At 66.6% G+C, this 114,818-nt stretch carries 98 protein-coding genes and 3 pseudogenes (2 of these 101 cut by a window edge); 40 read left to right on the plus strand and 61 right to left on the minus strand.

What is annotated here, in order from left to right; genetic code table 11:
- Positions 1–209, minus strand: partial view of a glycosyltransferase gene (locus BFF94_RS04205; RefSeq protein ID WP_219139029.1) — the 5' portion only. The gene continues 979 nt to the left of window position 1, outside the view; the window shows 209 of its 1,188 coding nt (coding positions 1–209); the start codon lies at positions 207–209; its stop codon lies off the left edge, out of view.
- A 401-nt stretch (positions 210–610) separates the two neighbouring features.
- Here BFF94_RS04205 and ispH point away from each other — a divergent pair, with 401 nt between their 5' ends.
- Together ispH and hpnH are read left to right on the plus strand one after the other, a co-directional pair.
- Positions 611–1,552, plus strand: coding sequence for a 4-hydroxy-3-methylbut-2-enyl diphosphate reductase (ispH, locus tag BFF94_RS04210; protein WP_034181594.1), 942 nt, complete (start codon positions 611–613; stop codon positions 1,550–1,552).
- Between the two features lie 12 nt (positions 1,553–1,564).
- Positions 1,565–2,725 carry an adenosyl-hopene transferase HpnH gene (hpnH, locus tag BFF94_RS04215; protein ID WP_128847810.1) on the plus strand — a complete coding sequence of 387 codons (1,161 nt, stop codon included), beginning with the start codon at positions 1,565–1,567 and terminating at the stop codon, positions 2,723–2,725.
- Positions 2,726–2,887: 162 nt separating this feature from the next.
- On the opposite strand, the gene BFF94_RS04220 is transcribed toward hpnH, so the two are convergent.
- From BFF94_RS04220 to BFF94_RS04230, 3 genes are all read right to left on the minus strand, one after another.
- Positions 2,888–3,148, minus strand: coding sequence for a hypothetical protein (locus BFF94_RS04220; RefSeq protein WP_128847807.1), 261 nt, complete (start codon positions 3,146–3,148; stop codon positions 2,888–2,890).
- 116 nt (positions 3,149–3,264) lie between these two features.
- Complete coding sequence (locus tag BFF94_RS04225; protein WP_128847805.1) at positions 3,265–3,744, minus strand: hypothetical protein; 480 nt, start codon at positions 3,742–3,744, stop codon at positions 3,265–3,267.
- Positions 3,745–3,967: 223 nt separating this feature from the next.
- A complete protein-coding gene (locus BFF94_RS04230; protein ID WP_128841604.1) occupies positions 3,968–4,345 on the minus strand; it encodes a hypothetical protein in 378 nt (125 codons plus the stop codon).
- Positions 4,346–4,835: 490 nt separating this feature from the next.
- Here BFF94_RS04230 and BFF94_RS04235 point away from each other — a divergent pair, with 490 nt between their 5' ends.
- Positions 4,836–5,189 carry a DOPA 4,5-dioxygenase family protein gene (locus tag BFF94_RS04235; RefSeq protein ID WP_128841605.1) on the plus strand — a complete coding sequence of 118 codons (354 nt, stop codon included), beginning with the start codon at positions 4,836–4,838 and terminating at the stop codon, positions 5,187–5,189.
- A gap of 51 nt (positions 5,190–5,240) precedes the next feature.
- Here BFF94_RS04235 and BFF94_RS04240 read toward each other — a convergent pair whose 3' ends face one another.
- Positions 5,241–5,705 carry a MarR family winged helix-turn-helix transcriptional regulator gene (locus BFF94_RS04240; protein WP_201260350.1) on the minus strand — a complete coding sequence of 155 codons (465 nt, stop codon included), beginning with the start codon at positions 5,703–5,705 and terminating at the stop codon, positions 5,241–5,243.
- Between the two features lie 65 nt (positions 5,706–5,770).
- On the opposite strand from BFF94_RS04240, the gene BFF94_RS04245 reads away from it, so the two are divergent.
- The 3 genes from BFF94_RS04245 (at position 5,771) to BFF94_RS04255 (ending at position 8,857) form a co-directional block, all read left to right on the plus strand.
- Positions 5,771–6,907 (plus strand): FAD-dependent oxidoreductase, encoded by a 1,137-nt coding sequence (locus BFF94_RS04245; protein ID WP_128841606.1) that lies wholly within the window; start codon positions 5,771–5,773, stop codon positions 6,905–6,907.
- Positions 6,908–7,016: 109 nt separating this feature from the next.
- On the plus strand, positions 7,017–7,454 hold the full coding sequence (locus tag BFF94_RS04250; RefSeq protein WP_128841607.1) for a nuclear transport factor 2 family protein: 438 nt from the start codon (positions 7,017–7,019) through the stop codon (positions 7,452–7,454).
- A complete protein-coding gene (locus BFF94_RS04255) occupies positions 7,451–8,857 on the plus strand; it encodes an MFS transporter (RefSeq protein ID WP_219139030.1) in 1,407 nt (468 codons plus the stop codon). The genes BFF94_RS04250 and BFF94_RS04255 overlap by 4 nt, the downstream gene beginning before the upstream one ends.
- Positions 8,858–8,916: 59 nt before the next feature.
- On the opposite strand, the gene trhA is transcribed toward BFF94_RS04255, so the two are convergent.
- Positions 8,917–9,537 carry a PAQR family membrane homeostasis protein TrhA gene (gene trhA / locus BFF94_RS04260; protein ID WP_128841608.1) on the minus strand — a complete coding sequence of 207 codons (621 nt, stop codon included), beginning with the start codon at positions 9,535–9,537 and terminating at the stop codon, positions 8,917–8,919.
- Between the two features lie 162 nt (positions 9,538–9,699).
- Positions 9,700–10,086 (minus strand): ArsR/SmtB family transcription factor, encoded by a 387-nt coding sequence (locus BFF94_RS04265; RefSeq protein ID WP_128841609.1) that lies wholly within the window; start codon positions 10,084–10,086, stop codon positions 9,700–9,702.
- Between the two features lie 78 nt (positions 10,087–10,164).
- Here BFF94_RS04265 and BFF94_RS04270 point away from each other — a divergent pair, with 78 nt between their 5' ends.
- Complete coding sequence (locus tag BFF94_RS04270; protein WP_372454153.1) at positions 10,165–11,379, plus strand: MFS transporter; 1,215 nt, start codon at positions 10,165–10,167, stop codon at positions 11,377–11,379.
- Between the two features lie 135 nt (positions 11,380–11,514).
- Here the strand turns inward: BFF94_RS04270 and BFF94_RS04275 are convergent, their stop codons facing one another.
- Positions 11,515–11,721 (minus strand): YbdD/YjiX family protein, encoded by a 207-nt coding sequence (locus tag BFF94_RS04275; RefSeq protein WP_006480280.1) that lies wholly within the window; start codon positions 11,719–11,721, stop codon positions 11,515–11,517.
- A 12-nt stretch (positions 11,722–11,733) separates the two neighbouring features.
- On the minus strand, positions 11,734–13,812 hold the full coding sequence (locus BFF94_RS04280) for a carbon starvation CstA family protein (RefSeq protein ID WP_128841611.1): 2,079 nt from the start codon (positions 13,810–13,812) through the stop codon (positions 11,734–11,736).
- A 357-nt stretch (positions 13,813–14,169) separates the two neighbouring features.
- On the opposite strand from BFF94_RS04280, the gene BFF94_RS04285 reads away from it, so the two are divergent.
- A complete protein-coding gene (locus tag BFF94_RS04285; RefSeq protein ID WP_128841612.1) occupies positions 14,170–15,222 on the plus strand; it encodes a GSU2403 family nucleotidyltransferase fold protein in 1,053 nt (350 codons plus the stop codon).
- Positions 15,223–15,232: 10 nt separating this feature from the next.
- Positions 15,233–15,450 (plus strand): annotated as a pseudogene (locus tag BFF94_RS38400) (sigma factor); the annotation flags it as partial.
- 61 nt (positions 15,451–15,511) lie between these two features.
- Here BFF94_RS38400 and BFF94_RS04295 read toward each other — a convergent pair.
- The 4 genes from BFF94_RS04295 to BFF94_RS04310 all read right to left on the minus strand — a co-directional run bounded on the left by BFF94_RS04295 (position 15,512) and on the right by BFF94_RS04310 (position 19,743).
- A complete protein-coding gene (locus tag BFF94_RS04295) occupies positions 15,512–15,940 on the minus strand; it encodes a PRC-barrel domain-containing protein (protein ID WP_128841613.1) in 429 nt (142 codons plus the stop codon).
- Between the two features lie 189 nt (positions 15,941–16,129).
- Positions 16,130–17,095 carry a hypothetical protein gene (locus tag BFF94_RS04300; protein ID WP_128841614.1) on the minus strand — a complete coding sequence of 322 codons (966 nt, stop codon included), beginning with the start codon at positions 17,093–17,095 and terminating at the stop codon, positions 16,130–16,132.
- 16 nt (positions 17,096–17,111) lie between these two features.
- Complete coding sequence (locus tag BFF94_RS04305) at positions 17,112–18,242, minus strand: 3-deoxy-7-phosphoheptulonate synthase (protein WP_128841615.1); 1,131 nt, start codon at positions 18,240–18,242, stop codon at positions 17,112–17,114.
- 184 nt (positions 18,243–18,426) lie between these two features.
- Positions 18,427–19,743, minus strand: coding sequence for a lipase family protein (locus BFF94_RS04310; RefSeq protein WP_128841616.1), 1,317 nt, complete (start codon positions 19,741–19,743; stop codon positions 18,427–18,429).
- Positions 19,744–20,137: 394 nt separating this feature from the next.
- Here BFF94_RS04310 and BFF94_RS04315 point away from each other — a divergent pair, with 394 nt between their 5' ends.
- Together BFF94_RS04315 and BFF94_RS04320 are read left to right on the plus strand one after the other, a co-directional pair.
- Complete coding sequence (locus tag BFF94_RS04315) at positions 20,138–20,692, plus strand: hypothetical protein (protein ID WP_128841617.1); 555 nt, start codon at positions 20,138–20,140, stop codon at positions 20,690–20,692.
- Positions 20,693–20,720: 28 nt separating this feature from the next.
- Positions 20,721–21,143, plus strand: a complete 423-nt coding sequence (locus BFF94_RS04320; protein WP_128841618.1) for a hypothetical protein — start codon at positions 20,721–20,723, stop codon at positions 21,141–21,143.
- Between the two features lie 80 nt (positions 21,144–21,223).
- Here BFF94_RS04320 and BFF94_RS04325 read toward each other — a convergent pair whose 3' ends face one another.
- Complete coding sequence (locus tag BFF94_RS04325) at positions 21,224–21,931, minus strand: YceH family protein (RefSeq protein WP_128841619.1); 708 nt, start codon at positions 21,929–21,931, stop codon at positions 21,224–21,226.
- 402 nt (positions 21,932–22,333) lie between these two features.
- On the opposite strand from BFF94_RS04325, the gene BFF94_RS04330 reads away from it, so the two are divergent.
- Positions 22,334–23,098 carry an SDR family oxidoreductase gene (locus tag BFF94_RS04330; RefSeq protein ID WP_128850245.1) on the plus strand — a complete coding sequence of 255 codons (765 nt, stop codon included), beginning with the start codon at positions 22,334–22,336 and terminating at the stop codon, positions 23,096–23,098.
- A 17-nt stretch (positions 23,099–23,115) separates the two neighbouring features.
- On the opposite strand, the gene BFF94_RS04335 is transcribed toward BFF94_RS04330, so the two are convergent.
- Genes BFF94_RS04335 through BFF94_RS04345 form a run of 3 tightly spaced genes read right to left on the minus strand, consistent with a single transcriptional unit; the run spans position 23,116 to position 25,546 of the window.
- Positions 23,116–23,820, minus strand: a complete 705-nt coding sequence (locus BFF94_RS04335; protein ID WP_128850247.1) for an MOSC domain-containing protein — start codon at positions 23,818–23,820, stop codon at positions 23,116–23,118.
- Positions 23,817–24,713 (minus strand): dihydrodipicolinate synthase family protein, encoded by an 897-nt coding sequence (locus BFF94_RS04340; RefSeq protein WP_128850249.1) that lies wholly within the window; start codon positions 24,711–24,713, stop codon positions 23,817–23,819. The genes BFF94_RS04335 and BFF94_RS04340 overlap by 4 nt, the downstream gene beginning before the upstream one ends.
- 50 nt (positions 24,714–24,763) lie before the next feature.
- A complete protein-coding gene (locus BFF94_RS04345) occupies positions 24,764–25,546 on the minus strand; it encodes an aldolase (RefSeq protein WP_128850251.1) in 783 nt (260 codons plus the stop codon).
- A gap of 134 nt (positions 25,547–25,680) precedes the next feature.
- On the opposite strand from BFF94_RS04345, the gene BFF94_RS04350 reads away from it, so the two are divergent.
- Positions 25,681–26,223 carry a helix-turn-helix domain-containing protein gene (locus tag BFF94_RS04350; RefSeq protein WP_128850253.1) on the plus strand — a complete coding sequence of 181 codons (543 nt, stop codon included), beginning with the start codon at positions 25,681–25,683 and terminating at the stop codon, positions 26,221–26,223.
- A gap of 31 nt (positions 26,224–26,254) precedes the next feature.
- Complete coding sequence (hutC, locus tag BFF94_RS04355) at positions 26,255–26,992, plus strand: histidine utilization transcriptional repressor HutC (RefSeq protein ID WP_128850254.1); 738 nt, start codon at positions 26,255–26,257, stop codon at positions 26,990–26,992.
- A 76-nt stretch (positions 26,993–27,068) separates the two neighbouring features.
- Here hutC and BFF94_RS04360 read toward each other — a convergent pair whose 3' ends face one another.
- Both BFF94_RS04360 and BFF94_RS04365 read right to left on the minus strand, forming a co-directional pair.
- Positions 27,069–27,917 carry a phytanoyl-CoA dioxygenase family protein gene (locus BFF94_RS04360; protein ID WP_128850256.1) on the minus strand — a complete coding sequence of 283 codons (849 nt, stop codon included), beginning with the start codon at positions 27,915–27,917 and terminating at the stop codon, positions 27,069–27,071.
- Positions 27,918–27,956: 39 nt separating this feature from the next.
- Positions 27,957–28,760 (minus strand): ABC transporter substrate-binding protein, encoded by an 804-nt coding sequence (locus BFF94_RS04365; RefSeq protein ID WP_128850258.1) that lies wholly within the window; start codon positions 28,758–28,760, stop codon positions 27,957–27,959.
- 486 nt (positions 28,761–29,246) lie between these two features.
- On the opposite strand from BFF94_RS04365, the gene BFF94_RS04370 reads away from it, so the two are divergent.
- Complete coding sequence (locus tag BFF94_RS04370; RefSeq protein ID WP_128850260.1) at positions 29,247–29,726, plus strand: helix-turn-helix transcriptional regulator; 480 nt, start codon at positions 29,247–29,249, stop codon at positions 29,724–29,726.
- Positions 29,727–29,755: 29 nt separating this feature from the next.
- Here BFF94_RS04370 and BFF94_RS04375 read toward each other — a convergent pair whose 3' ends face one another.
- Complete coding sequence (locus tag BFF94_RS04375) at positions 29,756–30,007, minus strand: ankyrin repeat domain-containing protein (RefSeq protein WP_201260477.1); 252 nt, start codon at positions 30,005–30,007, stop codon at positions 29,756–29,758.
- 138 nt (positions 30,008–30,145) lie between these two features.
- On the opposite strand from BFF94_RS04375, the gene BFF94_RS04380 reads away from it, so the two are divergent.
- Entirely contained in the window at positions 30,146–31,009 is an 864-nt protein-coding gene (locus BFF94_RS04380) for a LysR family transcriptional regulator (protein ID WP_128850262.1), read from the plus strand.
- Positions 31,010–31,055: 46 nt separating this feature from the next.
- Here the strand turns inward: BFF94_RS04380 and BFF94_RS04385 are convergent, their stop codons facing one another.
- The 3 genes from BFF94_RS04385 to BFF94_RS04395 all read right to left on the minus strand — a co-directional run bounded on the left by BFF94_RS04385 (position 31,056) and on the right by BFF94_RS04395 (position 34,045).
- A complete protein-coding gene (locus BFF94_RS04385; protein WP_128850264.1) occupies positions 31,056–31,529 on the minus strand; it encodes a nuclear transport factor 2 family protein in 474 nt (157 codons plus the stop codon).
- A gap of 57 nt (positions 31,530–31,586) precedes the next feature.
- Entirely contained in the window at positions 31,587–32,771 is a 1,185-nt protein-coding gene (locus BFF94_RS04390; RefSeq protein ID WP_219139031.1) for an amidohydrolase family protein, read from the minus strand.
- A 74-nt stretch (positions 32,772–32,845) separates the two neighbouring features.
- Complete coding sequence (locus BFF94_RS04395; RefSeq protein WP_219139032.1) at positions 32,846–34,045, minus strand: amidohydrolase family protein; 1,200 nt, start codon at positions 34,043–34,045, stop codon at positions 32,846–32,848.
- Between the two features lie 472 nt (positions 34,046–34,517).
- On the opposite strand from BFF94_RS04395, the gene BFF94_RS04400 reads away from it, so the two are divergent.
- Both BFF94_RS04400 and BFF94_RS04405 read left to right on the plus strand, forming a co-directional pair.
- Positions 34,518–35,165: an outer membrane lipoprotein gene (locus BFF94_RS04400; protein ID WP_128850270.1), complete on the plus strand. Its 648-nt coding sequence runs from the start codon at positions 34,518–34,520 to the stop codon at positions 35,163–35,165.
- Between the two features lie 351 nt (positions 35,166–35,516).
- Positions 35,517–36,026: a GNAT family N-acetyltransferase gene (locus BFF94_RS04405; RefSeq protein ID WP_128850272.1), complete on the plus strand. Its 510-nt coding sequence runs from the start codon at positions 35,517–35,519 to the stop codon at positions 36,024–36,026.
- Between the two features lie 72 nt (positions 36,027–36,098).
- On the opposite strand, the pseudogene BFF94_RS04410 reads toward BFF94_RS04405, so the two are convergent.
- Together BFF94_RS04410 and BFF94_RS04415 are read right to left on the minus strand one after the other, a co-directional pair.
- Positions 36,099–36,587: pseudogene (locus BFF94_RS04410) on the minus strand (endopolygalacturonase); the annotation flags it as partial.
- A gap of 130 nt (positions 36,588–36,717) precedes the next feature.
- Positions 36,718–37,299, minus strand: a complete 582-nt coding sequence (locus BFF94_RS04415; protein WP_128850274.1) for a CS1 type fimbrial major subunit — start codon at positions 37,297–37,299, stop codon at positions 36,718–36,720.
- A gap of 438 nt (positions 37,300–37,737) precedes the next feature.
- Between BFF94_RS04415 and BFF94_RS04420 the strand changes: the two genes are divergently transcribed.
- A complete protein-coding gene (locus BFF94_RS04420) occupies positions 37,738–39,096 on the plus strand; it encodes an aspartate aminotransferase family protein (RefSeq protein WP_128850276.1) in 1,359 nt (452 codons plus the stop codon).
- Between the two features lie 177 nt (positions 39,097–39,273).
- Here BFF94_RS04420 and BFF94_RS04425 read toward each other — a convergent pair whose 3' ends face one another.
- Both BFF94_RS04425 and BFF94_RS04430 read right to left on the minus strand, forming a co-directional pair.
- Positions 39,274–40,458, minus strand: coding sequence for a M20 aminoacylase family protein (locus BFF94_RS04425; protein ID WP_128850278.1), 1,185 nt, complete (start codon positions 40,456–40,458; stop codon positions 39,274–39,276).
- A 29-nt stretch (positions 40,459–40,487) separates the two neighbouring features.
- Complete coding sequence (locus BFF94_RS04430) at positions 40,488–41,723, minus strand: diaminopropionate ammonia-lyase (RefSeq protein ID WP_128850280.1); 1,236 nt, start codon at positions 41,721–41,723, stop codon at positions 40,488–40,490.
- Between the two features lie 179 nt (positions 41,724–41,902).
- Here BFF94_RS04430 and BFF94_RS04435 point away from each other — a divergent pair, with 179 nt between their 5' ends.
- Positions 41,903–42,379, plus strand: coding sequence for an Lrp/AsnC family transcriptional regulator (locus BFF94_RS04435; RefSeq protein WP_128850282.1), 477 nt, complete (start codon positions 41,903–41,905; stop codon positions 42,377–42,379).
- A gap of 83 nt (positions 42,380–42,462) precedes the next feature.
- On the opposite strand, the gene BFF94_RS04440 is transcribed toward BFF94_RS04435, so the two are convergent.
- The 7 genes from BFF94_RS04440 to BFF94_RS04470 form a co-directional block, all read right to left on the minus strand.
- Positions 42,463–44,184, minus strand: a complete 1,722-nt coding sequence (locus BFF94_RS04440; protein ID WP_219139033.1) for a tannase/feruloyl esterase family alpha/beta hydrolase — start codon at positions 44,182–44,184, stop codon at positions 42,463–42,465.
- 28 nt (positions 44,185–44,212) lie between these two features.
- A complete protein-coding gene (locus tag BFF94_RS04445; RefSeq protein ID WP_128850284.1) occupies positions 44,213–45,361 on the minus strand; it encodes a porin in 1,149 nt (382 codons plus the stop codon).
- 65 nt (positions 45,362–45,426) lie between these two features.
- Positions 45,427–46,632: a 3-(3-hydroxy-phenyl)propionate transporter MhpT gene (mhpT, locus tag BFF94_RS04450; RefSeq protein ID WP_219139034.1), complete on the minus strand. Its 1,206-nt coding sequence runs from the start codon at positions 46,630–46,632 to the stop codon at positions 45,427–45,429.
- Positions 46,633–46,834: 202 nt separating this feature from the next.
- Positions 46,835–48,730 (minus strand): feruloyl-CoA synthase, encoded by a 1,896-nt coding sequence (locus BFF94_RS04455; RefSeq protein ID WP_219139035.1) that lies wholly within the window; start codon positions 48,728–48,730, stop codon positions 46,835–46,837.
- Positions 48,727–50,175 (minus strand): aldehyde dehydrogenase, encoded by a 1,449-nt coding sequence (locus BFF94_RS04460; RefSeq protein ID WP_219139036.1) that lies wholly within the window; start codon positions 50,173–50,175, stop codon positions 48,727–48,729. Before BFF94_RS04460 ends, BFF94_RS04455 begins: the two co-directional genes overlap by 4 nt.
- Positions 50,176–50,234: 59 nt before the next feature.
- Positions 50,235–51,065, minus strand: a complete 831-nt coding sequence (locus tag BFF94_RS04465; protein WP_128850163.1) for a p-hydroxycinnamoyl CoA hydratase/lyase — start codon at positions 51,063–51,065, stop codon at positions 50,235–50,237.
- A 234-nt stretch (positions 51,066–51,299) separates the two neighbouring features.
- A complete protein-coding gene (locus tag BFF94_RS04470; protein WP_128850165.1) occupies positions 51,300–51,791 on the minus strand; it encodes a MarR family winged helix-turn-helix transcriptional regulator in 492 nt (163 codons plus the stop codon).
- Positions 51,792–52,022: 231 nt separating this feature from the next.
- Between BFF94_RS04470 and BFF94_RS04475 the strand changes: the two genes are divergently transcribed.
- From BFF94_RS04475 to BFF94_RS04485, 3 genes are read left to right on the plus strand one after another with little or no spacing between them, the layout of a single operon-like run.
- Positions 52,023–52,292: a PAAR domain-containing protein gene (locus tag BFF94_RS04475; protein WP_128850168.1), complete on the plus strand. Its 270-nt coding sequence runs from the start codon at positions 52,023–52,025 to the stop codon at positions 52,290–52,292.
- Positions 52,293–56,147, plus strand: coding sequence for a type VI secretion system Vgr family protein (locus BFF94_RS04480; RefSeq protein WP_128850170.1), 3,855 nt, complete (start codon positions 52,293–52,295; stop codon positions 56,145–56,147).
- Positions 56,113–57,024 (plus strand): hypothetical protein, encoded by a 912-nt coding sequence (locus BFF94_RS04485; protein ID WP_246637225.1) that lies wholly within the window; start codon positions 56,113–56,115, stop codon positions 57,022–57,024. The genes BFF94_RS04480 and BFF94_RS04485 overlap by 35 nt, the downstream gene beginning before the upstream one ends.
- A gap of 94 nt (positions 57,025–57,118) precedes the next feature.
- Here BFF94_RS04485 and BFF94_RS04490 read toward each other — a convergent pair whose 3' ends face one another.
- The 7 genes from BFF94_RS04490 to BFF94_RS04520 form a co-directional block, all read right to left on the minus strand.
- Complete coding sequence (locus tag BFF94_RS04490; protein ID WP_219139037.1) at positions 57,119–58,033, minus strand: SMP-30/gluconolactonase/LRE family protein; 915 nt, start codon at positions 58,031–58,033, stop codon at positions 57,119–57,121.
- 45 nt (positions 58,034–58,078) lie between these two features.
- Positions 58,079–59,098 carry an L-arabinose ABC transporter permease AraH gene (gene araH / locus BFF94_RS04495; RefSeq protein ID WP_128850172.1) on the minus strand — a complete coding sequence of 340 codons (1,020 nt, stop codon included), beginning with the start codon at positions 59,096–59,098 and terminating at the stop codon, positions 58,079–58,081.
- Positions 59,099–59,129: 31 nt separating this feature from the next.
- On the minus strand, positions 59,130–60,692 hold the full coding sequence (gene araG / locus BFF94_RS04500; RefSeq protein ID WP_128850174.1) for an L-arabinose ABC transporter ATP-binding protein AraG: 1,563 nt from the start codon (positions 60,690–60,692) through the stop codon (positions 59,130–59,132).
- A 21-nt stretch (positions 60,693–60,713) separates the two neighbouring features.
- Positions 60,714–61,727 carry an arabinose ABC transporter substrate-binding protein gene (locus BFF94_RS04505; protein WP_128850176.1) on the minus strand — a complete coding sequence of 338 codons (1,014 nt, stop codon included), beginning with the start codon at positions 61,725–61,727 and terminating at the stop codon, positions 60,714–60,716.
- A 74-nt stretch (positions 61,728–61,801) separates the two neighbouring features.
- Positions 61,802–62,731: a Gfo/Idh/MocA family protein gene (locus tag BFF94_RS04510; protein WP_128850178.1), complete on the minus strand. Its 930-nt coding sequence runs from the start codon at positions 62,729–62,731 to the stop codon at positions 61,802–61,804.
- 25 nt (positions 62,732–62,756) lie between these two features.
- On the minus strand, positions 62,757–63,686 hold the full coding sequence (locus BFF94_RS04515; RefSeq protein ID WP_128850180.1) for a dihydrodipicolinate synthase family protein: 930 nt from the start codon (positions 63,684–63,686) through the stop codon (positions 62,757–62,759).
- A 111-nt stretch (positions 63,687–63,797) separates the two neighbouring features.
- Entirely contained in the window at positions 63,798–65,549 is a 1,752-nt protein-coding gene (locus BFF94_RS04520; protein WP_128850182.1) for an IlvD/Edd family dehydratase, read from the minus strand.
- A gap of 114 nt (positions 65,550–65,663) precedes the next feature.
- On the opposite strand from BFF94_RS04520, the gene BFF94_RS04525 reads away from it, so the two are divergent.
- Positions 65,664–66,614 carry a LysR family transcriptional regulator gene (locus BFF94_RS04525; protein WP_128850184.1) on the plus strand — a complete coding sequence of 317 codons (951 nt, stop codon included), beginning with the start codon at positions 65,664–65,666 and terminating at the stop codon, positions 66,612–66,614.
- A 165-nt stretch (positions 66,615–66,779) separates the two neighbouring features.
- Here the strand turns inward: BFF94_RS04525 and BFF94_RS04530 are convergent, their stop codons facing one another.
- Entirely contained in the window at positions 66,780–67,256 is a 477-nt protein-coding gene (locus BFF94_RS04530; protein WP_128850186.1) for an OsmC family protein, read from the minus strand.
- A gap of 130 nt (positions 67,257–67,386) precedes the next feature.
- On the opposite strand from BFF94_RS04530, the gene BFF94_RS04535 reads away from it, so the two are divergent.
- A complete protein-coding gene (locus BFF94_RS04535) occupies positions 67,387–68,028 on the plus strand; it encodes a GntR family transcriptional regulator (RefSeq protein WP_128850188.1) in 642 nt (213 codons plus the stop codon).
- A 105-nt stretch (positions 68,029–68,133) separates the two neighbouring features.
- Here BFF94_RS04535 and BFF94_RS04540 read toward each other — a convergent pair whose 3' ends face one another.
- A complete protein-coding gene (locus BFF94_RS04540) occupies positions 68,134–69,168 on the minus strand; it encodes a LacI family DNA-binding transcriptional regulator (protein ID WP_128850190.1) in 1,035 nt (344 codons plus the stop codon).
- Between the two features lie 188 nt (positions 69,169–69,356).
- Here BFF94_RS04540 and BFF94_RS04545 point away from each other — a divergent pair, with 188 nt between their 5' ends.
- The 5 genes from BFF94_RS04545 to BFF94_RS04565 all read left to right on the plus strand — a co-directional run bounded on the left by BFF94_RS04545 (position 69,357) and on the right by BFF94_RS04565 (position 75,683).
- On the plus strand, positions 69,357–70,505 hold the full coding sequence (locus tag BFF94_RS04545) for an ABC transporter ATP-binding protein (RefSeq protein WP_128850192.1): 1,149 nt from the start codon (positions 69,357–69,359) through the stop codon (positions 70,503–70,505).
- 9 nt (positions 70,506–70,514) lie between these two features.
- A complete protein-coding gene (locus BFF94_RS04550; protein WP_128850194.1) occupies positions 70,515–72,506 on the plus strand; it encodes a beta-galactosidase in 1,992 nt (663 codons plus the stop codon).
- Positions 72,507–72,569: 63 nt separating this feature from the next.
- Complete coding sequence (locus BFF94_RS04555) at positions 72,570–73,829, plus strand: ABC transporter substrate-binding protein (protein WP_128850196.1); 1,260 nt, start codon at positions 72,570–72,572, stop codon at positions 73,827–73,829.
- Between the two features lie 55 nt (positions 73,830–73,884).
- Positions 73,885–74,814 (plus strand): carbohydrate ABC transporter permease, encoded by a 930-nt coding sequence (locus BFF94_RS04560; protein WP_219139038.1) that lies wholly within the window; start codon positions 73,885–73,887, stop codon positions 74,812–74,814.
- Positions 74,815–74,831: 17 nt separating this feature from the next.
- Positions 74,832–75,683 carry a carbohydrate ABC transporter permease gene (locus tag BFF94_RS04565; RefSeq protein WP_128845303.1) on the plus strand — a complete coding sequence of 284 codons (852 nt, stop codon included), beginning with the start codon at positions 74,832–74,834 and terminating at the stop codon, positions 75,681–75,683.
- 123 nt (positions 75,684–75,806) lie between these two features.
- Here the strand turns inward: BFF94_RS04565 and BFF94_RS04570 are convergent, their stop codons facing one another.
- Both BFF94_RS04570 and glcC read right to left on the minus strand, forming a co-directional pair.
- Complete coding sequence (locus tag BFF94_RS04570) at positions 75,807–77,264, minus strand: DEAD/DEAH box helicase (protein WP_128845301.1); 1,458 nt, start codon at positions 77,262–77,264, stop codon at positions 75,807–75,809.
- Positions 77,265–77,738: 474 nt separating this feature from the next.
- On the minus strand, positions 77,739–78,509 hold the full coding sequence (gene glcC, locus BFF94_RS04575; protein WP_128845299.1) for a transcriptional regulator GlcC: 771 nt from the start codon (positions 78,507–78,509) through the stop codon (positions 77,739–77,741).
- 218 nt (positions 78,510–78,727) lie between these two features.
- Between glcC and glcD the strand changes: the two genes are divergently transcribed.
- The 8 genes from glcD (at position 78,728) to BFF94_RS04615 (ending at position 89,526) form a co-directional block, all read left to right on the plus strand.
- On the plus strand, positions 78,728–80,227 hold the full coding sequence (gene glcD, locus BFF94_RS04580; protein ID WP_219139039.1) for a glycolate oxidase subunit GlcD: 1,500 nt from the start codon (positions 78,728–78,730) through the stop codon (positions 80,225–80,227).
- Positions 80,227–81,303 (plus strand): glycolate oxidase subunit GlcE, encoded by a 1,077-nt coding sequence (gene glcE / locus BFF94_RS04585; RefSeq protein WP_219139040.1) that lies wholly within the window; start codon positions 80,227–80,229, stop codon positions 81,301–81,303. Before glcD ends, glcE begins: the two co-directional genes overlap by 1 nt.
- A 24-nt stretch (positions 81,304–81,327) precedes the next feature.
- Entirely contained in the window at positions 81,328–82,554 is a 1,227-nt protein-coding gene (glcF, locus tag BFF94_RS04590; RefSeq protein WP_219139041.1) for a glycolate oxidase subunit GlcF, read from the plus strand.
- A gap of 20 nt (positions 82,555–82,574) precedes the next feature.
- Positions 82,575–82,979, plus strand: a complete 405-nt coding sequence (locus tag BFF94_RS04595) for a GlcG/HbpS family heme-binding protein (RefSeq protein WP_128841420.1) — start codon at positions 82,575–82,577, stop codon at positions 82,977–82,979.
- Positions 82,980–83,012: 33 nt separating this feature from the next.
- Positions 83,013–85,187, plus strand: coding sequence for a malate synthase G (locus BFF94_RS04600; RefSeq protein ID WP_128841419.1), 2,175 nt, complete (start codon positions 83,013–83,015; stop codon positions 85,185–85,187).
- A 563-nt stretch (positions 85,188–85,750) separates the two neighbouring features.
- Positions 85,751–87,316, plus strand: a complete 1,566-nt coding sequence (locus BFF94_RS04605) for a sensor domain-containing diguanylate cyclase (RefSeq protein ID WP_219139042.1) — start codon at positions 85,751–85,753, stop codon at positions 87,314–87,316.
- A gap of 154 nt (positions 87,317–87,470) precedes the next feature.
- Positions 87,471–88,853: a cache domain-containing protein gene (locus BFF94_RS04610; RefSeq protein WP_128841418.1), complete on the plus strand. Its 1,383-nt coding sequence runs from the start codon at positions 87,471–87,473 to the stop codon at positions 88,851–88,853.
- A gap of 28 nt (positions 88,854–88,881) precedes the next feature.
- Positions 88,882–89,526, plus strand: coding sequence for a response regulator (locus BFF94_RS04615; protein WP_128841417.1), 645 nt, complete (start codon positions 88,882–88,884; stop codon positions 89,524–89,526).
- Positions 89,527–89,627: 101 nt separating this feature from the next.
- Here the strand turns inward: BFF94_RS04615 and BFF94_RS04620 are convergent, their stop codons facing one another.
- On the minus strand, positions 89,628–90,224 hold the full coding sequence (locus BFF94_RS04620) for an MlaC/ttg2D family ABC transporter substrate-binding protein (protein ID WP_128841416.1): 597 nt from the start codon (positions 90,222–90,224) through the stop codon (positions 89,628–89,630).
- Positions 90,225–90,564: 340 nt separating this feature from the next.
- On the opposite strand from BFF94_RS04620, the gene hpnN reads away from it, so the two are divergent.
- Positions 90,565–93,198 (plus strand): hopanoid transporter HpnN, encoded by a 2,634-nt coding sequence (gene hpnN, locus BFF94_RS04625; protein ID WP_219139043.1) that lies wholly within the window; start codon positions 90,565–90,567, stop codon positions 93,196–93,198.
- Positions 93,191–94,138, plus strand: a complete 948-nt coding sequence (locus BFF94_RS04630) for an MlaA family lipoprotein (RefSeq protein ID WP_128841415.1) — start codon at positions 93,191–93,193, stop codon at positions 94,136–94,138. The genes hpnN and BFF94_RS04630 overlap by 8 nt, the downstream gene beginning before the upstream one ends.
- A gap of 25 nt (positions 94,139–94,163) precedes the next feature.
- Here BFF94_RS04630 and BFF94_RS38405 read toward each other — a convergent pair.
- The 15 genes and pseudogenes from BFF94_RS38405 to hpnD all read right to left on the minus strand — a co-directional run.
- Positions 94,164–94,349: pseudogene (locus tag BFF94_RS38405) on the minus strand (hypothetical protein); the annotation flags it as partial.
- Between the two features lie 116 nt (positions 94,350–94,465).
- Positions 94,466–94,810 (minus strand): hypothetical protein, encoded by a 345-nt coding sequence (locus BFF94_RS04635; RefSeq protein WP_128841414.1) that lies wholly within the window; start codon positions 94,808–94,810, stop codon positions 94,466–94,468.
- A gap of 3 nt (positions 94,811–94,813) precedes the next feature.
- The gene (tssM, locus tag BFF94_RS04640) at positions 94,814–98,809 is read right to left on the minus strand and encodes a type VI secretion system membrane subunit TssM (RefSeq protein ID WP_128841413.1); all 3,996 of its coding nucleotides are present in this window, start codon (positions 98,807–98,809) and stop codon (positions 94,814–94,816) included.
- A gap of 28 nt (positions 98,810–98,837) precedes the next feature.
- The gene (gene icmH, locus BFF94_RS04645; protein ID WP_128841412.1) at positions 98,838–99,764 is read right to left on the minus strand and encodes a type IVB secretion system protein IcmH/DotU; all 927 of its coding nucleotides are present in this window, start codon (positions 99,762–99,764) and stop codon (positions 98,838–98,840) included.
- Between the two features lie 48 nt (positions 99,765–99,812).
- Positions 99,813–100,067, minus strand: a complete 255-nt coding sequence (locus tag BFF94_RS04650) for a PAAR domain-containing protein (RefSeq protein ID WP_128841411.1) — start codon at positions 100,065–100,067, stop codon at positions 99,813–99,815.
- A 220-nt stretch (positions 100,068–100,287) separates the two neighbouring features.
- A complete protein-coding gene (locus tag BFF94_RS04655; RefSeq protein WP_219139044.1) occupies positions 100,288–100,758 on the minus strand; it encodes a hypothetical protein in 471 nt (156 codons plus the stop codon).
- Positions 100,759–100,774: 16 nt separating this feature from the next.
- The gene (locus BFF94_RS04660) at positions 100,775–101,260 is read right to left on the minus strand and encodes an SEL1-like repeat protein (RefSeq protein ID WP_128841409.1); all 486 of its coding nucleotides are present in this window, start codon (positions 101,258–101,260) and stop codon (positions 100,775–100,777) included.
- The gene (locus tag BFF94_RS38170) at positions 101,253–102,095 is read right to left on the minus strand and encodes an RHS repeat-associated core domain-containing protein (protein WP_128841408.1); all 843 of its coding nucleotides are present in this window, start codon (positions 102,093–102,095) and stop codon (positions 101,253–101,255) included. The genes BFF94_RS04660 and BFF94_RS38170 overlap by 8 nt, the downstream gene beginning before the upstream one ends.
- Positions 102,096–102,144: 49 nt before the next feature.
- Positions 102,145–102,471, minus strand: a complete 327-nt coding sequence (locus tag BFF94_RS04670; RefSeq protein ID WP_128841407.1) for an Imm58 family immunity protein — start codon at positions 102,469–102,471, stop codon at positions 102,145–102,147.
- A gap of 2 nt (positions 102,472–102,473) precedes the next feature.
- Positions 102,474–108,449 (minus strand): type VI secretion system tip protein TssI/VgrG, encoded by a 5,976-nt coding sequence (gene tssI / locus BFF94_RS04675; protein ID WP_246637226.1) that lies wholly within the window; start codon positions 108,447–108,449, stop codon positions 102,474–102,476.
- A gap of 70 nt (positions 108,450–108,519) precedes the next feature.
- Positions 108,520–110,397: a type VI secretion system baseplate subunit TssF gene (gene tssF / locus BFF94_RS04680; RefSeq protein ID WP_128841406.1), complete on the minus strand. Its 1,878-nt coding sequence runs from the start codon at positions 110,395–110,397 to the stop codon at positions 108,520–108,522.
- Between the two features lie 364 nt (positions 110,398–110,761).
- Positions 110,762–111,469 (minus strand): phosphorylase, encoded by a 708-nt coding sequence (locus tag BFF94_RS04685; protein WP_219139045.1) that lies wholly within the window; start codon positions 111,467–111,469, stop codon positions 110,762–110,764.
- Between the two features lie 3 nt (positions 111,470–111,472).
- Positions 111,473–113,446 (minus strand): squalene--hopene cyclase, encoded by a 1,974-nt coding sequence (gene shc / locus BFF94_RS04690; RefSeq protein ID WP_128841405.1) that lies wholly within the window; start codon positions 113,444–113,446, stop codon positions 111,473–111,475.
- 13 nt (positions 113,447–113,459) lie between these two features.
- On the minus strand, positions 113,460–114,713 hold the full coding sequence (gene hpnE / locus BFF94_RS04695) for a hydroxysqualene dehydroxylase HpnE (protein WP_219139046.1): 1,254 nt from the start codon (positions 114,711–114,713) through the stop codon (positions 113,460–113,462).
- 13 nt (positions 114,714–114,726) lie between these two features.
- On the minus strand, positions 114,727–114,818 hold the 3' portion of the coding sequence (gene hpnD, locus BFF94_RS04700) for a presqualene diphosphate synthase HpnD (RefSeq protein WP_219139047.1). The gene runs 757 nt beyond the window's last position; only the last 92 of its 849 coding nucleotides appear in the window; the start codon falls outside the window, past its right edge; its stop codon occupies positions 114,727–114,729.

Raw genomic sequence — 114,818 nt, forward strand, 5'->3', positions numbered from 1 at the left:
GTCGCCGCGCGGGCGATCACGTCGGCCTCGTTGCGCGCCGGCACGACCGCGACGACGGCCGGCCAGCCGGCCTCGGCCGCCGCGCCGCGGGCCTCGGGCGGCAGCGGCCGCGCGGGCACCGCGCGCCAGAAACCGCCGCGCGCGACGAGCAGCACGATCCAGATCATCAGCGACAGACCGGACACCAGGAATGCGAGCACCAGCATCATCGGCGCGCCCCCTGCCGGGCGCCGGCATGGTCGATATTAATAGGGGTCAGGAACAAAACACCCGAAACCGCGCGGGCGGACGGGCAATACGCGTAAGAATCGACGGTCATCGAATGGCCTTGAAATGAGCGCGACGCCGGGCAGCCGGAGCGGCTGCCCGCGAAACCGCGTAGTTTACTGGGTTCCGCGCGCGCCAGCGCCGACGCGGCTCTCCCGCAATTGCAACAGGCCGACACGGCACCAGAGCAAGGACGGCCCGATAGGGTTAAAATGCGCGATTAATTCGGGGTTCCGGGGCCTGGCCTGGCCGGTTCGTTCCTGCCTTCATAACATCAAGCCGGGGCGAGCGAGCAGTGCCAGCTCCTCGAACCCCGGCGTCTGTCGTCGGAGTTCGCTCACTTATGCGAGTCATCCTTGCCCAGCCCCGCGGCTTTTGTGCGGGGGTTGTCCGTGCGATCGAGATCGTCGATCGCGCGCTGCAACAGCACGGCGCGCCGGTTTATGTGCGTCATGAAATCGTTCATAACCGGCATGTCGTCGAAAACCTGCGTAACAAAGGGGCACGATTCGTTGAGGAACTCGACGAGGTGCCGCACGGCGCTGTCGCGATCTTCAGCGCGCACGGTGTCGCCCAGACGGTCGAGCGCGACGCTGAAACGCGCGGGCTCGACGTGCTCGACGCGACCTGTCCGCTCGTCACGAAGGTGCACGTGCAGGGCCGCCAGTATGTCGCGGCGGGCCGCCGGCTGATCCTGATCGGCCACGCGGGCCACCCGGAAGTCGAGGGTACGATCGGCCAGATTCCGGCCGAGGTGATCCTCGTGCAAAGCGAAGCCGAAGTCGCTACGCTGACGCTGCCCGTCGATACGCCGGTCGCGTACATCACGCAGACCACGCTGTCGGTCGACGATACGCGCGGCATCATCGAAGCGCTGCAGCGCCGGTTCACCGACCTGGTCGGCCCGGACACGCGTGACATCTGCTACGCGACGCAGAATCGCCAGGCCGCCGTGCGCGAGCTGAGCGAACAGGTTGACGTGCTGCTCGTCGTCGGCGCGACGAACAGCTCGAACTCGAACCGCCTGCGCGAGATCGGCACCGAAAGCGGTGTGCCGAGCTATCTCGTCGCCGACGGCTCGGAAGTGAAGGCCGAATGGTTCGCGGGCGTGCAGACGGTCGGCCTGACCGCCGGCGCGTCGGCGCCCGAAGAGATGGTCGAGGATGTAATTGGCGCGCTGCGCGCACTGGGGCCCGTCGACGTCGCGACGATGGCGGGCCGTGAAGAAAAAGTCGAATTCAAGCTGCCGGCGAAGCTCACGCAAGCTGTCGCCCGCGAAGTTTAAGGAGGACATCCCTTGTCTATTCCGCTGCTCCAGCAAGTCCGTGTCGGCGCATACATCGTGCGCCAGCACCTGTCCGGCAACAAACGCTATCCGCTCGCGCTGATGCTTGAGCCGCTGTTCCGCTGCAACCTCGCGTGCAACGGCTGCGGCAAGATCGATTATCCGGATCCGATCCTGAACCAGCGCCTGTCCGTCGAGGAATGCCTGCAGGCCGTCGACGAGTGCGGCGCGCCCGTCGTGTCGATCGCCGGCGGCGAACCGCTGCTCCACAAGGAGATGCCGGAAATCGTCAAGGGCATCATGAAGCGCAAGAAATTCGTGTACCTGTGCACGAACGCGCTGCTGATGGAAAAGAAGATGGACGACTACGAGCCGAGCCCGTATTTCGTCTGGTCGGTCCACCTCGACGGCGACCAGCAGGCGCACGATCACTCGGTGTCGCAGGAAGGCGTGTACGACAAGGCCGTCGCGGCGATCAAGGAAGCGAAGCGCCGCGGCTTCCGCGTGAACATCAACTGCACGCTGTTCAACGATGCGGTGCCGGAGCGCGTCGCGAAGTTCTTCGACACGCTGGGGCCGATCGGCGTCGACGGCATCACGGTGTCGCCGGGCTACGCGTACGAACGCGCGCCGGACCAGCAGCACTTCCTGAACCGCGACAAGACGAAGAACCTGTTCCGCGAGATCCTGAAGCGCGGCGAAGGCGGCAAGCGCTGGTCGTTCAGCCAGTCGTCGCTGTTCCTCGACTTCCTGGCCGGCAACCAGACGTACAAGTGCACGCCGTGGGGCAACCCGGCGCGTACGGTGTTCGGCTGGCAGAAGCCGTGCTACCTGGTCGGCGAAGGTTACGTGAAGACCTTCAAGGAACTGATGGAAACGACGGAGTGGGACAACTACGGCGTCGGCAACTACGAGAAGTGCGCGGACTGCATGGTCCACTGCGGCTTCGAGGCAACGGCCGTGATGGACACGATCTCGCACCCGCTGAAGGCGCTGAAAGTGAGCCGGAAGGGCATCAAGACCGACGGTCCGTTCGCGCCGGACATCTCGATCGCGAAGCAGCGTCCGGCCGAGTACGTGTTCTCGCGCCACGTCGAGATCAAGCTCGAGGAAATCCAGCGCGCGGGCAAGGGCAAGCTGCAAAAGCCGGCGAAGCCGGCAACGGCCGCTTAAGCGCGTTTCGCCACGCGGGGGCCATGCCTCCGCGCGGGCACGCATGAATGAAGCGCCACGGAGTTCGCTCCGTGGCGCTTTTGTTTTGGCGGACGGCGTGCGGCTCGGGGCGCTGCCGTGCACGCATGCGGGTGCGAACGCCGATTGATGCGGGGAATCATCTCAGCTTCGCGACTCCGCCGCGGCGATCAACTGCCATGCGGTCGGGCCCGGATCGAGCAACGGATCGGACGGCGGATCGAGATCGTGTTGATGCATTTCGTCGGATGGCAGCATCTGCGACTTCGCGATGCCGATCTCGTCGCCGCATACGGTGCATCGATAGATGCCCGCGACCGTCACTTCACTGCCCGGCGGCAGGTTCTCGCTGAATGCGCGGCCGCTTCCGCACGTGAAGTAGCCGCCGATCCTGTATTGCGCCATCGCTCCTCCTGACCGAACGCGTCCGGGCTCCAGTCATGACATTAGACGGCGAGAGTCGGCTCCGGGGAATGGGACGCGTATGAAACACGGCCCGGGGCCGGTCGCGTTCCGGCCATTCAATGCAGCACGGCCGGCGCCCGCATCTTCGCCGCCGCCTGTGCGACCAGCGCCGGCTGTTCAGCGGAGGCGAACGCACAGACATGACGCCACAGCTCGGCCAGCCGATGTCGCGTGAGCGTCGCGACGCAAGCGTCGTTTGCAGCGAGCACGCGTTCGAGCACCGCGCATTCGTCGTCGTGCAACGTCCATGCGCCGCTTTGCGCGGCGCGCGCCACGCTCGCGTCGAGCACGCGCTCCGCGTCGACGCACAGGTCGATGCTCGCGTCGGGAGACACCGCATCGTCGAGCGCGAGGAACACCAGATACACACTCGTGCGCAGCCGCAACAGCAACGTTTCGCTGCCGTGCTCGCCACGCAGCGCGACGAGCGCCATGTGGCATTTCAGCGAGATGTCCCGCACATGCGCGGGCGGCAGCGGCAGCAGCCATTCGCGGGTCAACGGCGGGTGGCGACGGCCTTTTCGGGCAGCCTTCATGATTCGCCCTCGCTCGCAGACGCATCGTCCACCGCGCACGCCGGCCGCGCCGTGCGGCACGCGACGGCGCCGCGGCCCGCGCCGCGCAGGTTGTTCGCCCGGCGCCGCACGCCGTGCACATCGGCCCGCCGCCGCGTCGCGCACGCTTGCGGCGGCCTGCTTAGCGCCGACGCGCGCAACGCGTCGGGCAATCGGTTGGGGCGTGCCATGCTCGTCTCCCGCATCAGAACGTGTTCTCGCCCTTCAGGTAGTACGCGGTCTTCACGAAGAACGCCTTCACCGGATGGCCGCCCTGCGCGTCGCGCGCGGCACGCGCTTCCATCGCGGCCCGCTCTTCGCGCGACCGGTCCGGCACCGGATTCCGCACCCGTTCGAGCGCACGCTGCATCGCGAGCGGATAGTTCTGGTTGCCGGCCGTCGTCGCGCGATAGCCGGCGCGCGTCATCTGCATCAGTTGCGCGTCGGTTTCGGCGCGTGCCGCCGACCAGCTCAGGCGCGCGGCATTCGGCGGCCAGTCGGCGCCGGCCGATTGCGCAAAGCTGACGGCGGGCAGCGCAACGAGTGCGCACGAAAGAACGGCAACGGGAACGAGGGATCTCATGGTGGCCTCCAGATGGTTGTCCCCGCATCGATCATGATCGTCGATGCGTTGAAACCATCGTATGTCGCGCTGCATTCCGGTTGAATAGCCGATTCCGCAATTGATATTTTCGGCTTCGGCATTCGGGGTGCGAGCCGCATCGTTCGCGAATCCCGTCGAAATGGAATTTCTTTATTTCATTCAAATACCTGATCGCATTTTTGCCGGCGATCCGTAGCGGCGCGCACACCGCTTTTTCAATTTCCGAAATGACGTGTTGCCGGTGCGATTCCGGCCGGCACAAGTGCCGGCAAGGCTTCCGGCGTGATATCGCGCGTGCGGATACCTCACGCCCGATTTCGTCGGAGCAAACGATTCCTGATATAGGACAAATCGTCGGCTTCTGATTGCCGGATTGCGACACGACGCATGCGGCAAGGACGCGCGATAATCATGCATCGGCCGTTTCGCACGGCGCCTCACGCATTCCTCTTTTTTATCGAGTCCTTCCATGACTGCCCTCGACCCCACCGCCATCGACAGTTGGCACGCACACGTCTATTTCGATGCGGCCAGCCGCGACGCGGCCTGGGCGTTTCGCCAGATCGTCGACGAGCGGTTCGGCACGGTCATCGAACTCGGCCGCTTTCACGAACGCCTCGTCGGCCCGCATCCGGCATGGTCGTACCAGATCGCGTTCGACGCCGCGCGATTCGACGACATCGTGCCGTGGCTCGTGCTGAACCACGGCGCGCTGGATATCTTCCTGCATCCGAATACGAGCGACGAACTGCGCGACCATCGCGATTGCGCGGTGTGGATCGGGAAGTCGCATGTGCTGAATCTCGACGCGCTGGCCGGATAAGGGCCGGCAAGGAGCGGTTTGCGGCGATGGTGAGGCTGCCGCCGCTCGCGATCACTCGATGTCGTTCGCGCGCTCGATACCGGCCAGCCGTTCGAGATTCGCGTTCACGCGACCGAGCAACGACGCAAGCTGCTCGCGCTCCGCGTCGCTCAACCCGGCGAGCGCCTGCTCGCTCGCACCGTCCATCACGGCCCGCCCCTTCGCGAGCCCCTTCACCGCCGAGTCGGTCAGCGAGATCAGCCGGCTGCGCCTGTCGTCCGGATCAGGCACCCTCAGCACGAGACCGTCGCGCTCCATCCGGTTCAGCAACTGCGCCATGCTCGGCTGCTCAACCTGCGCGCGCCGCGCAAGCTCCGTCTGCGACAGTGCGCCCGCCTTCTTCAACGACACCAGCACCGGCACCTGGCTCATCGCGAACCCAAGGTCGCGCAACGGCCGATCGACCACGCGCGCGAACAGCCGGTAAGTGAAGCCGATCAGCGGCATCGGATTCGTCTTCGTCTCAGGAGCGCTCATGTTGACATTCCATAGGTGGCTATGATTTTATATAGGCACCTATGTTACCAGACCTTGAGCGCACCATGAAGCCAGGCTTCCGCATTGCCATCGTCGGGGGCGGGCCGGGCGGCCTCACGCTCGCCCGCCTGCTGACCCTCGGCGGAATCGACGCGATCGTGTACGAACGCGACGCCGACCCGCTCGAACGCCCGCAGGGCGGCACGTTGGACCTGCACGAGGAGTCGGGCCTGCTGGCGCTCGCGCAGGCCGGCCTGACCGATGCGTTCCTGGCCGTCGCGCGCTACGAGGATCAGGGCTCGCGCCTGCTCGATCGAGCGGGCCGCGTGCTATTCGATGACGACGGCGCCGGCGGCAACCGGCCCGAGGTCGACCGCACCGCATTGCGCGCGCTGCTGCTCGACGCGTTGCCGCCGGATTGCGTGCAATGGGGCCGCACGGTGCGCGAAGTCCGCATGCAGCCCGACGGGCGCGCGATGCTGGTGTTCGAGCACGGGACGGAAGGTCCGTTCGATCTCGTGGTCGGCGCCGACGGCGCGTGGTCGCGGGTCCGTCCGCTGCTGTCGCTGTATCAGCCGCAGTACAGCGGCCTCATGTTCATCGAATTCGGCATCGACGACATCGATCGGCAACATCCGGCGCTGTCGCGCCTCGTCGGCCGCGGCAAGATCCGCGTACACGGGAACGGCAAGGCGATCATCGCGCAACGCAACGGGCACGCGCACGTGCGCGGCCATGCGATCTTTCGCGTACCGCTCGACTGGGTCGCGCGGCGTTTCGACTTCGCGGCGCCGGATGCGATGCGCGCCGCGCTGGTCGCCGAATTCGACGGCTTCGCCGACGCATTCCACGATCTGTTCCGTGCCAGCGGCGACCGGTTCGCCGAGCGGCCGATCTTCGCGCTGCCGGTCGGGCATTGCTGGGCGCATCGCCGCGGCGTCACGCTGATCGGCGACGCCGCGCATGTGATGTCGCCGTTCGGCGGCGAAGGCGTGAACAACGCGATGCGCGACGCGGCCGAACTCGCGGCCGGCCTCATCGCCGATGTCGACCGCGACGCAGCCGTTGCGGCGTTCGAGCAGCACATGTTCGCGCGCGTGACCGAATCGGCGCGGGAAGCCGCCGATGCCGCCGCGACGCAGCTTTCGCACGACGCCGAAGCGCTGACCCTCGCGCGGTATCGCGACCTGCACGCGGCCTGAGCGGCGCACGCCCGGCGCATCGGCATCCACGTTTCGGGCCGACGTGAAACGTCTCGCGGCATCGCGCCTCTACAGTGGGCGCCGTGATCAACACTTCCGGGAGCCCGCCATGACACACGCCGACGCCGACGCCGATGCCCGGCGCATCCATGAAAACTGGCACGCGGCCGTCGTCGCCCGCGACCTCGATGCGCTGATGGCGCTGTATGCGGACGACGCGGTGCTCGAAACGCCGCTCGTCGTCGTCACGCTGCCCGCGCACGGCTCGGGCGTGCTGCACGGCAAGGCCGCGATCGGCGAATTCTTCGCGGCCGGCCTGCGCAATCCGGGCAACCGGCTCGGGCGCTGGTACAGGACCGGGCTGTTCTTCTCGAACGGCCGGCAGCTCACTTGGGAATATCCGCGCGCAACGCCGGAAGGCGACCAGGTCGATCTCGTCGAGGTGATGGACCTGCGCGACGGGCTGATCGCGCATCATCGCGTGTACTGGGGATGGGTCGGATTCATGGCGCTGCGGGCCGCCACGCCGGCACCCGACCGCGCATGACGGCCGCCACGCCGAACCGGGCCGCTGCCCGCCGCGTGCTCGCCGCGACCTGCGTGAGCTACACGCTCGTGCTGCTCGACGCGTCCATCGTCAACGTCGCGCTCACCGACATCGCGCACACGTTCGGCAGCCACGTAGCCGGCCTGCAGTGGATAGTGAACGCTTACACGCTCGCGTTCGCGAGCCTGCTGATGACGGGCGGCACGCTCGGAGACCGGCTCGGCGACCGCACCGTCTACGTCGCGGGGCTGGCGGTATTCGTCGCCGCGTCAGCGCTGTGCGGCATCGCGCCGAACCTCCCGGCGCTCGCCATCGCCCGTGCGTTGCAAGGCGTCGGCAGCGCGATGCTGGTGCCCTGCTCGCTCGCGCTGATCAACCGTGCATTCCCCGAGCCGGCCGCGCGCGCGTCGGCGATCAGCCTGTGGATGGGCTGCGGCGGCATCGCGATGGCGTCGGGCCCGCTGATCGGCGGCCTGCTGATCGATCTGTTCGGATGGCGCAGCCTCTTCTTCGTGAACCTGCCGCTCGGGCTCGCCGGCGTCTGGCTCGGCCGCACGGTCGCGCGCGCCACCGTCGACACCTCGCGGCATTTCGATTGGGGCGGCCAGGCGGCGGCCGTCGTCGCGATCGCGGCGCTGATCGGCACGCTGATCGAAGGCCCGTCGCTCGGCTGGCGCTCTGCGCCGATCGTCATCGGCGCGACGGTGAGCCTCGTTGCATGGATCGCGTTCATCGCGATCGAAGCGCGGCGCCGCGAACCGATGCTGCCGCTCGCGTTCTTCCGCAACCGGCTGTTCGCGGCGTCGACGTTCGTGTCGATGGCGTCGGCGTTCGTATTCTATGGCTTGCTGTTCGTGCTCAGCCTGTTCTATCGGCAGATCCGCGGCGCGAGCCCGCTCGACACGGGGCTCGCGTTCCTGCCGATGACCGCGATGGTCGCGCTCGGCGGGCTGTGCTCGGGACGGCTGGTGGCGCGCTTCGGTGCGCGCGGCACGATGTGCGCGGCGTTTGGACTCTATGCGGCCGGCGCGGTCGGCATGACGGGCATCGGTGCGGCGACGCCCGCGTGGCTCGCCGTCGCGCCGATGCTCGCGATCGGCTTCGCATCGGGATTCATCTCGCCGGCCGCGACATCGCCGGCGCTCGGGACGGTCGACCGGCACCGCGCCGGCGTGGCAGCGGCCGCGCTGAACGCGGCGCGGCAGAGTGGGTCGGCGCTCGGTGTGGCGATCTTCGGCGCGTGCATCGCGACGCTGCAGCCGTTTCCGGCCGCGATGCGGGTGGCGCTGGGCATCGCGACCGGATTGTCGGCACTTGCCGCGGCGACATGGTGGATCACGGCGCGGCCGGCACCGGCAACCGGCGACCCGGCCGCGCATCTGCGGACCGCCACGCGTCGCTAGCAAACGCGTCGGCAGACGCACCCGTCGCGCGTCGTCACCGGCTCAACGCCGCATTCCGCTCACGCGACATACATCGCGACACTGACGAACTGGCACAGGCTGCCGGCCAGCACGAAAAGGTGCCAGATACCGTGCCCGTGGCGGATGCGTTCGTCGTTGATGAAGAAGTAGATCCCCACGCTGTAGATGACGCCGCCGGCCACGAGCCATGCGGTGCCCACCGGCGGCAGCGCATGGATCAGCGGACGCACCGCGACGAGCGCCAGCCAGCCCATCAGCACATACAGGATCATCGACAGCATGCGCGTGCGCCGCCCGAGCGTCAGCTCCTGCACGATGCCCAGCACGGCCAGCCCCCAGCTCACGCCGAACAGCGACCAGCCCCACGGGCCGCGCAGCGTGACGAGGGTGAATGGCGTGTAGCTGCCGGCAATCAGCAGGTAGATCGCCGAATGGTCGCACTTCTGCAGAATGGCTTTCAGGCGCGGGTTGCGCACGCTGTGGTACAGCGTCGAAATCGCGTAGAGCAGGATCAGCATCGCGCCGTACACGCTGAAGCTCACCACCTTGTACGGGTCGCCTTCGAGCGCGCCCATCGTCACGAGCGCCACGAGGCCAGCCACCGACAGCACCGCGCCGATGAGGTGGGAAATGCTGTTGAAACGCTCACCGACATGCACGACGTGTTCTCCTGCGCGGGTCCATCGGGAAAAAAGAACTCCATGATACCGGCGGCCGGATTTTGCCGTGCTGCGCGCGGGCAAGCGGCGACGCGAGCGCCGCGCGTTGCGCGCCGCGGGCCTGCCAGATAAAAAGCGCCATGACTTCCGTCATGGCAGCCGTCAACGCTCGTTGCCTGCCGGCGCTTCCCACTCGGCCACGAGCTTCAGCAGGCCGGGAAAGCGCAAGTCGAGATCTTCCGTGCGCACGCGGCTGCGCCGCTCGAGCCCGTATTGACGCTGGCGCAGCACGCCCGCGTCGCGCAGTGCCTTGAAATGATGGGTAAGCGACGATTTCGGGCGATCGAAGCCGAACCAGCCGCAAGGATGATCGTAAGCTTCGGATTCCAGCATCAGCTTCCGCACGATCGTCAGCCGCAGCGGATCGGCCAGCGCGCCAAGAATGGTTTCGAGGCGAAGCTCGGCGACACCCGGCTCCGGCAGCGGATCGGGCAAATCCGCAGGCACCGGCGCGATGCCGGCCGCACGTTCATGGTTGACTCGTTTCATGGGCACGACTATATCACCCTGTACGAGTTTTTTCGAACTACGCTATAGTTCGAAAAAACTCGTACAAGGAGTACGTTCATGTCCGACACCGCCGTTCCCCAATCACGACGCGCAGCGTCGCGTCGCGTGCCCCGCATGGCACACGCCGCCTGGATGGTCACCGCCGTGTTCATGCTGTCCAATTCGCCGACGCCGCTGTACGTTTCCTGGCAGCGCGCACTCGGTTTCTCGTCCGGCACGCTGACCGTCATCTTCGCGCTCTACATCGCCGGCCTGCTGGGTACGCTGCTCGTCGCCGGCCAGCTTTCGGACCGTTACGGGCGCAAGCCGGTCCTGCTGCCCGGCCTCGTCGCGGCGCTGATCGCGTGCGCGTTGTTCGCGACCGCGTCGTCTGTCGCGATGCTCGCGGTCGCCCGCTTGCTGACGGGCATCGCGGTCGGTGTCATCGTGTCGGCGGGCATGGCGTCGGTGATCGATCTCGCGGGCGCCGAACGGCGCAAGGCCGCGCTGCTCGCGTCGGTGGCCATGGTGTTCGGTGCGGGGCTCGGACCATTGCTCGCCGGGATTGCCGCGCAAAACACCGCGTATCCGGTCGCCCTCGTCTTCGGCGGCGAGTTCGTGATTCTGCTGAGCGCGTTGGCCGTCGCCCTGCGGCTGCCGAGCAACCGGCCCGCGCAGGCGCGAAGCGACGCGCCGCTGCTACATCTGCCGTCAGTACCGGCGCACAACCGGCGCCATGTCGCCAGCGGAATCGCCGTGTTCGGGCCGGGCATCACCGCGACCTCCTTCGTGCTCGCGTTGGGTCCGTCGTTGCTGGCGCGCCTTCTTCACGTCCGCAGCCCGCTGCTCGCGGGCGGGATGGCCTGCGCGATGTTCGTCACCGCCGCCGGGGTCCAGTTCGTCGCGCGGCGCGGATCGACCCGTACGACGTTCGTTGCCGGCACGATCGCCACCATGCTGTCGATGATGATGCTGTGCATCGCCGTGCATGCGTCGTCGGCCGCCGTCCTCGTCGCGGCGGCGCTCTTCGCGGGCGCGGGACAAGGTCTCGGGCAGCTCGGCGGCCTGACCCTGATCGGCCTGCATGTATCGGATGCACGGCGCGCCGAGGCGAACGCCGTCATGAACATCGGCGGCTACCTCCCGGCGGGACTGATGCCCGTGATGACCGGGTACGCGATCGATCGTGTCGGCTTAACGGCAGGCGCGACCGGTTTTGCCGTCGCATTGGCGATGATCGCGCTCGCCGCGGGTGCGGCTGCTGCGCTTGCGCTCCGTCACGACAACGACTGAAGGTCGCGACGGCTGACCACGGCCGCACGCGAGGGCATGCGTTGCACAAGCCCATCGCCTTGCACCAACATGAAAAAGGCGCCATGGCTTGCACGCCATGACGCCTTTTCGCTTCGTTCGCGCCGTTTCACGCGCTCAACAACACTTCCCTGCCCCCGACCCGTATCGCGCATTCTGACGCTCGCGGAAAAATTCCTCGTACGTCATCGGCTCGCGGTCCGGATGGGTCTCGCGCATGTGCGCGACGTAGGTGTCGTAGTCGGGCAGGCCAACCATCAGCCGCAACGCCTGCCCGAGGTAACGCCCCGCGCTGCGCAGGTCGCTGCCAAGATCGCTGAACATCGCGGCCTCCCCTTAACGTCCGCTGCCGAGCGCCTGCGCGGCCGGCATCGCTTCGTACGGCGTCTCGCGCACGGTCGGCTTCGACTCGCGGCGCGCGCGCAGCACGGCAATCACGCCGTACACCGCGATGCTCACGACGACGAAGATGAACAGGCCGGCCAGCGCCGCATCGATGTAGTCGTTGAAGATGATCCGCTGCATCTGCGCGATCGACTTCGCCGGCGCGAGCACCTTGCCTTCGTCCACCGCGGCCTGCAGCTTCGCGGCGTGCGCGAGGAAGCTGACCCTCGGGTTCGCATCGAAGATCTTCTGCCAGCCGGCCGTCAGCGTGCAGATCAGGAGCCATGCGGTCGGCACGAGCGTCACCCACGCGTAGCGCTCGCGCTTCATCTTGAACAGCACGACGGTGCCGAGCACCAGCGCGATCGCGGCGAGCATCTGGTTCGAGATGCCGAACAGCGGCCACAACGTATTGATGCCGCCGAGCGGATCGACCACGCCCTGGTACAGGAAGTAGCCCCATGCAGCCACGCACAGCGCGGTGGCGACCAGGTTCGCGGGCAGCGACTCGGTGCGCTTGAGTGCCGGGTGGAACGTGCCGAGCAGATCCTGCAGCATGAAGCGGCCCGCGCGCGTGCCGGCGTCGACGGCCGTCAGGATGAACAGCGCCTCGAACAGGATCGCGAAGTGATACCAGAACGCCATCATCGCTTCGCCGCCGATCACCTGGTGCAGGATGTGCGCCATGCCGACGGCCAGCGTCGGCGCGCCGCCCGCGCGCGCGATGATCGTCGTCTCGCCGACGGCCTTCGCGGTCTGCGTGAGCATGTCGGGCGTCAGTACGAAGCCCCACTGCGTCACGGTGTTCGCGACGGCTTCAGGCGTCGAGCCGAGCACGGCGGCCGGCGCGTTCATCGCGAAGTAGATGCCCGGCTCGATCACGCACGCGGCGACCAGCGCCATGATCGCGACGAACGATTCCATCAGCATCGCGCCGTAGCCGATGAAGCGCGCGTTGGTTTCGTTGTCGATCAGCTTCGGCGTCGTGCCCGACGAAATCAGTGCGTGGAAGCCCGACACCGCGCCGCACGCGATCGTGATGAACAGGAACGGGAACAGGTTGCCCGACCACACGGGGCCCGTGCCGTCGACGAACTTCGTCAGCGCGGGCATCTTCAGTTCCGGCGCGACGACCAGGATGCCGATCGCGAGGCCGAGGATCGTGCCGATCTTCAGGAACGTCGACAGGTAGTCGCGCGGTGCGAGCAGCAGCCACACCGGCAGCACCGATGCGACGAAACCGTAGCCGATCAGGATCCACGTGAGCTGCGTGCCGTTGAACGTGAACCATGCGGCGAGCGTCGGCGAATCGTGCACGTGCTGGCCGAACGCGATCGACGCCATCAGCAGCACGAAGCCGATGATCGACACTTCGCCGATGCGGCCCGGACGGATGTAGCGCGTATAGATGCCCATGAACAGCGCGATCGGAATCGTCGCGGCGACGGTGAACGTGCCCCACGGCGAATTCGTCAGCGCCTTCACGACGATCAGTGCGAGCACCGCGAGGATGATCACCATGATCAGGAACGCGCCGAACAGCGCGATCACGCCGGGCACCGTGCCGAGCTCCATCTTGACGAGATCGCCGAGCGAGCGGCCGTCGCGGCGCGTCGAGATGAACAGCACGATGAAATCCTGCACCGCGCCGGCGAACACGACGCCGGCCAGGATCCACAGCATGCCGGGCGTGTAGCCCATCTGCGCGGCGAGCACGGGCCCGACGAGCGGCCCCGCGCCGGCGATCGCGGCGAAGTGATGGCCGAACAGCACGTACTTGTTGGTCGGCACGTAGTCGAGGCCGTCGTTGTACTTGACCGCCGGCGTCATCCGCAGCCCGTCGAGCTGCATGACCTTGCTGGCGATGAAACGGCTGTAGAAGCGATACGCGATCAGATACACGCAGACAGCGGCGATCACGATCCAGAGGGCACTGACGCGCTCGCCGTGCGCGAGTGCGATCGTTCCGAACGAGAACGCGCCGAGCAGCGCGACCGCGATCCAGAGCAGGGTGCTGGAAGCCCGATTCATGGCGTCTCCTGGTCTCCAATATGGTTTTGATGGCATGCGGCGAAGTGGCCGCACACGCGTGACGTCGATGCGTCGTGCCGCAGTCTCGCAGAGACCGCGGCAATGGGCCGTAGTATTCCGTGCGACGGGGGCGGCTTACAAGCGGTTAACTACGTACGCGGAGCTACGTAGAATTACGTAGAGCAGGACGGTGCTGGAGCAACTTTGGCCGCCGTTGTGCCGGTCGGTACAATCTCGGCCCCTCTCCAGCGAAAGGTTCGTTGGGTACAGCTATTTCAGTATTTTTTCGAATACTACTGAAAGCGGGAAATTTTCAGTAAAATCCATGGAATTACTGAAATTGGAATTGGACCGACCATGTTCCGATCGCGCCTCTACGAACAGCACGACCAGGCGTACTGTTCTCAATTTGCCAATATCGAGCAGGCCGCCGCCGCTCAGGACGTAGTCCTTGTCGGCGCGCCGGGCACAATCATTCAGCACAAGCGGGCCGGCGTCGCCTACTACGCGCGGCAATATATGGGGCCCGAAGGTAAGAAACAGGAAGAGAGTCTTGGCGGACCGCTAGGCGATCCTTCGGTTGAAGCCCGCGTGCAGGCCGTTCGCGAACGGATTGAAGTCAGCAAAAGCCTGATTGCGCGCATTCGAGAACTCGCCAAACTTGGGTTTCAGATCGCGGACAACAAGACCTTTGCCACAATGGGCGTCCTGTTCAATCATGGGCTATTCCAGGCGGGCGCGGTCCTGATCGGCTCTCACGCGTATGCCATATTGCTCAATAGCGTCGGCATTAAAACCATCTCATACGAAACGGAAGACATCGACCTCGCACGAGGGCATCTGCTTGCCCTGGATAATGTTCCGACCGGCGGACTACTCTCCATCCTGAAGGAAACCGGCATCAATTTCGTCGAGGTTCCGCCAATGACGCGAGGTGCGCCGTCGACGTCCTTCAAGCAGGCGGGCGCTACACGGTTTCATGTCGACCTGCTCGTTCCGTCAAAAGATGACACCTTTCCGATCGTCCCCGTCCCGGAATTGAACGCGCACGCGACCGGTTTGCCTTATCTGGCCTACTTGCTTGGCGAGTCGCAAATGGCCACCTTGATTTCGCGTCACGGCGCCGTGCCCGTGCGAGTGCCATCGCCGGCCAGATTCGCCATTCACAAACTGCTGGTGTCGAGGCTGCGAACCAGCATGCTGGTCAAATCCAGCAAGGACGTGCAGCAAGCGTGCGTATTGCTCGCGATGCTCGGGGAACACCGTACTGGCGACATCGAAGATGCATGCGCCGCTCTGCCAAGATCATCGCGCGCGCTTGCTCGCCGCGTACTACCGGAAGCGCGCCAGCTTCTGGAACCGGCGCACGGCGAAGCGCTGATCGAACTCGAGACCGGCCTCAAGAAATAGAACCCGTCCAATCCATGCCCTCCGCCCGCGATTGCAGAAGATAGGTACCGGTTGGTCGGCTCCGTCGCGGACGCCGAGGACATCGTGCAGGACGCGTGGCTGCGTTGGCGCGGCGCGGCCCGCGACGACATCGAGAACGGCGAGTACAGAGCGCTTCAGTCCGTACGTACACGAAGATGGCACACGAAGGCATCAGCCAGGTCGTGGCGCTCGCGCCTCCGGAGGGCGGGCCGGAACGATAAACGGCGCCCGCCGCGTCGCGCGACGAGCACCGCACGGGTGACGCGGATCATTGTTTGTCGTCGACCTTCTTCGGCTTCGGCGGCGACGGCACCTTCGCGTACTGGAACGCGGGCGTCGCCTTCAGCGCATCCTTCGTCGCGCCCGGCAGGTAGATGTTGCCGTTGCGCACGTCGAGCGATGCGATCGGCACCGCGACGTCGTGCGCGGCCACGCCGAGGAAGCCGCCGGCCGACACGATCGCGGCCGACACCGAGCCGTCAGGCGCGACGATCAGGTCGCGCACGGTGCCGACCTTCTGGTTCTGGTCGTTGTAGACGGCCTTGCCGAGTACGCTCTTCTTCACGCTCCAGCCTTCGAGCAGCGCCTGCGATTGCTCGACGGTCACGCTGATCGGCTGCGCACCCGCGATCTGCGCGTGCGCGCTGACGCTCGATGCGAGGACGGTTGCTGCGATGAGGGTCTTGTAGAAAGTCATGTTGTCATGCACTCCGTTGAATTGTTGTCGGTATCGGCGGCCGGCCAAGCCGCCTCCGTGCATGCGTCGAGTGCAGCGCGGCCGGCCCGCGCGCGACGCATCGCACCGGCGCATGTTAGCGCCACTCGCGCAATGCTGCATCGGACGTGATGACGCAGCTGCCGTCACGCACCCCACGCGATGGCGACGTTACGGACACCGCAAAGAATCGCGTACGCGATCAAACTCCGGCAGATAACGCGCGTAGTGTTCCTCGCGCGCCGTGTAGATCAGCGCGCAGGTCTTCGTGTCGCCGGAGGTCACCACGACCGCCTGGTGGACGATTGCATCGTTGAGCGCCTCCTTGTGCTCGCACGTCAGTGCGGGCCCGCCGGCTATCGTGCCGTTCGCCGCGTGCGACGATCCGATCTCGCTGCCACCTTCCTTGACCGCATCGTCCCACCCGTCGCAGAAGCTCGACAGGGCATCGTCGCTCTTGTCGCCTATGACGAACTCGATCCCCGCCGAGACCAGCCCGAACCTGAAACGCCGGATCCGGTAGGTCGCGTCGCCACGATCCTCCGGCTGGTTCGCGACCCGCCATCCCGCAGGCAAACGCAGCTCCGCAGGCGCCGGATAATTGCGCACGAGCTGCAGGTCGTTGTTGAAGTTCAGCACGCCCGCGACACCCAGCGCCACGACCACCACTGCAATCGACAGCCAGACACCGAGCAGCGTCAGCAGGCCGATGCCCGCCGCGCGCCAGTTCGATTGCAGCGCGCCGCCAGCGGCCCGATGCGCGTCGACGGCCGCGCCTTGCGTGTGCCGTGCGTAGAAGATCGTCCCGGCGAGACCGGCAATGACGACCGCATGCACGAGCGCGTGCGGCACCGCCGTGGTTTCCGGAATGTCTACCGCCGCGTACAGCACGATCGACAACAGCGTGACGAGCGCCGTGACGAGAATCTGCCGCTGTGCGAGCGCGCGATTCCCGAGACGCCGCGCGTTCGCCGCGAGCAGGATGCCGCCGGCGAGCGGCGAACCGAGAAACGCCGCCCAGCCGACACCCGACATCGTGTACAGCTTGCCGGGCGGCACCGGTGCCGTCGATGCCGTCGTGCCGAAAGCAGCGGGTTCGCCCGGAATCGCCGGTGCGTCGGACGGGAAATCGCTCATGCCGGCGCCGCCCCCGTCAAGCGTTGCGCGGCTGCGCGCGCCGTTGCCGCACGGCTTCGGCCAGCACGTCGAGCACGGGCTCCGTCTGCGCCCAGCTCAGGCACGCATCGGTGATCGACACGCCGTACTTCAGCGGCACGCCCGGCTTCAGGTCCTGGCGCCCGGCCTCGAGATGGCTCTCGACCATCACGCCGACGATCCGCTGCTCGCCCTGCGACAGTTGCCGCGCGAGATCCTGCGCGACATCGATCTGCCGATCGTGCGACTTGTTCGAGTTCGCGTGCGAGCAGTCGACCATCACCTGCTCGCGCAACCCGGCCTTGCGCAGCACCGCGCAGCTCGCCTCGACATGGTCGGCGTCGTAGTTCGGGCCGTTCTTGCCGCCGCGCAGGATCACGTGCGCATCGTCGTTGCCGCGCGTCTCGAAGATCGCGGCCATCCCCATCTTCGTCATCCCCATGAACGCATGGCTCGCGGCCGCGGCGACGATCGCGTCCGACGCGACCTGCACGCCGCCGTCGGTGCCGTTCTTGAAGCCGATCGGGCAGCTCAGGCCCGATGCCAGCTGGCGATGGCTCTGGCTCTCGGTCGTGCGCGCGCCGATCGCGCCCCACGCGATCAGGTCAGCGATGTACTGCGGGCTCAGCAGGTCGAGGAATTCGGTCGACGCCGGCAGGCCCAACGCGTTGATGTCGAGCAGCAATTGCCGCGCGGCGCGCAGCCCTTCGTTGATGCGAAAGCTGCCGTCGAGCCGCGGATCGTTGATGTAGCCCTTCCAGCCGACGGTCGTGCGCGGCTTCTCGAAGTAGACGCGCATCGTGATCAGCAGGTCGTCCTTCAGCGCATCGGCGACCGCCTTCAGACGGCGCGCGTAGTCGAGCGCCTGGTCGTGATCGTGGATCGAGCACGGGCCGACGACGAGCAGCAGCCGGTCGTCGCGGCCGTGCAGGATGTCGCCGATCGCGCGGCGCGTATCCTCGACGAGCGTCTGCGTGGCGGCGGGCACCGGCAGCTCGTCCAGCAGCAACGCCGGCGAAATCAGCGGACGCACCGCGCCGATGCGGACGTCGTCGATGCGCGTGGTGTCCTGCGTCGCGTCGGCGCTGCCTACCTCGCGATCGTGGGAAGGATTGTCGAGGTTCTGCATGGGGATTCTCCGGGGACGTCTGGAATGATGGGCAGGCTCGATTATGGCACCCGGAGAAGACGGCGGAGGGTTGCGGCGGGGGAGCGGGGGCGGCGGCGCGGTCACGCAACAGGCGTCAAGACGCGAAAAGAAAATGGCGACCCGCGGAGGGTCGCCCGGCCATTCGCCGCGTCGCGCGGCGCGTCTAGTGCAGCGTCTCGGGCGCCAGCGAATTGCTCGGCAGCAGCGACGTCAGCCAGCAATTGCTCGGCGCGGCTTTCCCGCCGAAGCGATCGTAGAGCCACGGCAGCATCCCGGCCACCCACGGCACGATCGCGCCCGCATGTTCAAGCGGATATTCGGTGTACGTGACCGGCGTGCCGCTCGCGCAGAACTTCTGCGCGAGCGCGCGCACGTCGTACGCCAGCATCACGCCGTCGCCCACCTGGCTGCCGAAGGTACCATCCAGCACGCCTGCCGTGCCCTGGCCGATATACATCGGGATCGTCGGCGATGCGGCCAGGCCGGCATTCACCCGGTTCGCATACGTCACGTACACCGGAATGCCGTTGATGTCGTTCGCGTATTGCGGCTTGAACAGCGTGCCCCAATGCAGCCCCGTGTACTTCGGCAGGATGTACGGGAGCGACTGGCTCTGGATGTCCTTGAACACGGCGACGCCGGTATCGCTGAGATATGGCGTCAGGTCGAAGCCGTAGCCGCGCGACAGCCCGGCAAGCGCGGCCGCGGCGACGCCGCCCCAGACGATGCTGCCGTCGACATAGTGCAGGTTGTGCGCGGGATCGACCAGCACGCCGCCTTCCGCCGCACCGACGAGCTGCTTGTTGATGTCGGGCGCATAGCTGGGTGCGAGCTGCGCGGCCCAGTTCGTCGCGATCGCGCCGCCGGAATAGCCGATCATCGCGACCTTGCTCGACGGATTCAGGCCGGTCGACGGCGTGTTGAGCGCCGCGCGGATCGAATCGAGCGTCGTCATCCCGTATTCGGGGCCGGCGGCGAAGTCCGCCGTCTGGCCTTCCGTATCGGGCACGATGATGTTGTAGCCCAGCAGCAGCAGCGTCGACAGTGGAATCGATTCCGCGCTGTAGAGCAACGTGCCGACGTTGATGACCTTGGTCACATCGCGGTCGCCGGCGATCACCTGCGACGGCTCGTCGTACGGGTTCAGCGAATCGTAGGCCGACTGGTACGAGATGGCCCGGCCGTTGCTGACCGGGCTCCGGATCACGGAGGTCACGTTGACGACCGGCTGGTTCAGCGCGTTGTTGGTGCGGTACAGCAACTGCTGCGCGGTCACGGCGGTCGGAATGCCGGCCACGTGATAGGTGACGTTGCGGGTCTTGAGCACCGTGCCTGATGGAATCGATGCCAGCGGCGTGGTGCCGGTGTACGCATAGAACGGATCGGACACGGTCGGCGCGCCGGCGCTGGCCGGCGGTGCGGCGATGGCCAGCGCGGCGGACACGGCAGCCGCGGCAGTCATGAAACGTCGGGAGGACATGGGTGGGGTCCCTTGGGATAACCTGCTTTCATCGAAGGAAGTCCGGCGGTATTGCAGACCATCGTGATTGCCGCTTCAAAAGCGTTTCCATGCCATCGACTGTCTCCTGTGAATGAATGATCCGGCCTGTTCTGAATCCGTAATTTTAGTAGGAGTACAAACCGGATGAATTGAAGCACAACGCGAACGCGTACGATGCGCGTTTTCGATTGTTTGAAGGTAAACGTCTAAATCCGTCACCGCGCGATGCGGTCGCCCCGGCCGTTCAGCCGACTGTCCGCGCGCGGCCGAAGTGCCGTACGATCGTGGCTGTCCGGTACCGGAGCGGTGCGCGTCGTGCGACGCGCGCCGCCTGCCTGTGACCTATCGTTCCCTGCCCAACCGACATGCCACGATGACCGTATCCGAACTGCTCCGCGCCATCCGCCAACCCTATGCCGACCTGCTCGCGAACGCGGCAACGCAACCGGCGGTGATCGTCGAGCCGGCCTACCGGCGGGCCGACGGCACGCTGGCCACCGAAGGGCCGCTCGCGCTGCCGTGCCGGGCCGACACCATCGCGGCCGAAGGCGAATCGGCCGGCCAGCCCGCGATGGTCGATTCGACCACGCAACTGGATTTCGAGCCGTTCGCGTTCGACCTCGAAACGGCGGCCGTGTCGATCCGCCCGTTCGTGTGGGACTGGGCCGCGATCGACGCCGACGGTCTCGACGAAAGCGCGGCGATCGACACGTTCAGGACGTGGTTCTTCGCGTGGTTCGATGCCGACGACGAGAACACGCCGGCCGACGACGGCCTGCACGGCATCGTTCACTACCTGTCGGAACCGGTTCGCACGGAACAGGGGTGGCGCGTCAACGCGGATCTCGGTTCCGCGCCCGAGACGGCCGTCGAGGATCTGCTGTTCCGGCTCGTCGATGCGGGCGCCACGCGGATCAATGTCGGCTGAAATGCCGCGTCATCTCTTGCACACCACCATGAAAAAATCGCTCGCTACACTGCTGCTTTGCATCGCGCTGCCCGCATCGGCCGAAGTCAGCACGGAAGTGCTGTGCTTCCGGACAGACGGCGACAAACCCGTCCGCTTCGAGTTGCGCACGTATTACGACGATGTCGCCAAATGGTCCGGTGGCGTCGTCCGATATGCGCAATCGAAGACGGCCATCCCGCTGCTGTTCAAGCACGAAGAACAGGAGGAACTCGCGGAAGGCCGCCCGTACCAGTTCACGACGACGTGGTGGGAAATGGTCGACGGCAAGATCAACGGCGAATACGAAATGATGAGCCAGGGCGCGATGGTCTATTCGATGACCTATACCAATGCACGCACCGGCAAGAAGACCGCGTTCGGCCGGGCGCTGGATGTCGACGCTTCGGCGAAATCGGGGTGCCGCTGGTAACGAGGGGACGCGGCGATCGACGCCCGCTGCACGGCGCGCGCGCTTACGCGCGCCGGCACCACGTGGCAACGGGCCGTCGATCAGCCCGCGTCGCCCGGTGCTTCGACGTCGATTCCCAGTTCGCTGGCCATCCGCTGAACCAGCGCATTCAGCCGCGCCACTTCATCCGCGAGGCGCTTCTGTTCCGCCTTCAGCGCTTCGAATTCCGAAGGCGGCACGGAATCCGCGCCGCCACCATCCGCGCTCGCGAAATCGGCCACGTTCACCTCGCCGCACATCAGGTGCATCCAGCGGTTCTCGCGCGCGCCCGGCGCACGCGGCAGCCGGACGACGAGCGCCTGCGAGCGCGCCGCGAGTTCGTCGAGGAACGCCTCGACCGACGAGATATCCGCGAAGCCGTGCAGGCGCGCGCTGTTCAGGCGCAGCTCGGCGGCCGTCTGCGGGCCGCGCAGCAGCAGGATCGTCAGCAGCGCGATCGCCTGGCTCGGGATACCGAGCACGCGGTTCGCGTTGTGCTCGAAACGCGGCACGCGGCTGCTGCTGCCCTCCATCACGAGGCTCAGGTGCTTCAGCCCGTCGAGCGCGGTCGTGACTTCGTCCTCGCTGACGTTCATGACCGGCGAGCGCGCGGTTTTCTGGTTGCAGCCCGCCGTCAGCGCATTCAGCGACAGCGGGTAAGTGTCCGGCACCGTGTGCTGCTTCTCGACGAGCACACCGAGAATGCGAGCCTCGAGGGGCGTGAGTTCGCGAAGGGCGCGTGGCGTGGGCATATCCGGCGTGGTGTTCATGGTGGCGTCGCAGCGTGCAGCAGGTGAAGGGAACAATCGCGGCCCGTCCGGCATCGCGCACGGGCGAGCCATATGATAGCTCGCGACGCGCGGCCGACGCCGCCCGCCGCGCCGGCGCGCGCACTTGCCGCAGCCGGCCTTCGTCCAGGTTGCCCGGGCCTGCCCGGTACCGCGCCGCGAGGCGATGCATACGGGCAGCGCAACGAATGCGCCTGCCGCGCACATGGCGGCGTTTGCGCAATGCGCATGCCGGCGCTACGATATGCGTTCACCCCGATATCTGCGGCGCCGCGCGCGACCGTCTTCGCACGCCAAACCCTCGCACTGCCCGCCCTTGACGCGCTGCCGCCGTGCATGCGCGCCGCTCGTCAACACCGTTCATCCCCTCACCGGTTCACCGCCATGACTGCATCCTCTTCCGCACCGCACGTGCGCGCCATCGTCACCGGACACACACGCGGCCTCGGCGCATCGCTTGCCGAACAACTGCTGCAGGAAGGCATCGCCGTGCTCGGCGTGTCGCGCAGCCGTCACCCGTCGCTCGCGTCGCAAGCCGGCGATCGTTTCGTCGAAACCGAACTCGACCTGTCGGACACATCGGCCGTCGCGGCCTGGCTGGCCGGCGACACGCTGCGCCGCTTCGTCGACGGCGCGTCGATCGTTCTGCTGTTCAACAACGCGGGCATCGTCGATCCGATCGGCGCGCTCGCCGCGCAGGACCCGGCAATCGTCGCGCGTGCGGTCGGCCTGAACGTCGCGGCGCCGCTGATGCTGTCGGCCGCGCTCGCGCAGGCGGCATCCGCCACGACCGAATGCCGGATCCTGCACCTGTCGAGCGGCGCGGCCCGCAACGCGTACGCGGGCTGGAGCATCTATTGCGCGACCAAGGCCGCGCTCGATCACCATGCACGCGCCGTCGCGCTCGACGCGAACGGCGCGCTGCGGATCTGCAGCGTCGCGCCGGGCGTCGTCGATACCGGCATGCAGGCGACGATCCGCTCGACCAGCGAAGACCATTTCCCGATGCGCGAGAAATTCGACCAGTTGAAATCGAGCGGCGCGCTCGCAACGCCCGAGGCAACCGCGCGGCAGCTCATCGGCTATGCGCTGAGCGATGCGTTCGGCGCCGAGCCGACGGCCGACGTACGAGACCTGCCCGTCAGGTAAGCCGCGGACGCGGCGCGTCATCCTTCGAGCCGCTTCGTCCAGTCTTCGACCTGCTGCTCCGTCCGGCGCTTTTCGAGCATCTTGCGCCAGCCGGGCGGCAACAACGGAACGTCGCACAGCGCATCGAGCGCGGCCATGTCGAGCGTGCGCCGGTACAGCACGTCGAGCACCGCCGACAGCGGCCATTGCGGATGGCGGCGCTCATGCAGCGCCAGCACATCGCCCGCCGCGACCCAGCCCTCCTGAAGCACGCGGTAGTACCAGCCGGTCCGGCCGCTTTGCTGCACGAGCGCGGCCATCCGCGGATGATCGAAGCGCGCGTTGAGTTTCCAGCACGGCTGCCGCGACTGCGACACCTGAAGCACGGCGCCGCCCAGCGTGAACACATCGCCGAGACACACATCGTGCTCGGTCACGCCATGCGTCGACAGGTTCTCGCCGAACGCCCCCGGCTGCGCGAGCACGTCGCGCACGCCGATCCGTGCGGACCACCACGCATAGTGATCGTGCGCATAGTGGTGGACCGCCTTGTCGGGGCCGCCGTGATGCCGTGCATCGGCCTGCTCGTCTCCCGCAAAGCCGGACGCGCCCAGCCACAGACGCGCGTCGGCCGGCCGCTTGTCGATCGCGCTGGCGTGCGGCGTGCCGGCCAGCGGCCGGCTCGTGCCGACCCGCACCGCATCGATGGCGGCCGCGATCGTCGGCCGCGCTTCGTCGCTCATGCCGCCACACCGTCCGGCAGTGCCGCGAGCAGGCGTTCGAGTTCGCGCGTGCGTGCATCGCCAAGCGGCAGCAACGGCTTTCTCGGCTCGCCGGCATCGAAGCCGCGCAGGCGCAACCCGGCCTTCACGGTCACCGGCAACCCGCCGTCGACGATGAACCGCAGCAGCGGCAGTTGCGCCTGAAAGACCGCCCTGGCGCGAGCCAGGTCGCCCGCGCGCATCGCGTCGACCAGCGCGAGCGGCAACGCGGCGTTCAGGTTCGGCGCGGCCGTGCACCATCCGGCCGCGCCCGCGGCCAGCGCGGCGAGCGCCATCGGATTGCTGCCGTTGTAGAACGGGATCGCTCCGTCGCTCAACTGCGCGAGCCGGTGCATCCGCCCGATGTCGCCCGTGCTCTCCTTGACCATCGTGACGTTGTCGACGGTCCGGCAGATCGTCGCGATCAGGTCGGGCGACATGTCGACGCCGCTCGTCGCGGGGTTGTTGTACAGCATGATCGGAATGCCGATGGCGTCGCCGATCGCGCGGTAGTGCGCGACGATCTCGTCGTTGCCGAGCTTCCAGTACGACACCGGCAGCACCATCACCGCATCGGCGCCGGCCTGTTCGGCGAAGCGCGCGCGGCGCACCGCGCCCGCCGTAGTGAGATCGGAAATGCCGACGACGGTCGGCACGCGCCGGCGCACCGCGCGAATCGATGCGGTGGCGACCGCCTCCCATTCGGCGTCGGACAGGTACGCGCTCTCGCCGGTACTGCCCAGCGGCGCGATCGCGTGGACGCCATCGGCAATCAGGCGCTCGATCAGCGCGTCGAGCGCGTTGAGATCGACGCTGCCGTCGGCGGAGAACGGCGTGACCGGGTAGGCAATGATGCCTTGCAGCAGGATGGACACGATATGCAATCCTCAATGATGATCGAATGCGATGGGAAAAACGTACCCGCTCATGCGACGCAATCCCGATGCGTGCGCAGGGCGCGACGCGCGTAGTAGTCGAACGTCACGGCATCGCGCTTCGGCTTCGAAATCCAGTCGTGCGCTTCCCGCGCCAGCGCCGGCGGCACCGGCTTGATCTCGCCGGCCGACATCGCGAGCAGTTGCAGCTTCGCGGCCCGCTCGATCAGCAGCGCGAGGATGCACGCTTCCTCGATCGTCTTGCCGACCACGAGCTGACCGTGATGCGACAGCAGGATCGAGCGCTTGCCGCCGAGCGCCTTCGAGATGATCTCGCCTTCCTCGTTGCCGACCGGCACGCCGGGCCAGTCCTTCAGGAACGCGCAATCGTCGTACAGCGGGCAGGTGTCCATGTGCGACACGACGAGCGGCTGCTCGAGCATCGACAGCGCGGCGACATGCGCCGGATGCGTATGGATGATGCAGTTCACGTCCGGACGCTCGCGATAGATCCACGTATGGAACCGGTTGGCCGGATTCGGAATGCCTTCGCCGTCGACAACGTCGAGATCCTCGTTGACGCGCAGCAGGTTCGCGGCCGAGATCTCGTCGAACCCGAGCCCGAGCCGCTGCGTGTAGTACGTGCCCGCATCGCCCGCGCGGCAGGTGATCTGCCCGGCCAGCCCCGAGTCGTGACCGGCGTCGAACAGGATCCGGCACGTGAGCGCGAGCTTCTGCCGCGCGGACCAGCCGCTGTCGCCCACCTCGTTTTCAAGACGCCGCTCCGCCAGCGCGACCAGCGCCTCCTTCGTCAAATTCAGCGTTTCCGCCATGTTCGCCTCCTGAATGGGTCGGATGGGTCGCGTCACCCGCGGACGTTCTCGCGGCGACTCGTGACACCAAATCCATTATATGACACAAAGTGTCATGCGTTACAATCGGTTTTTCGAAGGACACCCGGCGCGCCATGACGATTCGCCTGAAGCTGCTCAGAAAACAGAAGGGCTGGACGCTCGACGTGCTGGCCGACGAGACCGGCCTCACCAAAAGCTATCTGTCGAAGGTCGAGCGCGGCCTGAGCGTGCCGTCGATCGCGGTCGCGCTGAAGCTGTCGAAGGCGCTGAACGTCGACGTCGAGCAGTTGTTCTCGGCAAGCAACAACCGCGAACTGATCACGGTCACGCGCGCCGGCGAACGCACGGCGATGGGCGCGGCGGCCGACAGTCACGCGCACCGCTTCGAAAGCATCGCGGCCGGCGTCGCGCCGAAGAAGATGCTGCCGTTCGTCGTGCATCCGCCGCATGAATTCGTCGCATCGACGTCCCGCGAGCACGAAGGCGAGGAATTCCTGTTCGTGCACAAGGGGCGCGTCGAAATCGAGTTTCCGAACGAGACGGTGCAACTCAGGACCGGCGATTCAGTCTATTTCAACGCACTCATCCCGCACCGCACGCGCAGCCTCGGCGCCGCGCAGGCGGAGATCCTGGTCATCGTCAGCCACGACGACTAGGCTCGTCACTTCTTCGCGCAAGGATCCTCCGATGGTCACAAAGGCCACCGCGCCGTTCCAGCAGATCAAGGCACTCGTTCGCCGGAACGTCGAGTCGGGCGACTGGCGCCCCGGGGATCGCATTCCGTCCGAGCTCGATCTCGCCGCGCGCTTCAGCGTCGCGCGCATGACGGTCAACCGTGCGCTGCGCGAGCTGACCGAGGAAGGCGTGCTGAAGCGCATCGCGGGCGTCGGTACCTTCGTCGCCGAAGTGAAGCCGCAGTCGAACCTGCTGATGATCGCGCATATCCGCGACGAAATCCGCGCGCGCGGGCACGAATATCGCTGCCGCGTGCTGAGCCAGTCGAGCGAGCCCGCATCGTTCGACGTCGCGGCCGCGTTCGGCCTGCCGGTCAACACGCCGGTCTTTCACGTGGTCTGCGTGCACGAGGAAAACGGCCGGCCGATCCAGCTCGAGGACCGCTACGTGAACCCGGCCGCCGCACCCGGCTTCATCGACCAGGATTTCCAGGCCGAGCCGCCGTCCGAGTACCTGTACAACAACGTGTCGCACGACGAACTGGAGATCGAGCACGTGGTCGATGCGTCGCTGCCGACCGGCGAACAGGCGCGGCTGCTCGACATGCGCGCCGACGAGCCGTGCCTCACGCTCACGCGCCGCACCTGGACGAACGGGCTACCCGTCACGTTCGTGCATTTCCTGCATCCGGGCAACCGCTATCGGCTCGGCTCGCGCTTCAAGCCGGGCGCCGGGCGTCACCCGACCTGAACCTTCGTCACGCGCATGAAAACGCACGGCGGCCGTTTCGTCATGAAACGGCCGCCGTGTTCGTCAGATACGCCGGTCAGATCGCGCCGACCTGCCCCGCGCCGCGCGACCAGACGACCGGAAACAGCGGGTGGTCGAGCGGCGCGCCGTCGGGCAGTTGCTCCGCGAGCCCGGGGAAATCGGGCGACGTCTTCCAGCGACGCGGCGCGTGACGGATATCGTCGCCGACGAAGCGGACCGAGAACGCGCGCCGGCGGTTCTGCGTACCGCCCGACGCGTGCAGCGTGAGCATCCGGAAGCACACCATGTCGCCGGGCTCGAGCGCCCAATGGCGGATCGGGAAGGCCGCGCGGTCGGCTTCGATGTCGGGCAGGTCGGCGAGGCTGCCTTCCGGGAACCACTTCGCTTCCTTGTCCATGAACGTGCGCGGCATCAGCCACGGCCCGCGATGCGAGCCCGCGACGAATTCCAGCGTCGATTCGAGCGGCACCGGATCGACCGGAATCCACATGCTGACGTTGTCGCCGCCCTCGATGTTGTAGTACGGCTGGTCCTGGTGCCACGGCGTACGCTGCCGCGTGCCGGGCTCCTTCACGAGCAGGTGGTCGTGATGCAGCCGCACGTGTTCCGTGCCCATCAGCGCGGCGGCCACCGACGGCGCCGGCGAGCGCACGATGAAGTCGCGGTAAGCATCGTTGTGCTGCCAGTTGCAGAAATCCTCGAAGAACCAGCCCGGATCGTCGGGCCGGCTCGCGACTTTCGCGCGCTCGCTCGGCTGCGCGAGATTCGCGTCGATGCCGGCCCGCAGCGCGGCCACTTCGTCGGGCGAAAAGATGCCCTTGATACAGACCGCGCCTTCCTCGCGGAATGCGGCGATCAGTTCGGGCGTCACGGCTTGCGCGACGCGCTCCTGGATACTCGTCATGGCTGGCCTGTCGATTGAATGAGTCACGGGGTCACGGGGTCACGGTGCGGCGCTCAGCTGCTGCTTTGCACCGTAGATGTCGAAATCGAAGTATTTCGCGGCGATCTTCTGGTACGTGCCGTTCGCGCGGATCGCGACGATCGCGTCGTTCAGCCGCTTCTTCATGTCGGCGTCGCCCTTGCGCACGCCCATCGCGACGCCGTAGCCGGTGATGCGCACGTCGGTCACGTCGGGGCCCGCGAACGCGTAACCCTTGCCGCGCGGCGTCTTCAGGAACGAGTAGCCGGCCTGGGTCTTGTCCTGGAAGGTCGCGTCGAGGCGGCCGTTGACGAGATCCTGGTACACCTGGTCCTGGTTCTGGTACGAAACGATCGTCACGCCCTTGGTCGCCCATTCGGCCTTCGCGTACGCCTCCTGCGTCGTGCCCTGGTCGATCCCGATGCGCTTGCCCGCGAGCGACGCCGCGGTCGGCAGCAGCTTCGAGCCGACCGGCGCGACGAGCGCGCCCGGCGACGCATACAGCTTGTTCGAGAAGTCGATCTGCTTGAGCCGCTCGTCGGTGGCCGTCATCGCGGACATGATCACGTCGAACTTGCGCGCGCGCAGCGCCGGAATCATCCCGTCGAAACCCTGCTCGACCCACACGCACTTCGCATGCAGTTCCGCGCAGATCGCATTGCGCAGGTCAATGTCGAAGCCGGCGAGCGAGCCGTCGGGCTGCTTCGCCTCGAACGGCGGATACGTGGGGTCGATGCCCCAGCGGATCGTCGACGCGTCCTGCGCGAACGACACGAGCGGCGCGAACGCCAGCGCGGTAACGAGGAGCTTTGCAGTGCGGTTCATGGCGTGTCCTTGAAGGTCTCGACGCGGCAGGCGGCGGGCGGCCGCTGGCGTCCGGTGGATGGCGCTGTGCCGGAACGCCCGGCACGGGTCGCATAAGACTGGGACTTCGATGAAACTGCGATGCAGTCTAGACCGCTCAATTTTCGAGCGCAAGCGGGGGATGTGGGGGGCGGAGCGGATTGAGGCTCGGCGCGGGAGGGAAAAACGGAATGACGCTTGAAGCAGGGTTGCCTGGCACGGATCTTCGCGGTTTTCGGGTGTTTACCCTGCGCGACGCACGCCCGCCACAGAGCGCGTTTCTCCGGATATCCGCAGGATGGTGTTGTCTATCCGGGCGATCGGCGCGAAGCCTCGTCCGGGGCCAACTCGACAGTATTGACGATGCGACCTATACCACGAAAAAGATCGCTTGGAGGCATTCACCCGCCCGGAAATGCAAGATATACCTTACATTCATGAGCCGTTGAACCCTGCAGGAAGGTCCGCATGCAACTCCATGAGATCGGTCAGGCCGTTGCTAAACGGAGAGCGGAACTCGACCTCACGCAGGCCCAACTTGCAAAGCTCTCCGGTTTGTCTCGCCTCACCGTGAATCAGCTCGAAACCGGCAAACTCAAGGATCTCGGCATCAACAAGCTGATCCCGTTGCTCGGCGTGCTCGGCATCGAACTCATGACCCGGCCGCGGCCGGCTCAACGCGGTCTCTATAAAGCCGTCGTCGGCGCGAACGTCAGCTACAAGGGCGAATTGACCGAACGACTGCTGGCCGACGCGCTGGCTACCGGACAGATTCCGGCGGGATACGAAGCGCAGTTCGCTGCCATCCTCGACGAGGCGCCGCTGCCCGTCGTCGTGAAGGCGGCCGAGGAAGTTGCCGAACGCTCGGGCACCCCGCTTCGCACCATCTGGAAAAACCTGGCCGCGTGGTCCAAGGCGCTGCACCTCTATCGGGAAGTCTGGGTCTGACCGCCGCACCTTCCCGGCCACGCTGAACCCTATCGCGCCCCCGCCACCGCCAGCACCCGCTCGATCGCGCCATACCCGCGCTGCCGCGCGTGCTGCAGCGGCGTTTCGCCGTTCGAGTCGGCGAGGTTCACATTCGCCTTCGCATCGGCCAGCAACTGCACGATCCGCACATTCCGCTCGCTGCCGTCGCCGAGCATGATCGCCTCTAGCAGCGCGGTCCAGCCGAGCCGGTTCACGTGGTCGACGTTCACGCCCGCGTCGATCAGCGTGCGCACCTGCATCGACGTGATTGCCGTGCGTCGCGATCAGCAGCGCCGCGCCGGGTCCGGCGAAACCGCGATTGCCCACGGCGTTCGCTCATGCTAAAAGTCGTCGCACACATTTGAAAATGAAATGTTCGAATCCGCAGAAGTGCAGAAATGAATAGACCCCTGTTCGACCTCGACCTGCTGCGTGCGCTCGTGATGGTCGCCGACTGCGGCAGTTTCACGACGGCTTCCGCGCGCCTGCATTCGACACAGTCGACGGTCAGCCAGAAGGTGCGCCGGCTCGAGGAAATCGCCGGCCACCGCCTGCTCGATCGCGGCACGCGCGACGTGCGGCCGACCGACGCGGGCGTGACGGTGCTCAGTTATGCGCGGCGCATGCTCGCGCTGAACGACGAGATGCTGGAAGCGCTGTCGGGCGCCACGGTCGCGCTGACGATCCGGCTCGGCGTGCCCGACGATTTCGCGGCGGGCCGCACGACTCACGCGCTCGCGGCATTCAAGCGCGAGCATCCGCAGGTCAAGCTCGAAGTGATGTGCGGGCTGAGCCGCGACATCAGCGCCGCGTACGATCGCGGCGAACTCGATCTCGCATTGATCAAGCAGCGGCGCGACAGCCGCGAGGCCGTCGTGCGCTGGCCCGAGAAGCTGCGCTGGATCGACAGCGCGAAACATCCGTCGATCGATCTCGACCCGGTGCCGATCGTCGTGTTTCCGCCGCGCGGGCTCTATCGCGACGACATGATCAAGGCGATCGAGGAACGCGGCCGCCGCTGGCGGATCAGCTTCACGACGTCGAGCCTGAGCGGCATCCAGGCCGCCGTCGCGGACGGGCTCGGCATCAGCGTGCTGCCCGCGCGCGTCGTGACCGACGAGCACGTCGTGCTGACCGCGAAAGAGGGCTTCGCGCCGATCGAGCACATGGACATCGCGATCCTGCACCGGCCGACGGCCGACCCGATGGTCAGCGAGCTGACGAAGGCGCTCTCGGCGATGCTCGAACTCGAGCGGCAGTAAGCGAAGCGGTTTTCATTCGGGCGCGCGGCTGTGCGGCCCGAACGCATCAGAACATCGTGTTCCCGTTCGCGGCCTGCTCGGGCACCGGCTGGTTGACGTCCCAGTGCTCGACGATCTTGCCGTTCTCGAGCCGGAAGATGTCCATGATCGCGCTGCCGCGCGTGCCGGGTTCGCGCACCGCGTGCACGTGCAGGATCACGTAGTCGCCGTCGACGAACGAGCGCTGGATCTCGCTGTGCGACTGCGGATATTTGTCGCGCAGGAACGCGACGAACTTGCGGAAGCCGTCGCGGCCGTCGGCTGCGTTCGGGTTGTGCTGCACGTAGCGCTCGCCGACATACGCAAGCGCGGCGTCCGCATCTTTCTCGTTCAGCCCTTTTTCATAGAACGCGAGCACCGTCCGCCGGTTGGCTTCCTGCCGCGCGTCGGCCGGGCCGGCCGCGACCGCCTGCGCGGCAGTCACGGCGAACAGGGTCGCCGCCATCCATCGTGCGGCCCGTGCCGCTGTCGTGCGTCGCATCGTCGTCTCCCGGGAAATCCGGCTGAAAACCGGATCATACCGGGGCGATCGTCGCGCTCAGACCAGCACGCCGTTGCGCGCGACGATCGCCCCGGACGATACGACCAGACGCCGCACCGGCCGCGCGACGACGGCCTCGGCGAGCGTCAGCGCGTCGACGAGCACGACGTCCGCGCGGCTGCCCGGCTGCAGCCCGTAGTCGGCGAAGCCGCAACCGCGCGCCGCGCTGTGCGTCACGCAGTCGAGCGCGACTTCGAGCGCATCGTCGCGGCGGAAATCGTTGCGCATGCCGATCAGCATCGCGCGCTCGAGCATGTCGGGCGAACCGTACGGCGTCCACGTGTCGCGCACGCCGTCGTTGCCGCCGATGACGGTCACGCCCGCCGCGCGGCACGCGGCCACCGGCGGCACCGGCACCGCCGCCGGCGCGGTCGTGACGATCGCGACGCCGAGTTCGGCCATCCGCGCGAGCAGCGCGTCGCGCTCGCGTTCGGCGATATCGCCGAGACAGAACCCGTGGCTGATCGTGACCTTCCCCTGCATGCCGTGCGCGGCCGTGCGCTGCAGGATCAGGTCGAGCGAGTACGCGCCCATCGACGCAAGCTCGTGCAGGTGGATATCGAGCCCGCGGCCGTGGCGCTCGGCGATCGCGAACAGCACGTCCACCGCCTCGACCGGATCGCCTTCGATCGCGCACGGATCGAGCCCGCCGAGCAAATCGGCGCCGGCGCCCAGCGCGTCGGACAGCAGCGCGTCGGTGCCGGGCCGCTTCAGCACGCCCGATTGCGGAAACGCGACGATCTGGATTTCAACCTGCCCGCGCAGCGTCTCGCGCGTCGCGAGCATGCCGTGCAGGTGCCGCAGCCCGGCTTCGGTATCGACGTCGACGTGCGTGCGGATGCGCGTCGTGCCGGCCGCGAGAAACGCGCGCGCCAGCGCGAGCGACGCGGCGCCGGCATCATGGCCGCTCGTCGCGCGATAGTGCCGCTCGTTCTCGATCCGGTCGACGAGGCGCGGCCCGACCTGGTTGCGATACCACGGCATCCCCCAGTGCGTCTTGTCGAGGTGCGTATGGCCTTCGACGAGGCCAGGTAGCGCGAGCGCGCCCGCGCCGTCCTCGATCGCGCAGCCGGCGGGCACGTCGAGCGACGGGCCGACGCGCGCGATGCGATCGCCTTCGATCAGGATGTCGAGCGCATCGTCGGCGCTCGTGCGGACATTGCGGATCAGCAGGTTCGTCATGTCGGTTCCGGTCGGGTCGGTCAGTGCGAAGCGGGCATCGCGCGTGCGCGGCGCCCGCGTTCGGGTCGGGTCGGTCAGCGCGTGAAGCGCAGCGAGGGGGCGAACGGCGCGCCCGTATCGCTTTCGCCGCGGCGGAACACCCAGCGTTCGGCCGGCACGCCCGCGACGGCCGCCGCCGCATTCGGCGCGCGCACCGCGACGAACGTCGCGTCGCAGCCCACCGCGATTCCGTAGTTCTCCTTGCCGATTGCGCGCGCGCCGGCATGCGTCGCCATGTCGAGCACCATGCCGAGCGCTTCGTCGGTGTAGAAGCCCGACCGATAGCCGACCATCATCGCGCGCTGCAGCATGTCGCCGTTGCCGTACGGCCACCATGCGTCGCGGATGTTGTCGTTGCCCGCGAACACATGCACGCCCGCATCGCGCAATTGCTGCACCGGCGGAAACGCGCAGTCGCCCGGCGCATTCGTCAGGATCGACACGCCGGCTTCGGCCAGCGCCGCCGCGGTGCGCTGGACATCGTCAAGGCCGACCTGGCCGAGCGCGTAGGCATGGCTCACGTTCACGCGCCCGCCGAGCCCCGCCGCGCGCGTGCGCGCCGCGATCCGCAGCAATTGCGCGATGCCCGTTTCGCCCGGCTCGTGCAGGTGGATGTCGATCTTCGCGCCGTGCTTCCCGGCAATGCCGAACACGATGTCGAGCTGGCCGTCCGCATCGCCGTCGAGCGTCGTCGGGTCGATCCCGCCGACCACGTCCGCGCCTTCGCGCACCGCTGCGTCGAGCATCGCGGCGGTGCCCGGGCACGTCACGACGCCCGCCTGCGGAAACGCGACCAGTTCGATATCGACGATCCCGCGCCACTGTTCGCGCGCCGCCATCACGGCCTGCAGGTTCGACAGGCCCGTCGTCGCATCGACATCGACGTGGCTGCGCATCGCGACCGTGCCGAATGCGGCGGCCTGCGCGATCAGCGCGTTCGCGCGCTCGACGATCGGCGGCGCGGCCGCGAGCTGGCGCTTTTCGACCGCGAGCCGCTCGCGCAGCGAACCGGCCGATTCGTGCGGCACCCAGCGATCGCCGACGAAGCTCTTGTCGAGGTGAATGTGGCCGTCGACGAAACCGGGCAGCACGACGCGCCCGTCGAGGTCGATCGTCTCCGCACCGGGCGCGGCAGCGCAATCGGCACCGATCGCGGTGAAACGGCCGTCACGGACGACGAGGTTGATGGGCTGGCCGCCGGCATCGACGGCGTTGATGAAGAGACGATCGGTCATGGCTCGGAATGGGGGGCGGTCGCTGCGCGACACCGGCGCGGACAGGGGAAGGAACCACAGCCGGCGCGGCGCGACCATTGACAAGGAAGGCAGGGAATCCGGCCACGATATCGGACGCCGCCGCCCGAGGCCAATTAAATGTCGCGATGCCGCGCATTCGATTTCGCGATGCGCGGCGCGCACGGCCGCCGGGCCTGGCGCGGCGACGGGGCTGGATCGCAGTGAAAGCGGTGAAAATCCGCTGGCCGCGCGACGGCGGCATCGCCGGAATGCGGACGCCCGGAGGCCGCGTCACACCGTTGCCGGCCGCCGCTTCAGCGCCCCGCCCGAGCGGCGAGTTACGCGGCAACAGACTTTACACGTTGTTACCCGGCCGCTCCGGACGCGCATCCGGCCATTCCTTATACTCACGCCGAGTTCGCCACCCATCCGGGAATCCGCAGGCGGACACGTTGCCGATGCAGGAAACACCATGATGCGCATGCCTTCCACGAAGACCGTTCTGTTCGCCTCGCTCGTCGCCGTGGCGGCGCTTCCGCTGACCGCCTGCGTCGCGCCGGGCTACTACGGCGCGCAACCGGGCTATCCGCAGCAGCAATACGCGACGCCCGGCTACGCGCAGCCCGCGTATTCGCAACCCGGCTACGTGCAGCAGCAACAGCCGTATCCGGGCCAGGCGCCGCAACCGTACGATCAGTACGGCAACCAGCCGCAATACGGGTCGCAGCCGTATGACCAGTATGGCAATCAGCAGCAGCAATACGGCAACGGCTACGGCACGCAGTACGGCACGGTCGCGAACATCCAGCCGGTCAACGGCTCGGTCGGCCCGTCGGGTGTCGCCGGCACCGTTGTCGGTGCGCTGGTCGGCGGCGTGCTCGGCAACCAGTTCGGCCGCGGCCACGGCCGCGATGCGGCCACCGTGATCGGCGCGCTCGGCGGCGCCGTTGCGGGCAACCAGATCGGCCAGAGTATGGGTGCCGCGCAAGGCCCGAGCAGCTACCGGATCGACGTGCAGGTCAGCGACGGCTCGACGCGTTCGTTCGACGTGCAGTCGCCAGGCAACCTGCGGCCGGGCGACCGCGTGCAGATCAACGGCAATCAACTGTCGCGGTATTGATTCCACTCCGGTGCGCGTGACCTGATCGCGCGCACCTCACGCGTTTGACGTCGTGCGCCGAGTCGGCACGACGGCGCGTTCGCTTCACGCCGCCCTCGTGCGTCCTGTCGGGGCGACGCGTCACCGTCCCTTCCCATCCCTTTCACGCTCGCGCCCGCCTCCGGCGCGACGCACGGCTCGACCACGTTGCCGTCACACGGGAGCCGGGGACACAGTTCCGGCGCGGCCCGGATGCACGCCGCATCGAACGCGGCCACGCAGCATCCGGATTCCGATTAGCATGGACACGATGCATCCGGCGGCCGCTGCGGCCCGCGCCGGCATGCACGACCCTCAACCGGAATCCCCCCGATGACGATTACGACCCGCCTGCTCGATGCGGCCGACGCCGCCCGTTTCCAGACCGTCCGCCTGCGTGCGGTCGACACCGCGCCCACGTCTTTCCTGCCGACGCTCGACGAAGAATCGCAGGTGCCGGTCGACGAATTCGCGACGCGCATCACGCCGAGCCACGAGCGCGCCGTGTTCGGCGCGTTCGACGGCGACACGCTCGTCGGCATCACCGGCGTGCGCCGCGATGCGCGCGTGAAAATCGCGCACAAGGCGACGATCTGGGGCGTGTTCGTCGATCCGGCCTATCGCGGGCAGGGCATCGCGCAAACGCTGCTCGAAAGTGCGACCGCGCATGCGGCGCAGGCGTGGCAGTGCAGGCAGCTGATGCTGTGCGTGAACGAGGTCAACGCCAACGCGGAGCGGCTGTATGCGTCGCAAGGGTTCGTCCGGTTCGGCACGGAGCCGCGCTCGATGTTCGTCGACGGCCGCTTCTACGACGAGCACCACATGATCAAGACGCTGGCGTAACGCGCTCCGGTTTGCGTTCGCGTGCATCGACCGACCCCGCACGCGAACGCCCTTCCCGCTCGCCTCGTTGCGTCACCGCGTGTCGGTGATCGTCGTGTTGACGACCTGCCCGGCGATCGTCACGTTCGTCAGCGTCATCGCACTCACGTTGAACGCATAGATCGGCCCCGGCGACGTGACCGTCGGCGTGCCCGACGCGACCGGCGTGCCGAAGTCGCAATTGCGGATCGTCACGCCGGAGATCGGCTGCACGGCGGGCGGCGGCGGCGTGCCGTTGTAGTCGAACGCGACCGGCCCCTGCGCGACGATCGCCTGGAAGCACGACGCGCTCACGCCGTTCAGCGTCACGTTGCTCGCCTTCACGTCGGAGATCGTCACGTTCTGCACGACCGGCGCTCGCGTGCGCACCGCATCGTTCGCGGGCTGGTAGTCGCAATCGAACGTGACGATGCCGCCCTGCGCCGCCGACGGGTTGCCGGCCGACGGCGTGACGACGCCGAGCGGCACGCTCGCGTTGACGGGGCTGCCCGCGAGCAGCGCGCTGCCGTAGCCGCCGCCTGAATTAATGCCCTGTATGTGTGCGCACACTCACATTTTTGAAATCCGTCTTTAGAGATACGTTGTCGTATGTTTATGCGCAAAAACTTTAGCTGAAAATCCCCGACGGACGATGTCCGCCGGGGCGATTGCCCTACTCGCCAGCCGCCGCTACCGCCCCCGCCCCCGTCGCCGGCTCGCGCCCCGCCGAAGCGGCCGGCTCGAACACCAGCACCAGATCGCCGCGATAACGCCCGTTCGTCGAAGCCGCCCCACTGGCGACCGGCGCTCGTGCGCTGATCTTCACGTTGCGGGTTTCGTCGTAGCCGTCGAATCCGTCGTGTCCGGGCTGCACCAGCGTGACCGTGCGAGCGGCGCCGGACGCGATTTCCGAGTCGCCCGTCCTGCCCGTCAGCACGACCTTCGCGCTGGCCAGGTCATCGCGACCGTTCGAGAGCCGCAGCGGCTGCAGCAACGTGACGTTGATGTCGGGATTCGTCGTGCGTACGCGGATCGGCAGCGTCGTCGCGAACGTCTGCTGCCGGCCGTCCGTCGCGTTCAGCTCGACCACGTCGTAGGCAGTGTTGTCCGGCTTCGACACGAACAGGCTGTCGCCGATATGCGCGATCAACGTGATTTTCTTGACGACCGCTTGCGGCGACGTCGGCCCCGCGTGCGCAAGGCCGGTCAATGCACTGCATGCGACGAGTGCGGCGAGATGTGTTCCGATTTTCATTGTGTGATCCCGCATTCTGGAGGATTGAGATTCGGGCGCCTGCGCCTTCCATCGCAGGAAAATCCGGCATGCACTTATCCCGAAATTAACCGGCAGTATCCCCGTGGCAGTCGATGCGCCCAGCCGCGTGTGCGAGCGATCGAGTCAGCCGGATTCGATCGCAACTGCATGCCCGATTCGCGCACCAGCCTGCAACGACCGGCCCGGACGAACCCCTCGCGCAACGGCATGCAACAACAATAGGTTGCGAAAAGCCCTTTAAAAATCCATGGAAACCTTCACGGTTCTTTGCGGCTTTCATTCACCAGTGCAATCTTGAAATCAAATGGAACGCGCCCGGGAATCCGCGCCGCCAACCCGTCTCGGTAATTCCGCCTCTGTTCATCCCCCTGCTGCCCGCGCTATCGTTTCCGTACCTTCACAGCCCAGGAGCTGCCTTTGCCTTCCCGCCACGGAGTCGACCTCATCCGCGCCCGCTCACTGTTCGATCGCGAGCGCCGTGCGTTCACCGAAGCCATGCCGATCTCCCGCGCACTGTCCGCGGAAGCGGCCGGGAATTTGCTGTTCGGCGTGCCGCTGCACTGGATGCAGGACTGGTCGACGCCGTTCTCGCTGTACGTGAAGGAGGCGCGCGGCGCGACGATCACCGACGTCGACGGCCATCGCTACGTCGATTTCTGCCTCGGCGACACCGGCGCGATGTTCGGCCATGCGCCCGAACCGGTCGCGCGCGCGCTCGTCGAACAGGCCACGCGCGGCTATACGACGATGCTGCCGAGCGAGGACGCCGTGTGGGTTGCACGCGAACTCGCGCGCCGCTTCCGGCTGCCGGTCTGGCAGTTCGCGCTGAGCGCGAGCGACGCGAACCGCTTCGTGCTGCGCTGGGCGCGCGCGGCCACCGGCCGCAACACGATCGTCGTATTCAACGGCTGCTATCACGGCACGGTCGACGACGTGTTCGTCGATCTCGTCGACGGCCGCCCCGTGCAGCGCGACAGCCTGCTCGGGCAGTCGTACGACCTGCTCGCGAACACGCGCGTCGTCGAATTCAACGATCTGGATGCGCTCGAAGCGGTGCTGAAGAATGGCGATGTTGCATGCGTGCTCGCCGAGCCCGCGATGACGAACATCGGGATGGTGTTGCCCGACCCGGGCTTCTGGGATGCCGCGCGCGAACTGACGCGCCGCCACGGCACGCTGCTCGTGATCGACGAAACGCACACGATCAGCAGCGGCCCGGGCGGCTATGCGGTCGCGCACGATCTCGAACCGGACATGCTGGTGGTCGGCAAGCCGATCGCGGGCGGCGTGCCGTGCGCGGTGTACGGTTTCAGCGCGGAATTCGCGGAACGCGCGAAGCAGGCGAAGCTGAACGCGCCGCCCGGCCATTCGGGGATCGGCACGACGCTCACCGCGAACATGCTCGCGATGCATGCAATGCGCGCGACGCTGGCCGAAGTCGCGACCGACGCCGCGTATGCGCACATGTTCGAACTGGCCGCGCGGCTGGCGACGGGCCTCGAACGGGCGATCGCGAAACACGGTCTGCCATGGTGCGTGACACGCATCGGCGCGCGCACCGAATTCCAGTTCGCGCCCGAGCCGCCGCGCAACGGCACGCTTGCCGGCGCGCAGCTCGACAGCGAGCTCGAGCACATCGTGCACCTGTACCTGCTGAACCGTGGCGTGCTGATCACGCCGTTCCACAACATGATGCTCGTGTGCCCGCAGACGACGGCCGACGATGTCGACCGGCTCGTCGCGCAATTCGACGCGTGCCTGGGCGAGTTGGCGTGATGTAACGACGTTTCATTCGACGTGCCCGGGCCGCGAGCCGGGCCACCGGCTGCGGCGAAGCGACATGGCGTGCGTCGCCGCGCCGCTTCACTTCGCCGCTCGCCTCTGGCATTCGGTCGCTCGAAAGGCATCGGCTTGCCATGAACGAACCGCGTCCTTCCGGACGTATATCTTCCGCTATGCGGCCCGCAACGCGCGCCGCGCCACTTCCGCGAAATACCGCGCCCCCACCGGCAGGATCTCGTCGTTGAAATCGTACGTCGCGTTATGCAGCGGCACGCCGCCGCGCCCGGCCGCGTCGCCGTTGCCGATGAACGTGAAATTGCCCGGCACCACCTGCAGGAACGCGCCGAAATCCTCCGAGATCATCATCGGCTGCACGTCGGCGTTCACCGCGTCGGCGCCCGCGATATGCGCCGCGGCCTGCACGGCCGTGTCGACCCATTCAGGAGAATTCACCGTCGGCGCGAACTCGTGCGTGTAGTCGAACGTGCAGGTCGCGCCGTGCGCGCGGCAGATCCCTTCGCTGATCTCGCGCATCCGCGTTGCCAGCAGCGCCTGCACGTCGCGCGAATAGCTGCGCGTGTCGCCCTTGATCGTCACGGTCGACGGCAGCACGTTGCGCAGCCCGTCGGTGATGAATTCCGTGCACGAGATCACGGCCTGCTGGCCCGGATCGAGATTGCGCGACACGATCGTCTGCAGCGCGAGCACGATCTGCGAGCCGATCACGATCGGATCGATGCCCATGTGCGGGCGCGCCGCATGCGTGCCGCGCCCGTCGATCCGGATCACGAAATTGTCTTCGCTCGCCATGATGCCGCCCGCGCGCGTCGAAAACGTGCCCGCGCGCATCCCCGGCATGTTGTGCGCGCCGAAGATCGCGTCGACCGGGAAGCGCTCGAACAGCCCGTCGGCCATCATCGCCTTCGCGCCGCGGCCATGCTCCTCGGCCGGCTGGAAAATGAAGCGCACCGTGCCGTCGAAATCCTTGTGCTCGGCCAGCAGTTGCGCGGCGCCGAGCACCATCGACATGTGGCCGTCGTGCCCGCACGCATGCATCTTGCCGGGCGTGCGCGACGCGTAGTCGCGGCCCGGCGCGTGCTCGGCGATGTTCAGCGCGTCCATGTCCGCACGGATGCCGATCGCGCGTTGGCCGGTGCCGGCCGTCAGGTTCGCGACGAGCCCCGTGCCGCCGATCCCGCGATGCACGTCGAGCCCGAGCGTCGTCAGGATGCGCGCGACGTAGTCCGACGTGTTCACCTCTTCGAAACCCGTCTCCGGATGCTGGTGCAGATGCCGGCGCCAGGTCTTCAGTTGCCCTTGCAGCGTGCTTTCGTCGGTTGCGTCGGTTGCGCTCATTGCGTTCGCCTCGTCGGTCGTCGTGTCGTTCAGGCCGCTACCGCCGCGCGGTTCAGCCAGTCGCGCTGCCGCGCGAGCACCGCGTCGGCCGTCTCGCCGACGCAGCTCCGGTACACGGACGGCGCCGTCGCCCCTTCCGTATTGAGCGCCAGCACGCGCGAATTCGTATCGAGCCCCGCCTGCCGCGCGAGCGCAGGGTCGCGCATCAGCGCTTCCAGCCCCGCGACGCCGGCCGCGCCCGATTCACCGGCGACGAGCGGCACGTCGCGCTCGCTGCCGGCCGCGAGGCCGCGCATCGCCTTCACTGCGTCTTCGTCGTCGATCAGCATGAAATGATCGATGCACGGCTCGAGGAAATCCCACGCGAGCGGCGACGCCTCGCCGCACGCGAGCCCGGCCATCACCGAATCGACGCTGCCGGTCGCCTTCGTCGCGCGCCCCGCGAGCGCGCTCTGGTACAGGCAGTCGGCCTGGCGCGGTTCGACGACGATGAAATGCGGCCGCTGCGCGCCGTCGCGCTCCCAAAGGTAACTCGCCACGCCCGCGGCGAGGCCGCCCACGCCGCCCTGCAGGAACACATGCGTGAACGGCCGTCCGTCGGCGCCCGCCGGCTGCTGCGCGAGCGCTTCGGCCGCGATCACGCCATAGCCCTGCATCACGTCGCGCGGAATCGCTTCGTAGCCGTCGTACGACGTATCCGACACCACGTGCCAGCCGTTCGCGTCCGCTAGCTGCGCGGCGTGCACGACCGATTCGTCGTAGTTGCCGGCGATCCGCACGATCCGCGCGCCGTGTGCGACGATCGCTTGCTCGCGCTCCGCGTCGACGTTCGCGTGCAGCACGATCACGCAGCGGCAGCCGATCGCGCGCGCGGCGGCGGCCAGCGCGCGGCCGTGGTTGCCGTCGGTCGCGCTGATCACCGTGAGGTCGGCCAGCTCCGCCGCGTAGCGGCCGGTGACGAGCCCCTGCGGATCGAGATACTCGTTGCGCCGCAGCCGCTTCACGAGCCGCATCAGCGCGATCGGCGCGCCAAGTGCCTTGAAGCTGCCGAGCGGCGAACGGCACGACTCGTCCTTCACGCCGACGCTCGCGACGCCGAGCCGCGCGGCGAGATCCGGCAGCGCGCGCAGCGGCGTTCGCGCGTTGCCGACGAGCGGCCAGTGCGACAGCCACGCGCCGCTTTCGTCGGCGGCGGCGATGTTCATGATGCGATGCAGCGCAGCGGGATAATCGGTGCGCGACGCGCGGGGGTTGGCGATCAGCATGGCGAAAGGCTCCGGAGCAGGACCGCGCGGGCGGTCCGTCGGGTGGGTCGAGTCGGGCAAGCGCGGGTTGCGCTCGCCGTCGGTCCGAAAATAATATTGCGCATGCCGGTCAATAAAATCGCCAAATCGGCCACCCGGACGCAAAAAATTCTCATTCTTTCGAGGCCTCACGCACCGCCATGACCACTCCTCTCGATGCGTTCGATCGCAAGCTGCTGATGGAAATCCAGCGCGACGCGCAGACGCCGCAGGCCGAGCTCGGCGCGCGCGTCAACCTGTCGACCGCGGCCGTGAACCGGCGCCTGCGGCGGCTCGCGGAAGACGGCGTGATCGAGCGCTACACCGCCGTCGTCGCGCCGGAGAAGGTCGATCATCCGCTGACGATCGTCGTGAACGTCGAGGTCGAGAGCGAGCAGATCGACCAGCTCGACGCGATGAAGCGGGCCTTCGAGCGGTGCCCGCAGATCCAGCAGTGCTACTACGTGACGGGGGAATGGGATTTCGTGCTGATCCTCGCCGTGCGCAACATGGATCAGTACAACGCGCTCACGCGCGAGCTGTTCTTCGCGAACAACAACGTGAAGCGGTTCAAGACGCTGGTGAGCATGAGCCGCGTGAAGGTCGGGCTCGACGTGCCGGTCGATCCGGGCGAGTGAGTGAGTGAGTGAGTGAGCAATTGCACACATGAGGCGACCGGCATGCAATGACGCACACCGGCCGCCTCCCATCGACGGCTACTTCAGCGGCAACTGAAGCTCGCCGCCGAATTCAGGTCGCCCGAACCGTTGTAGCGCGCCACCTGCGGATACGGACACAGCGGCCGCGTGCGGCCCGCGCCCCACGACGCGGGCACTTCCGCGTTCGGCACCGCGCTGGTCGTGTCGCGCGCGGCGGCCACGATCGCGGCGGGCGCCTGCCCCTGCTCGACCCACGCGACGAGCGGCGTCAGCATGTCGAACCGGTCGGCCGCCGGGCCGCCCGCGCAGTGATTCATGCCTGGCACCGGATAGAAGCGCGCGAAATCCGACGCGTCGCCGCCGTTCGCCTGCGCGACCCGCGCATACCAGTCGCGCGTGTCGTCGAACGAAAACACCGGGTCGCCCGTGCCGTGATAGACGAGCAGCTTCGCGCCGCGCGACTTCAGCGCGGCGAGGTTGGTCTCGTCGGGCGGTGTCATGAACGACCACGCGGATTGCGTGTACACGCCGTTCGTCGCGAAGATCGCCGGCGCGTCGTTGTCCATGTCGAAGCCGAGCGCGAAACCGGCGAGGTTCGCGAGCGTCGCGGCGGTTTTCGGCGGCGTCGTGAACGTAAACGCCATCGCGGCCGGGTCGAGCATGATCGAATTCGACTGCTTCCACGCGGCCCAGCCGCTGCCGGCGATGCCCGGATCGTACGGAAAGCCCGCGTAGAGCGCCGTGCCCGCGCTGTTGCGCGCACCCGCGAACACGTTCTCGATCGCACTCTTCTGTGCGGTGGTCAGGCAGGACCCGGTGCGCGTGCCGTTCGCGCAGGTCGGGATGTCCGCTTCGACGCTGAAATGCGCCTGGCACGCGGCAACGTCCTGCACCATCCCGTCGGCCGCGCCGTCGAGCGCGTCGCATTTCTCGAGAATCTTCGCGCCGACGAACTGCCGCTCCGCATCGGTGAAGCCGCTGCGGATATCCGGCAGCCCGTTCGTGCCCGTCGCCGACGCGATTTTCGCGAACTGCTGCGCGCCGTACATCTCGCCGATCGCCGCCTTCGGCAAATGAAAGCCCGGATCGCCCGCGATGATGCCATCGTAGTCGGCCGGGTTGCGCACCGCCGTGACCATCGCGTGACGGCCGCCGTTCGAGCAGCCGCCGAAATAGCTGCGGTCGGGCGTCTTTCCGTATGCGAGCCGGATTACCTGCTTCGCCATCGGCGTGAGCGCATCGACGGCGCCGTAGCCATAGTCGAGTCGCGCCTGCGGATCGACGCCGAACAGCGGGTTCTGCGCGGCGCTGTGCCCGGCATCCGAGCTGATCACCGCGAAGCCCATGTTCAGCGCGTCGGTCAGCGGCCCGCCGCCGCCGATCTCGCCGGTCGCGGTCACGACGTTGCCGTCGAGCCCGCCGTTGGCCTGGTAGAAGAAGCGGCCGTTCCACGCCTTCGGCAAGCGCATCTCGAAGCCGATCGCATAGGTCTTGCCGTCCACCGCGCTCACGCGCTCGTTCATCTTCCCTTCGATCACGCAGTGCTCGGCGATCGGCTGGCCGGCCACCGTCAGTGCGCCGGCGGCCGCGGTCGCCACCGACGTGAACGACGTGTTCGCGTAGGCGAGCTTCGCGGCGAGCGCGTCGCAGGTCTGCGCCATCGCGGCCGGCGCCGCGGCGCTCAGGTGCGTCGGCGCGGAGTTCACCGAATCGTCGCCGCCGCAACCGGCGAGGATGGCCGCGGACAGCGGCGCAATGCAGAGGAATGCAGATTTTCTGTTCAAGATAGCTCCCGTTCGTCAGGCTGACGGATCAGAACATGTGCCGGACGCCGACCATCGCGCCGAGCTGCCCCATCCCTGCGCCGGGCGTCGTGCCGGCACCGCCGCCGCTGACCGCGTAGCGCGCGTGCGCGCTGTTCCACAGATACGACGATTGCGCGTAGACGGCCGTGCGCTTCGTCAGCAGATAGGTCGCACGCAGCGTCGCCATCGTCGCGCGCGTGTCGTGCGCGCTGTTGACGATCCGGTAGCCTTCGCCGTCGACGACGAAATCGGGCTTGATCGCATACGACGCGCCGACGAAGAACAGGTCGGAATGCGCGCCGGCCGCGGCCGGCGAACCGGTCGACACGCGCCGCCCGATCCAGCCGGCACCGATCCGCGCGCCCGCCGCCTGCGCATACGCGCTCACATGCACGCGCGCGTCCTTGCCCGCGCTGCTCGTGAACGCGGCCGGCGCGACGCCATCGAAGAAGTTCGCGGCCGCACCCGTGCCGCCGCGCTGCTCCTCGTACGACGCGGCCGCGCCGAAATACGCGCTGTCGTACTTGAGCATCGCCGACCAGTTGCGGCATTCGACCGCGTGGCCGGGCACCTGCCCCGCGCACGTGCCCTGCCCCGGCGAATTGCCGGTGCCCGCGCCGTCGCGGCCGAACGAATAGGCGGCGCCGAGCGTCACGCCGCGATACGTGCCGAGGTAGGTCACCGCGTTGTCCGCGCGGCCGTTCGGCACGTATGCGTCGAACGAACCGAGCCCGTAGATGTCGGGGCCGATGATGTCCGCGCCCTGCAGCGCGAGATAGGTCATCGTGTACTGGCGGCCGAACGCGAGCGTGCCGAAGCCGCCCTTCAGCCCGACGAATGCCTGCCGGCCGAACAGCCGGCCGCCCTGCCCGAGATCGCCGCCGCGCACGTTGAAGCCGCTTTCCAGCGTGAATACCGCCTGGTAGCCGCCGCCGAGATCCTCCGCGCCGCGCAGCCCCCAGCGCGACGGCAGCTCGCCCGTCACGCCCGGCATGCGCACCACGTGATCGCCGGCCGCGTTCGCGTGCGACACGAATTCGACGCCCGTGTCGATGATGCCGTACAGCGTCACGCTCGACTGCGCGTGCGCCACCGGCGCGGCGAGCGCCCAGCATGCGCCGGCCGCCAGCAGGCCGTTCCTGGTGTTCTGTTTCATATCGTTGCGTCTCCAGACCTTGAGTAAGCGCACTCTGACGGCGCGCATTGAAAAACCGGGAAATGTCAGTCGCCGGCTTGCGGACGGCGAATCAGCACCAGTGCGGCGACGGCCGCGACGAGCGTGACGGGGATGCTCGCGCCGATCACGACCGGCGCGCTGCGGCCCGCGGCCAGCAGCGTCGCGGCCGCGAGCGGCCCGACGACGGAGCCGAGCCGGCCGACGGCCACCGCCGTGCCGACGCCCGTGCCGCGCATCGCGGTCGGGTAGTAGATCGCCGCGAGCGCATACAGCACCGACTGCCCGCCGACCACGAACATCCCGGCCGCGAACGCGGCCGCCGCGAGCGACGCGAAGCCCGGCGCGGCCGACAGCGCGGCGAGCGACAGCACGATCCCGACATACATGCCGCCGACCACGCGCGACGCGCGCATCCGGTCGAGCGCCGCGCCGATGCCGAGCGCGCCGAGCCCCGCGCCGACGTTGAACGCGATCTGCACGAGGCCGACATGCGCGCGATCGAGCCCGCGCGCGGCCATCAGCGACGGCAGCCAGTTCAGCAGGAAGTAGAGAACGATCAGCGTGCAGAAGTAGCTGATCCACAGCGCGAACGTCGACGTCGCGCGGCCGTCGCCGAACAGCGTGTGCGCGATGCTGGTGCGCGCGGCCGGCGTGCCGGCGATGTCGAGATACGCACGCGATTCCGGCAACAGCAGCACGAGCAGCGGCACGAGCAGCAGCGGGCCCGCACCGCCGACGTAGAAGATGTGCCGCCACTCGGTATCGCCGGCGAGCAGCACGCCGATCAGCGACGCGATCACGCCGCCGAACGGGATGCCGCAGTACATCGTGGCCACCGCGCTGCTGCGCGAGCGCGGCTCGACCGCTTCGGACGACAGTGCGATCAGGTTCGGCATCGCGCCGCCGAGGCCGATGCCGGTCAGCACGCGCACGACGACGAGCATCGCGAAGCTCGATACCTGCGCGGTGGCGATCGACAGCAGCCCGAACAGCACGACCGACGCGATCAGCACGCGCTTGCGCCCGATCCGGTCGGCGAGCCGCCCGCCGAGCAGCGCGCCCGGCAGCAGCCCGAAGGTGCCCGCGCTGAACGCAATGCCCATCTGCGACACGCTCAGCCCGAATTCGCGCGCCATGCGCGGCGCGGCAACGCCGACCGACTGCAGGTCGAGCCCTTCGAGCAGCGCGATCGCGAAACACAGCGCGAGGGTGGTCGCGACTGCCGGTCTTTCGGCAACGTAGGTGTTCATCGATGTCTCCAATCCGTGTTGTCTTGTCGTCGGCGTGCCTCGAAGGGCCGCTCGCTGCGCGCGCCGCCGCCGGCCAGTGGCGGGCAGGCGCGCAATGTGTCGGTTGAACGGCCGCCCCGGTTATCAGGCAGCCTGATTCACTGGCCGTAAAAAAGCCTGCCGGTCGCGTAGCCGGCAGGTCGGTGCGCGCGCGGATGCGCGCTTATGCGTAAATCACGTCGGGATCGCTGCGCGCCGGGTCGTACAGCGCGTCGATCGTCGCCGCGCGATGCTGCTGCACGGCCGCCTGGTTCAGCGAACCCTTGTCGGTCGCTTCGCCGAGATCGAGCGACGGCGGCGTATCCATCAACCGGATGCGCGCGACGAACGTCGATCCGCCGCTCGCGTGCCGGTTCAGCGCGGCGAGCCAGGTCTCGAACACCGCGCGCACGGCCGGTGCGCGCAGCACGTCGGGCACCGGCGCATCGGCCGCCAGCCCCGCCAGCGCGCGGCAAGCGTCGATGCGCGGAAACACCAGCAGGCCGATGTCGTCGCGGTTGAGCCCGGTCACGACGACGTCCTGCACGTACGGCGCGCCGCTCGACACCGCGTTCGCGCGCAGCGGCCCGACGCTGACGAACGTGCCGCTGCTCAGCTTGAAATCCTCGGTCAGCCGCCCGTCGAACTGCAGCCCGAGTTCCGGCCGCTCGGGATCGACGAACGCCGCCGCATCGCCGCTGCGGTAATAGCCTTCGTCGTCGAACACGTCGCGCGGATCGACATCCGCATGCCAGTAGCCGCGCATCACGTTCGGCCCCTTGAAGCGCACTTCGAGCTTGCCGCCGCACGGCACGAGCTTCGCGTCGCAGCCGGGCGCGGGCAGCCCGATATAGCCCGAGCGCATCACCGGCCCGGTCGTGAACAGGCACGACGGCGACGCTTCCGTCATCCCGAGCCCGGCCATGATCCGGATCCGCTCGCCGCAATGCGCTTCGGTCACGTGGTCGAGCCGGTCCCACGCGGCCTGCGACAGCCCCGCGCCGCCGAAGAAGTACAGCTTCACGCGCGAGAAGAACGTGTCGCGCAGCGCGGCGTCGCGTTCGAGCGCGGCGGCCAGCTCTTCCCAGCCTTTCGGCACGTTGAAGTAGATCGTCGGCGCGATCTCGCGCAGGTTGCGCACGGTCTCATCGAAGCGGCCGGGCACCGGGCGGCCGTCGTCGATATACAGCGTGCCGCCGTTGTACAGCGCGATGCCGAGGTTGTGGCTGCCGCCGAACGTGTGATTCCACGGCAGCCAGTCGACCAGCACCGGCGGCTCGCGTGTCAGTTCGGGCATCGTCTGGCGCAGCATCTGCTGGTTGCTGCACAGCATCCGGTGCGTGGTCGGCACGGCCTTCGGCCGCTTCGTCGAACCCGACGTGAACAGGATCTTCGCGAGATGGTCGGGGCCGACCGCCGCATGGATCGCGTCGATCGTGCGCGGTGCCGTCGCGAGCAGCCGCGACAGCGGCACGGCATCGCCCGACGCATCGGCATCGCGCGCGACGATCAGCGCCGCGTCGGCCGGCAATGCCGCGTCGAGCGCGCGCGCAAACGCGGCGCGTTCGGCGACGAACACCGCGCCCGGCCGCAGCACGCCGAGCGTGTGGCGCAGCTTGCCGTAGTCGGTCGACACGAGCGAATACGCGGGCGAGATCGGCGAATACGGCACGCCGGCCAGCATCGCGGCGAACATCAGCTGCAGGTGGTCGAGATCGTTGCCGGACAGCACCGCGAGCGGGCGTTCCGCCGACAGCCCGAGATCGACGAGCCCCTGCCCGAGCGCGCGTGCGCGTTCGAGCATCTGCGCGTAGGTGATCTCGATCCAGCGGCCATCGCGGCCGCGCCGCGCGGCCAGCACGCGGTCGGGGTGCGCGTGCGCGCCGTTCACGAGGCAATCGGTCAGCCGGGCCGGATAGTCGCCGAGCGGCTCGCGCGAGCGCAGCGTCCACCCGCCGTCGGCCGTGCGACGAATCTCGGCCGCGCCGACGGCGACAGCAGCAGCGCGATAGCGCACGCCGCCGGCGTCGTTCGCCGGCGGGTTGGCGGGCTTCGATACATTCATCGTCGCGTCGCTCATATGGGGTAGTGACGCGGTGTGGTCTGCACGGTGATCCAGCGCAGCTCGGTGAATTCGGCGATCGACGCGCGGCTGCCGAAGCGGCCGTAGCCGCTCGACTTCGTGCCGCCGAACGGCATCTGCGCCTCGTCATGCACGGTCGGGCCGTTGATGTGGCAGATCCCCGATTCGATCCGGCGCGCGAGCGTCATCGCCCGTGCGATATCGCGGCTGAACACGCTTGCCGACAGCCCGAACTCGCTATCGTTCGCGAGCGCGACCGCTTCGTCGTCGCTGTCCGCGCGCAGGATCGCGACGACCGGTGCGAACGATTCCTCGCGATACAGGCGCATGTCGCGCGTCACGCCGTCGACGATCGCGGGCTGCATCGTCGCGCCTTCGACGCGGCAACCGAGCGGCAACCGCGCACCCAGCGCACGTGCATCCTCGACCAGCGCCGCCGCGCGCGCGGCGGCGCCCGCATCGACCATCGTGCCGAGCGGATGGCCGGCCAGCGGATCGCCCGCGACCAGCGTGCGCGCCTTCGCGGCGAGGCGTTCGACGAGCGCATCGGCGATCGGCCGCGCGGCGATCACACGCTCGGTCGACATGCAGATTTGCCCCTGGTTGAAGAACGCGCCGAACGCGATCGCGTCGACCGCCGCGTCGAGATCGGCATCGTCCAGCACGAGCACGGGCGCCTTGCCGCCGAGTTCGAGCAGCACCGGCTTCAGGTGGGTGGCCGCGTGGCGCGCGATGATGCGCCCGACATGCGTCGACCCGGTGAAGTTGATGCGCTTCACGTGCGGATGCGCGATCAGCCGTTCAACGAGTGCCGGCGCATCGGCCGCCGCGTGCGTGATCACGTTGACGACGCCCGCGCCGAGCCCGGCTTCGTCCAGCACCGCGCCGATCAGCGCATGCACGCCGGGGCACGCTTCGGACGCCTTCAGCACGACTGTGTTGCCGCACGCGAGCGGCATCGCCAGCGCGCGCGTGCCGAGGATCACCGGCGCGTTCCACGGTGCGATGCCGAGCACGACGCCGCACGGCGCGCGCATCGCGAGCGCGAGATTGCCGGGCACGTCCGACGGGATCACGTCGCCGGCGATCTGCGTCGTCATCGACGCGGCCTCGCGCAGCATGTTCGCCGCGAGCGTCACGTTGAAGCCGATCCAGCCGGGCGTCGCGCCGGTTTCGGCCACGCCCGTTGCGACGAATGCGTCGATGCGCGCATCCATCAGGTCGGCCGCCTTCAGCAGCCGGCGGCGTCGCTCGGTCGGCGCCAGCGCCGCCCACGCGGGAAACGCGCGGTGCGCGGCGTCGATCGCCGCGTCGGCGTCGGCCACGCCGGCCGCCGGTGCACGCGACGCAAGCGCGCCCGTCGCGGGGTTGAATCGGTCGAAGGTTCGCCCGTCGCGGGCGGTACACCACTCGCCGGCGATCAGCATCCGTCTATCGGTCATGTCGTCTCCTGCCTTGCCTGTCTGTTGCGGTTGCGTTGGCGGTTGCGTCGGCGCTTGTATCAGCGCTTGTATGCCTGCAGGCCCGGCTTGATCGTCTTGTCGTCGAGGAACTGCTTCAGCCCCTGCTCGCGACCGCGCTCCGGATCGCGCAGCTGCGCCTGGTCGAGCTTCGCATACAGATAATCCTCGCACTGCTCCCACGTAAGTTCACGCGAACGCTTGAAGCCGTGTTTAGCCGCGCGCAGCACGACCGGGTTCTTGTCCATCAGCCGCGCGGCGAGCGCGATCGTCGCGTCGCGCAGGCCGGCCAGCGGCACGCTGCTGTTCACGAGGCCCATGTCCGCCGCTTCCACGCCGGTGAACGTATCGCCGGTCATGATGTAGTGCAGCGCGCGGCGATGTCCGACCGTATCCGCCATCGCCTTGCTGACGAGGTTGCCCGGCGGAATGCCCCAGTTGATCTCCGACAGCCCGAACACCGCTTCGTCCGCGGCGATCGCGAGGTCGCACGCGACGAGCGGCGAGAACCCGCCGCCGAAGCACCAGCCGTTCACCATCGCGATCGTCGGCTTGTTGTACATCCGCAGGCGGCGCCACTGCCATTCCGATGCGTCGCGGCGCACCTTTTCCTGCAGCGCGTCGGAGCCGCCGTCGATCTCGCGGAAATATTCCTTCAGATCCATGCCGGCCGTCCATGCGGCGCCCGCGCCGGTCAGCACCAGCACCTTTGCCTCATCGTCGAACTCGACCGCGTCGAGGGCCTCCAGCATCTCCCGGTTCAGCGTCGGGCTCATTGCATTGCGCTTGTCCGGACGGTTCAGCGTCACCCACGCGATGCCGGCCTCCACGTTCACTTCCACGGTCTGCCAGCGGTTGTCGTACTTGCTCATGTCTGTTCCTGTCGTTCGTTCCAGTGCGATTCGGTGCGCAGCATTTCCTGCTGCGGACGGCTTCATTTAATATCAGGCTACCTGATATTGCAAGCGGCACGAGCGCCGGTGTAAACCCGGAGCGGAAGGCAGCGAAACGACGGAGGAATCAGGGAACGGTCGGGCGGCCGTCGACGGAAGGCTGGCAGCCGATGCGGGCCGCACCAGCCCGCATCGTGAAGATTCGGGAAGGGATCAGCCGCGCAGGTTGCGCGAGAACAGTTCGAGCGCGCGCTGCACGTGCGCGGCGTCGTCGGCGGAAATGTCGCCGAGCATTCGCGTCTCGAGCGGGCGCAGCACGGCTTCACATTCACGCAGCATCGCGGCGCCTTCGTTGGTCAGCGTCAGCAAGATGATGCGGCCGTGCGAAGGGTCGGCTTCGCGCGTGACGAAACCGCGGGCGGCCATCACGCTCATCACCTCGTTCGCCGATTGCGGCGTGATCCACGAGCGCTCGGCCAGCTGCGCGTTCGACGACGCGCCGCGCGCCTCGAGCACCGACAGCGCCGTGTATTGCGCGAGCGTGATGCCGAGCGGCGCGAGCGCATCGGTCATGTGCCGGCGCAGCAGCCGGTCGAGACCACCGATCACGTAGGTCAGGCGCTGCGGTACGCGCGCCTTCGGCTTGTCGCTCGTCGCGCGGGCGGCGTTCTTCGGATTCGCGGGCTTGGTCGGTGCGGAACTCATGGTGCGGGCGGGATGGAATTGCGGGCCATCTTACCAGCAGGGCGGGGGGTGAACGCATAGTCGCGATATCGGGCTCAACGCGCCTTCATGTTCTCAGTTGGTTCATATAAGTACGAAATTATCAGTCGCGATACTAATTAAATTCCGAAAGCAATCGATTCTCATCTTAAAAATTGTGCGGCACTTCGTGACGGGGTAAAAGGACGGCTTCATTCCTCGCACGAGTCATCGATGAAGAACGCACAAGGTCGTGAAATGGTTCGCTTGGGAGACGCCACTGACCACGGTGGCGAAGTAATCGAAGCGGCCAGCGATTTGAAGCATTGGGGGATTGCTGTCGCGCTGGATGGCCACGGGGCGACGTGCCCCCGATGCGGCGGCGTGTTTCCACTGCTGGCAACCGGTCCGCGCACACATCACGGCCGGCGCGTCGGCTATCACGGCGACAAGACCGGTTGCGGCGCGATCGTCATTGGTCAGCGAACAACGGCGGCGGAATAAATGGCGATATTTCCTCAGGCCCGTACGCTGTCAATCGCCGGGGCATCGCTACCGACCTACGGCATGGAGGCCCTACCGGTATTCGTTCCCGTACGCTTGCAGGGCACTGAAACCATCGGCCGAATCGATGCATGCCGCTACCTCGTCACGCTGCGAACCGACGACGCCTATGCAGTCTCCCCCAGTCGCACCGCTGATGTTGATCTAGACAAATTGGTTGGCACGGAAATCACCGTGTCGATCCAGCTTGAAGGCAAAGGGCGGTTCATTCCGGGGCTCGCTGGTGCCGCTGGACTGGGCAACATCGGTGCGGGCACGCGCGAAATAACGGGACTGGTTGAAGCCGCCCGAATCGCCGGTCAGGATCGCGACTCGATTCTGTACGAACTGGAACTGCGCCCATGGCTCTATCGCGCGACGCTGACGAAGGATTGCCGCCTGTTTCAGGACATGACCATCGTTGAAATCACCGATGCGGTGCTGTCGAAATATCCGTATCCCGTCGATAAGCGTTTGGGTGCATTCCGGGGCGTGTATCCGAAACGCGATGTGCAGCGGCAGGCGTTTGAATCGGACTGGGCGTTCCTGCAACGCCTCTGGGAAGAATGGGGAATCTGGTGGTGGATCGAGCACGATGACGGCCATCATCGTTTGGTTCTATGCGACACGATGGGCGGCCATCATCCGCACGGTGCGGCCTACGAAACGCTGCGCTATCTGCCGCCCGGTGGTCAGCATATCGACGAGGAACACATTCACACGCTGTCCGTGACCAGCCGCCTGACGCCCGGACGCGTGACCGTGACGGATTACGACTACACACGCCCGCGCGCCGATCTGGCGAGCACGGCGGAAAACCCTCGCCCGACCGCAAGCGCCGACGGCGAGCTATACGGTTGGGGAGATTACAGTCAGCCGCTCGCGGGCGCGCAAGGGCTCACGGGCCAACCGAACGATACGGCTCGTGAAGCGCACCACTTCGCAAACGTTCAACTCGAGGCACTGCGTTGCGCGGGGCGGCGCGCAAACGGGAAAGGGAATCTGCGCGGTCTGACGGTCGGATATACCTTTGCGTTGACCGGCTACCCGCAGCAAGCGGCAAACCGTGAATACCTCGTTGTTTCGTGCGCGCTCGATATCGAGGAAGTCGCGGGCCGGACCGGCGGCGCGCAGACCTATCGCGTTGACGCACAGTTCGAACTGCTGCCGACGAACGAGCCGTTCCGCCTGGAACGCAGCGTTCGCAAGCCCGTCATGAGCGGACCGGAGAAGGCCATCGTCGTCGGCCCTGCCGAACAGGAAATCTGGACGGACCAATACGGCCGGGTCAAGGTGCAGTTTCAATGGGATCGGCAGGGCCGGCACGACGAGCATTCGGGTATCTGGCTGCGCGTGCTGTCGCCGTGGCAAGGCGTGGACATGGGCGCGACATTCCTGCCGCGTATCGGCCATGAAGTGGCCGTGTCGCACTATTACGGCGACCCGGATTTGCCGGTGATTATCGGCAGTGCCGTGAACGCGTCCCGCCAGCCAGCGCTGGACCTGCCGCACAATCAGGCGCTCGCAGTGCTGCGGGGCAAGGAATTTCACGGCACCGCATCCGGCCATGTGGCCATCGACGATACGCGAGAGCAAATCCAGACGCAGATCGCCAGCGACGCGGGCACGTCGATGCTGAGTCTCGGCAACCTTCGGCGCATCACCCGGAAGAAAGGCCGTGCCGATGCGCGCGGCAAAGGCTTCGATCTGCGCACCGACGACTGGGGCGTTGTCCGGGCGTTGAAGGGCATGTTGTTCTCGGCAGACGGCCAACCGGGCGGCCCCGGCCACGCGAAGGACGCCAAAGAGGCGGTAGGCCGGCTGACGCAGGCGCGCGAGTTGCAGGAAAGCCTCACGAATTTGGCGCAGCAGCACGACGCACAACAACGACGCGCGGACCAGAGCGACGTCACCCGTGCGATCAACGCGCGTAACGATGCGATTCGGGGAACATTGTCCGGCGGCACGGATGACTTCCCGGAGCTGACGGAACCGGACATTGTGATGGCCGGGCCGGCTGGGATCAGCCTCGCGGCCGAGCGTAGCGCCCATATCGCGAGCGGAGAGGATGTCGCGATCACGAGCGGCCGGCATGTCGGGATTGCCGTGGGGCGTTCGCTGTTCGCGAGCGTGTCCAATGCGTTCTCGCTGTTCGTGCACAAGGCCGGCATGACGCTTGTGGCCGCAGCGGGGAAAGTGCGGATCGAAGCGCGGAACGATGGCCTGGACCTGATCGCGAAGAAGGCGATCAACATCACAAGTACGGCCGACAGTATCCACCTGCACGCGGCAGAGGAAATCGTGCTGCACGCCGGCAGTACGGAGGTTCGCATCAGCGATCAAGGGTACGTGGTGCGAACGGCGGGCGAGCATACGATCTATGCCGGCAGTCATCAGACAGACAAAGCGCAGGTGCGACCAATGCGCCTGCCAGTCACGCCTGACAATCCGGGGCAGTACGCGGCGCACTTCGTGCTGTTGGAGCATGACAGCGGGTTTGCCTTGCCGAACCAGCCATACCGGGTCACGCTCGACAACGGACGCGTGATCGAGGGGGTGAGTAACGAGCTGGGCGAAACGGATGTGGTGACGAGCCACGACATCGCATTCGGCACGGTGGAACTGCTGGCGGCAAGCGATCCGGACAAGGTGATTGCGGTGAACCGGGCAGCCATCGTGCGCGACAACACGACGCCCTACACCGCCCAAGCGCCGAACGCCGACAAACGCACCACAACGATCAAGGGCAAGAAGGTCAGCACCCCGGAACAGGGGGCGACGTCCGCGAGTCAGCCGGCCGCGTTCGCGACCTGCGATCCGCTCAACTTCGGGTTGCGCTTCCATCACTTCATCGACGAGGCTAAACAGGGCGATACGCCTCCGGATATGCCGGTGCGCCGGGATGTCGAATATCCGGTGACGAAGACCTATGCGGCGGCGATCAAGAAGGCGCTCAAGGGGATTGAGTGGGGTAAGTTCAATACATTGAGCGGCGAGATATCGGACGAAGCAAAGGAAAGTATCGCGCTTGCGGCTGGAAATATATTGAGCACCGCCCTTGCGGCAGGGCCGTTTGGACTGCCAAGAGGTTCTTCAGGGGATCCAATGAAGTCAAATGGCGCGACCCCCAAGATTGATATTGTTAATGCGAGTGAAGGTCAGTTTAGATACAACATGCGCCCGGATGTAAGCGCTTCGTTTTCCACATTAAGATGGACGATGGTCGTTCAAGAGGCAGAAGTCATGAAGATCATTGCGTCGACAAAAAATGATGCCGCCTTGGATGGCACCCTGAAGGCCTTCTCGGATTTGCTTTATCACGAAGCGCGACATTGCCAGCAAACGTTCTGGATGATGGCCTTGCTTCAACAACACCCGAGCGACTATTCGATGTTTCCAAACGCGATGGAATTATATAGGACCAACTCTCCGGATGATGTTTTTGAGGTCGCAGGGAAAGTAAAAATACCCGATGATGCGAGGGTTGCCGCCGGACTTCATCGCATGTTGGTTTTTCACTATTACTGGATGATTTCGTACATGCAAAATCAGGCACGCGGAGCCTATGTGAAGCCCGACGTGTCGATTGCACAGGCCGAGGTGTGCAAGCTGTTGAGAGTGTCGCCAGAAACGGCGGCCAAGATGGTGAGTTTCGAAGATGGATACCGGAGCCAGTTACATGAAGAAGATGCTTATGCATGTGCGGAAGTGGTGCAAGCCTATTGGGACCGTCCTGATCGTGCTTTCGTGCGTAACCCCGGTACATGCACAGGAGGATACGATGCTTCACTTCAAGCCATTGGGGGAGGGATTTGAAATGCAGATGACCGACAAAGAGCAGCGTGTCATGCTGCGCGCCATCCTTAAAACAGCAATGGCGATCCTACGCGATGACGCGCCATACGATCCTGAACATATTGTCTTCGGAACAAATTACACAACGTGGACGCACCCCCCCGCAAAAGGGTTCCTTTATAAATACGCAAATCGTGCGCTGCGGGGTACGAAGATTGAGTTTTCCACTGGCGACGATCCGGAGGATTACAGTGATGATCGCGATAAGGTGAAAATTGTTCCGGCTGGGGTAAGAATTGTCCTCGACGCAAGGGTTGCCGGTTTTCCGGATACGGAAATCAAATCTCTTCTCCAGCTGGAGGATTATTGGGTTGATGGGAAGGGGCGGCGCGAATACGGCAATCAGGTTGGCGGACATACTCCGGTCGACCCGAATTTGGAAGGTTTTCGTTATCGATCGAAAGATGTTCCCGGGAGTAAATTTCCGGTAGATGTTTCACTTTTTTACGTCACTTCGCCAGACGGATCATCTCCGCCCTTCCTTGATGAAGTGAGAATAAGCCGCGCATACAAAATCTTGACGCCCGAGGAACGCCGGCAACGCCGCCTTGAAGAGCGGCAGGCGAAACGTCAGAGATACGGTGAAATGAACCTGCGCACAGGCACGCCATGCCCAGAAACCGGCTTGTGGCAAGGATTCACTTCCGTCTCCAGTTCACAGAAGTTGGTAGTCTACAAGGGGCAAGAATTCCCCACGGTCCGCACGTTGACGCCTCAAGAGGAACGCCAACAGCGGCGGGTCACCAAGCACGTAGCGGGTCAGTGGATGTGGTTGCGAGAGCCGCATGATCATCCAGTATGGTGGATGCAGGACGACCCGGAATCTAATCAAGCGTGAGCCGGCAAGTAAGAGCCCTTAAACAAATTCGCGTTCAACACCTACCTTCCGAACAAATCGGATTCCTGTCCGCGAGTCGATGGACTCTCCCCTGTCATCGCCCGCTATTCAGGCAGTGGGCCTCCCCCGCGAATCGCGCGGTCGGCAAGCCCGCATGGCGCGTCTGCGCGACGAACACGCCGCCGGCATCGGCATCGTTCGCCAGCGCGTCGTCGCTCAACCCGACGCGCGCGCTCGTCACGTACAGCCGCCCGTCGCCATCGAGCGCCGCGCAGCTCGGCTGCGCGGTCGGCACCGCGATGCGTTCCGTCTCGACGCCGTCCGCGGCGTAGCGCACCACCCGCCGGCCGCCCCACTGCGCGTTCCACAGGCCGCCGTCGCGGTCCATCGTCGCGCCGTCCGGGTCGCCGTCCGCGTCGGTCAGCCGCGCGAACGTCCGCACGCCGGCCACACCGGCGCGGCTGTAATCGCACACGCGGATTTCACGCACGAGCGAATCGCAGAAGTACATCTTCGAGCCGTCCGGCGAGAACGCGATGCTGTTCGCGATCGCGGCCGGCGGCAACGCCAGCCGTTCGAGCGTGAGGTCGGCATTGAGCCGGTAAAACCCGCCGACCGCGCGCGGCGGGTCACCGCCTTCGTCCTTCATCCCGAACACGAACGCGCCGGACGGATCGCAGCGCCCGTCGTTCAGGCGCGTCGGCAATTCAGGTTCGACGTCGACGATCCGCGTGAACGCGCCGCTGCGCAGATCGAAGAACGCGAGATGCGTCGCGAGTCCGACCAGCAGCACGTCCGGGTCGTGCGTCAGTGCGAAACACGCGAGGCGTTCGGGCATCGGCCACTGAGCGAGGTCCGAGCCGTCCGCGCGGCAGCGCCACAGTTGCGCGCCTTCGATGTCCACCCAGTACAGCGCGTGCGTCTTGTCGCACCACGTCGCGCCTTCGCCGAGCGTGTTGCGGGTGTTCGCCAGCAGCGTCGCCGACGCGGCCGGATCAATCTGTTGCATTCCGTCTCCCGATATGTGTTGCATTCGCAGGCAGCCGCGCATTCGTCAGATCTTCATCGCGCGCCGCTGGTTGCGACGATACTGGTCGAACAGCACCGCGAGCAACAGAATTCCGCCGCGTATCAGATATTGGTAGAAGGTCGGCACGTTCAGCAGGCTCATCGCATCCTGCACCGCGCCCATGATCAGCACGCCGACCAGCACGCCGGAAATCGTCGCGACGCCGCCCGTCAGCGACACGCCGCCGAGCACGCATGCGGAGATCACGCCGAGCTCGAGGCCGACCGACGTCTTCGGATCGCCGAGGCTCATCCGCGACGCGAGCATCACGCCGGCGAAACCGGTCACGAGCCCCTGCAGCACGAACACGGCGATCTTGATGCGCATCACCGGCAGCCCCGCGAGCAGCGCGGCCTCGCCGTTGCCGCCGACGGCCAGCACGTTCTTGCCGAACACCGTCTTGCGCAGCAGGAAGCCGAACACGATGAAGCCGACGATGTTGCTCCAGATCGGATACGAGATGCCGAGGAACGAGCCGGCTCCCAGCTCGAAGAAGCGTTCCTCGGAGATCATCACCGCGTCGCCGTTCGACGTGATGAACGCGAGCCCGCGCACGACTTCCATCATCGCGAGCGTGACGATCAGCGAGTTGATCCGGTAGCGCGCGATCAGCACGCCGTTCACGAGCCCGACCGCGCCGCCCGCGAGCACGCCGGCCGCGGTGCCGAACAGCACGCTGTGCGTCGCGGTGATCAGCGTCGACGCGACGACGCCCGAGAACGCGACGATCGACGCGACCGACAGGTCGACCTCGCCGAGCGCGAGCACGAACATCATCGTCACCGCGATCGAGCCGATCAGCGTGACCGACAGCAGCAGGCCCTGGATGTTGCGCGGCGTGAGGAAGTCCGGCACCGTCAGCGACAGCGTCGCGAACAGCACGAGAAACACCATCACGATGCCGGAGCGGTTGATCAGCTGCCACACGCCGCCGCGCGCTCGCGCGGGCACGGCGGCAGCATCGGGGGACGGGGAAGTGCGTTGGGGTTGCATTGCCTGGCTCATAACGTTTGCATTCCGGTTGAACAGCACGCCGCTAGCGCGGCAGCGCGAGCTTGATCAGCGCGTCGGGCGTCGCTTGCGCCTTCGCGACCTCGCCCGCGATCCGTCCTTCCTTCATCACGACGATCCGGTCCGACACGCCGATCACCTCGGCCAGATCGCTCGACACGAGGATCACCGTGCGGCCCGCTTCCGCGAGTTCGTAGAACAGGTTGTAGATTTCCGCGCGCGCGCCGACGTCGATGCCGCGCGTCGGCTCGTCCATCAAAAACACGTCGATGCGCTCGGCCAGCCAGCGCGCCAGCACGACCTTCTGCTGGTTGCCGCCGGACAGCGCGCCGATCGGCGTGTCGCCGTCGCGGGTCTTGATCGCGAGCCGCTCGATGTAGCGTTGCGCGAGCTCGCGCTCGCGCCGCGTATCGAGCAGCACGCGCGCCGGGCTGAAATGACGGCGCGCGCTGATGTTCAGGTTGTCGGCCACCGACGCGATCGCGACGATGCCTTCCTGCTTGCGGTCTTCCGGGCACAGCGCGATGCCGGCGCGCACCGCGTCGCGCGGGCTGCCGAACGCGACACGCCGCCCACCCAGCTCGACATGCCCCGCGCTCGGGCGCACCGCGCCGTACAGCAGCTTCATCAGCTCGGAGCGGCCGGCGCCGACGAGCCCGAAGAAGCCGACGATCTCGCCGCGCCGCGCGGTGAACGACACCGGCTCGGATAGCCCGGGCCCCGCCAGCCCCTTCGCCTCGATCAGCACGTCGCCGGCCGTGCGCGGCCGGTAGCCGTACACGTCCTCGATCGAGCGGCCGACCATGCAGCCGATCAGCCGGTCGCGGTCGAGATCGGTGACGGAATCGAACGTGTCGATGCGGCGGCCGTCGCGAAACACGGTCACGCGGTCGCACAGTTCATAGACTTCTTCCATCCGGTGCGTGACGTAGATGATCGCGCGGCCTTCCGCTCGCAGCGCGCGGATGATCCGGAACAGCTGCGTGGTTTCGCGCGCGGACAGCGAACTGGTCGGTTCGTCGAACGCGATCACGCGCGCGTCGCGCATCAGCGCCTTGCCGATCTCGATCATCTGGCGCTGACCGATCGACAAATACTTCACCGGGATGCCCGGATCGATATGCTCGCCGAGCCGCTCCAGCGCATCGAGCGCGCGGGCGGCGAGCGTGCGTTCGTCGACCACGCCGAGCCGGCTCGGCAGTTGCCCGAGCATCAGGTTCTCGGCGACCGTCAGCTCGGGCACCAGATGCAGCTCCTGGTAGATGATCGCGATGCCGGCCTCGAGCGCCGCGCGCGTCGACGCGAAGCGCTGCACCGTGCCGTTCAGCGTCAGCGTGCCGGCCTGCGGCTGGTTCACGCCGGACAGCACCTTCAGCAGCGTCGATTTGCCCGCGCCGTTCTCGCCCATCAGCCCGTGCACCTCGCCCGCGCGCACCGACAGCGACACGGCGTCGAGCGCACGCACGCCCGGGAACGTCACCGTGATGCCGTCGAGCGCGAGCAGCGGGCCGCCCGGCGGCGGCGCGCCGGCATCGGCAGCGGTGTCGTCGTCGTTGCCGGACACGGCCGTCATCGTCTGCGTCGTCATCGCGTTCTCGCCTCGCGCCGCTCAGATGCCGAGCTCGGCGCGCACGGCCTGCCAGTTCGCGCGCGTCATCAGCTTGCCGCTCGTCTGCGTGTCGGCCGGCGGCGTCTTGCCGTTACGGATCCAGTCGACGAGATTCTGCGTGCTGTCCTTGCCGTGGTTCGTCGAGCTGACCGCGATCGTCCCGTAGAAGCCGGTCGGCTCCTTCTTCTGGAATTCGGCGAACGCCTCGCCCGCGCCGTTGATGCCGACGCCGATCACGTCGGCCGACGGGATATGCAGCTGTTCGGTCGCGCGCACCGCGCCGAGCACGGTTTCCTCGTTCAGCGCATAGACCACCCATTTCTTCACGTTCGGATGCCGTGCGAGCACGGGCGCTGCCGCGCTGAAGCCGCCTTCGTCGTCGGTGGTCTTCTGCGGCGCGTCGAAGATGTTCTCCTTGCGGAAGCCGTTCGCGAGCAGCGCCTGCGTCGCGCCGTCGGTGCGCAGCTTCGCGGTCGGCAGCTCGTAGTTCGTGATCCGCAGCGCGCCGACTTCCTCGGGCTTCCAGCCGCGCCGCTTCATCTCGTCGGCGATCGCCTGGCCGACCTGGTTGCCGATCTTGATCGCCGACATCCCGAGGTGCGGCACGTTCGCGATCGGCTTGCCGGTCGAATCGACGAGCTGGTCGTCGACGGTCACGAACTTCATGTTGTAGCGCTTCGCGCGTGCGGCGATCGCCGGGCCGAGGCGCACGTCGGGCGCGCAGATCACGAAGCCCTGCGCGCCCTGCGAGCCGAGGTTGTCGATCGCGGCCAGCACCTTCTCGCCGTCGGGCGTGCCGATATTCACGACCGAGAAATTCTCCTTCTGGCCGAGCGCGGACGCCGCGTTCTGCTCGTTGATGAACCATGCCTGCTCGGGCATCTTCACCAGGAAGCCGATCTTCAGCGGCGCGTCGGCGCGCGCGGCGCCCTGCATGCCGAGCGGCGCGATGCAAAGCGCGGCCAGCAGCGCGCGCAACGTGTGTCGGCGAATCGTGTGAGTCGTGCGGTTCATTTGGTGTCTCCTTGAAGTCGGCTCGTGCCGTAATGATTCGTCGTGCGCGGTCGCGCCGAAGCGCGCCGGCAAGTTCAGCGGCCGAACGCGTCGGTCTGCACGCGCCGGCCGAACAGGAACGCATCGGCGACGAGCCGCAGCGGCCGCACGTCGACGTCGCTTTCGCCGCGCGCGATCAGCGCGCGGAAATGCGCATACAGCGCCGGGTACTCGCGCTCGGGCCCGATCTCGACCGGCTCGCCGGCAATCGACAATTGCGCGCCCCCGCGGCTGATCGCGAGAACGCCGTCGGCCGTGTCGACCGCGATCTCCCATTGCTCGACCGGGCCGTGCCGCCAGTCGAATTCCGCGCGCACCGGCACGCCGTCGGTATCCGCGCAATCGAGTTCGGCCGCGATCGGCGTCTGCACGTCGCTCGGCACGATGAGCGTCGCCTCGCGCAGCACGAGCTCGCGCGGCAGGATCCGCGTGACGATCGACAGCGCGTTGATGCCCGGATCGAACACGCCGAGGCCGCCCGGCTCCCAGATCCACTGCTGCCCCGGATGCCAGCGCCGCACGTCCTCCTTCCAGCGCACCTGCACCGCGCGGATCGTGCGCGTCGCGAGCCACGCGCGTGCGGGCTCCACCGCGCTCGCGCAGCGTGAATGCCAGGTCGCGAACAGCGTGAGGCCGCGCTCGCGCGCGAGCGCCTCCAGCACGGCCACCTCGCCGAGCGTCGCGCCCGGCGGCTTCTCGAGCATCACGTGCTTGCCGGCTTCGAGCGCGGCGCGCGCCTGCGCGTAGCGCACCTGCGGCGGCGCGCACAGCGACACGGCGTCGAGCTCGCGTTCGGCGGCCAGCAGCGCGCTCAGATCCGGGTAGTTGCGCACGCCGGTGACTTCCGCGTGGCGGCTCGCGCACGCGGTCAGCGCGAAGCCCGGTTCGGCGGCGATCGCCGGCAGATGCTGGTCGCGTGCGATCTTGCCGATCCCGACGACGCCCAGCGAAATCGGATTGCTCATCGTGCCTGTCTCCTTCGCGAATCGTTCAGTGCGCCCAGCGCAATACGAGCGGATCGAGCCGGCGCGCGATCGCGAGCAGTTCCGCGCGCGTGTCCGGATGCAGTTCCGGCATCGGATGCCGCGGCCGCTCGCACGCGATCACGCCGCCTTCGCGCATCAGCGCCTTCGCGGTGAGGATCCCGGACTGGCGGTTCTCGTGATTGATCAGCGGCAGCCACGCCTGGTAGCGCGCAAAGGCTTCATCGTGCCGCCCTTCCCGGAAGGCTTCGAGGATCGGCCGGATGCCGTCCGGATACGCGCCGCCCGTCATCGCGCCGGTCGCGCCCGCATGGAGATCGGCGAGCAGCGTGATCGCTTCCTCGCCGTCCCACGGCCCCTCGATCGCGTCGCCGCCGAGCCGGATCAGCTCGCGCAGCTTGTTCGCGGCACCAGGCGTCTCGATCTTGAAGTACGCGACCTGCTCGATCTCCCGCGCCATCCGCGCGAGGAACTGTGCGGATAGCGCGGTGCCGCTCGCGGGCGCGTCCTGGATCATGATCGGGATCGCGATCGCATCGGACACGCGTGCATAGAAATCGTGGATCTGCGCCTCCGGCACGCGGAACGTCGCGCCGTGATACGGCGGCATCGCCATCACCATCGCCGCGCCGAGCTGCTGCGCGCGCAGGCTGCGCGCCGCGCACACCTGCGTGCTGTAGTGCGACGTCGTGACGATCACCGGCACGCGGCCCGCGACGTGTTCGAGGATCGTGCTGGTGAGCACGTCGCGTTCGTCGTCGGTGATCGCGAACTGCTCGGAGAAGTTCGCGAGGATGCACAGCCCGTCCGAGCCCGCGTCGATCATGAAGTCGACCGCGCGCTTCTGGCTCGCGAGGTCGAGCTCGCCGGTGTCGGAAAACGTCGTCGGGACGACGGGAAAGATGCCGCGATAGCGCGGCGTGCTGCTCGATGTCATGTTTCGCGTCCTGCGCCGGCCTCGGTGGTCGGCCGTCATGCGTTCACGGTTTTACGTTGCGCGGGCCGGCAGCCCGCAACCGGCCGCGGCGCACGTCGCGCCGCCTGCCGCTCAATGCGAATGGCTCGGCACTTCCGCGCCGCGCGTGCCGACCAGGAAGTCGAGGTCGCACCCCTCGTCGGCCTGCAGCACATGGTCGATGTACAGCCGCGCGTAGCCGCCCTTGCCGAGCTGCCCGGCCACGCCCGGCGCCGCGGTCGGATCGACGTCCGACAGGCGGTGCTGAAGTTCGTCATCCGTAATGTCGAGATGCAGCGTGCCGGCCTCGCAGTCGAGTTCGATCCAGTCGCCGTTGCGCACGGCCGCGAGCGGCCCGCCTGCGGCGGCCTCCGGCGCGACGTGCAGCACGACCGTGCCGTACGCGGTGCCGCTCATCCGCGCGTCGGAAATCCGCACCATGTCCTTCACGCCCTGGCGCAGCAGCTTCGGCGGCAGCCCCATGTTGCCGACTTCCGCCATGCCCGGATAGCCGCGCGGCCCGCAGTTCTTCAGCACGAGCACCGAGCTTGCGTCGACCTCGAGTGCTTCGTCGTTGATCGTGGCCTTGTAGTGTTCGAGGTTCTCGAACACGACCGCGCGGCCGCGATGCTTGAGCAGCTCGGGGCTCGCCGCCGACGGCTTGAGCACCGCGCCGCGCGGCGCGAGATTGCCGCGCAGGATGCAGATGCCGCCGTCCGCGATCAGCGGCCGGTCGAGCGGGCGGATCACCTCGTCGTCGTAGTTCGGCGCCTCGCGCACGTTGTCCCACAGCGACTTGCCGTTCACCGTCAGCGCGTCCGGGTTCGGTAGCAGCCCGCCTTCGCCGAGCCGGCGCAGCACGGCCGGCAGCCCGCCCGCGTAATAGAACTCCTCCATCAGGAAGCGCCCCGACGGCATCAGGTCGACGATCGTCGGCGTGTCGCGGCCGATGCGCATCCAGTCCTCCAGTTCGAGCGGCACGCCGATGCGGCCCGCGATCGCCTTCAGGTGGATCACCGCGTTGGTCGAGCCGCCGATCGCCGCATTCGCGCGGATCGCGTTCTCGAACGCCGCGCGCGTCAGGATCTTCGACAGCACGAGCCCTTCGAGCGCCATCTCGACGATGCGGATGCCCGACATGTGCGCGAGCACGTAGCGGCGCGAATCGACGGCCGGAATCGCCGCGTTGTGCGGCAGCGCGACGCCGAGCGCCTCGGCCATGCACGCCATCGTCGACGCGGTGCCCATCGTGTTGCAGGTGCCGGCCGAGCGCGACATCCCGGCTTCGGCCGACAGGAAGTGATGCAGGTCGATCTCGCCGGCCTTCAGCGCTTCGTGCAGTTGCCACACGGCCGTGCCCGAACCGATGTTTTTGCCTTCCAGCTTGCCGTTCAGCATCGGGCCGCCGGACACGACGATCGCCGGCACGTCGCAGCTCGCCGCGCCCATCAGCAGCGCGGGGGTCGTCTTGTCGCAGCCGGCGAGCAGCACGACCGCGTCGATCGGGTTGCCGCGGATCGCTTCCTCGACGTCCATCGATGCGAGGTTGCGCGTGAGCATCGCCGACGGCCGCAGGTTCGATTCGCCGTTCGAGAACACCGGGAACTCGACCGGGAAGCCGCCCGCCTCGGAGATCCCGCGCTTCACGTGCTCGGCGAGCTTGCGGAAGTGCGCGTTGCACGGTGTCAGTTCGGACCACGTGTTGCAGACGCCGATGATCGGCCGGCCGTCGAACTCGTGATCGGGGATGCCCTGGTTCTTCATCCAGCTTCGGTACATGAAGCCGTTCTTGTCATTCGTGCCGAACCATTGGGCGGAGCGCAGCCTGGGTTTTGTTGCCGACATCGTCAGTCCTGTGGTGACGGGATACCGGCGCAGTCTAGGCAGAATTTTGATAACTGGCTAATGACGTTTTTGGCGATTACGATATCGATTCCGATATCGATATAAACCCGTACCATGCCCGATGCCAGCCCGTGGGGAAACCGCGGCCGCCTGAAGACCCGCCAGCTCCTGCTGGTCGTCGCGCTCGCCGACGAAGGCAGCATTCATCGCGCGGCGGCCGCGCTGAACATGACGCAGCCGGCCGCGTCGAAGCTGCTGCGCGAACTCGAGGAATCGATCGGCGCGGTGCTGTTCGAGCGCCTGCCGCGCGGGATGCGGCCGACGCTGTACGGCGACGCGCTGATCCGCCACGCGCGCGCGGCGCTCGGCAGCCTCGACCAGGCGCACGAGGAACTGGCCGCGCTGAAGGCCGGCCATCTCGGCCATGTGGCGGTGGGCGCGATCACGTCGCCGGGCCTGCGGCTCGTGCCGCCGGCCGTCGCCGCGGTGAAGGGCACGCATGCGGGCCTGCACGTGTCGGTCGAGATCGACACCAGCAACGTGCTGCTCGAACATCTCGCGCAGGACAAGATCGACATCGTGCTCGGCCGGCTCTCCGCCGAGCACGACAAGCTGCGCCTGCGCTACGAGCCGCTGACCGGCGAATCGGTGGCCGCGGTCGTGCGGCCCGGCCATCCGCTGCTCGCGCACGCGCCGCTGTCGCTCGCGGACGTGCAGCGCGCCGCGTGGGTCGTGCCGCCGGCCGGCAGCGTGCTGCGCCACCGCTTCGAACTCGTGTTCCAGCGCGCGAGCCTCGCGCCGCCGGCGAACCTGGTCGAGACGTCCGCGCTGCTGTTCATCACGCAACTGCTCGAGCAGAGCGACATGATCGCGGTGCTGGCCGAGGACGTCGCGCATTACTACGCGCGGCACGGGATCGTCACGGTGCTGCCGCTGGAGATGGATTGCCGGATGGACGATTTCGGGATCATCACGCGCACCGACCGGCTGCATTCGCCGGCGGTCGCGGTGATGGCCGACGCGATTCGCGCGGCGGCGGGGGAGGTTTATGGGGTCGCGCTGTGACGGTGCGGGGGCCGTTTCGATTCCGGTTTGACCGGAACGCATACGCGCCGCATGACGCGCCTGCTGCCGCGATCGCTCGTTACACCCAGGGCGCCGCGAGCCCTTCGGTCTGCAGCGCCCACTGAATCGCGGGGCGTGCCAACACCCGTTCGGCTGGTGCCGGCCTCACGCTGCGGCGAACTCGATCACCGGCTCGCAGCGAATCGGGAAGTTGACCGAATTCGCGATATAGCACTTCGCATGCGCATCGTGATGCAGATGCTCCGCCCGTTCGCGATCGTCGCCGGCCTGAATGGTCACCTGCGGGCGCAGCACGATTTCCGTGAAGCGTCCCGCTTCCGCGCTGTCGAGCATCGTCCCTTCCGCGTTGTCGACATAGGCAAGCACACGGATGCCGGCCTGGGCGCACAGATGCAAATACCAGAGCTTGTGACACGCCGATGCCGACGCCAGCAGCAGGTCTTCGGGGTTCCAGCGCGACGCGTCGCCGCGGAACGCCGCGTCCGACGAACCGGGGATGTCCGGCTTCGAACCGGCGCGGATCACGTGATCGCGGCCATATTCGCGATACCCCGACGTGCCGGTGCCGCGATTGCCCGTCCACTCCACTGCGACGCGATACTTGTGTTCGCCAGATGCCATCTCGCTCTCCATTGATGTGGGTTGCTTCGGCCGGGCCGGATTGCGTTCGACCGAGCCCGCCTGCGGTCGTCATTGTGGCACCGGATTTCCATTTGGTATACCATTATTCCAAAATGAGGAACACGCAGGCATGGAAGCCAAACTCGACTCCACGGCGGACGCGGTCGCCGCATCGCTGCGGGACATGATCATCAACGGCGAGCTGGCGGCCGGCGAGCGGCTCGTCGAGCGCGACCTGGCCGACCGGTTCGGCATCAGCCGGATTCCGATGCGCGAGGCGATCCAGCGTCTGGAACGCGAAGGATTGCTGGACATCTTCAGGAATCGCGGCGCGGTCGTGCGCATGCTGAGCGCGTCGGACGTGCAGGAAATCTACGACCTGCGCGCGCTGCTCGAAGGCGACGCGATCTACCGGAGCGTGAAGCGGCTCGACGACGAGACGCTCGCACGCGCCGAACTCGTCCATCGCCTGCTCGGCGATGCGACCGTGCCGCGCCGGCAGGGCGAGCTGAACCGCGAATTCCACGCGTTGCTGTATTCGTGCTGCGGCAACGCGCGGCAGTTGAAGACGATCGCGGAGCTGCGCAGCCAGGTCGAACATTACGAGCGCCTGCAGGCCACGTTGCTCGCGGATACCCCATCGTTCCAGGTCGAGCATGCGGACATCCTGCAGGCGTGCCGCGAACGCAATGCACGCGCGGCACGCTCGATGACGGTCGCGCATCTCGAATCGGCCAGGAGCATCGTCATGCGGCTTGTCGAAGGCGGGTGAGGACAACCCCGCGCATGCAGTTCGCCACGCCGCGACCGGCTCTGTAACGGACTGCGCCGACGTTGCCGGCAAAACCGACGCGATCGGTGCGGCCTCGCGCGATGCCTACCGTGTCGCGCTCCCACGCGGCACGTGGCCGGTCGTACCGCGCACCACCAGCCGCGGCAGCGACGCAATGCGCACGCGCGCTGCATCGTCGAAACGATCGCCCGCCTCGCGCAACGCATTGAGCAGTTCGACCGCGAGGCCGGCGGCTTCGCCGGTCGGGATCGCGACGGTCGTCAGCGTGGGCCGCGTGTCGCTGGCGAGATGAATGTCCGTGATGCCGACGATCGACAGGTCGTCGGGCACCCGCCTGCCGCGATCGGCCGCCGCGTGCATCGCGCCGATCGCCGGCAGGTCGTTGGTCGCGACCAGCGCGGTCAACCGCGGGTGCGCGTCGAGCAGCCACCCCGCCGCGCGCACGCCGCCTTCGATCGAATCCGGCTCGGCCGCGACGAGCGACGCGTCGAGCCCCGCTTCGCGCATCACGTCGACGAAGCCGTCGTAGCGCGCCGCCTGTATGCCGCTCGCCGACCCGCCGACGATCACGCCGATGCGCTCATGGCCGAGCTCGACCAGATGCCGCGTCGCGATCCGTCCCGCCTCGCGGAAATCGATGGCCACGCACGGCAAGCCGTCGGGCGGCGCTTCGGGCCGCTCCCACAGGCACAGCACGACCGGCACGCCGCGCCGCGCGACATCGAGCAGATCCGGCAGGTGCAGGTTCGCGTTGGTCACGAGGATGCCCTCGGAGATCGTGCCGGCAATCTGGTCGAGATACGCACGCCCCTGCAACGGATCTTCGTTCGTATTGCAGACGATCAGGAACTGCCCGTTGCGACGCACCGCGCGTTCGACCGCCAGCGCGAACTCCGGGTAGAACGGGTTCGCGATGCTCGATACCATCAGCGCGACCGTCGGCGCGCGCCCTTCCGCCAGCGCCCGCGCGGCGAGATGCGGCCGGTACCCGAGCGCCTGCACGGCTTCCAGCACCCGCGCACGCGTCGCGTCGCCCACCCGGCCGCGGTCACGCAGCACGTTCGACACCGTCGCGGCCGTCACGCCGGCGCGACGGGCAACTTCATCCAGTGTTGCCATCGTTGCCCACTATATGAGATACCAATCCAGTATTTGCTTCGCTCACCGAAGCGGCGCACTATCGCCGCACACCTTGCCGCCCGACCGACGGGCGCGACTCGGCCGCGATCGCATCGGCGCTTTTTTTGATCGCGATGATTAAGCGCTTAATCAAGCATGACGGCGCATTAAAACATGGAGCGGAGACAATGGCGAGCATCTCGATGCGACGCGTGCAGAAAGCCTATGGCGATCACGCGCCGGTCATTCGCGACGTCGATCTGGAGATCGGCGCGCACGAGTTCTGCGTGTTCCTCGGGCCGTCCGGATGCGGCAAGTCGACGTTGCTGCGCATGATCGCCGGTCTCGAGGACCTGAGCGCGGGCGAGCTGTCGATCGACGGCCGCCGCGTCGACGACGTGCCGGCCGCCGAGCGCGGCGTCGCGATGGTATTCCAGAGCTACGCGCTGTTTCCGCACATGACGGTCTACGAGAACATGGCGTTCGGGCTGAAGCTCGCACGCGTGCCGAAGGCCGAGATCGACCGGAAGGTGCGCGATGCCGCGCGCATCCTGCAGCTCGACACGCTGCTCGAGCGCAAGCCGAAGGCGCTGTCGGGCGGCCAGCGGCAGCGCGTCGCGATCGGCCGCGCGATCGTGCGCGAGCCCGGCGTGTTCCTGTTCGACGAGCCGCTGTCGAATCTCGACGCGGCGCTGCGCGGCCAGACCCGCATCGAGATCGCGCGGCTGCACCGGCAGTTCGAACGCGCGAGCGTCGTCTACGTGACGCACGACCAGACCGAAGCGATGACACTCGCCGACAAGATCGTGCTGCTGCACGCCGGCGCGGATACCGCGCAGCACGGCAGCATCGCGCAGGTCGGCGCGCCGCTCGACCTCTACCACCATCCGGCCAGCCGCTTCGTCGCCGGCTTCATCGGCTCGCCGCGCATGAACTTCCTGCCGGCCGTCGTCACCGCGTGCAACGCACAGGGCACGACCGTCACAGTCGTGCCGTCCGGCGAGGTCTTCACGCTGCCGCGCGACGGCTCCGCGCTCGCGGCCGGCGCGACCGTCACGCTCGGCATTCGGCCCGAACACCTGCTGCTCGGCGCCGCGCATGGCGCGACGACGCTGGCCCGCGACGTCGCGCTCGTCGAGCGCCTGGGCGAACAGACCTACGTGCACCTCGACCAGCCCGGCGGCACCTCGCTCATCGCGAAGGTGCCCGGCGACGCGCAGGTGCGCACCGGCGAGCGCGTGCACGTGCATGCGCCGGCCGCGGCCTGCCATCTCTTCAACGAAGACGGCCGCGCGGTGCCCGCGTGCGCCGACGTCCACGTCCACCACTACGCATAAGGATCGGGCATGCGCCTCGGAGTCTGTTATTACCCGGAACACTGGCCGGAATCGATGTGGGCCGACGATGCCCGCCGGATGAAAGCGCTCGGCATCGAGCAGGTTCGGATCGCCGAATTCGCGTGGAGCCGCATCGAGCCGTCGCCGGGCGAATACGACTGGGGCTGGCTCGACCGCGCGGTCGACGTGCTCGGCGCGGCCGGCCTCGAGATCGTGATGTGCACGCCGACCGCGACGCCGCCGAAATGGCTGGTCGACCGCCATCCGGACATCCTCGCGATCGGCGCGGACGGCCGGCCGCGCAAGTTCGGTTCGCGCCGCCACTACGACTTCTCGTCGCCGACCTATCTCGAAGTGTCGCGCCAGATCTGCACGGCGGTCGCCGAACGCTACGGCCGCCACCCGGCCGTGCGCTACTGGCAGACCGACAACGAGCTGGGCTGCCACCAGACGGTGGTCAGCTATTCGCCGGCCGCGCTCGTGCGCTTTCGCGAATGGCTGAAGGCGCGCTACGGCACGATCGACGCGCTGAACCGCGCGTGGGGCACCGTGTTCTGGAGCATGGAATATCGGCATTTCGACGAAGTCGACGCGCCCGTCGGCACCGTGACCGAAGCGCACCCGTCGCATCGCCTCGACTACCGCCGCTTCGCGTCCGACGAGGTCGCGCGCTATCACCGGATGCAGGTCGACGTGATCCGCGCGCACTCGCCGGGCCGGCCCGTCGCGCACAACTTCATGCAGCTGTTCACCGAGTTCGACCACTACGAGGTCGCACGCGACCTCGACATCGCGACCTGGGACAGCTATCCGCTCGGCGCGCTCGAGGAGCAGTGGTTCGCGCCCGACGTGAAGGCGCGCTGGCTGCGCACCGGCCATCCCGATTTCGCGTCGTTCAATCACGATCTCTATCGCGGCATGTCGAAGCTGCCGTTCTGGGTGATGGAGCAGCAGCCGGGGCCCGTGAACTGGGCGCAGTGGAACCCCGCGCCGCTGCCGGGCATGGTGCGCCTGTGGAGCTGGGAAGCGTTCGCGCACGGCGCCGGCTGCGTGTCGTACTTCCGCTGGCGGCAGGCGCCGTTCGCGCAGGAGCAGATGCATGCGGGCCTGCACACGCCGGACGACCGGCTCGACGAAGGCGGCCGCGAGGCGCAACGCGTTGCGCGCGAGATCGCGGCCGTGCACGATGCCGGCGCGGCTTCCGACGCGGACGGCCCGGTGCGCGCATCCGTCGCGCTGGTCTTCGACTACGAGGCGAAGTGGCTGTTCGAGGTGCAGCCGCAAGGCGCCGATTTCCACTATCCGCGCTTCGCATTCGAGTATTACTCGGCGCTGCGCTCGCTCGGCCTGGACGTCGACGTGGTTTCCGCGCATGCGCCGCTCGACGGCTATCGCCTCGTCGTCGTGCCGCCGCTGCCTGTCGTGCCGGACGATTTCGCCACACGGCTCGCCGCATCGGGCGCGCATGCCGTGTTCGGGCCGCGCACCGGCTCGAAGACCGTCGACCTGCAGATCCCGCCGGCACTGCCGCCCGGCCCGCTCGCGTCGATCCTGCCGGTTCGCGTATGGCGCGTCGAGTCGCTGCGGCCGAACGTGACCGAGCGGATCGACGGCACGCTGCGCGACGGCGCGCCGCTCGCGGGCGATGCGCGCCACTGGCGCGACTTCGTCGAGCTGCACGACGACACGCGCAGCGTCGTGCGCGCGCGCTTCGCCGACGGTCATCCGGCCTGCGTGTCGCACGGCGCGCTGCACTACTGGGCCGCGCTGTTCGACGACGCGACCACCACGACACTGTTCGCCGACGTGGCGACCGAAGCGGGCCTCGCGCCGACGCCGCTCGGCGACGGCGTGCGTGTGAGCCGGCGCGGCGGCCTGACCTACGTATTCAACTATGGCGACACGCCGCACACGATCGACGCGGCGCCGCCGTCCGCATTCGTGATCGGCGCCGCGCAGGTCGAGCCGCAAGGCGTCGCCGTGTACCGAAGCCGTTCGTAGCAACCGCCACCGGCGCCACGACGCGCCGGTCACGCACAACGACACACAGGAATGGAGACACAGATGACACATCGCCCCCTTCGCGTCGCCGCCCGGCTTGCGACGGCCGCCGCCATCGCGTTTGCTTCGCTCGGCGCTGCCGCGCCGGCGAGCGCCGGCACGCTGACGATCAACATCGCATTCAAGGGCGCCAGCCAGCGCGCGGTCTGGCAGTCGACGCTCGACGCATTCCGCAAGGCGCATCCCGACATCGACGTGAAAGCGACCTTCGTCGACGAGGAAGCGTACAAGGTGCAGCTTCCCGCATGGCTCACGACCGTCGCGCCGGATGTGGTGAACTGGCACGCGGGCGAGCGGATGGCGTACTACGCGAAGCGCGGGCTGTTCGAGGACCTGAGCGGCGACTGGACGAAGAACGGCTGGGGCGCGATGTATGCGTCGACGCGCGATGCGTCGTCGTACAACGGCAAGCAGTACGCGGCGCCGACCGTCTACTACTCGTGGGGGCTGTTCTACCGCAAGGACCTGTTCCGCAAGGTCGGCATCGCCGACGAACCGAAGACGTGGGACCAGTTTCTCGACGCGTGCAAGAAGCTGAAGGCGGCCGGCATCACGCCGGTCGCGATCGGCGGCCGCGACGCGTGGACGCTCGCCGGCTGGTTCGACTATCTCGACCTGCGCCTGAACGGCAACGCGTTCCACCAGCAGTTGATGGCCGGCGACGTGCCGTACACCGATCCGCGCGTGAAGAAGGTCTACACGACGTGGAAATCGCTGATCGATGCCGGCTACTTCATCGACAACGCACTGTCCTACGATCTCGACGGCGCGCAGCCGTTCCTGTTCCAGGGCAAGGCCGCGATGATGCTGATGGGCACCTTCATCGCGGCGGGCTTTCCGCCCAACATGAAACAGGAAATGGGCTACTACCGCTTCCCGATCATCGACCCGAAGGTGCCGACCGCCGAGGACGGCCCGGTCGAATCGCTGCATATCCCGACGAAGGCGAAGAACAAGGCCGACGCGCACACGTTCCTCGCGTTCGTCGAAACACCCGAGATGGGCGCGAAGCTCGCGGAAGGCCTCGGCTCGCTGTCGGCCAACAGCAAGTCGCCCGAGCCGGCCGATCCGGTCTCGCGCATCGGCTTCCGGATCCTCGCCGACACGAAGGGCGGCGTCGCGCAGTTCTACGACCGCGACATGACGAAGGAAATGGCCGACGAAGGGATGAAGGGCATGCAGCAGTTCCTCGCGAATCCCGCGCAACTCGATACGGTGCTCGCACAGCTCGAACAGACCCGCAAGCGGATCTACAAGAAGTGAGCGCATGACCCAAACCGGCGGCCCCGCGCCGCCGCGCCCGTTCAGGAGGCTTGCCGTGTCCAGTCCGACCACGTCCACCTCGCCGCCGCCGCGCGGCGCATCTGCTGCCGCGCTGCCCGCGCGCCGCCCGTCGCCCGCCGTGCGGCGGCAGCGGCGCGCCGCGTGGCTCTTTCTCGCGCCGGCCTGCGCGATGGTTGCCGTCTATGTGATCTGGCCGATCCTGTCGACGCTGTGGCTGAGCCTGTACAACTGGGACGGGATGACCGAACGCACCTTCGTCGGTCTCGCGAACTACGTCGAACTGCTGCATGCGCCGACGTTCTACACGGCGCTGCGCAACAACGTGATCTGGCTCGCGCTCTTCATGCTCGCGCCGCCGCTCGGCCTCGCGCTCGCGCTGTACCTGAACCAGGCGGTCGGCGGCATCCGGCTCGTGAAGTCGCTGTTCTTCGCGCCGTTCGTGCTGTCCGGCGTGGTCGTCGGCCTGATCTTCTCGTGGTTCTACGATCCGACCTTCGGGCTGCTCGCGCTGATCGCCGGGCACGGCATCCCGGTGCTCGGCAACGCGCGCTATGCGACGTTCGGCATCGTGTTCGCCGCGCTGTGGCCGCAAACCGCGTACTGCATGATCCTGTACCTGACCGGCCTCACGTCGGTCAACCCGGAACAGATCGAAGCCGCGCGGATGGAAGGCGCGCGCGGCTTCGCGCTGCTGTGGCACGTCGTGCTGCCGCAACTGCGGCCGACCACCTTCATGGCGATCGTCGTCACGGTGATCGGCGCGCTGCGCAGCTTCGACCTGATCTCGGTGATGACGAGCGGCGGCCCGTTCGAGAGCTCGACCGTGCTCGCGTATTACATGTACGACCAGGCGATCAAGTACTACCGGCTCGGCTATTCCGCGTCGATCGCGGTCGTGCTGTTCGCGATCATGCTCGTCTACATCGTGTTCCAGTTGCGCCGCCTGCTGCGCAACGAGCAGTGACTTACCGGGGAATCCTCATGTTTCCGACTCCCGTTGCCCAATGGAAGCCCGTCTCGCGCCGGCTGTACAAGCTGTCGCTGCCCGTCGCGCTCTTGATCTGGCTGCTGCCGATGATCGCCGTGTTCGTCACGTCGGTGCGCTCGACCGAGGAACTGGTCGAAGGCCACTACTGGGGCTGGCCGCGGCACTTCTCGATGATCGAGAACTATCGCGACGCGCTGACGACGTCGCCGATGCTGCATTACTTCTGGAACAGCGTGCAGATCACGGTACCGGCCGTGCTCGGCTCGATCGCGCTCGCGGCGATGGCCGGCTTCGCGCTCGCGACCTACCGGTTTCGCGGCAATGCGGCGCTGTTCGGCACGTTCGTCGCCGGCAACTTCGTGCCGGTGCAGGTGTTGATGATCCCGGTGCGCGACCTGTCGCTCAGGCTCGGCGTGTTCAATACCGTCGAAGCGCTGATCCTGTTCCACGTCGCGTTCCAGACCGGCTTCTGCACGCTGTTCCTGCGCAACTTCATCAAGCAGTTGCCGTTCGAGCTGATCGAGGCCGCGCGCATCGAGGGCGCGGGCGAATGGACGGTGTTCTGGCGGATCGTGCTGCCGCTGATCCGGCCCGCGCTCGCGGCGCTCGCGATCCTCGTGTTCACGTTCGTGTGGAACGACTACTTCTGGGCGCTGTGCCTCACGCAAGGCGACGAAGCCGCGCCGATCACGGCGGGCGTCGCGGCGCTGAAGGGGCAATGGACGACGTCGTGGAACCTCGTGTCGGCCGGGTCGATCCTCGCCGCGCTGCCGTCCGTCGCGATGTTCTTCGCGATGCAGAAGCATTTCGTCGCGGGGCTCACGTTCGGCGCGACCAAAGGCTGAACGCGCGCGGCCCGCGGATTCGTATCTCCCCCTCCGCATCGTGAGGTTGCCCGCTTCGGCGGGCTTTTTTTATTCTTTGCGGTGCCAGCCTGTTCCGTGGCCGGTGTCAGTCGTCCCTGCGGATCACGGTTGGCGTTTGCCGCGACCACCAGTCGGTTTGCCTGCTGGTTTGCCAGCCGGTTTGCCTGACCCCGCACCCGGCTTGCCGGCAGGCTTGCTGCGTGGCTTCTGCGCGCTGAACGGGCTACCGATGGTGTAGTCCGGACCTTTACCGGCGGCGGTCGCGCGCTGTGCCACAGGCTTGTGCTTGCTTTCGCCGCTTTGCGCACGCGGCTTCTTGCCGGGCACTTGCTTGGCGACCGGCGCAGCTTGCGGCACTTTGGGCTTCTTCGGCTTTTTGGGTTTCTTGATGATCTCGCCCGTCGCGCTGGTTTCCGGCACGCGGTGCTCGGCTTCGAAACCCGGCTCTTCTTCACGGCGCAGCGTCTGCCGGATCAGCGCTTCGATCGCGGCCAGTTGCGGCGCTTCATCGGCACACACCAGGGACACCGCCACGCCGCTCGCGCCCGCGCGGCCGGTACGGCCGATACGGTGCACATAGTCTTGCGCGACGATCGGCAGATCAACGTTGATCACCAGCGGCAGGTCGTCGATATCCAGCCCGCGCGCGGCCACGTCGGTGGCGACCAGCATCTGTACTTCACGCGTCTTGAAGCGCTCCAGCGCACGCAGGCGCGCGGGTTGCGGTTTGTCGCCGTGGATGGTGTCGACCGCATAGCCCGCTTCATCCAGCATGGCCGCCAGGTATTCCACGCCATTGCGGGTCTTGACGAACACCAGCGCGTGCTCCCAGTTGTTCTCGGCCACCAGGTGCATGAAGAGGTCGGGCTTGTTCCTTTTATCCACCGGCACCACCCACTGCTTGATCTTGCTGGCCGTGGCATTGGGCGGGCTGACGCTGATATCGACCGGGTTGCGCAGAATGCCCGCCGCCATCGTGCGGATCTCGTCGGTAAACGTCGCGGAGAACAGCAGGGTCTGGCGCTGAGCGGGCAACGCGGCAAAGACGGCGTCGAGTTCGCGCGCAAAGCCCAGATCGAGCATGCGGTCCGCTTCATCCAGCACCAGCGTTTGTACTTGATCGAACTGCACGGCGTTCTGGCGATTGAGATCCAGCAAACGGCCCGGCGTGGCAACGAGCACGTCCACGCCCTTGCGCAGCTTCATCATCTGCGGGTTGATGCTGACCCCGCCGTAGGCGGCGAGGAATCGCAAATCGAGGCCTTTGCCGTACGCGACAAAGCTCTGCAGCACCTGCTCAGCCAGCTCACGCGTGGGCACCAGCACCAGGACGCGCGCGCGGTTGCTGGACACCGCCGGCCCGTGTTGCACCAGCCGTTGCAACAGCGGCAGCGCAAAACCCGCCGTTTTGCCGGTACCGGTCTGTGCCGCAGCCATGACGTCCTTGCCGCTGAGCACGACAGGAATCGCCTTGGCCTGCACCGGCGTAGGTGTCTGGTAATTGAGGTCCTGCACATTACGCAGCAAGGGATCGATCAGGCCAAGCGAGGCAAAGGACATGGACGTATTCCGGACTAAAACCGCAATTCTAGCGGTTACCGCGCTGATTGCACCGCGCACATCAATGGTCGAAAAGATCGACGTCGATCGCCATTGAAAAACTTAGCGGTGCCGAGCGCCGCACCGGCAAGCCGTGCTGCGAGACACCGATGAGCCGCACTGCCGCCAGCGCCAGCCCCGATTGCATCGGCAGCAAACGCTGCCGGTGGCCGCGCAACCCGCCACGCGCGCACCTGCATCGCCACCCACTGAGCGAAATAAGGCCGGAGTCCTGCCAGACCCTCCTTGATCGGATCTGTCGCGATAACGAAAATCGGGAAAAGTCGAGGCGACGCGAACAGGAATGCTTATTTCCCAGGATCGTGGAACCGCTGGGCGACTGAACCATGCCGACCACCGGCGGCCTGCGCCGCGCGCCTCCCCGGCCAGCCGCGAAGAACCCTCGTGGTCCGGTCTCGACTACGTCCCGCCCGCTCAGGTCCACCCTTCGAGCCGCAACGTCGAGCGCACGAGCCGCTGTTCCTCCTGCTCGATTTCGCGCAGATAGTCGACGCACTGGCGGATGTGTTCGCTCGCGGCCTTGCGTGCCTGGTCGGGCAGCCGCCCCGTGACCGCGTTGTAGAGCCGCGCATGCTGGCGGTCGATCTGCTTCTTCAGCGGCTCGCGGTGATAGAGGTTGTTCACCGAAGCGAACACCGAACTGAGCAGCAGGTCGGTCAGCGACTGCAGCGTGTTGACGAGCACGGGGTTATGCGACGCCTCGCAGATCGCGAGATGGAACGCGTGATCGAGCTTCGCGCGCGCGGCGGGGTCGAGATCCTGTGCATCGGCCGCCGTCATTTCCTCGTAGCGGCGCCGGATCAGGATGAAATCAGCCGGCGTGCCGCGCAGCGCGGCGAGCCGCGCGGCCTCGGCCTCGAGCATCCCGCGCACCTCGAACAGGTCGTACAGCGTGCGCGGCTGCGAGCCGAGCAGATGCATCATCGGCGTGATCTCGCGCTGCGGGGTCAGGCTCGCGACGAACGAACCCTTGCCGTGCATCGTGTCGATGATCCCGCGCGCGTGCAGCAGCTTCATCCCTTCGCGCACGGCCGTGCGCGACACGCCGAGCTTCTCGGTCAGCCGCCGTTCGGACGGCAGCGCCTGCCCGGCCTTCAGCACGCCGTCGACGATCAGCTTCTCGATCCGCTCGGCGACGACATCGGCCACGCGCCGCGCCGGCCCCTCTCGATCCTGCATTTCCATACTGGTATGACCACTTTGGACGGATGTCTGCGATTTTCGCACAAAGCCTTGTTGTCGTTGGCTTTTACCGGTCCCGATCGAACGCCTGAGCAGTGCCATCCCAAAAACTGGTACGACCACCCCGAAGACGTCTGGACACGCGTGCCCGGCCCGCCAAGAATCCCTCCATTCCGGCGTGTCGCGCATCGCGCGGCCGCCCGCATGGTGGAGACAAACCGATGAGTTTCATCTACGACGAACGGATCGACGGCCCGCTGGCGACCGTCAGCCGTGACACGCTCGTCGCCGCGCTGCACGCGGCGGCGCCCGGCCTCGACGTGCTGCACGAACGCGAGGCGCTCAAGCCGTTCGAATGCGACGGCCTCGCCGCGTACCGTACGGTGCCGCTCGCGGTCGTGCTGCCCGACACGGTCGAGCAGGTGCGCGCGGTGCTGCGCGTCGCGGCCGCGCACCGCGTGCCGGTCGTCGCACGCGGCGCGGGCACCGGGCTGTCGGGCGGCGCGATGCCGCTCGAAAAAGGCATCCTGCTCGTGATGGCGAAGTTCAACCGGATTCTCGACATCGACCCCGATGCCGGCATCGCGCGCGTGCAGCCCGGCGTGCGCAACCTCGCGATCTCGCAGGCGGCCGCGCCGCACGGCCTCTACTACGCGCCCGATCCGTCGTCGCAGATCGCGTGCTCGATCGGCGGCAACGTCGCCGAAAACGCGGGCGGCGTGCACTGCCTGAAATACGGGCTCACGGTGCACAACATCCTGAAGGTCGAGATCCTGACGATCGACGGCGACACGCTCACGCTCGGCGCCGACGCGCTCGACGCGCCCGGCTTCGACCTGCTCGCGCTGTTCACAGGCTCCGAGGGGATGCTCGGGATCGTCACCGAAGTGACCGTGAAGCTGCTGCCGAAGCCGCCGAGCGTGAAGGTGCTGATGGCGAGCTTCGACGACGTCGCCGAAGCCGGCGCCGCGGTCGCGCGAATCATCGGCGCGGGCGTGATTCCCGGCGGCCTCGAGATGATGGACAACCTCGCGATCCGCGCGGCCGAGGATTTCATCCACGCGGGCTACCCGGTCGACGCGCAGGCGATCCTGCTGTGCGAGCTCGACGGCGCGGCGAGCGACGTCGACGAGGACGCCGAACGCGTCGCCGCGCTGCTGCGCGACGCGGGCGCGACGGAGATTCGCGTCGCGCGCGACGAGGCCGAGCGCCAGCGCTTCTGGGCCGGCCGCAAGAACGCGTTCCCCGCGGTCGGCCGCATGTCGCCCGACTACTACTGCATGGACGGCACGATCCCGCGCCGCGAACTGCCGCGCGTGCTCGAGGGCGTCGCCGCGCTGTCCGCCGAATACGGGCTGCCCGTCGCGAACGTGTTCCATGCGGGCGACGGCAACATGCACCCGCTGATCCTGTTCGACGCGAACCGGCCCGGCGAACTCGACCGCGCGGAAGCGCTCGGCGGAAAGATCCTCGAGCTATGCGTCGCGGCGGGCGGCAGCATCACCGGCGAGCACGGCGTCGGACGCGAGAAGATCAACCAGATGTGCGTGCAGTTCAACGCCGACGAAATCACGTTCTTTCACGCGGTGAAAGCCGCGTTCGATCCGCAGGGCCTGCTCAATCCCGGCAAGAACATCCCCACGCTGCACCGCTGCGCCGAATTCGGCGCGATGCACGTCCATCACGGCAAGCTGCCGTTTCCCGAACTCGAGCGCTTCTGATGCGACGCGAAATCGAATCGATCGACGACAGCGCGGCGCTCGTCGCGCAGGTCGACGCCGCACGCCATGATCGCCAGCCGCTGCACATCCGCGGCGCCGGCACGAAGACCTTTCTCGGCCGCCCCGTCGAAGGCCGCACGCTCGACGTGCGCACGCATCGCGGCGTCGTCTCGTACGACCCGACCGAGCTCGTCATTACCGCGCGCGCGGGCACGCCGCTCGCCGATCTCGAAGCGATGCTCGACGCGGCCGGCCAGATGCTGCCGTGCGAGCCGCCGTCGTTCGGCGGCGCGGCAACCGTCGGCGGGATGTTCGCGGCGGCGCTGTCGGGGCCGCGCCGCCCGTGGGCCGGCGCGGTTCGCGATTTCGTGCTCGGCTGCCGCGTGATCACCGGCCATGCGAAGCACCTGCGCTTCGGCGGCGAGGTGATGAAGAACGTCGCGGGCTACGACGTGTCGCGGCTGCTCGCGGGCAGCTTCGGCTGTCTCGGCGTCGTGACCGAGGTGTCGCTGAAGGTACTGCCGAAGCCGCGCGCGACGTGCGATCTCGCGTTGCCGCTCGCCGCCGGCGCAGCCGTGCAGCGCGTCGCCGCGTGGCGGCGCGCGGGGCTGCCGCTCGCGGGCGCGTGCCATGCGGACGGCGTGCTGCGCGTGCGGATCGAAGGCGGCGAGGGTTCGGTGAAGGCCGCGCGCGACACGATCGGCGGCGACCGGATGGACGACAGCGACGATGCGTTCTGGGCCCGGCTGCGCGACCTCGCGCTGCCGTTCTTCGACGATCCGCGCCCGCTGTGGCGCGTGTCGGTGCCGGCCGCCGCTCCGCTCGACGCGTTGCCCGGCGTGCAACTCGTCGACTGGGGCGGCGCGCAGCGCTGGCTGAAGAGCGACGCCGCGCCGGCCGACGTGCAGCGGCTCGCCGCGCAATGGGGCGGCCACGCGACCTGCTTCACGCCGGGCACGACGCGCGAGCCGTTCCAGCCGCTGCCGCCCGCATTGTTGCGCGTGCACCGGCAGCTCAAGGCGCAGCTCGACCCGCACGCGATTTTCAATCCCGGCCGGCTCTACGCCGACTTCTGACGCGAACCCGACCCCGACCTGCCGATGCAAACCAATCTCAGCGAAGCAAGCAAGGCCCTCGCCCTGGCCGACGAAGCGGAAGCGATCCTGCGCGCGTGCGTGCACTGCGGCTTCTGCAATGCGACCTGCCCGACCTACCAGGTGCTCGGCAACGAGCTCGACGGGCCGCGCGGCCGCATCTACCTGATCAAGCAGCTGCTCGAAGGCGAGCCGTGCGGCGAGCGCACGCAGCAGCATCTCGACCGCTGCCTGACGTGCCGCAACTGCGAGACGACCTGCCCGTCCGGCGTGCGCTACCACACGCTGCTCGACATCGGCCGCGCGGAAGCCGAGAAGCGCGTGCGGCGGCCTGCGCGCGAACGCCTGCTGCGCGCGGGGCTGCGCCACGTCGTGCCGCGCCCGGCGACGTTCGCCGCGCTGCTGAAGGCCGGCCGCGCGCTGCGCCCGCTGCTGCCCGGCACGTTGCGGGACAAGATCCCGGCCGCCGTGCCCGCGGCCGCGGCCGCGCCGCGCCCGGCCGTGCGCCACGCGCGGCGCGTGCTGATGCTCGAAGGCTGCGTGCAGCCGTCGCTGTCGCCGAACACCAATGCGGCCGCCGCGCGCGTGCTCGACCGGCTCGGCATCAGCGTGAGCCCGGCGCGCGAGGCCGGCTGCTGCGGCGCGACCGAATATCACCTGAACGCGCAGGACGCTGGCCTCGCCCGCGCGCGCCGCAACATCGACGCGTGGTGGCCCGCGATCGAAGCCGGCGCCGAAGCGATCGTGCTGACGGCGAGCGGCTGCGGCGCGTTCGTCAAGGAATACGGCGACCTGCTGCGCTCCGACCCCGCCTATGCGGAAAAAGCGCGGCGCGTCAGCGCGCTCGCGCGCGATCTCGCCGAGGTGATCGCGGCCGAGCCGCTCGACGCGCTGGCCGATTCGACGCCACGCCGCGTCGCGGTCCACTGCCCGTGCACGCTGCAGCACGCGCAGCGCCTCGGCGGCGCAGTCGAAAGCATCCTGACGCGGCTCGGCTTCGATCTGACGAATGTCGCCGACGGCCATCTGTGCTGCGGCTCGGCCGGCACGTATGCGCTGACGCAGCCCGAACTCGCGACGACACTGCGCGACAACAAGCTCGATGCGCTCGAAGCCGCGCGGCCGGACCTGATTGTCACGGCCAACGTCGGCTGCCAGACTCACCTGAATGGCGCGGGTCGCACGCCCGTGCGCCACTGGATCGAGCTCGTCGACAACCGACGCGCCAACTGAACTGATTCCGGAGGACCTCCATGCAAACGAAACCCGAACTCGAGCTCGCCGATGCCGACCGCATGCTCGCCGCCGCCCGCGCGGAAGCGGAGCGCCACGGCTGGGCCGTGTCGATCGCCGTCGTCGACGACGGCGGCCACCTGCTTGCGTTCGCGCGGCTGGACGGCGCGTCGCCGGCCAGCGCCTGCATCGCGCAGGACAAGGCGCGCGCGGCGGCGCTCGGCCGTCGCGAGACGAAAGCGTATGAGGATATGATCAACGGTGGCCGCACCGCGTTTCTCAGCGTGCCGCTGACGGGGTTGCTCGAAGGCGGCGTGCCGGTCACGGTCGGCGGCCGGATCGCGGGCGCGATCGGCGTGTCTGGCGTAAAGTCGGAACAGGACGCGCAGATCGCCCGCGCCGGCACACAAAGCGTCTCGGCCTAAGCCGCGCGCGCATTTTCCCCGGGAGGATTAACGATGATCGACCAAGCAGGACTGCAAGTCGCGCCAGCGCTGAGCCAGTTCATTGAAAACGAAGCACTGCCGGGCACCGGCATCGACAAGGCCGCGTTCTGGAGCGGTTTCTCGGCCCTGGTGCACGACCTGGCGCCGCGCAACCGCGAACTGCTCGCGGAACGCGACCGCCTGCAGCACGAACTCGACACCTGGCACCGCGCGCACCCCGGCCCCGTGCGCGACCACGCCGCGTTTCGCGCATTCCTCGAACAGATCGGCTACCTCGTGCCGGCCCCGTCGAACGTCGCGGCAGCCACCGCGAACGTCGACAGCGAGATCGCCACGCAGGCCGGCCCGCAGCTCGTCGTGCCGCTGTCGAACGCGCGCTATGCGCTGAACGCCGCGAACGCCCGCTGGGGCAGCCTGTACGACGCGCTGTACGGCACCGATGCGCTGCCCGAGGACGGCGGCGCCGAACGCACCGCGGCCTACAACCCGACGCGCGGCCAGCGCGTGATCGACTACGCGCGCAACGTGCTCGACAACGCGGCGCCGCTCGCGAGCGGCTCGCACCGCGACGCGCTGCGCTACCGCGTGCAGGACGGCCAGCTCGCCGTCGAAACTGCCCAGGGCGTCGTGTCGCTCGCGCAGCCCGCGCAGTTCGTCGGCTACCAGGGCGCGGCCGGCGCGCCGTCCGCGATCCTGCTGAAGCACAACGGCCTGCATCTCGAGATCCAGATCGACGCGTCGACGCCGATCGGCCGCGCCGATCTCGCGAACGTGAAGGACGTCGTGCTCGAAGCCGCGGTCAGCACGATCATCGACTGCGAGGATTCGGTCGCGGCGGTCGACGCCGACGACAAGGTCCAGCTCTACCGCAACTGGCTCGGCCTGATGCAGGGCACGCTGGTCGAGGAAGTCGCGAAGGGCGGCAAGCATTTCACGCGCCGCCTGAACGCCGACCGCGACTACACGACGCCGGCCGGCGGCACGCTGTCGCTGCACGGCCGCTCGCTGCTGTTCGTGCGCAACGTCGGCCACCTGATGACCAACGGCGCGGTGCTCGACCGCGACGGCAACGAGATTCCGGAAGGGATCCTCGACGGCGTCGTCACCACGCTGTGCTCGCTGCACGACCTGAAGGCGAAGCGCAACTCGCGCGCCGGCTCGATCTATATCGTGAAGCCGAAGATGCACGGCCCGGTCGAAGTCGCGTTCGCCGATACGCTGTTCGCGCGCATCGAGGATCTGTACAACCTGCCGCGCAACACGCTGAAGATGGGCATCATGGACGAGGAGCGCCGCACCAGCGTGAACCTCGCCGCCTGTATCGCGGCAGCCGCCGCGCGCGTTGCGTTCATCAACACCGGCTTCCTCGACCGCACCGGCGACGAGATGCACACCGCGATGGAAGCGGGCCCGATGATCCGCAAGGGCGACATGAAGTCCTCGGCCTGGATCACCGCATACGAGCGCAACAACGTGCTCGCGGGGCTGTCGGCCGGCCTGCGCGGCCGCGCGCAGATCGGCAAGGGCATGTGGGCGATGCCGGACCTGATGCACGCAATGCTCGAGCAGAAGATCGGGCATCCGCGCGCCGGCGCGAACACCGCGTGGGTGCCGTCGCCGACCGCCGCGACGCTGCACGCGCTGCACTACCATCTCGTCGACGTGCAGGCCGTCCAGCAGGAACTCGAGAAGACGCCGTACGCGAGCGAACGCGACGCGCTGCTCGAAGGCCTGCTGACCGTGCCGGTCGTCGAGCGCGCCGAATGGAGCGAGAGCGAGATCCTGAGCGAAGTCGAGAACAACGCGCAGGGCATCCTCGGCTACGTCGTGCGCTGGGTCGAACAGGGCATCGGCTGCTCGAAGGTGCCCGACATCCACGACGTCGGCCTGATGGAAGACCGCGCGACGCTGCGTATTTCGAGCCAGCACATCGCGAACTGGCTGCGCCACGGCGTGATCACCGAGGCCTTCGTGCTCGACGTGTTCAAGCGGATGGCGCGCGTCGTCGACCAGCAGAACGCCGGCGACCCGAACTATCGCCCGATGGCGCCCGGCTACGACCAGTCGACCGCGTTCAAGGCCGCGTGCGCGCTCGCGCTGCAGGGCACGTCGCAGCCGAGCGGCTATACCGAGCCGCTGCTGCACCGGTTCCGGCTCGCGTTCAAGGCGCAACAGCACGGCGCTTGAGCATGCGCATGCGGGTCCGCCCCGCATGCCGGCATCACGAAACGGGCGGCCGTCATGGCCGCCCGTTTTCATTTTTACGCTCACGCGACCGTTGAAGCCATCGGTTGAAACGGATAATCGGCGCATATCGCACGCTTTCGCCTTTCGCGTACGCCCGCCGTTAAACCGCCACAATCGGCGGCCGCGCGCTGCGCGCCTGCTCCGGTCATCCCGGAAAGCCTTGCGCTGCAACGATTCACCCGATATTGGCAAGCCGGGGATTTCACCGTAATTTGATCCGGATCAACGGGCCGCAACATTTTCCGCGCACGCGAGTGCGCGCGTTATACTCCGTTGAATCCGCGCCGCCCGATTCGTCGGATCATCGAATCGCGGCAGATGTTGCCAGTGAATATCTGATTTACCGGTTAATCTGGCCGCGATTTCCGATAACCGGTGTCCATTTTCTCCGCAGAACGGAGAGGACGCAACGGAAGGGTCGCGCATCGGATCGCTGCCGACACGTCATACGAACAATCGCATCGGCCCGCCGCCCGGCGGCGATGCCCATCGATCCACGGACCATGGCAGAAACCGACTACGCAATGCCCAGCGAATCCGGCCTGACGAGCCGTGTCGCCGCTCATCTGCGCCGGTTCCTGCTGCCGCACCTGATCTTCTATACCGGGCTGCTGATCGCGCTGCTCCTGCTGCTCCTGTGCGGGATCGTGCTGTACGAAGGCCGTATCGACGCGCGCGACCGCGCGATCGCGATGCAGCAGAACCTGGCGCTGATGGCGTCGTGGGACATCGAGCGCAACATCGAGATCTATTCGCTGTCGCTGCAGGCCGTCGTCGAAGGCGAGAACGACCCCGAAGTCGCCAGGCTGCCGATGTCGCTGCGCCGCCAGGTCCTGTTCGACCGTGCGACGACGGCCAAGTACCTCGGCGGCATCTACGTGCTCGACGCCAAGGGCGACATCGCGGTCGACGGCAAGAGCGACGTGCCGCGCAAGGCCAACTTCGGCAAGGAGCCGTACTTCACCATACACCGCGACCGCCCCGACGTCGGCCTGTACGTCAGCGACCCGTACCATTCGCGGTTGCGTGACGGCTCGCCGAGCATCGCGCTCAGCCGGCGGATCACGAAGCCCGACGGGTCGTTCGGCGGCGTCGCCGTGATGTCGATCCGGCTCGAATATTTCCAGAACCTGTTCTCGCGCCTGTCGCTCGGCGATCGCGGCTCGGTCGCGTTGATCAACACGAATGGCAAGATGCTCGCGCGCGAGCCGTACGACCCCAAGATCGTCGGCCGCGACATCAGCCGTGCCAGCACGTTCCGGCGGTTCATGACCGCCAACGAAGGCAGCTTCGCCGACACCGCGTCGATCGACGGCGTGCGGCGCCTGTATGTGTTCCGGCACCTCGACCAACTGCCGCTCATCGTCATGATCGCGCGCTCGGAAGCGGACACCTACGCCGCGTGGTACGACCGCGCGATTCCGATCGGCTCCGCGATGGCCGCGCTCGCGATCGGCTTCGTCGGCCTGTCGCTGCTGCTCGACGTGCAGTTGCGCAAGCGCCATCGCGCGGAAACCGAGCTGCAGGCGCTCGCGCGCACCGACGGCCTGACGGGCCTCGACAACCGCCGGATGCTCGACGTCACGCTCGCGCGCGAATGGCGCCGCGCCGCGCGCTCGCAGCATGCGCTGTCGCTGCTGTTCATCGACGTCGATTACTTCAAGCACTACAACGACACGCAGGGCCACCAGGCCGGCGACGACGCGCTCGCCGCGGTCGGCCACTGCATCGCCGGCTGCCTGCGCCGCCCGGCCGACTACGCGGCGCGCTACGGCGGCGAGGAGTTCGTCGTGTTGCTGCCCGACGTCGACACGGACGGCGCGGTGTCGATCGCCGAGACGATCCGCACCGGCATCCTCGATCTCGGCATCCGGCACGACGCCGGCACGGCCGACCGCCTGACGGTGAGCGTCGGCGTGACGACCAGCTATCCCGAACGCGACGACGACATGCAGGCCGCGCTGAAGCTGGCCGACGATGCGCTGTATCGCGCGAAGGAAGGCGGGCGCAATCGCATCGTCGTACAGACGGCCGAGCCGCCCGACTGGTTCGCGTCGCGGCAGGCCTGAGCGCACGGGTAGCGGCGGGGCGACCGCCGGGCCGCCGCCGTCCGCGTGCAAAATCGCCGACAATGTCGGCTCGATACGCCACCGCGCCGCCGCGCCGCCGCGCGGCTGACGTGCCCGGCCGGCCCGCGCCGGTGCGCGGCCGCTTCGCACCACCATGAGACTCAAGGCAAAGATCTTCCTTCTGGCCATCGTGCCGTTCCTGCTCGCGATCGCCGGCATCGGCTTCGGCGTGCGCCAGCAGGCGACGTCGCTCGCGCGCACGCAGCATGCGACGATCCAGGCCGCGTACCTGTCGAGCAAGGAAGTCGAGCTGAAGCACTACGTCGAGCTCGCGACGAGCGCGGTCATGCCGCTCTACGACGCGAGCGGCCGCAACGCGCGCGACGACGCGATGCTGCGCACGCAGGCGCTCGCGATGCTGCAGAAGATGGATTTCGGCCCCGACGGCTATTTCTTCGTGTACGACCTGCACGGCAATTCGCTGATGCATCCGCGCGAGCCCGAGCGCGTCGGCCACAACTTCTGGTCGATGCGCGACCCGCAGGGCGCGCTGACGATCCAGAAGCTGATCGGCGCGGCGTCGCACGGCGGCGGCTACGTGCGCTATGCATGGCAGCGGCCGTCGACGGGCCGCGTCGCGCCGAAGCTCGGCTACGTCGTCGCGCTCGAACGCTGGGGCTGGATGGTCGGCACCGGCATCTATCTCGACGACGTCGACATCGCGCTGCAGCGCATCGACGCCCGCGCGTCCGCGAACATCGAGCGCACGATGAGCTGGCTCACCGCGATCGCGCTCACGGGCGCGGCGGCGATCGCCGTGTGCGCGCTGGTGCTGAACGTCAGCGAGTCGCGCAGCGCCGACGCGAAGCTCAAGCTGCTCGCGCAGCGTGTCGTCGAATCGCAGGAGCAGGAGCGGGCGCGGCTGTCGCGCGAACTGCATGACGGGATCAGCCAGATGATGGTGTCCGCGAAGCTGATGCTCGAATCCGCGCTCGCGCGCTTCGAACGCGGCACGGCGCGCTTGCCCGCGGCCGAGCAGGCACTTGCATCGGGCGTCGTGCGGCTCGGCGACACGCTGCGCGAAGTGCGGCGCATCTCGCATGCGCTGCGTCCCGCGATGCTCGACGATCTCGGCCTCGCGGCCGCGCTCGAGCAGCTCGTCCGCGAGCTCGGCGCCGAAAGCGGCATCGACATCGGCTACACGCAGGTCGCGCACAGCGGCGCGCGGCCATTGCCCGAGGCCGTCAACACCGCGCTGTTCCGGATCGCGCAGGAAGCGCTCAGCAACATCGTGCATCATGCGCAGGCGTCGCGCGCGGCCGTCACGCTCGACGTCGGCGCGCAATCCGTCATGCTGACCATCGCCGACAACGGCTGCGGCTTCGACGCCGAACGCTCGCAGGCCGACGCGCGCCGGGGCATCGGCCTGCGCAACATGCGCGAGCGCCTCGACGCACTCGGCGGCACGCTGACGATCACGTCGCAGGTCGGCCACACGATCGTGGCCGCGCGCGTGCCGCTGCGCAGTGCAGCCTGACGCCCCCATAACCGGAGACCTTTTGCCCATGAGCGCCCCCGACACCGCCCGGCCCGCCGCCCGACTGCTGCTCGTCGACGATCATCCGCTCGTGCGCGACGGCCTGCGGATGCGGCTCGAAGCGGCCGAACTGTCGGTGGTCGGCGAGGCCGGCAACGCCGACGAGGCGCTCGGGCTCGCCGCGTCGCTCGAACCCGATCTCGCGCTGATGGACGTCGGCATGAACGGGATGAACGGCATCACGCTCGCCGGCGTGTTCCACGACCGTTTTCCGGGCATTCGCGTGCTGATGCTGTCGATGCACGACAACACCGAATACGTGACGCAGGCCGTGCGGGCCGGCGCGAGCGGCTACCTGCTGAAGGATTCGCCCGCGAGCGAGATCGTCCGCGCGATCGGCGTCGTGCTGGCCGGGCAGACGTTCTTCAGCGAAGGGCTCGCCGCGCGGATGATCCACGCGAGCGCGACAGCTTCGCCGCTCGACCGGCTGACGCCGCGCGAACGCGACATCCTCGACGCGCTGGCCGAGGGGCTGTCGAGCAAGCAGATCGCGCAGCAGACGGGGCTGTCGGTGCGCACGGTCGAGACACACCGGCTCAACCTGAAGCGCAAGCTCGAGATCGAAGGGCAGGCCGAGCTGATCAAGTTCGCGGTCGAGCATCGGCGGCGGTAGGACCGTCTGGCGCGGCGCTCCGCTGCGCGTAACGCGCAGCCATGAAAAAGGACGCCCGAGGGCGTCCTTCGTGCATCCGGACTCCGGACCGCAAGCGGCCGTCAGTTCGTCCGCGAATTGTGCTTCTGCAGATATGCGATCAGGCCGTCGATCCCGCCCGTTGCGAGCTGGCTCTTGAACTGCCCCTGGTAGACCTGGATCAGCCATGCGCCCGACATGTCGATGTCGTAGATCTTCCAGTCATTGCCGACCTTGCCGAGACGATAGCCGACCGACTGGCTGTCGCCCGGCGTCGTCACCGTCGACTGCACGAGCGCATCGGCGCCCGACGCGCCGCCGGCCTTGAACGAGAACTTCGCATCCTGGCTGCCGAGCTGCGCGAGCGACGCTGCATAGGTGCGCGTCATCAGCAGCTTGAACTGCTTGTACAGCTCCTGCTGCTGTTGCGGCGTTGCCTGCTTCCACGCGTCGCCGACCGCGATGCGGGTCGTGCGCTCGAAGTTGGTCGCGGGCAGGAAGCGCTGCTCGACGACCTGCGAGACCTTCGTCATGTCCCCGCCGCGTGCGGCCGGATCGGCCTTCATCGCGGTGACGGTGCCCTCGACCGCATTGCGGACGATGTCGACCGGCGCGCTCTGCGCGAAAGCGGAAACCGACACGGCGGCGGCCGCGACGAAAGCAAACAGATGACGTTTCATACGGATATATCGCACTCGATGGGAAAAAACGACCGGCTCTTTGCATCGACCGGTGGCGCAAAGTATACCGGGCCCGACGCCCGGTTGCCGTGCCGTGACCGACTGTTACCTTTCAGCTTCATTTGTCACAGGCGTCGCCAGGCGCGCGCGACGGCGCGTCGAAGCAGCGCGGCGCCAATTATGTAAATATCCCCATACAAATGAACTGGCCGCCCGTGCCGATTCCCGCGTCGCGAACAAATCTCCTTCCTGCCCCGAATCCACCCAACGTCACGACCGTCGCCACGCCGCGCCGGTATACTTGGCTACTTTGCCCTTGCCAGCCGCTCCCCACCGCCACATGGTGACATCTCTCATCGTCCGACTCGTTGCGTGGTCGGTGCGCCGACCCGTCTGGGTCGTCGTCCTGTCGCTCGTCATCGCCGCCGTCAGCGGCGTCTACGTCGCGCAGCATTTCAAGATCAACACCGACATCAGCAAGCTCGTCGATGCGGAACCGCAATGGGCCGCGCTCGGCCAGGCCGTCGACAAAGCGTTCCCGCAACGCAGCGGCACGATCCTCGCGGTCGTCGAGGCGCCCGCGCCCGAATTCGCGAATGCCGCCGCGCACGCGCTGACCGAAGCGCTGCAAAAGCAGGCCGACGCCGGCCGCATCGGCCAGGTCGCCGAACCCGGCGGCGGGCCGTTCTTCGAGCACAACGGGCTGCTGTTCCTGTCGCCGCAGGAAGTCTCCGATACCACCTCGCAGCTCGCGAGCGCGCGCCCGCTCGTCAACGAACTCGCGAAGAACCCGAGCCTGACCGGGCTCGCGACGACGCTGGCCACCACGCTCGGCCAGCCGCTCCTGACCGGCCAGGTGAAGCTGCCCGCGATGGCGAAGCTGCTCGCGCGCAGCGCCGCGACGGTCGACGACGTGCTGGCCGGCAAGCCGGCCGCGTTCTCGTGGCGCGCGCTGGTCGACAGCGATGCCGCGCGGCAGCCCGCGCGCGCGTTCGTCACCGTGCAGCCCGTGGTCAACTACGGCGCGCTGAAGGCCGGCGCGGAAACCAGCCAGGTGATCCGCGACGCCGCCCGCTCGCTCGACCTCGAGAAGCGCTACGGCGCGGCCGTGCGCCTGACCGGCGAACAGCCGCTCGCCGACGACGAATTCGCGTCGGTCGAGGACGGCGCGGCGCTCAACGGCGCCCTCACGCTGCTCGCCGTGCTCGTCATCCTGTGGCTTGCGCTGCGCTCGAAGCGGATGATCGCCTCGGTGCTCGTCACGCTGTTCGTCGGCCTCGTCGTGACCGCCGCGCTCGGCCTCGCGATGGTCGGCTCGCTGAACATGATCTCCGTCGCGTTCATGGTGCTGTTCGTCGGCCTCGGCGTCGATTTCTCGATCCAGTACGGCGTGAAGTATCGCGAGGAACGCTTCCGCGACCAGCGCATCGATCACGCGCTGATCGGCGCCGCGCACTCGATGGGCATGCCGCTCGCGCTGGCCACCGCGGCCGTCGCGGCGAGCTTCTTCTCGTTCATCCCCACCGCCTATCGCGGCGTGTCCGAGCTCGGCCTGATCGCCGGCGTCGGGATGTTCGTCGCACTGCTGACCACGCTCACGCTGCTGCCCGCGCTGCTGCGCCTGTTCGCGCCGCCGGGCGAATCGAAGACGCCGGGCTTCCCGTGGCTCGCGCCGGTCGACGATTACCTCGATCGCCATCGCAAGCCGATCCTGATCGGCACGCTCGTGGTCGTGATCGGCGCGCTGCCGCTGCTCGCGTTCCTGCGCTTCGACTTCAACCCGCTGCACTTGAAGGATCCGCACAGCGAATCGATGGCGACGCTGCTCGCGCTGAAGGATTCGCCGGAGGCCGCCGTCAACGACGTCACGCTGCTCGCGCCGTCGCTCGCGGATGCCGACGCGGCCGCCAAGCGCCTCGACGCGCTGCCCGAAGTCGGCCGCACGACCACCCTGTCGACCTTCATCCCCGCCGACCAGCCGGCCAAGCGCGCGGCGATCGCCGCGGCCGCGAGCGACCTGCTGCCCGCGCTGACGCAACCGGCCGCGCCGGCCGCGACCGACGCGCAGCGCGTCGCCGCGCTCAAGCGCGTGTCGGACCTGCTGAGCTACGCGGCCGAAGATCACCCGGGCCCGGGCGCGGCCGCCGCGCAGCACCTGTCCGCGTCGCTCGCGAAGCTCGCCGCCGCCGACAGCGCGACGCGCGACCGCGCCGAGCGCGCGTTCTCCGACACGCTGCGCATCGCGCTCGACCAGCTCGCGGCGCTGCTGCAGCCGCAGGACATCACGCGCGAATCGCTGCCGCCGCAGCTCGTGCGCGACTGGGTCGCGCCGGACGGCCACGCGCTCGTGCAGATCTCGCCGAAGGTGCCGAAGGGCGTCGACCCGAACGACGACACGATGCTGCGCCGGTTCGCGAAGACCGTGAAAGCCGCGGAACCGGGCACGACCGGCGGGCCGATCTCGATCCTGCATTCGGCCGACACGATCATCAACGCGTTCCTGCACGCGGCGCTGTGGTCGATCATTTCGATCACGGTCCTGCTGTGGGTCACGCTGCGCCGCTTCGGCGACGTGCTGCGCACGCTGGTGCCGCTGCTCGTGTCGGGCATCGTGACGCTCGAGATGTGCGTCGTGCTCGGCATGCCGCTCAACTTCGCGAACATCATCGCGCTGCCGCTGATGCTCGGCGTCGGCGTCGCGTTCAAGGTGTATTTCGTGATGGCATGGCGCGCGGGGCAGACGGGGCTGCTGCATTCGAGCCTCACGCATGCCGTGCTGTTCAGCGCCGCGACGACGGCGACCGCATTCGGCAGCCTGTGGCTGTCGCACCACCCGGGCACGTCGAGCATGGGCAAACTGCTCGCGCTGGCCCTGACCTGCACGCTGATCGGCGCCGTGGTGTTCCAGCCCGTCCTGATGGGCAAACCGCGCGTCAAACGCGCCAAGAACCAATCGCAAGGAATCAATGAATAAGGTGCGAATCATTGCGGCAACCGTCGCCGCCAGCGCAATGCTGGGCGGTTGCGCGACGGGACCGAACCGCAATCCCAACGACCCGCTCGAGCCGATGAACCGGGCGATGTACAAGTTCAACGATACCGTCGACTCGAACATCGCCGTGCCGATCGCGAGGGGTTACCAGAAGGTCACGCCGACGCCCGTGCGTACCGCGATCAGCAACTTCTTCTCGAACCTCGGCGATCTCGGCAACATGGCGAACAACCTGCTGCAGTTGCGCATCACCGATGCGACGCAGGATCTGATGCGCGTGGCGATGAACTCGCTGTTCGGCGTCGCCGGCCTGATCGACATCGCGACGCCGGCCGGGCTGCCGAAGCATCACCAGGACTTCGGCCTGACGATGGCGCGCTGGGGCATGCCGTCGGGCCCGTACCTCGTGCTGCCCGTGTTCGGGCCGAGCACGTTCCGCGACGGTGTCGGCCGTGCGGTCGACGTCCGCTTCAACCTGCTCAACTACATCGAGCCGGCCGCGCGCAACCCGATGTACATCGCGCAGTTCATCAGCGCGCGTTCGGACCTGCTCGGCGCGACCGACCTGCTGAAGCAGGCCGCGCTCGATCCGTATTCGTTCGTGCGCGACGCGTACCTGCAGCAGCGCAAGTCGCTGACGTATCGCAGCCAGTCGTCGTCGGCCACGCTGCCGGAGTACAACGAGCCGGGCGAATCGGGCGCTGTGCCGGCCGCGACGCCGGCCGTGCCGGGGCTGCCGAACTACGAGGATCCGGGCGAGTCGGGCGGCGCATCGGGCGCCGCGCCGAACAACGCGCCGGCCGCGCCGGGCCTGCCAAAGTACGACGATCCGGGCGCGGACAATGCGATGCCCGCGAGCGCGCCGGCAGCGGCATCGACGGCAGCGCCGGCGATGCCGGCAAGCAGTCCGGCCGCGCAGTAACGTCGGCCGCCTCAAATCTACTCAATCAAAACCCGCTCTTGCGAACTACCGGCAACGCGCCCCGGGGCAATCCCGGCGGCGGGCCGCTCTCCAGCAGGTTAAGCACCACCATCGTGCTCGGACACCGGAAAGTCTTCAGCACATCGCTTGTCAGCGGGTTCGCAACACTTCCCGCGCTCGCGATATCGAGTGCTGCTTCTCGACCGTCAAAAAGGTCATGCCTGGCGGGATCGTGTATGTCGGCGCGGGAAATCCGGTTGCAGGAAAACTGAGCGGCGGTGGAAGAGCGGAGGCGTCGCATGAGTTGTATGCGGCGCGTCCTGATCGTTATGGCAAGACGATATGCTTTATCCAGAACGGCGCCAAATAACCGATACATGTTCCGCTCAGTATTGCGAGCAAATAACCTTCTGCGCCAGACTCCAGCATCAGAGCCACAAGCAAACTCCCTGCGACCGAACAGGAAATTTGCCAGAGAGTCGGATACCGAAATGCGCTCGGCTCCAGTTCCGGTACTGCTATGGCACCGAACAAGGCACCCATGACGCCAAGAACAGTAATTGTGGCCATCGAATACCCCACCGATATTCCTCCAAACACAACAAATACAACAGAGGAAACACCAACAATGGCTGCAATCGTTTTGATATGAGTGATTTTTCGCCGGATCATCGATTACCTTTGGCTTGCCAACGATGCTGTTGTTGAAGCCATCGCAGCGCGCTCCCCTTTCTGGACGACCGGAATCGAACCGCGCGGCAGCCCCACCGGAGGGCCACTGTCCGGCAGATTGACCATAGGCATCGTGCTCGGGCACCGGAATGACTTCAGCACATCGCTTGTCAGCGGGTTCGCGACACCTCCCGCACTCGTGATGTCGAGTGCTGCTTCTCGACCGTCAAAACCGAATGCGACTCGCGTGCGACCCGGTGTAGCAGCCTCCACCACGCGACCTTTCCCGAGCAAGCGCATCAGCGCCCACGGCCCGTCCGCTGCGATCGTCGAAGTGTCCGGCCGAATGTGCGGGCTCGCGGCGAGCTGAGCATGGACACCACCACGCGGTCCCGGCCATGTCACCATGAAAGGCGCGACCGGGCCATGTCGATAGAGCGTCGTCTGCCCGTCGATGTCGAGCGACAGGCTCATGATCGTCGGGTCGAGTTCAGGGATTCGGATGTCAGCCTTCCAGCTCGGTTTCTTCCGATCAGGATCGTTGAAGAAAATGTCGCGGATCGCCTTCGCATGCTCGAATGGCTCGAGGTCCGGCCCCTGCACGGGTTCGGTCGCGCCCGGCAGCGTCCGGTAGCGCCACGGCTTCGCGGCCGTGTCGACGAACGGTGCAAGCGTCTTCATGAAGAACTCATCGATCACGCCGCCCTGCGCGAACATGCGTGTGAAATCATCGATACCAACGTCGCGCGTGCTGTCGGGCGCGAACGGGTAGTTGCCTGCGATCGTCATGCGACAGGTGTCCGCGACTGCCGCCTGCATCTGGCGCGACAGTAGCTCGCCGATACCCTGATTCACCCCACGCGAGCCATCGACGGCGAGTTGATGCAAGACCGCCCGGAATGGCGCAGGCATCGTGTCAGCCGTCATCTTGAGCTTCGCAGCGTTCTCACTCACCGGCGGCATGTTGTTGTTCAACAGCGCATTGTCGGAAATCGTGAGCGTCTTGTAGTAGTCGTTCAACAGACCGGTAACGCCATCCAGGCCCGTTTTGCCCGCCGACGTCCCGGCCAACTGCGTATCCGATCGTGCATCGGCATAGCCCGTCACCACTTCACGCAATGCCGCGAAGCGGTTATCGACCAACTCGCGCTCAACCTGCTCCGATGCACGCGGCCCTAGCACCTTCTCGGTTTTTTGGTTGACAGCCTCTGTCGCTTTTTCCAGAAAGGAACCGTCCGGTTTCGCCATCGACTGCGTCAGCGTCGTTTCGTTTGCCGCCGCTCGCGCAAGACGAGTCAGCGGCGAATCGGGCGCAGCGAGGGCGCGCAGTACCGTCAAGTTAAAGGCAAGACTCGTTCCGCTCACGATGTGAATGTCGTCAAGGAATGCGTCCCATTGTTGAGCGTATTCGGTCAGGTACTGACGCGTGATCGCTGCCAGCAACACGTCGCCATTTTGGTTCGATACGTTCAGCACACCAGCTGGATTCCTTGCGGAAGCATCCATCGTCCGGCGCCCCATTACCCAAGCATCGTCTTCACTTGCCACCTGAAGAAATTCTGGCAAGCGTTTGCTGAACACCGCTCGATAACCCTCCAGCGTAAAGATTCCTGGCACGCCGCTGGATAAAGGCGCCCCGCTGGCTCGCGTGAATACCACGCCTGCTTGTGGCCCGACCACACGCAGCAGCGAAAATTCGTCGGGCGCGTCTTTCAACATCACCGCCTTGGCGCGTTGGTAAAGACGATCGGTCGGATTGCTGCTGTCGAGAAATGCGCGCGCCTGCTGGATCATTCCTTCGTTGCGTGACAGTGGCGACTGCACGACATGTCCTTCGGAAAACAGTTGCTGTACGTGGCCGATCATTGCCGCGCGCCCGCCGAACATCGCCGCGCTGTCGTGCCGCGCCCAATCATCCAGCACCCACATCTTGACGTCGTTCGCGTTGAACCTTGCCCTGTCGTGGAGCATCAAGTACACGCGCAACGCGTCGTAAGCGGCCTTGGCATCACCGCTCGCCGCAGCACCTTTGATCACGTCCGCCATCCGGCGAACGATTTGCGGTAACACAACGTGCTCCGACAGCGCCTCGTACACATGGCGGCTGTCGGACTCGATCATATTGAGGCGGTCCGTTCCGACGCGAAACGCGACCTCGGAATCGTTGGCAAGATGCGTTGTGTCGCGCAGCAGTTCGTTTGCATTGTCCAGCATCATCGGCACACGATCAGGATTGGCGGAAAGATCGCTTCCTGCCAGCAAGGCTGCCAGCCTACGTGTCTTGTGAGCTAGTGTGCCGAGGGATGCCTGTTCAGCAACGAAGCTGTTCCAAAGATTCGTGCACAACCCGGCGGCGATCACCCACACGAGCGAATGCCCCAGCCACCGCTGCAAGCGCACACGATGCTCCCGGTTCCGGTTCGGGCGCGCGAGACGCCCCTCGCGAAATACGACACCGGGCAACAAATCGCGCAGGAAATAGCTGGTTTCGCCACGCTCTCGTCGCGGGGGTTTCCGTTGCGAACCGGATGCACCAGCCATGCGTTGCAACAGCGTTTGACGTTCCGCAGCGACCTGCTGGCCGGTCTGGCCCGCGCTCGTCAGGTAAACCCCTCGGAACACAGCACGCGGTACTGCCGGCGCACCGTACCCGTCCCCAGCAAATACTTGGTCGATCAGGTCGGCCAGCGGCTCCGTGAGTGCCGCAAACGCCTCTGGCAGCATCGCCAGCTGGCGACGGCGCGTCGGATCGGTTTCGTTGCGAAGCAAACTATTCACACCATCGGCAAGACGCGTTGCCATCAGGTTCAATTCTGTCCTGATCACATCGTCCGTCCGCGCCCCTGGGTCGGACTGCAATGTCACGCCCCATGTCTGCGCATGCCCCGGCTCGCCAAGCGAAGCGAAATAGTCGGTGAAACCCGGAAGCCAGTCCGTTTTCGTGACAATCAGCCAGACGGGAAATCCGGTGCCGAACTCGGCTTCCATCTCCTCAAGACGGGCCCGCAAAGCACGGCTCTCGGTCGCACGTACGTCGAGGTCCGCATGGGTCAAGGCAGCGACATCGATCGTCAACAGCACGCCATTCAGCGGCAGGCGTGGCCGGATACGGCGAAGCAGCTGGAGAAATCCCTTCCACTCTGCGGCGTCGGCCTGCCGGCGAACCGCACCCATGTCGTATGGCCGCTTTTCCGGTTTTCCGTCATTCGACGCTTCCGACGACTCCACGGTCAGCGAGTAGTGCGACGTGCCGTGCCGTACGTAGTGGCCGGCCGTATCAATCAGCACCGCCTCATTGGTCAACCGCCAACCCGGCAAGGCTTGAGCATCATCGAGCGCAAGCGAATGCTGAAGTTGCGCATCGAGCGGAAACACCAGACCCGCATTAAGCAGCGCCGTGGTCTTGCCTGAACCCTTCGAGCCCAGCACGACATACCATGGCACATCGTAGAGATACGCTGGCCATCGAAACAGCCGCGCCAGCCCACGGGTTCCCCCGCGCCGGGCTTTCAACTGCGTGATCGCTGCACGGGCCATGTCTTCGATCTTGGTCAAGCGCGATGCTGCCAACGGCCGAGCGCCACGCGTGCCCAGTCGAAGCAAACGTCTGAGCTGGCCCGGATGCCGACGCATGCGCCTCCACCATCGAACCAACATGGAGACGGCATACACGAGCACAACGCCGGCCATTGCCAGAATGCGGACCATCACGGGCGCAAACAGCGACTTGCCAGCCAACGTCAGGAGTGGAAACGCATGCCAGATCGCGAGACAGAGCAGCGCGACGATCACGATGCTCGTCGACCAGTCGATCAGCCACAGAACCCATGCAGCAAGGACCAAGGCGATCAAAGTCAGCCGAATGCCTACCGATGCGAGCGGGTTCAACCCACCGAAACTCACCAGCGGGCCCGCAAACCAGATCACGACAGCAGCAACGATCACCGTCACGACTGCCCATAGGTGACGCGAATGTAGAAACGAGAGAATCTTCTTCATGTGTACGGTGACTGGCGTCCGACTCGCACTACCGTGCCGGACTGGCCCTCGGTGGATCGATCGCGCTGCCTGTCGTCGCTACACGCGCAATGTTGGAGAGTTGTCGCTGCACGTCGTCCGCTTGTGCGCCCAACTCGATACGGCAAAAGGCATACAGTGCGCAGAGCGTCACTGACAGCAAGGTCACCGACATCCACACTGGAATTTCGAAATAGAATGTTTGCCGAATCGTTACGGTAGATCGCGCATGAGGTGAGAGCGCGTCTGGAACAGGTGGCAAATACGTGGCAATCGCGTTGTAAATTCGCTCTCGTATGCGGTCGTGCACGCCAAACGTCCTGCCATGTGGATACCGACCTTCAAACCCCAGGCTGAAAATCCGGTAGATCACTTCGAGCAATGGCCAGTGATCGGCGTCGTCTTTCAACAAACGCAGCGACAGCACATAGATTTTCGAACCACCCTGGTTGTCTTCTCCAATACGCTGAGTCAGCGCACCGGCAGCCCATGCGGCACTCCCCGACGTATCGCCTCGCGACGCAAGTACACGCATTGCGGCCTCGTCCAACGCCGTACACAGGCAATATCGTGCGCCGATCATGTGTTCGCTGCGGACGTTGGCCCGCACACATAGGCGCTCGAACACGCGAACTTCGTCCATCAACAGGTCGCGCAAGCGTTCGTCGTGGCCGATGCCGATTAGCGCAGGCATATCCACAAACGCTCGAAGCAGCACTCTGCTCGCCTCCAGCAAGGCGTTCCGGTGGCCAAGTACCGCAGCCAGCCTCGTCTGCTCGTCCTCGGGCGGCGAAAGTGGTCCCAACGGACGACTACGGCGTGCATTGGGTTGCTGCCCCGTATTCTTGCCAGAGAGGAAGATACCGTTCGGTCGTCGCGGTGGTGCGAGCGTGCGTCGAGCCGACACGATCTTGGGCGCGCTAACGGACTGGGGCATGCAGGGGTGAATTCAAGAATCGACTCATCGCGCTCAACGTAAGTAAGGTCAAACCGTAGGGCCGCCATCGGACACAACAAGAGTCGCTCCGCAACTCGTGTCATTGCCATGATGAGCAATTTGACGGCCGTTGATCGTGCCAAAACCGCCGTTCGTAATGACGCCCGGGCCATGTAACGGGCACGACACGGAATCACCTACGCATGCCGCAGGGCGTCCGTTGATCGCGACGCCCGCGCTGGCTGATGTGACAGCGCCGCCGTGGGTAGTCAACGTGCCAAGAGTTGCGACGAAAGCTGACATTCAGATATACCTCAAAAATGGTTGTCCAATTTCACACCTTGAAAAGCATGACGCTATTTGCGTTCTCGGGGTTTTCCAAAAAAAATGGCCAAAGCAGAACAGACACACAGATAAACCACGGAGCACACAACAAATAATCCACCCCCGCCCAAATATCTCTTTATCGGTTCATAAAAAAATGCAAACGGAATAAAAAATAAAATGTAAAGCCACGTTCTATCTATTCTTCTTCGCATTTTTTCTCCTCACCAAAAACACACTTCCCGCCTTGCTTTACTCCTTGCCACGCCCCCTGAACAATCAAATCTCGCTTGACCCGCCACGCATCGTCCATTGTCGTCAACTGCCCGGCCGCGTCGTACTCCCACGCCCGCCACGGCCGCGGCCTCTCCAGCGACCGCCCCCGTTCATCGAGGTTCTGCCAGCGATGCGCGGCCAGCAGTCCGTTCGCGCCATACCCGAAGTGATGTGAGGCAGGACCTTGCGTGCGCTGGATTTCCCGATGCAGCCGATCCCGCTCGAAGCTCGCCAGCGGATGCTCGTCCAGCAGAACGCCGTGCACGTGTCCCGAGCCGTAGCGCTGCCAGACCAGCGCACCGACTTCCGGCACGCTCGTCCAGTCGCGATTCCCTATCGCATCCACTCCGTGTGTGAGCCGCCAGACACGGCCGTGATGCACATGCTCACTCACAATTGACGCTCGAATTTCAATATTTTGGGCGCATTAGTTCACGAAGTTCCTCAGCCGCCCCCTCGACTCCTTCCGAGTCAGCCGCCTTAACAAAGGTAACTCCCAGCAACTCGTCTTTCTCAATCCCATTTGATCCGTAAAACAAATTCAACCCATGGGCCAGTTTTGCTGCTGAGTGCCCATGCTCGGCTGCATGCTTAAATAGCAGCGAAGAAACAAAGTCATCCCTTTCAACAAGGTCGCCATTGAGATAAAAATTCCCTAGCGCGTATATTGCCGACACGCACCCGGCGACTGACGCTTCACGGAGAAGCGAAATACTTCTGCGCTCGAAGTCGTCATCTGACTCACCCGGATTACTGAACATCGAATAAATAAAAAGAGCTTCGCCATTCTTCTCCTCAACCAATGGCGCGAGCAACTTTCTGGCCAAATCAATATTATCTCGATTAATCAGATCGCGGACTCTATTTAGCACCGCGTCAACACCATGCTTATCCACGTGGAATTATCCTCTCACCTTTTGGCCCTGTGCATCGACTCTGAACATGATGTGTAGACTTTGCACAAAGCTTTTCTTTTGCATCCTTTTCCGCCATTTTCTTCGCCTCCATCAAAGTACTGCCGGCCCCATACCCCATGGCAAACTTCTGATTATTTCTTGAACAGTTGGTTTCGCTTCTGCCATCTCGATTTGCCCGACAGATACACGTATATTTTCTCCGCACTCTGTCTGGATACGATACTGCTCTATCTTTTGTAGCGGTTACAGAATCATTGGAATCACCTGACCTAGACGCCATCCAGACCACTACGCCGATCCCCGCTATGGCGCCCACCACTCCGCCAACGATCGTACCAACCCCCGGAAACACTGCGGTTCCTGCAGCAGCCCCCATCTCCGCCCCGACAGCGATGGAAGCGAGACCATGTGAGTCGACAGCGACTGTCGGTCGCGCGTCCGCATAGGTGTAACTATTTGTGCCGCCAAGCAATCCAATCGGATCCTGATTGATATACCGCCCCACCTGAGGATCGTAGTACCGGAACCGGTTGTAGTGCAGCCCCGACTCTTGATCGTAGTACTGCCCTGGAAACCGTATCGGATTGTCAACGGCATGCGCCAGACTCCGGGCCGTCCGTCCGTACGCACTCAAACCCGCTGCCCACACCACCTCGCGCTGGTCGTCGTACAGTTCCTGCGGCGTCCCCAGGTGATCCGTCACGTAGTGCCATGCCTGCCCCTCCGCCAGCCGCGTCAACGGCCCTTCATGATCCGGATGCGATACGTACGTCACATCGTGCGACGTGCGTCCTGTCCGCACCTCCTGCATCATCCAGTCGCAGTCCTATACGAATCATCACTATCGTCTCAACTAGGTCATCTCATCGGCTACCGATACTTTTCAGTCTCCCTTTCTCAATGTAGAACGGAACCTCATCGAGCCAGATGACGTCACCTTCTTTCTTGACGACGGGTCGCCCGCCCGGTCCTGACGGAAATGCTGCCTGAAGTCGTCGAAGTACTTCGGCTTCAGGCAAGTCTCGCCACTCTTGCGCCAATACGCGCTCTAATCCTCGCATGGCACTGCTCGCTGCATCGGTGCTTTGTCTCGAGTAAGTTAAGGATATGCTTCTGTCGATCCAGAGGTAAGTGAGGACTAAGCACGTGACTATGAGCATCAATACGATTGACTTCGCGGCCTTGTTCATGGTTACTTCCCTGCGTCAAGAGCCCGGCGTGAAAACGTACGGCACTGATTTGAGTTCCATGGCTTCCAACTGTACTTGGCCCGGTTTTTGTCATTAGCAACGCTCTGGGCATATGCCACGACTTTCTTATCATCCGCATTTGTTTCACACGTCAATTCGGTCTTAGTATTACGTCCAGCTTTTGACGAAAGAACTTCTCGCAATGCCTCAATGGAGACATCCGTCGGTTTTCCATCCTTACCCATGATCAAATTGGGTACGCCTACCCGACGAACATTCCCTTCGTCCGAAGACAAACGAACACCAATGACCCCTGGCATATTTGGACTGTACCGACCATATTCGTAGTACTGAGTCACTCCATTGGCATCATATGCAAGAACACCGCCATGGCCACCGAGCCAAGTGCTAGTCATACCCTCGGAAAATTCAATTGGATAGTCGGGAAATAGAACGGTGCAGGCAGCAAGGCCTTCGGGGTCCATTAGGCTTGCAGGGTCGCTTCCGGCGTATGTATAGCTATTCCATCCGCCGCTAAGGCCAATCGGATCCTGATTGATATACCGCCCCACCTGAGGATCGTAGTACCGGAATCGGTTGTAGTGCAGCCCCGATTCCTGATCGTAGTACTGCCCCGGAAACCGTATCGGATTGTCAACGGCATGCGCCAGACTCCGGGCCGTCCGTCCATAGGCACTCAAATCCGCTGCCCACACCACCTCGCGCTGTTCGTCGTACAGTTCCTGCGGCGTCCCAAGGTGATCCGTCACGTAATGCCACGCCTGCCCCTCCGCCAGCCGCGTCAACGGCCCTTCATGATCCGGATGCGGCACGTACGTCACGGCGCGATCCTCATGCGATGTGCGCCCCGTCCGCACCTCCTGCATCATCCAGTCGCCGTCCCACATAAACAGCGTCGTCTGCCGCGCGCCACCTGCCTGCGTGTAGTGCTTTGCCACCCGCCGCCCAAGCGCGTCGTATTCGTACTCGCTCCGCGCGCCGTCCGCGTGCTCGATCTCGACGAGTTGATGGCTACCGTCATACCGATAACGCGTCACATCCGGCGCTTCTGTCGGCCCCTCATACTTCGGCGTCCCCGTCAGCACTTCCATCACGCGCAGCAGGTTGTCCGTCCCGCGCTGGCTACGCTGTTCCTCCGCCGTCAGTTCCGGCTTCGGCGGCAGCGGCACCGTCCGCGCGATGCGGTTGCCGTGTCCGTCATACGTAAAATCCACCGGTCGATCCGGGCGCGTCTGCGGCGCAAACCGCAGCAAGCGATCCCCGCTCGCCTTCCACGCCTGCATGCTGTTCAGGCTTGGCGCAGCGCCCAACAGGTTGCCGGCCGGGTCGTAATGGAACGCTTCCGCACCGCTTGCCGCCGTTACGTGCGTCAGCCGGGATAGGGCGTCGTAGCGATACGTCTTCTTGTCCCGCCACGCATCGTCCATTGTCGTCAACTGCCCGGCCGCGTCGTACTCCCACGCCCGCCACGGCCGTGACCTCTCCAGCGACCGCCCTCGTTCATCCAGGTTCTGCCAGCGATGCGCGGCCAGCAGGCCATTCGCGCCATACCCGAAGTGGTGTGACGCAAGGCCTTGCGTGCGCCGGATTTCCCGATGCAGCCCATCACGCTCGAAACTCGCCAGCGGATGCTCGTCCAGCAGAACGCCGTGCACATGCCCTGAGCCATAGCGCTGCCACACCAGCGAACCGACTTCCGGCACATGCGTCCAGTCGCGATTCCCGATGGCGTCCACCCCGTGCGTCAGTCGCCAGACGCGTCCGTGATGCGCCTGCACCTCTGCCGTGCGGCGCCCTGCCGCGTCGTATTCGTAAGTGACTTGCACCGGCACCCGGCCCGGCGAGACCGACTGGGCCTGCGTGAGCAGCCCCCGCGCGTCGTACCGGTAGCTCGCCTGACGGCCGTCGCTCGATCTCCGCTCTACCGGTCGGCCGAGCACGTCATAGGTCACGTGCGTGGTGATCTGCCCATCCTGACCATGATCGATGCGCTCGACCAGTTCCCCCGCTGCGTTGTACCGGTAGCTTTGCCGACGACCGTCGAAGCCGGTTTGCTCGGTCAACCGGTTTCGACTGTCGTAACGGAATGTCGTCGCTTCCTGGTTCGCATTGGTCAGCATCGTCAGACGGCCGATCGCGTCATACCGGAACTGTTGCGTGCCGTCCGCCGGATCGACGATTTGCGTTCGCTGCCCGTATCCATCCCAGTCCACACGCGTCACACGCTTGAGCGGATCCGTATGTACGATCGCCCGGCCTGCGTCGTCGTATTCGACCTTCCACCAGCCCATACCGGCGGGCTGCACCGCCGTCATGCGCGCCGACAGGCTGCCGCTGTGGCGGCTGACCTGACCCAACGCATCCGTGGTCTCGGTCAACTGCCCGAATTGATCGTACCGGTAGGTCGTCGTCTGCCCCGAGCAATCGGTACGCGCCACAAGCTGCCCCGCGTCGTCCCACTGCATCTTCGTCACGTTACCCAGTGCATCGGTGCGCGCAACCGGCAAGCCGTTCTCGTAGGCGTAACCCGTCACATGCCCGAGCGGATCGGTTTCGCTCGTCAGGTGACCTTGCGCGTCGTAGCCGCGCTGCCAGACCTGTCCGGCCGGGTCGGTGATCTGTTCCGGCAGGTTCTGGTCGTTGTAGCTGATGCGCGTAACCTGCCCGGCCGGATCGATGATCGACGTCGGATTGCCCCGCGCATCGTTCACCATCCGCGTCGTGCGCCCCAGTCCATCCGTGTAGCCGGCCACGCCCCCCGTCTCGTCGAAATGCGTCTGCTCGATGCTCCCGTCCGGATGCACGATCTTCTCGACCGCCCACAAACCGTTGTAGTGGTATTCGGTCGTGTGCCCCAATCCGTCCGTCACCCGTGTTACGCGCAGCGACGGCAGGTAATCGAAACGCGTCTCGCGCGTGACGGCCCGCTGCCCGTCGGCGGTTTCGGTATAAGCGCAGGTTCGCAGGCAGTACGCGTTCGGCGTGTCGTCGCTCCACTCCGAGACGTGCGTCGCGCCCGCCGGTGTGCGGTAGGTCGTCAGCAGATGGTGGTCGTAGCCGTAGCGCCACGTCAGGTTCTCGCGGTCGGTGGCCCCGATCAGGTCGCCGCGCTCGTCATAGACGTAGCTCGTCAGGTGCAGCGGCTGATTCCCGAAACCCTGATCCAGCAGGACGGTCGTGATCCGGCCGGCCTCGTCCAGTTCGCAGCGTACGCTATGGCGATTGTTGCGGACCGTTTCCAGCCAGCCCTGCGCCGTATAGCCGAGCGTCAGGCTCTGCCCGTCGCGCGTGCCGATGCGGTGCAACTGCCATCGGGTCTCGTCGCACGGATGGCGGCCATAGTGTTCTTCGACACCATTACCGAAGCGCAGCACGTAAGTGGCGCCCGAAGCGTTGTCGCCACCGCGCGCCAGCGTGAGCTTCTCGATCGGATGGAAATGTTCTTCACCGGGATTCAGCGCCGGAAACTGCAACTGCCGCCCGTCCGCATCGAAGTAGATCAATCCGGCCGAAGCCGTGCGCACCTCGGTTGCATACGGCAGCTTCCACGCCACGCCCAAGCTGCCCTGGCGCTGGTCCGCGCTGCGGTAGCTCCGGCTCCAGTGAATCGAGACCCGGCCCGGCAACGTAAAGTCCGTATGCGACAGCACCTTCTGTCCCGTCGCCAGATCGACCGGGTTCGCGCTGACCGTCTTCTTCGCGCACTCCGCGCAATCGGCTTCGGTCACCGGTGCAAGGCCGCCTGCATCGCCATTCGTCATGCTGATCGTCGGCGCCTGCAGGTAAATCGCCGTGCCTTTCAGGTGAATGCCCGACTCGTCGATCGTCACCGTGCCGCCCGGGCCCGTCAGTTGCGCGTGCTTCGCCCCCGACAGGCTGCTTTCTCCCGTGTCCGCGATACGCAACTGATTGGCGTTCGAACTCGATACCGGCCCAGGCAGTTGCTGCGCAAAGTCAGGGGACGGCTCGATCGGATTCGCCTGATCGGCGCTCACCGCATCGCCCACCGCCTTGCCGCGCACGGTCACCGTGTAGGTGTGCCCCACATCCGCCGTCCAGTCCTGCACGACGCGGTCGGTCCGGCTCTGGCCCACCGTGCTGGCCATGTGCAGCCCGACGTTACGCAGGTACAGTCCGCCGACGTTGACGTTGTAGGCCATTCCGACGTTGAGCATCGCCCCCATGCCCACGCTCTTCACCGACGCGAGCGTCACCGTCTCGAACTTGTAGCCGCCGGTCGAGAGCTTCCAGTGACGCCCGATCTGGTCGGTTTCATCGTGGCCGACTTGCTTCGTACGGTCATGTCCCACCGTGTGCGTTTCGTCGGCTTCGATCACCGCATCCAGATTGCGCTCGGCCTGGATCCAGACCTGCTCCGCACCTTTCTTGTCTTCGAAGCGGATCGCATTGGCGTTGCCGTATCCGCCGCCCTTGGTCGAGCGCGTCAGAATCCCGCTTTGCGTCGCGTGGGCCGGCAACGTCCACGGCGGCATCGTCATCGCGTTGTAGACGCGCCCCGTCACGATCGGGCGATCGGGGTCCCCGTTCTCGAAATCGACGATAACCTCGGTGCCCACCCGCGGAATATGGATGCCGCCGAAGTTGCTGCCGGCCCACGGATACGACACCCGCACCCAGCAGGACGAATTCTGGTCCTTTACGTCGGATCGGTCCCAATGGAACTTGAGCGTCACCTCGCCATTCTTGTTGGTCCAGATCTCCGCGCCCGCCGGACCCGTCACGATCGCCGTTTGCGGGCCGCGTGTACGGGGTTTCCTGATCGAGCGCGGCGGGCGGAATACGGTGGTTGAGGGCTGGACAATAAACTTGCTGCGAATCGCGTAGGCGGAGAACCCGGTCGTCTCTCCGGTTTCCTTCGCGTCCAGTTCCGACGCGATCACCAGATACTCGCGGTTGGCGCTCGCCATCGGATGACCGGCCAGCGCAAACGTCGTGCCGCACACCACGTTGCGCAAATTGCCTTCGCCTTTTGCCCGCTCGCCCTGTGCGTGAATCTCTTCCATTCGCACCTTTGCGAATGCATGGCCGTCCTCGGTTTCCGTATAGTCGCCTGGCCACTCGTAACGTTCGAACTGGTTGTGCGCCGTGTCGCGCGGCAGGCTGTTCTGCGTGGTCAGCGTCGCACCGGGCTTCTCGAAGTCGAAATCGTCGGTGGTCCAGACGCCCGATCGCAGGCGCTCCGTCGCTTCGAAGTGGTCGACGTGCTCCCGGTCGATCTTCTGACCTGGCGGGTAGTACGCGAGCGTCTGGTACGCGACGCTCTCCACGGCTCGATGGGCGCCCGGACCATCGACCAGCACCAGTCGGTGCACGCCTTGCGAATGCTCGAAGAACCACGTGATGCCGTGTTCTTCCATCAGCCGCTGGGCAAATGCGAAATCCGACTCGCCGTACTGGACTTGATAGCGCAGCGGCTTATAGGTACGGCCAACCCGCATCTCGAACGAGTACAGGTATGGGCTGAACACCTCGCGCAGAATGTCCAGCACGCTCTTGCGCTGGAAGATGCGGTAGTCGGTCCGCTCTCGCGCCAGTGCAAACCAGGGTTCCAGCACGACTCGGTAACGCGACTGCCGATTCAGTTGGTCCACGTAGCTGGCCGCCGTCACGACGCCGCTGATTTCTCGCGTGCCGGCACCCAGATTGGCTGCGCCCGCTTGCCCGGCCATCCCCGCAACAAAGCTGCCCATCCCGTCCAGTTGGATCGTGACTGTCAGTTCCTTGCCGAGCATCGCTTTGAGATCGAGGTTGGCCAACATGTCGACCGGCAGCAGCGGATCGGCTGGCGTCGTCAGCCACAGTTCGTATGCGTACAGCGTGGAGAACTGCTCCGTGCCGCGGATCGCGCTCAGGTACAGCAACGACGCGATGCCTTCCAGCTCCGGCAGCGCCGGGCCACTGACCGAAAACGTTCGGTTCGTTTTGAAATTCAACATGCGTGCTGGCCCTCGTGCGCTTGATTGTTGTTCTGTGTGGTCGACTGCATGAACCGTTTTCCTCCGCGAGTCAGGCTGCGCTGCGCGTCCCCGTTCGAACTGGCCAGCGCTTCAACTCACCGCGCTGCGGCGAGCGCAATACCGACTGAGTAAAAGAATGTGTCGAAACGTGACGTGCCACGTAATGCTCGAGGATCACCCCGAATAGATAAGGGCTCATTCCATCAAAGCCGGTTTCATCCACCGTCAGCACGCACTCGATGCCTCTACCGAATCTCAGCTGGCTCTGGCCGGGCAGTTTCTTCGTCACGGGCCGCGTATCAACGCGGATCAGGCTGTCGATCTGGCGGCGGTAGCGCACATCATCGGCAGCAGCGAACAACGCCAGGATGTCGCGCAACCCGCTCCCGTCATCAGCCTCCAAGGTGCCGTAGCCGAGATTCAACTGGCCGATCAGCCGCCACGCAGTGTCCCGCTGCGCAAGCGGCGCACGTGCTGGGCTCGGCGCACGAATCAATCCCGTGCTGCTGACCGGCGCACTAATACCAACGGTCAGATCCGTCACGCCGTCGGGCGCCAGCAAACTCGGCAGATCGCAGTTCGTCAGCCACGCGTCCACCGACAGATATTTCATGGCCTGTGGATAGGAGTGCTCATTTTGATCGACCAGCGAAACGAAAACATCCGTACCTACGTACGTGGTACGAGCGCCATAGCGACGATATGACGTCTTCTCCATCCCGTGCTCGCGGCGCATCGTGAAATAGCGTCCGTGATTGGTTTCATCGTTCATCAGCGCCCGGTACAGCGGCCGGAACTCGAGCGACGCCGCGCCTTTGCTCACAAAGCCGTGCAACGCTTCCACCGCGAACACCTCATAGTCCGAGCCGTTCTGCCTGTCGGGGCGCAACAGAATTTCACCGCCACTATGCGGTATCTCGGTGGGATCGGCTTTGCGGCGAAACAGGTTGATGACGGGTGTACAGAAGAGTGCAAAACGAGACGCATCGACGTGCTCGACCAACGCACTGTCAAAACGGTCCAGCAATATGACGATTTCAGCCTCGCGATCGATCACGTGTCGCAACCCCGCACCCAGACCGGCCAGCGTGAAAAACCAGAAACGCGCTGGACACGCCGCATATTCGTGCAGCAGGTTATGACCGTGAAACTTCGCCCCGGCCAACGGCAGCAAACTCTCGTCGGTAGCCAACCCGGTGTATTCGATCGCCTGGTCGGACACAATCCCGAGTGCCTGATTCGGATCAGCGAAGCGGTTCGGCACCCCGGTCACGGTTGCCACGGCGCCGGCATGGATCAGCTCGAACAGCCGTGACGCCACGCGCTCGTCGCCAGCCAGATACACGGGCAATCGATTCAGACCGCGCAACTCTTCGAATCGCGCTTCGCCCGTAGTACGGAGCCTGAGACGCAGCGCACCGCGAACCGGCCTGTGTGCGGCGCTATAGCGTTCTATCGATGGAATGTCCGGTGGAACCCCTGTCAACCTCGCCGAAACGATCTCCAACGGATACAACATCACATCCAGACCGCTACGAAACGTGCAGGACGTTCGTTCGCCATCCGGCACACGGCTCGCGAACTCTGTGCCACGCGGTACGCAAAACCCCTCGAGCAAATTGCCTTCCTGCTCATCGGGATAGAGGCGAGCTACCGCAATCGAGGGCGTCGGGGCGACGTAATTCGGATAGATGGTTTCCAGTAGCCGACTGGTCAGCAGGGGGAATTCGGCATCCAGTTTCAATTGCAGCCGAGCGGTTGTAAAACTCGCCGCCTGCACCAGACGCTCCACGAAGGGGTCGGCGATCTCACCGGCATGCATGCCCAGCCGACGCGCGATTTTGGGATGCGCCTGGGCGAACTCCTCCATCAACTCCTTGAAATAGAGCAATTCCCGATTGTAGGCATCAAGGAGATGAGGGTTCATGGCAAGAGAACGATCTGGATTCCATAGAGGACCTCCGACAGCACCGCTGTCAGCAACGTGTGGGATGCTAGCCTCAAAGGCCATCTCAAAAAATACCTGACAGAATTACGAGGCCAGGCTTTGATACCGTAGCTGAGAGCCTATTTTTTAGATATGTGTCGTTATCCTTAATATTTGCAGTATGATCCACCGCTGCAATCCTGCGCTGACGCTCGTTGCTCACGAGACCTCGCGAGTCCCGTTCTCCGTACCGCTGTGCCGATTGCGCTGGCCGGGAACGGTCAAACGTGCTGCGTCACGCAGTGGTTTTCTTGCGAGTGCAAAGAAGAGAGCGGGGAAGGGGAAGACCAGCGGCGCGTGCCGCTCAGGCGATCCGCATCGCGCCCGCACGCTCGAACGCGTGCCGCGCCTGGATCAGCGTCGTGCGCGCCGCACGCGCGTCGCTTGCGACCTGCAGCAGCGGGCCGAGCTGCGACGGCTGCCTCAGCAATTCACGCAGGATCGGCAGGATCGCCGTACTGCCGTCGTCGCGCAGCCCGGCCGTCGCCGCGCTCGGCAGCGTGCGCCACGCCGGATCGACGATCGCGCGGCACACCGCGAACGGCACGCCGCGCGCGGCCGCGAAGGCCGCCGCGATGTGCGACTCCATGTCGACGGCGAGCGCGCCTTTCGCGCGATGCAGCGACGCCTTTTCCTGTTCGCTGACGACCGGTGCGCCGACGGCCGCGATCGTGCCGCGCGTGACGCGCGCCCAGACCGGCGTGTCGTGCAGCGCGGCGACGAGCCGCGCACTCCAGCCCGCATCGGTCTCGACGCGGCCGAACGGCCCGTCGATCGCATTCGCGATCACGAGCGCGCCGGGCGCCAGGTCGGGCGCGAGCCCGCCCGCCGTGCCGAAGCTCACGATGCCCGCGCAACCGCGCGCGGTCGCGTCGGCCAGCGCACGCTCGAGCCGGTCGGCCCGCGCGGCGAACACGGCCTCGACGCCGTCACCGCGCGCGATGCGCGCCTCGAATGCCATCCCCGTCACCGCGATGACAGGCAATGTGCCGTTGTGCCGTGACGCGCCCATGCGTTACATCCCGACCGTGACGCGCGTCGCGTTGTCGCGCTTCAGGTTGCGGTAGCGCGCGAGCGCCCACAGCGGGAAGAACTTGCGATAGCCGTGGTAGCGCAGGTAGAACACGCGCGGGAAGCCCGTCGCCGTGAAGCGCGTCTCGTCCCACAGGCCCTCGTCGTTCTGCCCGGCGATCAGGTAGTCGACGCCGCGCGCGACCGCCGGGTTGTTCACTTCGCCGGCCGCCATCAGGCCGAGCAGCGCCCAGGCCGTCTGCGACGCCGTGCTCGGCGCCTGCTCGAAGCCGCGGTAATTGAGCTTGTAGCTGTCGCCGTCCTCGCCCCAGCCGCCGTCCTTGTTCTGGATCGACAGCAGCCACTGCGCGCCGCGCTTCATGCGCGGATCTTCCGGCCCGAGGCCGGCCGCGTTCAGCGAGCACAGCGCGGTCCACGTGCCGTACACGTAGTTCATCCCCCAGCGGCCGTACCAGCTGCCGTCCGGTTCCTGTTCCTTCAGCATGTAGTCGAGCGCGCGACGGGCCGGCTCGCTGTTCGCGGCCGTCTCGCCGAGCTGCGACAGCATCGACAGGCAGCGGCCCGACACGTCCGACGTCGGCGGATCGAGCAGCGCGCCGTGATCGGAGAACGGGATGTTGTTCAGGTAGTACTGCGTGTTTTCCGGTTCGAAGGCACCCCAGCCGCCGTCGCTGCTCTGCATGCCGACGACCCATTCGCGCGCGCGCGCCATCGATTCGCGATACATGTCGGTTTGCTTGAGCTTCTGTGCGCGGTCCATCGCCATCACGACCACGGCCGTATCGTCGACGTCCGGGTAGTGCGCGTTCGCGTACTGGAATGCCCAGCCGCCGGGCCGCACGTTCGGGCGGCGCGAGATCCAGTCGCCGCGCACGTCGAGGATCTGCAGCGGGCGCAGCCATTCGAGGCCGCGCAGCACGGCTTCCTCGGCGCGCGCATCGCCGGTTTCGAGCAGCGCGTGCGCCGCGAGCGACGTGTCCCACACCGGCGACAGGCACGGCTGGCAATACGCTTCGTCCTCGTGCACGACGAGCAGCTTCTCGACCGACTTGCGTGCGAGCGCGCGGTTCGGATGATCTTCCGCGTAGCCCAGCACGTCGTACATCATCACCGAATTGGCCATCGCCGGATAGATCGCGCCGAGGCCCTCTTCGCCGTTCAGGCGCTCGTCGACGAACGACACGGCCTGGCGGATCGCGCGTTCGCGCGTGTAGCTCGGGAACAGGCCGTCGACCGCGCGCAGCGCATGGTCGACCACGCGGAAGAACGCGAACCAGCCGGCGCTCTGGTGGCCCTGGCGCGGCAGCAGCCCGGCGTTGACGGGCGGATCGATGAACAGCTCGTCGATGCGCACGCCGCGCGGGTTCTTCGCGAGCGGGCGCTTCGCATTCAGCACGAGCAGCGGCACGATCACGGTGCGCGCCCAGTACGACACCTTCGACAGGTGGAACGGGAACCACTGCGGCAGCAGCATGATCTCGACCGGCATCATCGGCACCGCGCGCCACGGAATCGCGCCGAACAGCGCGAGCTGGATACGCGTGAACACGTTCGACATCTCGGCGCCGCCCATCGCGTGGATGGCCTTGCGCGCGCGCTGCATGTGCTCGGCGTTCTCGTCGTCGCCGATCACCTTCAGCGCGAAATACGCCTTCACGCTCGCGCTGATGTTCGGCGCGCCGTCGGTAAACAGCGGCCAGCCGCCGTCCGCCTGCTGGATACGGCGCAGATACCGGCCGATCTTCTGTTCGAGCTCGAGGTTCGGCGTCTCGCCGAGATAGTGGACGAGCAGCACGTATTCGGCGGGAATCGTCGAATCGGCTTCGAGTTCGTAGACCCAGTGTCCGTCCGCTTTCTGCGCGGCCAGCAGCGCGTCGGTCGCACGCGCGACAGCCGCGTCGACGCCGGCCGGCGCGGTGCCGGCGGACAGGGTGGCCATTTCGGTGAGATCGTTCATTGGTCCCTCTCTCTTATTGTGTCTGGAGCACGTCCGCGGCCAGCTGGCCGGAACGGATCGCGCCCTCGATCGTGGCGGGCAAGCCGGTGGCAATCCAGTCGCCCGCCAACACAAGATTGGTCCAGCGCGTACGCACGGCCGGACGTTTCATTTCCTGCGACGGCACCGCCGCAAAGCCCGCGCGCGGCTCGACGACGAGTTGCCACGCGGGGATGGTTTCCGGGGTCGCGCCCGTCACGCGCGCGACGTCTTCCCAGATGCGCCGCGCGAGCGTGTCGCGCGGCATGTCGAGCCAGCGGCCCGCGTCGCGGATCGTCGCCGCGAGCTGGCCGCCGCCGGTGCGCACCGCATCGACGACGCCGTTGACGACGGTCGTTTGCAGCGGGCCGCCGGCCGGCGGTTCGACCGCGAAATACGCGGTCGCGACCGCGCTGAACGTATCGGGCGCGGTGAGTTCGGGCACGAGCGGCTGCGCGACCTCGGGCGGCACGGCCAGCACGACCGCGTCGCCCGGCGCGAGATCGATGCGCTCGCCGCCGATCGCAACCGCATCGACCGCATTGCCGTGCGCGCCGAATTCGAACGCGTCGAGCCGCGAGTTCAAGCGAATCTGCGCGCCGCCGTGCTGCAGCATCCGCAGCGTCGGTTCGACGAACGCGCTGCCGAGCCCGTGGCGCGCAACGAGCGGACGACAGCCGGGGCCGCCCGCGGCAAACGTGCCGTACAGCGCCGCGCGCACGAGCTCCGCGCTCGCGTGTCGAGGCTCAACGTTCAGCACACCGAGGCAATACGGCCGCAGCCAACGATCCCACAGCACGCCGTCGCATCGCATCGTCTGTGCGAGTGAGCGGCCCGTGCGCGCGAACGCGAGCGGGGCCAGCGCGAGGTAATCGAGCGGCGTCGTGCCCGGCGCGCGCGACGCGGCATCGAACAGCCACGACGGCCAGCGCCCGTTGCCGAAGCGCAGCGTCCAGCGCTGCTGCGACGCGACGTCGACGACCGGGAACTCAGGCAGCGCGGGCCCCGCGAGCTGATCGGCCGCGCCGATCGCGCGCAGGTAGCGCTGGGTCGCGGGCTGCCCCGAAAAGACCGTGTGCAGCCCGCTGTCGAGCGTCGTGTTCAGCGTCCCGTCGAACCATGAGCGACAGCGGCCGCCCGCGTGCGCATGCGCATCGTGCAGCACGATGCGCCGCCCGCGGCGTTGCAGCTCGACCGCGGCCGACAGGCCCGCGAGTCCGGCGCCGATCACGTGGACGGTTCTGGGCATCGACTCGGTCGACTCAGAACAGCGCGTAGCGCGCGGCGATCATCAGCATGCGTGCTTTCGGCTTGCGCAGCGGCGCGCGCGGGAAGGCAAAGCCGCGTGCGACGG

It is taken from the genome of Burkholderia catarinensis, from assembly GCF_001883705.2.
Classification (GTDB): Bacteria; Pseudomonadota; Gammaproteobacteria; order Burkholderiales; family Burkholderiaceae; genus Burkholderia; species Burkholderia catarinensis.

Bases quoted from the DNA above. Each gene is read 5' to 3' on its own strand.
- BFF94_RS04315 (WP_128841617.1), top strand. From the start codon at position 20,138: ATGACCGTATCCGAACTGCTCCGCGCCATCCGCCAACCCTATGCCGAC.
- glcC (WP_128845299.1), bottom strand. From the start codon at position 78,509: ATGGAAATGCAGGATCGAGAGGGGCCGGCGCGGCGCGTGGCCGATGTC.
- BFF94_RS04250 (WP_128841607.1), top strand. From the start codon at position 7,017: ATGACACACGCCGACGCCGACGCCGATGCCCGGCGCATCCATGAAAAC.
- tssI (WP_246637226.1), bottom strand. From the start codon at position 108,449: ATGTTGAATTTCAAAACGAACCGAACGTTTTCGGTCAGTGGCCCGGCG.
- BFF94_RS04360 (WP_128850256.1), bottom strand. From the start codon at position 27,917: ATGACGAGTATCCAGGAGCGCGTCGCGCAAGCCGTGACGCCCGAACTG.
- BFF94_RS04285 (WP_128841612.1), top strand. From the start codon at position 14,170: ATGTTCCGATCGCGCCTCTACGAACAGCACGACCAGGCGTACTGTTCT.
- BFF94_RS04400 (WP_128850270.1), top strand. From the start codon at position 34,518: ATGATGCGCATGCCTTCCACGAAGACCGTTCTGTTCGCCTCGCTCGTC.
- BFF94_RS04375 (WP_201260477.1), bottom strand. From the start codon at position 30,007: ATGCAGGTGCGCACGCTGATCGACGCGGGCGTGAACGTCGACCACGTG.
- BFF94_RS04435 (WP_128850282.1), top strand. From the start codon at position 41,903: ATGACCACTCCTCTCGATGCGTTCGATCGCAAGCTGCTGATGGAAATC.
- BFF94_RS04295 (WP_128841613.1), bottom strand. From the start codon at position 15,940: ATGACTTTCTACAAGACCCTCATCGCAGCAACCGTCCTCGCATCGAGC.
- BFF94_RS04350 (WP_128850253.1), top strand. From the start codon at position 25,681: ATGACGATTCGCCTGAAGCTGCTCAGAAAACAGAAGGGCTGGACGCTC.
- BFF94_RS04550 (WP_128850194.1), top strand. From the start codon at position 70,515: ATGCGCCTCGGAGTCTGTTATTACCCGGAACACTGGCCGGAATCGATG.
- shc (WP_128841405.1), bottom strand. From the start codon at position 113,446: ATGAACGATCTCACCGAAATGGCCACCCTGTCCGCCGGCACCGCGCCG.
- BFF94_RS04570 (WP_128845301.1), bottom strand. From the start codon at position 77,264: ATGTCCTTTGCCTCGCTTGGCCTGATCGATCCCTTGCTGCGTAATGTG.
- BFF94_RS04380 (WP_128850262.1), top strand. From the start codon at position 30,146: ATGAATAGACCCCTGTTCGACCTCGACCTGCTGCGTGCGCTCGTGATG.
- BFF94_RS04595 (WP_128841420.1), top strand. From the start codon at position 82,575: ATGCAAACGAAACCCGAACTCGAGCTCGCCGATGCCGACCGCATGCTC.
- BFF94_RS04245 (WP_128841606.1), top strand. From the start codon at position 5,771: ATGAAGCCAGGCTTCCGCATTGCCATCGTCGGGGGCGGGCCGGGCGGC.
- BFF94_RS04240 (WP_201260350.1), bottom strand. From the start codon at position 5,705: ATGAGCGCTCCTGAGACGAAGACGAATCCGATGCCGCTGATCGGCTTC.
- BFF94_RS04605 (WP_219139042.1), top strand. From the start codon at position 85,751: ATGGCAGAAACCGACTACGCAATGCCCAGCGAATCCGGCCTGACGAGC.
- BFF94_RS04390 (WP_219139031.1), bottom strand. From the start codon at position 32,771: ATGACGAACCTGCTGATCCGCAATGTCCGCACGAGCGCCGACGATGCG.
- BFF94_RS04650 (WP_128841411.1), bottom strand. From the start codon at position 100,067: ATGTCAGCTTTCGTCGCAACTCTTGGCACGTTGACTACCCACGGCGGC.
- BFF94_RS04515 (WP_128850180.1), bottom strand. From the start codon at position 63,686: ATGACATCGAGCAGCACGCCGCGCTATCGCGGCATCTTTCCCGTCGTC.
- BFF94_RS38170 (WP_128841408.1), bottom strand. From the start codon at position 102,095: ATGATGCAGGAGGTGCGGACAGGACGCACGTCGCACGATGTGACGTAC.
- BFF94_RS04300 (WP_128841614.1), bottom strand. From the start codon at position 17,095: ATGAGCGATTTCCCGTCCGACGCACCGGCGATTCCGGGCGAACCCGCT.
- BFF94_RS04330 (WP_128850245.1), top strand. From the start codon at position 22,334: ATGACTGCATCCTCTTCCGCACCGCACGTGCGCGCCATCGTCACCGGA.
- BFF94_RS04385 (WP_128850264.1), bottom strand. From the start codon at position 31,529: ATGCGACGCACGACAGCGGCACGGGCCGCACGATGGATGGCGGCGACC.
- BFF94_RS04455 (WP_219139035.1), bottom strand. From the start codon at position 48,730: ATGAGCGACGCGACGATGAATGTATCGAAGCCCGCCAACCCGCCGGCG.
- BFF94_RS04615 (WP_128841417.1), top strand. From the start codon at position 88,882: ATGAGCGCCCCCGACACCGCCCGGCCCGCCGCCCGACTGCTGCTCGTC.
- BFF94_RS04610 (WP_128841418.1), top strand. From the start codon at position 87,471: ATGAGACTCAAGGCAAAGATCTTCCTTCTGGCCATCGTGCCGTTCCTG.
- BFF94_RS04225 (WP_128847805.1), bottom strand. From the start codon at position 3,744: ATGAAGGCTGCCCGAAAAGGCCGTCGCCACCCGCCGTTGACCCGCGAA.
- glcF (WP_219139041.1), top strand. From the start codon at position 81,328: ATGCAAACCAATCTCAGCGAAGCAAGCAAGGCCCTCGCCCTGGCCGAC.
- hpnN (WP_219139043.1), top strand. From the start codon at position 90,565: ATGGTGACATCTCTCATCGTCCGACTCGTTGCGTGGTCGGTGCGCCGA.
- BFF94_RS04265 (WP_128841609.1), bottom strand. From the start codon at position 10,086: ATGAAACGAGTCAACCATGAACGTGCGGCCGGCATCGCGCCGGTGCCT.
- BFF94_RS04525 (WP_128850184.1), top strand. From the start codon at position 65,664: ATGCCCGATGCCAGCCCGTGGGGAAACCGCGGCCGCCTGAAGACCCGC.
- BFF94_RS04370 (WP_128850260.1), top strand. From the start codon at position 29,247: ATGCAACTCCATGAGATCGGTCAGGCCGTTGCTAAACGGAGAGCGGAA.
- BFF94_RS04600 (WP_128841419.1), top strand. From the start codon at position 83,013: ATGATCGACCAAGCAGGACTGCAAGTCGCGCCAGCGCTGAGCCAGTTC.
- BFF94_RS04275 (WP_006480280.1), bottom strand. From the start codon at position 11,721: ATGTTCAGCGATCTTGGCAGCGACCTGCGCAGCGCGGGGCGTTACCTC.
- BFF94_RS04520 (WP_128850182.1), bottom strand. From the start codon at position 65,549: ATGTCGGCAACAAAACCCAGGCTGCGCTCCGCCCAATGGTTCGGCACG.
- BFF94_RS04280 (WP_128841611.1), bottom strand. From the start codon at position 13,812: ATGAATCGGGCTTCCAGCACCCTGCTCTGGATCGCGGTCGCGCTGCTC.
- BFF94_RS04425 (WP_128850278.1), bottom strand. From the start codon at position 40,458: ATGAGCGCAACCGACGCAACCGACGAAAGCACGCTGCAAGGGCAACTG.
- BFF94_RS04475 (WP_128850168.1), top strand. From the start codon at position 52,023: ATGAAGAACGCACAAGGTCGTGAAATGGTTCGCTTGGGAGACGCCACT.
- BFF94_RS04395 (WP_219139032.1), bottom strand. From the start codon at position 34,045: ATGACCGATCGTCTCTTCATCAACGCCGTCGATGCCGGCGGCCAGCCC.
- BFF94_RS04685 (WP_219139045.1), bottom strand. From the start codon at position 111,469: ATGGGCGCGTCACGGCACAACGGCACATTGCCTGTCATCGCGGTGACG.
- BFF94_RS04460 (WP_219139036.1), bottom strand. From the start codon at position 50,175: ATGACCGATAGACGGATGCTGATCGCCGGCGAGTGGTGTACCGCCCGC.
- BFF94_RS04505 (WP_128850176.1), bottom strand. From the start codon at position 61,727: ATGAACCGCACGACTCACACGATTCGCCGACACACGTTGCGCGCGCTG.
- BFF94_RS04305 (WP_128841615.1), bottom strand. From the start codon at position 18,242: ATGCAGAACCTCGACAATCCTTCCCACGATCGCGAGGTAGGCAGCGCC.
- BFF94_RS04670 (WP_128841407.1), bottom strand. From the start codon at position 102,471: ATGAACAAGGCCGCGAAGTCAATCGTATTGATGCTCATAGTCACGTGC.
- BFF94_RS04365 (WP_128850258.1), bottom strand. From the start codon at position 28,760: ATGAACCGCACTGCAAAGCTCCTCGTTACCGCGCTGGCGTTCGCGCCG.
- BFF94_RS04230 (WP_128841604.1), bottom strand. From the start codon at position 4,345: ATGAGATCCCTCGTTCCCGTTGCCGTTCTTTCGTGCGCACTCGTTGCG.
- BFF94_RS04540 (WP_128850190.1), bottom strand. From the start codon at position 69,168: ATGGCAACACTGGATGAAGTTGCCCGTCGCGCCGGCGTGACGGCCGCG.
- BFF94_RS04310 (WP_128841616.1), bottom strand. From the start codon at position 19,743: ATGTCCTCCCGACGTTTCATGACTGCCGCGGCTGCCGTGTCCGCCGCG.
- BFF94_RS04535 (WP_128850188.1), top strand. From the start codon at position 67,387: ATGGAAGCCAAACTCGACTCCACGGCGGACGCGGTCGCCGCATCGCTG.
- araH (WP_128850172.1), bottom strand. From the start codon at position 59,098: ATGAGCCAGGCAATGCAACCCCAACGCACTTCCCCGTCCCCCGATGCT.
- BFF94_RS04255 (WP_219139030.1), top strand. From the start codon at position 7,451: ATGACGGCCGCCACGCCGAACCGGGCCGCTGCCCGCCGCGTGCTCGCC.
- BFF94_RS04510 (WP_128850178.1), bottom strand. From the start codon at position 62,731: ATGAGCAATCCGATTTCGCTGGGCGTCGTCGGGATCGGCAAGATCGCA.
- BFF94_RS04630 (WP_128841415.1), top strand. From the start codon at position 93,191: ATGAATAAGGTGCGAATCATTGCGGCAACCGTCGCCGCCAGCGCAATG.
- BFF94_RS04465 (WP_128850163.1), bottom strand. From the start codon at position 51,065: ATGAGCAAGTACGACAACCGCTGGCAGACCGTGGAAGTGAACGTGGAG.
- BFF94_RS04320 (WP_128841618.1), top strand. From the start codon at position 20,721: ATGAAAAAATCGCTCGCTACACTGCTGCTTTGCATCGCGCTGCCCGCA.
- BFF94_RS04335 (WP_128850247.1), bottom strand. From the start codon at position 23,820: ATGAGCGACGAAGCGCGGCCGACGATCGCGGCCGCCATCGATGCGGTG.
- hpnE (WP_219139046.1), bottom strand. From the start codon at position 114,713: ATGCCCAGAACCGTCCACGTGATCGGCGCCGGACTCGCGGGCCTGTCG.
- BFF94_RS04620 (WP_128841416.1), bottom strand. From the start codon at position 90,224: ATGAAACGTCATCTGTTTGCTTTCGTCGCGGCCGCCGCCGTGTCGGTT.
- BFF94_RS04545 (WP_128850192.1), top strand. From the start codon at position 69,357: ATGGCGAGCATCTCGATGCGACGCGTGCAGAAAGCCTATGGCGATCAC.
- mhpT (WP_219139034.1), bottom strand. From the start codon at position 46,632: ATGAACACCTACGTTGCCGAAAGACCGGCAGTCGCGACCACCCTCGCG.
- BFF94_RS04325 (WP_128841619.1), bottom strand. From the start codon at position 21,931: ATGAACACCACGCCGGATATGCCCACGCCACGCGCCCTTCGCGAACTC.
- araG (WP_128850174.1), bottom strand. From the start codon at position 60,692: ATGACGACGCAGACGATGACGGCCGTGTCCGGCAACGACGACGACACC.
- BFF94_RS04485 (WP_246637225.1), top strand. From the start codon at position 56,113: ATGCTTCACTTCAAGCCATTGGGGGAGGGATTTGAAATGCAGATGACC.
- BFF94_RS04490 (WP_219139037.1), bottom strand. From the start codon at position 58,033: ATGCAACAGATTGATCCGGCCGCGTCGGCGACGCTGCTGGCGAACACC.
- BFF94_RS04480 (WP_128850170.1), top strand. From the start codon at position 52,293: ATGGCGATATTTCCTCAGGCCCGTACGCTGTCAATCGCCGGGGCATCG.
- BFF94_RS04555 (WP_128850196.1), top strand. From the start codon at position 72,570: ATGACACATCGCCCCCTTCGCGTCGCCGCCCGGCTTGCGACGGCCGCC.
- BFF94_RS04565 (WP_128845303.1), top strand. From the start codon at position 74,832: ATGTTTCCGACTCCCGTTGCCCAATGGAAGCCCGTCTCGCGCCGGCTG.
- BFF94_RS04235 (WP_128841605.1), top strand. From the start codon at position 4,836: ATGACTGCCCTCGACCCCACCGCCATCGACAGTTGGCACGCACACGTC.
- BFF94_RS04415 (WP_128850274.1), bottom strand. From the start codon at position 37,299: ATGAAAATCGGAACACATCTCGCCGCACTCGTCGCATGCAGTGCATTG.
- BFF94_RS04530 (WP_128850186.1), bottom strand. From the start codon at position 67,256: ATGGCATCTGGCGAACACAAGTATCGCGTCGCAGTGGAGTGGACGGGC.
- glcE (WP_219139040.1), top strand. From the start codon at position 80,227: ATGCGACGCGAAATCGAATCGATCGACGACAGCGCGGCGCTCGTCGCG.
- tssM (WP_128841413.1), bottom strand. From the start codon at position 98,809: ATGAAGAAGATTCTCTCGTTTCTACATTCGCGTCACCTATGGGCAGTC.
- BFF94_RS04270 (WP_372454153.1), top strand. From the start codon at position 10,165: ATGTCCGACACCGCCGTTCCCCAATCACGACGCGCAGCGTCGCGTCGC.
- BFF94_RS04345 (WP_128850251.1), bottom strand. From the start codon at position 25,546: ATGGCGGAAACGCTGAATTTGACGAAGGAGGCGCTGGTCGCGCTGGCG.
- glcD (WP_219139039.1), top strand. From the start codon at position 78,728: ATGAGTTTCATCTACGACGAACGGATCGACGGCCCGCTGGCGACCGTC.
- tssF (WP_128841406.1), bottom strand. From the start codon at position 110,397: ATGAACCCTCATCTCCTTGATGCCTACAATCGGGAATTGCTCTATTTC.
- ispH (WP_034181594.1), top strand. From the start codon at position 611: ATGCGAGTCATCCTTGCCCAGCCCCGCGGCTTTTGTGCGGGGGTTGTC.
- BFF94_RS04445 (WP_128850284.1), bottom strand. From the start codon at position 45,361: ATGAAACAGAACACCAGGAACGGCCTGCTGGCGGCCGGCGCATGCTGG.
- icmH (WP_128841412.1), bottom strand. From the start codon at position 99,764: ATGCCCCAGTCCGTTAGCGCGCCCAAGATCGTGTCGGCTCGACGCACG.
- BFF94_RS04405 (WP_128850272.1), top strand. From the start codon at position 35,517: ATGACGATTACGACCCGCCTGCTCGATGCGGCCGACGCCGCCCGTTTC.
- BFF94_RS04430 (WP_128850280.1), bottom strand. From the start codon at position 41,723: ATGCTGATCGCCAACCCCCGCGCGTCGCGCACCGATTATCCCGCTGCG.
- BFF94_RS04635 (WP_128841414.1), bottom strand. From the start codon at position 94,810: ATGATCCGGCGAAAAATCACTCATATCAAAACGATTGCAGCCATTGTT.
- hutC (WP_128850254.1), top strand. From the start codon at position 26,255: ATGGTCACAAAGGCCACCGCGCCGTTCCAGCAGATCAAGGCACTCGTT.
- BFF94_RS04220 (WP_128847807.1), bottom strand. From the start codon at position 3,148: ATGGCGCAATACAGGATCGGCGGCTACTTCACGTGCGGAAGCGGCCGC.
- BFF94_RS04470 (WP_128850165.1), bottom strand. From the start codon at position 51,791: ATGAGTTCCGCACCGACCAAGCCCGCGAATCCGAAGAACGCCGCCCGC.